The 102,513-nt window shown below is 75.2% G+C and carries 91 protein-coding genes; 43 read left to right on the top strand and 48 right to left on the bottom strand.

The genetic code is table 11. The annotated features are described in order from the left end of the window. Nucleotides 1-534: 534 nt before the first annotated feature. A complete protein-coding gene (locus ACIQBJ_RS34500; protein WP_400718664.1) occupies nt 535-984 on the top strand; it encodes a PTS glucose transporter subunit IIA in 450 nt (149 codons plus the stop codon). Between the two features lie 35 nt (nt 985-1,019). Beyond that, the gene (gene ptsP / locus ACIQBJ_RS34495; protein ID WP_400718668.1) at nt 1,020-2,690 is read left to right on the top strand and encodes a phosphoenolpyruvate--protein phosphotransferase; all 1,671 of its coding nucleotides are present in this window, start codon (nt 1,020-1,022) and stop codon (nt 2,688-2,690) included. Nucleotides 2,691-2,759: 69 nt separating this feature from the next. On the opposite strand, the gene ACIQBJ_RS34490 is transcribed toward ptsP, so the two are convergent. Continuing rightward, on the bottom strand, nt 2,760-4,808 hold the full coding sequence (locus ACIQBJ_RS34490; RefSeq protein WP_400718663.1) for an acetoacetate--CoA ligase: 2,049 nt from the start codon (nt 4,806-4,808) through the stop codon (nt 2,760-2,762). 156 nt (nt 4,809-4,964) lie between these two features. Between ACIQBJ_RS34490 and ACIQBJ_RS34485 the strand changes: the two genes are divergently transcribed. Continuing rightward, nucleotides 4,965-6,542, top strand: a complete 1,578-nt coding sequence (locus ACIQBJ_RS34485) for a phytoene desaturase family protein (protein ID WP_400718661.1) — start codon at nt 4,965-4,967, stop codon at nt 6,540-6,542. Nucleotides 6,543-6,610: 68 nt separating this feature from the next. Here the strand turns inward: ACIQBJ_RS34485 and ACIQBJ_RS34480 are convergent, their stop codons facing one another. Then, nucleotides 6,611-7,162 (bottom strand): NUDIX domain-containing protein, encoded by a 552-nt coding sequence (locus ACIQBJ_RS34480; RefSeq protein ID WP_400718660.1) that lies wholly within the window; start codon nt 7,160-7,162, stop codon nt 6,611-6,613. Nucleotides 7,163-7,283: 121 nt separating this feature from the next. Here ACIQBJ_RS34480 and mmuM point away from each other — a divergent pair, with 121 nt between their 5' ends. The 3 genes from mmuM to ACIQBJ_RS34465 all read left to right on the top strand — a co-directional run bounded on the left by mmuM (nt 7,284) and on the right by ACIQBJ_RS34465 (nt 11,748). Beyond that, complete coding sequence (gene mmuM, locus ACIQBJ_RS34475) at nt 7,284-8,219, top strand: homocysteine S-methyltransferase (RefSeq protein WP_400718658.1); 936 nt, start codon at nt 7,284-7,286, stop codon at nt 8,217-8,219. 335 nt (nt 8,220-8,554) lie between these two features. Further along, on the top strand, nt 8,555-10,084 hold the full coding sequence (gene glpK / locus ACIQBJ_RS34470) for a glycerol kinase GlpK (protein ID WP_400718657.1): 1,530 nt from the start codon (nt 8,555-8,557) through the stop codon (nt 10,082-10,084). 80 nt (nt 10,085-10,164) lie between these two features. Next, nucleotides 10,165-11,748 (top strand): glycerol-3-phosphate dehydrogenase/oxidase, encoded by a 1,584-nt coding sequence (locus ACIQBJ_RS34465; RefSeq protein ID WP_400718656.1) that lies wholly within the window; start codon nt 10,165-10,167, stop codon nt 11,746-11,748. A 113-nt stretch (nt 11,749-11,861) separates the two neighbouring features. Here the strand turns inward: ACIQBJ_RS34465 and ACIQBJ_RS34460 are convergent, their stop codons facing one another. Together ACIQBJ_RS34460 and ACIQBJ_RS34455 are read right to left on the bottom strand one after the other, a co-directional pair. Then, nucleotides 11,862-13,274, bottom strand: coding sequence for a GntP family permease (locus tag ACIQBJ_RS34460; RefSeq protein ID WP_400718655.1), 1,413 nt, complete (start codon nt 13,272-13,274; stop codon nt 11,862-11,864). 97 nt (nt 13,275-13,371) lie between these two features. Further along, the gene (locus tag ACIQBJ_RS34455) at nt 13,372-13,896 is read right to left on the bottom strand and encodes a gluconokinase (protein ID WP_400718654.1); all 525 of its coding nucleotides are present in this window, start codon (nt 13,894-13,896) and stop codon (nt 13,372-13,374) included. Between the two features lie 184 nt (nt 13,897-14,080). Here ACIQBJ_RS34455 and ACIQBJ_RS34450 point away from each other — a divergent pair, with 184 nt between their 5' ends. Together ACIQBJ_RS34450 and ACIQBJ_RS34445 are read left to right on the top strand one after the other, a co-directional pair. Beyond that, nucleotides 14,081-14,779 (top strand): FadR/GntR family transcriptional regulator, encoded by a 699-nt coding sequence (locus ACIQBJ_RS34450; RefSeq protein WP_400718653.1) that lies wholly within the window; start codon nt 14,081-14,083, stop codon nt 14,777-14,779. A 196-nt stretch (nt 14,780-14,975) separates the two neighbouring features. Continuing rightward, a complete protein-coding gene (locus ACIQBJ_RS34445; RefSeq protein WP_400718652.1) occupies nt 14,976-15,272 on the top strand; it encodes a hypothetical protein in 297 nt (98 codons plus the stop codon). A 16-nt stretch (nt 15,273-15,288) separates the two neighbouring features. Here the strand turns inward: ACIQBJ_RS34445 and ACIQBJ_RS34440 are convergent, their stop codons facing one another. Continuing rightward, nucleotides 15,289-16,137, bottom strand: coding sequence for an AraC family transcriptional regulator (locus tag ACIQBJ_RS34440; RefSeq protein WP_400718651.1), 849 nt, complete (start codon nt 16,135-16,137; stop codon nt 15,289-15,291). A gap of 54 nt (nt 16,138-16,191) precedes the next feature. On the opposite strand from ACIQBJ_RS34440, the gene ACIQBJ_RS34435 reads away from it, so the two are divergent. Then, a complete protein-coding gene (locus ACIQBJ_RS34435; RefSeq protein ID WP_400718650.1) occupies nt 16,192-17,400 on the top strand; it encodes an MFS transporter in 1,209 nt (402 codons plus the stop codon). 97 nt (nt 17,401-17,497) lie between these two features. Here the strand turns inward: ACIQBJ_RS34435 and ACIQBJ_RS34430 are convergent, their stop codons facing one another. Beyond that, complete coding sequence (locus ACIQBJ_RS34430; RefSeq protein WP_400718649.1) at nt 17,498-18,592, bottom strand: NADH:flavin oxidoreductase/NADH oxidase; 1,095 nt, start codon at nt 18,590-18,592, stop codon at nt 17,498-17,500. A gap of 107 nt (nt 18,593-18,699) precedes the next feature. On the opposite strand from ACIQBJ_RS34430, the gene ACIQBJ_RS34425 reads away from it, so the two are divergent. The 3 genes from ACIQBJ_RS34425 (at nt 18,700) to ACIQBJ_RS34415 (ending at nt 23,893) form a co-directional block, all read left to right on the top strand. Then, complete coding sequence (locus ACIQBJ_RS34425; RefSeq protein WP_400718648.1) at nt 18,700-19,044, top strand: ArsR/SmtB family transcription factor; 345 nt, start codon at nt 18,700-18,702, stop codon at nt 19,042-19,044. 314 nt (nt 19,045-19,358) lie between these two features. Then, on the top strand, nt 19,359-21,038 hold the full coding sequence (locus ACIQBJ_RS34420) for a glycosyltransferase family 2 protein (RefSeq protein WP_400718646.1): 1,680 nt from the start codon (nt 19,359-19,361) through the stop codon (nt 21,036-21,038). Nucleotides 21,039-21,052: 14 nt separating this feature from the next. Further along, entirely contained in the window at nt 21,053-23,893 is a 2,841-nt protein-coding gene (locus ACIQBJ_RS34415; RefSeq protein WP_400718644.1) for an acyltransferase family protein, read from the top strand. 64 nt (nt 23,894-23,957) lie between these two features. Here ACIQBJ_RS34415 and ACIQBJ_RS34410 read toward each other — a convergent pair whose 3' ends face one another. The 4 genes from ACIQBJ_RS34410 to ACIQBJ_RS34395 form a co-directional block, all read right to left on the bottom strand. Then, nucleotides 23,958-28,532: a hypothetical protein gene (locus tag ACIQBJ_RS34410; RefSeq protein WP_400718642.1), complete on the bottom strand. Its 4,575-nt coding sequence runs from the start codon at nt 28,530-28,532 to the stop codon at nt 23,958-23,960. A gap of 94 nt (nt 28,533-28,626) precedes the next feature. Further along, on the bottom strand, nt 28,627-29,505 hold the full coding sequence (locus ACIQBJ_RS34405; protein ID WP_400718641.1) for a hypothetical protein: 879 nt from the start codon (nt 29,503-29,505) through the stop codon (nt 28,627-28,629). Continuing rightward, nucleotides 29,502-29,684 (bottom strand): hypothetical protein, encoded by a 183-nt coding sequence (locus ACIQBJ_RS34400; RefSeq protein ID WP_400718639.1) that lies wholly within the window; start codon nt 29,682-29,684, stop codon nt 29,502-29,504. Before ACIQBJ_RS34400 ends, ACIQBJ_RS34405 begins: the two co-directional genes overlap by 4 nt. After that, nucleotides 29,681-31,210 (bottom strand): hypothetical protein, encoded by a 1,530-nt coding sequence (locus ACIQBJ_RS34395; protein ID WP_400718637.1) that lies wholly within the window; start codon nt 31,208-31,210, stop codon nt 29,681-29,683. The genes ACIQBJ_RS34400 and ACIQBJ_RS34395 overlap by 4 nt, the downstream gene beginning before the upstream one ends. Before the next feature lie 156 nt (nt 31,211-31,366). Here ACIQBJ_RS34395 and ACIQBJ_RS34390 point away from each other — a divergent pair, with 156 nt between their 5' ends. Next, nucleotides 31,367-31,966 (top strand): hypothetical protein, encoded by a 600-nt coding sequence (locus tag ACIQBJ_RS34390; RefSeq protein WP_400718636.1) that lies wholly within the window; start codon nt 31,367-31,369, stop codon nt 31,964-31,966. 141 nt (nt 31,967-32,107) lie between these two features. Here ACIQBJ_RS34390 and ACIQBJ_RS34385 read toward each other — a convergent pair whose 3' ends face one another. The 4 genes from ACIQBJ_RS34385 to ACIQBJ_RS34370 all read right to left on the bottom strand — a co-directional run bounded on the left by ACIQBJ_RS34385 (nt 32,108) and on the right by ACIQBJ_RS34370 (nt 35,938). Beyond that, on the bottom strand, nt 32,108-32,551 hold the full coding sequence (locus tag ACIQBJ_RS34385) for an SUKH-4 family immunity protein (protein WP_400718634.1): 444 nt from the start codon (nt 32,549-32,551) through the stop codon (nt 32,108-32,110). Nucleotides 32,552-32,647: 96 nt separating this feature from the next. Further along, on the bottom strand, nt 32,648-33,085 hold the full coding sequence (locus tag ACIQBJ_RS34380) for a hypothetical protein (RefSeq protein WP_400718633.1): 438 nt from the start codon (nt 33,083-33,085) through the stop codon (nt 32,648-32,650). A gap of 74 nt (nt 33,086-33,159) precedes the next feature. Next, complete coding sequence (locus ACIQBJ_RS34375) at nt 33,160-34,224, bottom strand: DUF2804 domain-containing protein (RefSeq protein WP_400718631.1); 1,065 nt, start codon at nt 34,222-34,224, stop codon at nt 33,160-33,162. A 205-nt stretch (nt 34,225-34,429) separates the two neighbouring features. Then, complete coding sequence (locus tag ACIQBJ_RS34370) at nt 34,430-35,938, bottom strand: MFS transporter (RefSeq protein ID WP_400718629.1); 1,509 nt, start codon at nt 35,936-35,938, stop codon at nt 34,430-34,432. 195 nt (nt 35,939-36,133) lie between these two features. Between ACIQBJ_RS34370 and ACIQBJ_RS34365 the strand changes: the two genes are divergently transcribed. The 4 genes from ACIQBJ_RS34365 to ACIQBJ_RS34350 all read left to right on the top strand — a co-directional run bounded on the left by ACIQBJ_RS34365 (nt 36,134) and on the right by ACIQBJ_RS34350 (nt 39,881). Beyond that, complete coding sequence (locus ACIQBJ_RS34365) at nt 36,134-36,595, top strand: MarR family winged helix-turn-helix transcriptional regulator (protein WP_400718628.1); 462 nt, start codon at nt 36,134-36,136, stop codon at nt 36,593-36,595. A 223-nt stretch (nt 36,596-36,818) separates the two neighbouring features. Further along, on the top strand, nt 36,819-37,583 hold the full coding sequence (locus ACIQBJ_RS34360; RefSeq protein WP_400718627.1) for a LamB/YcsF family protein: 765 nt from the start codon (nt 36,819-36,821) through the stop codon (nt 37,581-37,583). Nucleotides 37,584-37,860: 277 nt separating this feature from the next. Then, nucleotides 37,861-38,838, top strand: a complete 978-nt coding sequence (locus ACIQBJ_RS34355; protein WP_400718625.1) for a DNA gyrase subunit B — start codon at nt 37,861-37,863, stop codon at nt 38,836-38,838. After that, entirely contained in the window at nt 38,835-39,881 is a 1,047-nt protein-coding gene (locus ACIQBJ_RS34350) for a DNA gyrase subunit B (RefSeq protein ID WP_400718623.1), read from the top strand. Before ACIQBJ_RS34355 ends, ACIQBJ_RS34350 begins: the two co-directional genes overlap by 4 nt. Nucleotides 39,882-40,287: 406 nt before the next feature. Here ACIQBJ_RS34350 and ACIQBJ_RS34345 read toward each other — a convergent pair whose 3' ends face one another. Then, a complete protein-coding gene (locus ACIQBJ_RS34345; protein WP_400718622.1) occupies nt 40,288-40,989 on the bottom strand; it encodes a B3/4 domain-containing protein in 702 nt (233 codons plus the stop codon). A gap of 152 nt (nt 40,990-41,141) precedes the next feature. Next, nucleotides 41,142-41,978, bottom strand: a complete 837-nt coding sequence (locus ACIQBJ_RS34340; protein ID WP_400718620.1) for an EamA family transporter — start codon at nt 41,976-41,978, stop codon at nt 41,142-41,144. 143 nt (nt 41,979-42,121) lie between these two features. Here ACIQBJ_RS34340 and ACIQBJ_RS34335 point away from each other — a divergent pair, with 143 nt between their 5' ends. Continuing rightward, the gene (locus ACIQBJ_RS34335; protein ID WP_400718619.1) at nt 42,122-42,733 is read left to right on the top strand and encodes a GNAT family N-acetyltransferase; all 612 of its coding nucleotides are present in this window, start codon (nt 42,122-42,124) and stop codon (nt 42,731-42,733) included. Between the two features lie 38 nt (nt 42,734-42,771). Here the strand turns inward: ACIQBJ_RS34335 and ACIQBJ_RS34330 are convergent, their stop codons facing one another. Next, a complete protein-coding gene (locus tag ACIQBJ_RS34330; protein ID WP_400718617.1) occupies nt 42,772-44,169 on the bottom strand; it encodes an acyl-CoA thioesterase/BAAT N-terminal domain-containing protein in 1,398 nt (465 codons plus the stop codon). A 270-nt stretch (nt 44,170-44,439) separates the two neighbouring features. On the opposite strand from ACIQBJ_RS34330, the gene ACIQBJ_RS34325 reads away from it, so the two are divergent. After that, complete coding sequence (locus ACIQBJ_RS34325) at nt 44,440-45,282, top strand: undecaprenyl-diphosphate phosphatase (RefSeq protein WP_400718667.1); 843 nt, start codon at nt 44,440-44,442, stop codon at nt 45,280-45,282. A gap of 192 nt (nt 45,283-45,474) precedes the next feature. After that, nucleotides 45,475-45,924 carry a VOC family protein gene (locus tag ACIQBJ_RS34320; RefSeq protein ID WP_400718615.1) on the top strand — a complete coding sequence of 150 codons (450 nt, stop codon included), beginning with the start codon at nt 45,475-45,477 and terminating at the stop codon, nt 45,922-45,924. Nucleotides 45,925-45,951: 27 nt separating this feature from the next. Here ACIQBJ_RS34320 and ACIQBJ_RS34315 read toward each other — a convergent pair whose 3' ends face one another. The 4 genes from ACIQBJ_RS34315 to ACIQBJ_RS34300 form a co-directional block, all read right to left on the bottom strand. Beyond that, complete coding sequence (locus ACIQBJ_RS34315) at nt 45,952-46,449, bottom strand: YfbM family protein (RefSeq protein WP_400718614.1); 498 nt, start codon at nt 46,447-46,449, stop codon at nt 45,952-45,954. 30 nt (nt 46,450-46,479) lie between these two features. Further along, nucleotides 46,480-47,238, bottom strand: coding sequence for a DUF1775 domain-containing protein (locus ACIQBJ_RS34310; protein ID WP_400718613.1), 759 nt, complete (start codon nt 47,236-47,238; stop codon nt 46,480-46,482). Between the two features lie 10 nt (nt 47,239-47,248). Beyond that, the gene (locus ACIQBJ_RS34305) at nt 47,249-48,676 is read right to left on the bottom strand and encodes a HEAT repeat domain-containing protein (RefSeq protein ID WP_400718611.1); all 1,428 of its coding nucleotides are present in this window, start codon (nt 48,674-48,676) and stop codon (nt 47,249-47,251) included. Nucleotides 48,677-48,921: 245 nt separating this feature from the next. Beyond that, the gene (locus ACIQBJ_RS34300; RefSeq protein ID WP_400718610.1) at nt 48,922-50,406 is read right to left on the bottom strand and encodes a hypothetical protein; all 1,485 of its coding nucleotides are present in this window, start codon (nt 50,404-50,406) and stop codon (nt 48,922-48,924) included. Nucleotides 50,407-50,826: 420 nt separating this feature from the next. Here ACIQBJ_RS34300 and ACIQBJ_RS34295 point away from each other — a divergent pair, with 420 nt between their 5' ends. Further along, complete coding sequence (locus ACIQBJ_RS34295; RefSeq protein ID WP_400718609.1) at nt 50,827-51,984, top strand: aminoglycoside phosphotransferase family protein; 1,158 nt, start codon at nt 50,827-50,829, stop codon at nt 51,982-51,984. Between the two features lie 7 nt (nt 51,985-51,991). On the opposite strand, the gene ACIQBJ_RS34290 is transcribed toward ACIQBJ_RS34295, so the two are convergent. From ACIQBJ_RS34290 to ACIQBJ_RS34275, 4 genes are all read right to left on the bottom strand, one after another. Beyond that, entirely contained in the window at nt 51,992-53,242 is a 1,251-nt protein-coding gene (locus ACIQBJ_RS34290) for an acyl-CoA dehydrogenase family protein (RefSeq protein WP_400718608.1), read from the bottom strand. A 55-nt stretch (nt 53,243-53,297) separates the two neighbouring features. Continuing rightward, on the bottom strand, nt 53,298-53,384 hold the full coding sequence (locus ACIQBJ_RS34285) for a putative leader peptide (protein WP_400718665.1): 87 nt from the start codon (nt 53,382-53,384) through the stop codon (nt 53,298-53,300). A 7-nt stretch (nt 53,385-53,391) separates the two neighbouring features. Beyond that, nucleotides 53,392-53,889, bottom strand: coding sequence for a hypothetical protein (locus tag ACIQBJ_RS34280; protein WP_400718607.1), 498 nt, complete (start codon nt 53,887-53,889; stop codon nt 53,392-53,394). Between the two features lie 785 nt (nt 53,890-54,674). Beyond that, nucleotides 54,675-54,923: a DUF397 domain-containing protein gene (locus ACIQBJ_RS34275; protein WP_400718605.1), complete on the bottom strand. Its 249-nt coding sequence runs from the start codon at nt 54,921-54,923 to the stop codon at nt 54,675-54,677. Between the two features lie 246 nt (nt 54,924-55,169). Here ACIQBJ_RS34275 and ACIQBJ_RS34270 point away from each other — a divergent pair, with 246 nt between their 5' ends. Together ACIQBJ_RS34270 and ACIQBJ_RS34265 are read left to right on the top strand one after the other, a co-directional pair. Continuing rightward, nucleotides 55,170-55,712, top strand: a complete 543-nt coding sequence (locus tag ACIQBJ_RS34270) for a PTS fructose transporter subunit IIA (protein ID WP_400718603.1) — start codon at nt 55,170-55,172, stop codon at nt 55,710-55,712. 236 nt (nt 55,713-55,948) lie between these two features. After that, entirely contained in the window at nt 55,949-56,878 is a 930-nt protein-coding gene (locus ACIQBJ_RS34265; protein WP_400718601.1) for an NAD-dependent epimerase/dehydratase family protein, read from the top strand. A gap of 42 nt (nt 56,879-56,920) precedes the next feature. On the opposite strand, the gene ACIQBJ_RS34260 is transcribed toward ACIQBJ_RS34265, so the two are convergent. The 6 genes from ACIQBJ_RS34260 to ACIQBJ_RS34235 all read right to left on the bottom strand — a co-directional run bounded on the left by ACIQBJ_RS34260 (nt 56,921) and on the right by ACIQBJ_RS34235 (nt 61,424). Beyond that, nucleotides 56,921-57,403, bottom strand: a complete 483-nt coding sequence (locus tag ACIQBJ_RS34260; RefSeq protein WP_400718600.1) for an NUDIX hydrolase — start codon at nt 57,401-57,403, stop codon at nt 56,921-56,923. Nucleotides 57,404-57,420: 17 nt separating this feature from the next. Then, entirely contained in the window at nt 57,421-58,035 is a 615-nt protein-coding gene (locus ACIQBJ_RS34255) for a NeuD/PglB/VioB family sugar acetyltransferase (protein ID WP_400718598.1), read from the bottom strand. Between the two features lie 126 nt (nt 58,036-58,161). Beyond that, nucleotides 58,162-58,833: a sugar transferase gene (locus ACIQBJ_RS34250; protein ID WP_400718597.1), complete on the bottom strand. Its 672-nt coding sequence runs from the start codon at nt 58,831-58,833 to the stop codon at nt 58,162-58,164. Nucleotides 58,834-58,931: 98 nt separating this feature from the next. After that, on the bottom strand, nt 58,932-60,119 hold the full coding sequence (locus ACIQBJ_RS34245; protein ID WP_400718596.1) for a glycosyltransferase family 4 protein: 1,188 nt from the start codon (nt 60,117-60,119) through the stop codon (nt 58,932-58,934). Continuing rightward, nucleotides 60,112-60,939, bottom strand: a complete 828-nt coding sequence (locus ACIQBJ_RS34240) for a polysaccharide deacetylase family protein (RefSeq protein WP_400718595.1) — start codon at nt 60,937-60,939, stop codon at nt 60,112-60,114. Before ACIQBJ_RS34240 ends, ACIQBJ_RS34245 begins: the two co-directional genes overlap by 8 nt. A gap of 224 nt (nt 60,940-61,163) precedes the next feature. Further along, nucleotides 61,164-61,424: a hypothetical protein gene (locus ACIQBJ_RS34235; RefSeq protein ID WP_400718594.1), complete on the bottom strand. Its 261-nt coding sequence runs from the start codon at nt 61,422-61,424 to the stop codon at nt 61,164-61,166. Between the two features lie 400 nt (nt 61,425-61,824). Between ACIQBJ_RS34235 and ACIQBJ_RS34230 the strand changes: the two genes are divergently transcribed. Further along, entirely contained in the window at nt 61,825-62,823 is a 999-nt protein-coding gene (locus ACIQBJ_RS34230) for a polysaccharide deacetylase family protein (protein ID WP_400718593.1), read from the top strand. A 63-nt stretch (nt 62,824-62,886) separates the two neighbouring features. On the opposite strand, the gene ACIQBJ_RS34225 is transcribed toward ACIQBJ_RS34230, so the two are convergent. Then, on the bottom strand, nt 62,887-64,131 hold the full coding sequence (locus ACIQBJ_RS34225) for a nitrate/nitrite transporter (RefSeq protein ID WP_400718591.1): 1,245 nt from the start codon (nt 64,129-64,131) through the stop codon (nt 62,887-62,889). Between the two features lie 203 nt (nt 64,132-64,334). On the opposite strand from ACIQBJ_RS34225, the gene ACIQBJ_RS34220 reads away from it, so the two are divergent. The 4 genes from ACIQBJ_RS34220 (at nt 64,335) to ACIQBJ_RS34205 (ending at nt 67,773) form a co-directional block, all read left to right on the top strand. Beyond that, nucleotides 64,335-65,090, top strand: a complete 756-nt coding sequence (locus tag ACIQBJ_RS34220; protein WP_400718590.1) for a glutamate racemase — start codon at nt 64,335-64,337, stop codon at nt 65,088-65,090. Nucleotides 65,091-65,159: 69 nt separating this feature from the next. Continuing rightward, complete coding sequence (locus tag ACIQBJ_RS34215) at nt 65,160-66,320, top strand: glycosyltransferase (protein WP_400718589.1); 1,161 nt, start codon at nt 65,160-65,162, stop codon at nt 66,318-66,320. Between the two features lie 74 nt (nt 66,321-66,394). Next, nucleotides 66,395-67,135 (top strand): SAM-dependent methyltransferase, encoded by a 741-nt coding sequence (locus ACIQBJ_RS34210; RefSeq protein ID WP_400718588.1) that lies wholly within the window; start codon nt 66,395-66,397, stop codon nt 67,133-67,135. 38 nt (nt 67,136-67,173) lie between these two features. Then, nucleotides 67,174-67,773: a hypothetical protein gene (locus ACIQBJ_RS34205; protein WP_400718586.1), complete on the top strand. Its 600-nt coding sequence runs from the start codon at nt 67,174-67,176 to the stop codon at nt 67,771-67,773. Here the strand turns inward: ACIQBJ_RS34205 and ACIQBJ_RS34200 are convergent. The 6 genes from ACIQBJ_RS34200 to ACIQBJ_RS34175 form a co-directional block, all read right to left on the bottom strand. Continuing rightward, nucleotides 67,763-68,962 (bottom strand): glycosyltransferase family 4 protein, encoded by a 1,200-nt coding sequence (locus ACIQBJ_RS34200; RefSeq protein WP_400718585.1) that lies wholly within the window; start codon nt 68,960-68,962, stop codon nt 67,763-67,765. The genes ACIQBJ_RS34205 and ACIQBJ_RS34200 overlap by 11 nt on opposite strands. 2 nt (nt 68,963-68,964) lie before the next feature. Beyond that, complete coding sequence (locus ACIQBJ_RS34195; protein ID WP_400718584.1) at nt 68,965-70,164, bottom strand: ABC transporter ATP-binding protein; 1,200 nt, start codon at nt 70,162-70,164, stop codon at nt 68,965-68,967. After that, the gene (locus tag ACIQBJ_RS34190; protein ID WP_400718583.1) at nt 70,154-71,053 is read right to left on the bottom strand and encodes an ABC transporter permease; all 900 of its coding nucleotides are present in this window, start codon (nt 71,051-71,053) and stop codon (nt 70,154-70,156) included. Before ACIQBJ_RS34190 ends, ACIQBJ_RS34195 begins: the two co-directional genes overlap by 11 nt. A 287-nt stretch (nt 71,054-71,340) precedes the next feature. Continuing rightward, on the bottom strand, nt 71,341-72,150 hold the full coding sequence (locus tag ACIQBJ_RS34185; RefSeq protein WP_400718582.1) for a DsbA family protein: 810 nt from the start codon (nt 72,148-72,150) through the stop codon (nt 71,341-71,343). Between the two features lie 169 nt (nt 72,151-72,319). Beyond that, the gene (locus ACIQBJ_RS34180; RefSeq protein ID WP_400718580.1) at nt 72,320-72,850 is read right to left on the bottom strand and encodes an SPFH domain-containing protein; all 531 of its coding nucleotides are present in this window, start codon (nt 72,848-72,850) and stop codon (nt 72,320-72,322) included. A 73-nt stretch (nt 72,851-72,923) separates the two neighbouring features. After that, the gene (locus tag ACIQBJ_RS34175) at nt 72,924-73,994 is read right to left on the bottom strand and encodes a glycosyltransferase (protein ID WP_400718579.1); all 1,071 of its coding nucleotides are present in this window, start codon (nt 73,992-73,994) and stop codon (nt 72,924-72,926) included. A gap of 191 nt (nt 73,995-74,185) precedes the next feature. On the opposite strand from ACIQBJ_RS34175, the gene ACIQBJ_RS34170 reads away from it, so the two are divergent. The 5 genes from ACIQBJ_RS34170 to ACIQBJ_RS34150 all read left to right on the top strand — a co-directional run bounded on the left by ACIQBJ_RS34170 (nt 74,186) and on the right by ACIQBJ_RS34150 (nt 81,294). Then, on the top strand, nt 74,186-75,319 hold the full coding sequence (locus ACIQBJ_RS34170; protein ID WP_400718578.1) for a glycosyltransferase family 4 protein: 1,134 nt from the start codon (nt 74,186-74,188) through the stop codon (nt 75,317-75,319). Nucleotides 75,320-75,601: 282 nt separating this feature from the next. After that, nucleotides 75,602-77,587, top strand: a complete 1,986-nt coding sequence (locus tag ACIQBJ_RS34165) for an AAA family ATPase (protein ID WP_400718577.1) — start codon at nt 75,602-75,604, stop codon at nt 77,585-77,587. Continuing rightward, nucleotides 77,584-78,693, top strand: coding sequence for a glycosyltransferase (locus ACIQBJ_RS34160; RefSeq protein ID WP_400718576.1), 1,110 nt, complete (start codon nt 77,584-77,586; stop codon nt 78,691-78,693). Before ACIQBJ_RS34165 ends, ACIQBJ_RS34160 begins: the two co-directional genes overlap by 4 nt. A gap of 34 nt (nt 78,694-78,727) precedes the next feature. Further along, a complete protein-coding gene (locus tag ACIQBJ_RS34155; protein ID WP_400718575.1) occupies nt 78,728-79,762 on the top strand; it encodes a GNAT family N-acetyltransferase in 1,035 nt (344 codons plus the stop codon). Next, on the top strand, nt 79,762-81,294 hold the full coding sequence (locus tag ACIQBJ_RS34150; RefSeq protein ID WP_400718574.1) for a hypothetical protein: 1,533 nt from the start codon (nt 79,762-79,764) through the stop codon (nt 81,292-81,294). The genes ACIQBJ_RS34155 and ACIQBJ_RS34150 overlap by 1 nt, the downstream gene beginning before the upstream one ends. 37 nt (nt 81,295-81,331) lie before the next feature. Here ACIQBJ_RS34150 and ACIQBJ_RS34145 read toward each other — a convergent pair whose 3' ends face one another. Next, nucleotides 81,332-82,549 (bottom strand): RNA-guided endonuclease InsQ/TnpB family protein, encoded by a 1,218-nt coding sequence (locus ACIQBJ_RS34145; protein WP_400718572.1) that lies wholly within the window; start codon nt 82,547-82,549, stop codon nt 81,332-81,334. A 125-nt stretch (nt 82,550-82,674) separates the two neighbouring features. On the opposite strand from ACIQBJ_RS34145, the gene ACIQBJ_RS34140 reads away from it, so the two are divergent. From ACIQBJ_RS34140 to ACIQBJ_RS34120, 5 genes are all read left to right on the top strand, one after another. Next, the gene (locus tag ACIQBJ_RS34140; protein WP_400718570.1) at nt 82,675-83,877 is read left to right on the top strand and encodes a DegT/DnrJ/EryC1/StrS family aminotransferase; all 1,203 of its coding nucleotides are present in this window, start codon (nt 82,675-82,677) and stop codon (nt 83,875-83,877) included. 87 nt (nt 83,878-83,964) lie between these two features. Further along, nucleotides 83,965-84,423: a large conductance mechanosensitive channel protein MscL gene (gene mscL / locus ACIQBJ_RS34135; RefSeq protein ID WP_400718568.1), complete on the top strand. Its 459-nt coding sequence runs from the start codon at nt 83,965-83,967 to the stop codon at nt 84,421-84,423. Between the two features lie 345 nt (nt 84,424-84,768). Beyond that, nucleotides 84,769-85,428: a DUF6643 family protein gene (locus ACIQBJ_RS34130; RefSeq protein WP_400718567.1), complete on the top strand. Its 660-nt coding sequence runs from the start codon at nt 84,769-84,771 to the stop codon at nt 85,426-85,428. A gap of 269 nt (nt 85,429-85,697) precedes the next feature. After that, nucleotides 85,698-86,600: an MOSC domain-containing protein gene (locus ACIQBJ_RS34125; protein WP_400718566.1), complete on the top strand. Its 903-nt coding sequence runs from the start codon at nt 85,698-85,700 to the stop codon at nt 86,598-86,600. A 148-nt stretch (nt 86,601-86,748) separates the two neighbouring features. Beyond that, a complete protein-coding gene (locus ACIQBJ_RS34120) occupies nt 86,749-89,181 on the top strand; it encodes a right-handed parallel beta-helix repeat-containing protein (RefSeq protein ID WP_400718565.1) in 2,433 nt (810 codons plus the stop codon). 19 nt (nt 89,182-89,200) lie between these two features. Here the strand turns inward: ACIQBJ_RS34120 and ACIQBJ_RS34115 are convergent, their stop codons facing one another. Beyond that, entirely contained in the window at nt 89,201-89,923 is a 723-nt protein-coding gene (locus ACIQBJ_RS34115) for an SDR family oxidoreductase (protein WP_400718564.1), read from the bottom strand. Between the two features lie 133 nt (nt 89,924-90,056). Between ACIQBJ_RS34115 and ACIQBJ_RS34110 the strand changes: the two genes are divergently transcribed. Next, nucleotides 90,057-90,935 (top strand): LysR family transcriptional regulator, encoded by an 879-nt coding sequence (locus ACIQBJ_RS34110; RefSeq protein ID WP_400718562.1) that lies wholly within the window; start codon nt 90,057-90,059, stop codon nt 90,933-90,935. Between the two features lie 3 nt (nt 90,936-90,938). Here the strand turns inward: ACIQBJ_RS34110 and ACIQBJ_RS34105 are convergent, their stop codons facing one another. The 3 genes from ACIQBJ_RS34105 to ACIQBJ_RS34095 all read right to left on the bottom strand — a co-directional run bounded on the left by ACIQBJ_RS34105 (nt 90,939) and on the right by ACIQBJ_RS34095 (nt 93,039). Next, nucleotides 90,939-92,027, bottom strand: coding sequence for a hypothetical protein (locus ACIQBJ_RS34105; protein WP_400718561.1), 1,089 nt, complete (start codon nt 92,025-92,027; stop codon nt 90,939-90,941). An 18-nt stretch (nt 92,028-92,045) separates the two neighbouring features. Continuing rightward, nucleotides 92,046-92,390: a hypothetical protein gene (locus ACIQBJ_RS34100; RefSeq protein ID WP_400718559.1), complete on the bottom strand. Its 345-nt coding sequence runs from the start codon at nt 92,388-92,390 to the stop codon at nt 92,046-92,048. Nucleotides 92,391-92,466: 76 nt separating this feature from the next. Next, nucleotides 92,467-93,039, bottom strand: a complete 573-nt coding sequence (locus ACIQBJ_RS34095; RefSeq protein WP_400718558.1) for a TetR/AcrR family transcriptional regulator — start codon at nt 93,037-93,039, stop codon at nt 92,467-92,469. Between the two features lie 124 nt (nt 93,040-93,163). Here ACIQBJ_RS34095 and ACIQBJ_RS34090 point away from each other — a divergent pair, with 124 nt between their 5' ends. Further along, a complete protein-coding gene (locus ACIQBJ_RS34090) occupies nt 93,164-93,610 on the top strand; it encodes a DUF4267 domain-containing protein (RefSeq protein ID WP_400718557.1) in 447 nt (148 codons plus the stop codon). A gap of 7 nt (nt 93,611-93,617) precedes the next feature. Here the strand turns inward: ACIQBJ_RS34090 and ACIQBJ_RS34085 are convergent, their stop codons facing one another. After that, entirely contained in the window at nt 93,618-94,727 is a 1,110-nt protein-coding gene (locus ACIQBJ_RS34085) for a PLP-dependent cysteine synthase family protein (RefSeq protein ID WP_400718556.1), read from the bottom strand. Between the two features lie 261 nt (nt 94,728-94,988). After that, nucleotides 94,989-95,843: a PhzF family phenazine biosynthesis protein gene (locus tag ACIQBJ_RS34080; protein WP_400718554.1), complete on the bottom strand. Its 855-nt coding sequence runs from the start codon at nt 95,841-95,843 to the stop codon at nt 94,989-94,991. Between the two features lie 147 nt (nt 95,844-95,990). Here ACIQBJ_RS34080 and ACIQBJ_RS34075 point away from each other — a divergent pair, with 147 nt between their 5' ends. Then, entirely contained in the window at nt 95,991-96,725 is a 735-nt protein-coding gene (locus ACIQBJ_RS34075) for a polyprenol monophosphomannose synthase (RefSeq protein ID WP_400718553.1), read from the top strand. A gap of 94 nt (nt 96,726-96,819) precedes the next feature. Here the strand turns inward: ACIQBJ_RS34075 and ACIQBJ_RS34070 are convergent, their stop codons facing one another. Next, entirely contained in the window at nt 96,820-98,031 is a 1,212-nt protein-coding gene (locus ACIQBJ_RS34070) for an ROK family protein (RefSeq protein WP_400718552.1), read from the bottom strand. 41 nt (nt 98,032-98,072) lie between these two features. On the opposite strand from ACIQBJ_RS34070, the gene ACIQBJ_RS34065 reads away from it, so the two are divergent. Continuing rightward, complete coding sequence (locus ACIQBJ_RS34065; protein ID WP_400718550.1) at nt 98,073-99,293, top strand: MFS transporter; 1,221 nt, start codon at nt 98,073-98,075, stop codon at nt 99,291-99,293. Between the two features lie 39 nt (nt 99,294-99,332). On the opposite strand, the gene ACIQBJ_RS34060 is transcribed toward ACIQBJ_RS34065, so the two are convergent. Both ACIQBJ_RS34060 and ACIQBJ_RS34055 read right to left on the bottom strand, forming a co-directional pair. Then, a complete protein-coding gene (locus ACIQBJ_RS34060) occupies nt 99,333-100,097 on the bottom strand; it encodes an acyltransferase (protein WP_400718549.1) in 765 nt (254 codons plus the stop codon). Between the two features lie 130 nt (nt 100,098-100,227). Beyond that, nucleotides 100,228-100,992: an enoyl-CoA hydratase family protein gene (locus ACIQBJ_RS34055; RefSeq protein WP_400718548.1), complete on the bottom strand. Its 765-nt coding sequence runs from the start codon at nt 100,990-100,992 to the stop codon at nt 100,228-100,230. Nucleotides 100,993-101,214: 222 nt separating this feature from the next. On the opposite strand from ACIQBJ_RS34055, the gene ACIQBJ_RS34050 reads away from it, so the two are divergent. Beyond that, on the top strand, nt 101,215-102,387 hold the full coding sequence (locus ACIQBJ_RS34050; RefSeq protein WP_400718547.1) for a glycoside hydrolase family 19 protein: 1,173 nt from the start codon (nt 101,215-101,217) through the stop codon (nt 102,385-102,387). Nucleotides 102,388-102,513: the final 126 nt, after the last annotated feature.

Here is a 102,513-nt window from a genome sequence, read left to right as displayed (position 1 = left end):
GCGTTGACTTTTGGCACGCTGTTGAGTTCTCAAGGAACGGACGCTTCCTTCGGACCGCATTCCTGCGGACCCTCCGGGCGCTTCGTTCTTTCGTGATTCGAGCTTACCAGACTGTTTTCCCGGCGTTGACCGCCGCTTTACCTGTCTGACTTGCTCTGTTAACCGCCGTTGCGCGGCGACCCGAGCAACGATAGCGGCTTCGTGCCGCAGTGCCTAATCGAGTCGGGGTGGAGTCACCCGGACGGCCGCTCGGAGGGGTGTCGACGGGGCGGGTGCGGGCTCACTCGGATGCCGTAGAGTGCGGCGCGTCGGCCGAGAGGACTAGACCACTTGAGGGTGGCGGGCTCGGTCGGGAGGGTGCGGGAAGGTTGGTTCGCATGCGGTGGGGCTGGTGCGGGTGACGATCTTCGGTGGGGCGACTCGCGGTCGCTATGTCATGAGATGTCCGAAGTTGACGTAATTTGGTTCTCGCTGATCAATGAGCCGCTGCCCCGCGGCCACACGCGATGTACTCCGTACCTGGGAGGCTCCACCATGACCACTGTCACGTCGCCGCTCGCCGGTCGCGCCGTCGGGCTCGCCAATGTTCCGGACCCGGTGTTCGCGGGGGCCATGGTCGGGCCGGGGACGGCGATCGATCCGTTGCGGGAGCCGATCGAGGCGGTGGCTCCGGTGGACGGGCAGGTGGTGTCGATGCACCCGCACGCGTTCGTGGTGATGGACGAGAACGGGCACGGGGTGCTGACGCACCTGGGGATCGACACCGTGCAGCTCAATGGGGAGGGGTTCGAGCTGCTGGTGACCAAGGGGGACCGGGTGAAGCGGGGGCAGCCGGTGATCAAGTGGAATCCGGCGGCGGTGGAGGCCGCGGGGAAGTCGCCGATCTCGCCCATCGTGGCGCTGGAGGCGTCGGCGGAGCAGTTGAGCGGGATCGCGGAGTCCGGTGAGGTCACGGCCGGCGGCGAGCTGTTCATCTGGAACTGACGGCGGCGGACGGCGAGGGCGAAGGGGTTCGGATGATGGAGCGGACGCTGCGCGGCGTGGGGGTCAGCCACGGGGTCGCCATCGGGCAGGTGCGTCATATGGGGACGGCGGTGCTGGAACCGCCGGTGGCGCAGGTCTCGGCCGAGGAGGCTCCTCGGGAGCAGGCCCGGGCGCGGGCCGCGGTGGAGGCGGTGGCGGCGGACCTGGTGGCACGCGGGAACCTGGCCGGTGGTGAGGCGCAGGCGGTGCTGGAGGCCCAGGCGTTGATGGCGCAGGACCCGGAGCTGCTGGCGGACGTGAACCGGCGGATCGACGCGGGGTCCACGGCGGAGCGCGGGGTGTACGACGCGTTCGCGGCGTACCGGGAGTTGCTGGCCGCGGCGGGTGAGTACCTGGCGGGGCGGGTGGCGGACCTGGACGACGTGCGGAACCGGATCGTGGCGCGGCTGCTGGGTGTGCCGATGCCGGGGGTGCCGGACTCGGACGAGCCGTACGTGCTGGTGGCGCGGGACCTGGCGCCGGCGGACACGGCGTTGCTGGACCCGTCGCTGGTGCTGGGGTTCGTGACCGAGGAGGGCGGGCCGACCTCGCACAGCGCGATCCTGGCGCGGGCGATGGGGGTGCCGGCGGTGGTGGCGCTGGCGGGGGCGACGGAGTTGGCGGAGGGGGTGGTGGTCGCGGTCGACGGGTCTTCCGGCGAGGTGCTGGTGGAGCCGGCGGCGGAGCGGCAGGAGGAGTTGCGGCGGCAGGAGGCGCAGCGGAGGGCGGCGCTGGCGGCGTCGTCCGGGCCGGGGCGGACCTCGGACGGGTTCATGGTGCCGTTGCTGGCGAACGTGGGCGGTCCGGCGGACCTGCCGGCGGCGTTGGAGAACGGGGCGGAGGGCGTCGGGCTGTTCCGGACCGAGTTCCTGTTCCTGGACGACTCGGCGCAGGCGCCGAGCGAGGAGAAGCAGGTCGCGGCGTACCGGAAGGTGCTGGAGGCGTTCCCCGGCGCGCGGGTGGTGGTGCGGGTGCTGGACGCGGGGGCGGACAAGCCGTTGGACTTCCTGACGCCCGGGGACGAGCCGAATCCGGCGCTGGGGGTGCGCGGGCTGCGGACCCTGCTGGAGCACCCGGAGGTGCTGCGTTCGCAGTTGCGGGCGTTGGCGCGGGCGGCGGAGGGGCTGACGGTGCGCCTGGAGGTGATGGCGCCGATGGTCGCGGACGGGGTGGACGCGCGGGCGTTCGCGGAGGCCTGCCGGGAGGTGGGGCTGGACGCGAAGTACGGGGCGATGGTGGAGATCCCGTCGGCGGCGCTGCGGGCGGGGGCGATCCTGCGGGAGGTGGAGTTCCTGTCGCTGGGGACGAACGACCTGGCGCAGTACGCGTTCGCGGCGGACCGGCAGGTGGGGTCGTTGGCGCGGTTGCAGGACCCGTGGCAGCCGGCGCTGCTGGATCTGATCGCGGCGTCGGCGCAGGCGGCGAAGGCGGCCGGGAAGAGCTGCGGGGTGTGCGGCGAGGCCGCGTCGGACCCGTTGCTGGCGTGCGTGCTGACGGGGTTGGGCGTGACCAGCCTGTCGATGGGTGCGGCGTCGATCCCGTACGTGCGGGCGGCGTTGGCGCAGGCGTCGTTGGCGCAGTGCCAGCGGGCGGCGGAGGCGGCGCGGGGGGCGGACACCGCGGAGGGGGCGCGGGAGGCGGCGCGGGAGGCGCTGTCGGACGGGTAGGGGGCGTGGTCTCCCGAGGGGTCGCTGCCACCGTGGGGGTTGGCAGCGGCCCCTCGGGGCTTTCTCCGGCTAGGACTGCTTGCGGGTGGCGGCGAGCTGTTCGAAGAACCGCAGGTGGTCGAGGTTGTCGACGGAGCCGGGGTTGACGGCCTTGGTGAGGGGGGTGCCGGAGAGCAGGCGCTTGACGGGGACTTCGAGGCGCTTGCCGGTGAGGGTGTGCGGGAGGCCCTGGACGGTGATCACCTCGTCGGGGACGTGGCGCGGGGAGAGTTCGGTGCGCAGCGAGGTGCGGATGCGGGCGGTGAGGTCCGCGTCGAGGGCGGCGCCGGGGGCGAGGACGACGAACAGCGGCATCCAGTAGCCGCCGTCGGGTTCCTCGAGGCCGATGACCAGGGACTCGGCGATCTCGGGGAGGCGTTCGACGACCTCGTAGATGTCGGCGGAGCCCATCCGGACGCCCTGGCGGTTGAGGGTGGAGTCGGAGCGGCCGTGGATGACGACGGTGCCGCGGCCGGTGGCGGTGATCCAGTCGCCGTGGCGCCAGGTGCCGGGGTACGTATCGAAGTAGCTGTCGTGGTAGCGGTGGCCGTCCGGGTCGTTCCAGAAGCCGGTGGGCATGGACGGGAGCGGCTTGGTGACGACGAGTTCGCCGACGGTGTCGGTGTGCGGATGGCCGTCGGCGTCCCAGGACTCGACGGCGGCGCCGAGGCAGGGGGCCTGGATCTCGCCGAGGTGGACGGGGAGGGTGGGGACGCCGCCGACGAAGCAGGAGCAGACGTCGGTGCCGCCGCTGACGGAGGCGAGCCAGAGGTCGGCCTTGACTTCGTCGTAGATCCACTGGAAGCCGTCGGGCGGGAGCGGGGAGCCGGTGGTGCCGAGGCAGCGGACGGCGGAGAGGTCGAGGTCGCGGCCGGGGTGCAGGTCGGCCTTGCGGCTGGCGATGACGTAGGCGGCGGAGGTGCCGAGGACGGTGGCGCGGGTGCGGGCGGCGACGGACCACAGGGCGCCGGTGTCGGGGTGTCCGGGGCTGCCGTCGTAGGTGACGATCGTGGTGCCGGTGAGCAGGCCGGCGAGGAGGAAGTTCCACATCATCCAGCCGGTGGACGTGTACCAGAGGAACCGGTCGTCGGGGCCGAGGTCGAGGTGGAGGGCGGCCTGCTTGAGGTGTTCGACCAGGATGCCGCCCTGGCTCTGCACGATGGCCTTGGGGAGGCCGGTGGTGCCGGAGGAGTAGAGGACCCAGAGCGGGTGGTCGAAGGGGACCGGCTCGAAGACGGGGGCGGTGTCCGAGGAGACCAGGTCGTCGTAGGCGAGGGTGCCCTCGGGGGCGGGGGTGCCGAGCAGGGGGACGTGGACGACGGTGGTGAGGGTGGGGAGTTCGCGGCGGAGTTCGGCGACCACCTCGGTGCGGTCGTGGTCCTTGCCGCCGTAGTGGTAGCCGTCGACGGCGAACAGGACGGTGGGTTCGATCTGCTGGAGGCGGTCGAGGACGCTGCGGGCGCCGAAGTCGGGGGCGCAGCTGGTCCAGGTGGCGCCGACGGCGGCGGTGGCGAGGAGGGCGACGGCGGCCTGCGGGACGTTGGGCAGGTAAGCGCTTACCCGGTCGCCGGGGCGGACGCCGTTGGCGCGCAGGGCGGCGGCCAGCGAGCCGACCTGGCGGCGGAGTTCGGACCAGCTGGTGGCGACCGGCTCGGTGGTGCGCTCGTCCAGGTGGAGGATGGCGGGGCGGTCGGCGTTGGCCGGGTCCTCGGCGGCGCGGAGGGCGTGCTCGGCGTAGTTGAGGGTGGCGCCGGGGAACCACTTCGCGCCGGGCATGGTGGCGGGTTCGGCGAGGACCGCGGTGGGCGGGGTGTGGAAGCGGACGTCGAAGTACTCGGTGACGGCCGTCCAGAAGCGGCTGACGTCCTCGGTGGACCAGCGGTGGAGGTCCGCGTAGCGGGTGGCGGCCTCGGTGTCGGTGTCGACGGGGGCGAGCGGGGCGGCGGGGGCGCCGTGGTGGGTGGCGGCCCAGCGCTGGAAGGCGACCAGGCGGCTGGCGGCGGCGTGCTCGGGGTTCGGGCGCCAGAGCGGCTCGGCGTGCGGGTGCTGCTGGTCCTGGGGGGTCGGAGGGGTGCTCACGTGGTGTTCTCCAGGCCGGGGTGGGGACGGCTGGGCTTGTGGCGGGCCGTCCGTGGGGTGCTGACGCTGCTGACCATGCCACGTGATCTTCCGATGGTCCAGGGTCGGGCGGTCGGGGTGCTGGTGGGGGCGGGTGGGAGGTGGTAGACCGGCGGGATGACGGTGGCTTATGACGTGGTGATCGTGGGTGGCGGGCACAACGGGCTGGTGGCGGCCGGGTACCTGGGGCGGGCCGGGCTGCGGGTGCTGGTGCTGGAGCGGTTGGGGCACCTGGGCGGGGCGGCGGTGTCGGAGCGGGCGTTCGCCGGGGTGGACGCGCGGCTGTCGCGGTACTCGTACCTGGTGAGCCTGCTGCCGCGGCGCATCCTGGCGGAGCTGGGGGTGCGGGTGGAGCTGCGGCGCCGACGGATCTCCTCGTACACGCCGTGGGAGCGGGACGGGCGGGTCGGCGGGTTGCTGGTGGATGCCGGGGACGAGCGGCGGACGGCCGAGTCGTTCCGCGGACTGACGGGCGGGGAGCGGGAGTTCGCGGCCTGGCGGGAGTTCTACGGGATGACCGGGCGGGTGGCGGAGCGGGTGTTCCCGTCGCTGACGGAGCCGTTGCCCTCGCGGGCGGAGCTGCGGGCGCGGGTGGACGATCCGGTGGCGTGGGGCGAGTTGTTCGAGCGGCCGTTGGGCGAGGCGCTGGAGCGCAGGTTCGCGGACGACGTGGTGCGGGGCGTGGTGCTGACGGACGCGCTGATCGGGACGTTCACGCACGCGCACGATCCTTCGCTGCGGCAGAACCGGTGCTTCCTCTACCACGTGGTGGGCGGCGGGACGGGCGACTGGGACGTGCCGGTGGGCGGGATGGGCGCGGTGTCCGGGGCGTTGGCGGAGGCGGCCCGGGCGGGTGGGGCCGAGTTGCTGACGGGGTGCGAGGTGACGGCGGTGGACCCCGGCGGGGCGGGCGGCCCGGCCGAGGTGGGGTTCCGGGACGCGGACGGGGTGGAGCGGCGGGTCGGGGCGCGGTGGGTGCTGTGCAACGCGGCGCCGGTGGAGCTGGAGCGGCTGGTGGGCGGGGCGGCACCGGCGGGCGGGGCCGGGCCGGAGGGGGCGCAGTTGAAGGTGAACATGCTGCTGCGTCGGCTGCCGCGGTTGCGGGACGGGGCGGTGGACGGGCCGGACGCGTTCGGGGGGACGTTCCACGTCGCGGAGTCGTACACGGAGCTGGAAAGCGCTTACCGGTCGGCGGCGGCGGGGCGGTTGCCCTCCCCCGCGCCGTCGGAGATCTACTGCCACTCGCTGGCCGACCGGTCGATCCTGGGGCCCGGGGTGCCGGCGGGGGCGCAGACCTTGACGCTGTTCGGGCTGCAGGTGCCGGCCCGGCTGTTCGCCGCCGATCCGGAGGGGGTGCGGCAGGCCGCGCTGCAGGGGGTGCTGGCGGCCCTGGACGGGGTGTTGGCGGAGCCGCTCGCGGACTGCCTGGCCACGGACGCGGAGGGGCGGCCCTGTCTGGAGGTGCGCGGGCCGCTCGACCTGGAGGCGGACCTGCGGCTGCCGGGCGGCAACATCTTCCACCGGGACCTGGCGTTCCCGTTCCGGGACGGGGCGGACGCGGGTCCGCCGGTGGGGCGGTGGGGCGTGGGGACCGGGCATCCGCGGGTGCTGCTGTGCGGGGCGGGCGCGGTGCGGGGCGGCGGGGTGAGCGGGATTCCGGGGCACAACGCGGCGATGGCGGTGCTCGGGCGGTAGCGACGGGTGCCGGCGGGGCGGTGCCGGGGCCGGTCGGAAAGCGGTTTCCGACCGGCCGGGCGGGGGCCTCAGAGGTGGGCGTACTCGCCGTCGAACCAGGAGCGGGCGACCCGGGTGTGGAACGGGAAGACCAGTTGGGTGTCGACGGTGGCGAGCTGCCAGCCCTCGGTCTCCTCGGTGGCGACGGACGGCGGGAGGTCGGCGAGGTTGCGGGCCGGGAGCAGGCCGAACAGGCAGATGAAGCCGCCGCGGGCGTCGGATTCGGTGGAGACCAGGCGGACCTCGGACGAGTCGGCGAGGATGCCGGTCTCCTCGCGCAGTTCGCGGACCACCGCCTGCTGCCAGCTCTCGCCGTAGTCGACGTAGCCGCCGGGCAGGGCGAGTTGGCCGTAACCCGGTTCGATGGTGCGGCGGATGACGGTCAGTCGGGTGTCGCCGTCCGGGTGGTGCACGGGCAGCAGGGCGACGGTGACCGGGAGCGGGTTGCGGTAGCTGATCTCCTGGCAGCCGGTGCAGGTCCGCGGCCACGCCTCGGTGTCTGCCGGGTAGGGCGCGCCGCACCAGTGGCAGTGGCTGTGCGGGCCGAAGACGGTGGGGCGGGCGGACGGCTGGGTCGTCATGAGGGGATGGTAGTCCGGCCGGGTGGGGCGGCGGGGGCGAAGCCGGGGTCGGATCGGGGACGGGCCGGGGCCGGGGTGGGCCGGGGTCGCGGTGGGTGGGGCGCGGGTGCAGGCTGGAGGGATGGCTGTGCACTTGGACGGGGGTTTCGGGGCGGCGCTGGCGGCCGGGGCGGTGGTGCTGGACGGGGGGTTGTCGAACCGGCTGGCCGATCAGGGGTGCGACCTGGCGGACGGGTTGTGGTCGGCGCGGTTGCTGCTGGACGACCCGGGGCAGTTGGTGGCGGCACACCGGGCGTACTTCGAGGCGGGGGCGCGGGTGGCGACGGCGGCGAGCTACCAGGCGAGTCGGCAGGGGTTCGCGGCGCGCGGGGTGGGGGCGGCCAAGGCGGACCGGTTGCTGGTGTTGAGCGTGGAGTTGGCGCGGCAGGCGGCCGAGGAGGTGTCGGCGGCGTCCGGTGACGGGCTCGCGCGCTGGGTGGCGGCCTCGGTGGGGCCGTACGGGGCGGTGCTGGCGGACGGGTCGGAGTACCGGGGTCATTACGGCCTGTCCGCCGCGGAGTTGGCGGAGTTCCACCGTCCGCGTCTGGCGGCGTTGGCGGCGGCGGGGCCGGACGTGCTGGCGGTGGAGACGGTGCCGGATCTGCTGGAGGCGTCGGTACTGGCGGACTGCGTACGGGAGTTGGGGCTGCCGGCGTGGTTCTCGTTCGGGGCGGCGGGCGGGCGGACCCGGGGCGGTGAGCCGTTGGCGGAGGCGTTCGCCCTGGTGGCGGAGGTTCCGGAGGTGGTGGCGGTCGGGGTGAACTGCTGTGCGCCGGAGGAGGTGGCGGCGGCGGTCGGGTTGGCGGTGGAGGTGACGGGGCGGCCGGCGGTGGCGTACCCGAACAGCGGGGAGGGCTGGGACGCGGGGGCGCGGGACTGGGCGGGGGCGGGGAGCTTCGATCCGGGCGCGGTGGGCGGCTGGGTCGCGGCGGGGGCCCGGCTGGTGGGCGGCTGCTGCCGGGTGGGACCGGCGGAGGTGGCCGAACTCGCCCGGCTGGTGGAGGGGAAGGAGGAGTGAAGGGATGCGTGGGTTCCGGCCGGGAGCGGCGGTCCGGTGCTGTCGGCGGGGTGCGAAGGGATGCCGAGCGAAGGCGGTCGGCATGGTCGACCGATGGACAGGTGTGACCGGGCGCGCCGGGGCCGGGTGGTGGGGCGGCGCTCCTTGACTCGGGGGTCCGGCTGCGGTTGGCTTCCGGACATTGATCGACATTGTCAAACGGTGGCTGGAGGGTCGGCGTCCGCCGGACCGTCCGTGTGGTTTGCCGGACCCGCGCGTACGGGGACTGACGAAGGGTCAGCCCCTCCCCCTTCGACGTCCGTGTCCGCGCCCGAGTCCGTGAGCCGAGGAATCGCATGACTGCCAGCTACATCGCCGCGATCGACCAGGGCACCACCTCCAGCCGCTGCATCGTGTTCGGCGCGGACGGCCGGATCGTCTCCGTCGACCAGCAGGAGCACTCGCAGATCTTCCCGCAGCCCGGCTGGGTCGAGCACGACGCCGCCGAGATCTGGACCCGGGTCCGGTCCGTGGTCCGCGGGGCGTTGGAGAAGGCGGGCCTGTCCCGGGAGGACATCCGGGCGATCGGCATCACCAACCAGCGCGAGACCACGGTGTTGTGGGACAGGCACACGGGTGAGCCGGTGCACAACGCGCTGGTGTGGCAGGACACCCGGACCGAGGCGCTCTGCCGGGAGCTGGGCCGCAACGTGGGCCAGGACCGGTTCCGGCGGGAGACCGGCCTGCCGCTGGCCTCGTACTTCGCCGGGCCGAAGATCCGCTGGCTGCTGGACAACGTCGAGGGCCTGCGCGAGCGCGCCGAGGCCGGCGACATCCTGTTCGGCACCATGGACACCTGGGTGATCTGGAACCTGACGGGTGGCGTCGACGGCGGCAAGCACGTCACCGACGTCACCAACGCCTCCCGCACCATGCTGATGAACCTGCACACCCTCCAGTGGGACGAGAAGATCGCCGAGTCGATGGGCGTGCCGCTGAACGTGCTGCCGGAGATCCGGTCCTCGGCCGAGGTGTACGGGGAGGCGGTGGGCGAGCTGGCGGGGGTGCCGGTGGCGGCGGCGCTGGGCGACCAGCAGGCGGCGCTGTTCGGGCAGACCTGCTTCGACGAGGGCGAGGCCAAGTCGACGTACGGGACGGGAACGTTCCTGCTGCTGAACACCGGCGAGAAGATCGTCAACTCGTACCACGGGCTGCTGACCACCGTCGGCTACCGGATCGGCGAGCAGGCGCCGGTGTACGCGCTGGAGGGGTCGATCGCAGTCACCGGGTCCCTGGTGCAGTGGCTGCGCGACCAGTTGGGGATCATCTCGACGGCGGCGGAGATCGAGACGCTGGCGAGCACGGTGGAGGACAACGGCGGGGCGTACTTCGTGCCCGCGTTCTCCGGGTTGTTCGCGCCGTACTGGCGTTCCGACGCGCGCGGCGTCATCGCCGGCCTGACCCGGTACGTCACCAAGGGGCACCTGGCGCGGGCGGTGCTGGAGGCGACGGCCTGGCAGACCCGCGAGGTGGTCGACGCGATGCGCAAGGACTCCGGGGTCACGCTGACGGCGTTGAAGGTGGACGGCGGCATGACCAGCAACAACCTGCTGATGCAGAACATCGCGGACGTGCTGGACGCCCCCGTGGAGCGGCCGTTCGTGGCGGAGACCACGGCGCTCGGCGCGGCGTACGCGGCCGGGCTGGCCGTCGGGTTCTGGGACGACCTGGACACGCTGCGGGCGAACTGGCACCGGGCCGCCGAGTGGACGCCGCGGATGGACGCGGCGACGCGCGAGCGCGAGCACCGCAACTGGTTGAAGGCCGTGGAGCGCACCATGGGCTGGATCGAGCAGGACGAGCGGGACGCGCAGCAGCAGGACTGAGCGGCCGTCGGAACCACCACTTTCCCGACCGGAAGGAGACGCGGGCCGGCCTTCGCCGGCCGGTCCGCCCACCACACACCATGGCAACCATCCCGACCCTGGGCGCCGAGCGCGACGCCGGCCGCGTCGTCCCTCGTGCCGCCACCCGTGAGCTGCTCGGCCGGGCCCGCTACGACCTGCTGGTGATCGGCGGCGGCATCCTCGGCACCGCGACCGCCTGGACCGCCGCCCAGGCCGGCCTCAAGGTCGCCATGGTCGACGCCGGGGACTTCGCCGGCGCCACCTCCTCCGCCTCCTCCAAGCTGGTCCACGGCGGGCTGCGCTACCTGCAGACCGGCGCCGTCAAGCTGGTCGCCGAGAACCACAAGGAGCGCCGGGCGCTGGCCACCGACGTGGCCCCGCACCTGGTCAACCCGCTGACCTTCTTCGTGCCGGTGTACCGGGACGGGCCGCACTCGGCGTCGAAGCTCGGCGCGGGCGTCTTCCTGTACTCGGCGCTCTCGGCGTTCCGGGACGGCATGGGCCGGGTGGCCTCCCCGGCGGCGGCGGCGCGGGCGGTGCCGGGGCTGCGGACGGAGGGGCTGCGTTCGGTCGCCGTGTACGGCGACCACCAGATGAACGACGCCCGGATGGCCGTGATGACGGTGCGGGCGGCGGTGGACGCGGGCGCGGTGGTGCTCAACCACGCCGAGGTGACGGGGCTGCGCTTCACCCGGGGCCGGGTCAGCGGCGCCGAGCTCAAGGACCGCCTGGACGGCGCCGAGTTCGGCGTCGACGCCCGGCTGGTGCTGAACGCCACCGGCCCGTGGGTCGACCACCTGCGGCGGATGGAGTACCCGGGCGCGGAGCCGTCGATCCGGTTGTCGAAGGGCGCGCACGTGGTGCTGCGGCGGCAGGCGCCGTGGCGGGCCGCGCTGACCATCCCGATCGACCACTACCGGGTGTCCTTCGCCATCCCGTGGGAGGACCACGTCCTGCTCGGCACCACCGACGAGGAGTACACCGGCGACCCGCTGGACGTCCGCGCCACCGAGGCCGACGTCGACCAGATCCTCGACGAGGCCGGGCACGCGGTGCGGGCGGACCACCTGCGGCGGGAGGACATCACGTACGCCTTCGCGGGCCTGCGGGTGCTGCCGGGCGGGCCCGGGGCGACGGCGGCGGCCAAGCGGGAGACGGTGGTGACGGAGGGCCGCGGCGGCATGCTGTCGGTCGCGGGCGGCAAGTGGACCACCTACCGGCACATCGGCCGGGTCGTCCTGGAGAAGCTGAAGAACGCGTCCGGGGCGGGCCTGGCGGAGGACGTCTCGCCGATCCCGGCGACGGTGCCGCTGCCCGGCATCGGCGCGCCGGACGCCGTCGCGCACCGGCTGCTGATCGACCGCGACCCGGGCTCCCGGATGGACCCGCTGGTGGCCCGGCACCTGGCCACCCACTACGGGACGCTGTCCTTCGGGATCGCCCGGCTGGTCGCGGAGCGCCCCGAGCTGGGCGAGCGGGTGCACCCGGACGGGCCGGACGTCTGGGCGCAGGTGGTGTACGCGGCCGAGCAGGAGTGGGCGTACACGGTGGACGACGTGCTGCGGCGCCGGACCACGGTGACGGTGCGCGGGCTGGACACCGAGGAGGTCCGCAAGCGGACGGCGGAGCTGCTGGGGCGGTGAGCCGCCGGTGGCGGGGCGGGACGGGGCGACGCCCTCCGGGAGAGAAGCGGGAGTCCGGAGGGCGTCGCGGTCTTGCGGGCGCGCGGTCTTGAGGGGGTGGGGGTGGCGGTCGGTCAGATGATCAGGCTGAGCGGCATGATCAGGGCGATCGCCACCACCGAGATGATCGTCTCCATCACCGACCAGGACTTCAGGGTCTGGCCGACGCTCATCCCGAAGTACTCCTTGACCAGCCAGAACCCGGCGTCGTTGACGTGCGACAGGAACAGCGACCCGGCGCCGATGGCGAGCACCAGCAGGGCGGCGTGGGTGGTGGACATGTCGGCGGCCAGCGGGCCGACGATGCCGGCCGCGGTGATGGTGGCGACGGTGGCGGAGCCGGTGGCGAGGCGGATCAGCACGGCGATCAGCCAGCCGAGCAGCAGCACCGAGATGTGCCACTTGCCGGACCACTCGCTGACCGCGTTGCCGACGCCGACGTCGATCAGGGTCTGCTTGAAGCCGCCGCCCGCGCCGACGATGAACACGATGCCGGCGATCGGGCCGAGCGCGGAGCCGACCGTCGCGGAGATCTTCCCCTTGTCGAAGCCGGCCGCCCGGCCGAGGGTCAGCATGGCCAGCAGGGTGGCGGCGAGCAGGGCGATCAGCGGCGAGCCGATGAAGTCGAAGAACCGCTGGACGGTGGACTTCGGGTCGTCGACGACCACGTCGGTGAGGGCCTTGCCGAGCATCAGCACGACGGGCAGCAGGATGGTCGCCATGACGGCGCCGAACCGCGGGGTGCGGCCGGGCTCCCGCTTCGCGGTGTCGGCCGGGGTGTCCTCGGGGGCGGCGGGGATCGCCAGCGGGCCGACCCAGCGTTCGGCGAGGCGGGCGAAGAGCGGGCCGGCCACGATCAGGGTGGGGACGGCGATCAGCAGGCCGAGCGCGAGGGTGACGCCGAGGTCGGCGTGCAGGGCGTCGACGGCGACCAGCGGGCCCGGGTGCGGGGGCACCAGGCCGTGCAGGACGGAGAGGCCGGCCAGCGCGGGGATGCCGATCCGGATCAGCGGGACGTTGCCGCGCCGGGCCACCAGCAGCACGATCGGGATCAGCAGCACCACGCCGACCTCGAAGAACAGCGGCAGGCCGAGCACGGCGGCGATCAGCGCCATCGCCCAGGGCAGCGCCTTCGGGCCGGTCCGGGCCAGCACGGTGTCGGCGATGATGTTGGCGCCGCCGGAGTCGGCGAGCAGCTTGCCGAGCATCGCGCCGAGGCCGATCAGCAGGCCGACCGAGGCGACGGTGGAGCCGAAGCCGGTGGAGAAGCTGGCCAGCAGCTTGTCGAAGGGCGCGCCGGCGACGGCGGCGAGCAGCCCCGATCCGAGGGTGAGGGCCAGGAACGGGTGCATCTTGAGGCGGGTGATCAGCAGCACGATCGCGCCGATGCTGAGCAGCACCGCGAGCAGCAGTTGCCCGTTGCTGGACGTGTGCGGCAGCGCCGGGGCGCCGGCCGCGAGCAGGGTGGGGGTCACGGGGGTCTCCATCGACGGGCCGTCACCGCCCGGCTGTCGGGCGGTCGGTGACGGGGTGTGACGCGGGGGGTGTGGGGTTGCCGGTCGGGGCCGGTGGGGCCGGGGCCGGTCAGTGGGGCAGGGCGGCCGCGGCGCGTTCGACGAGGGTCTCCGGGGAGGCGTCGACGTCCAGCACGGTGCCGTTCTCGTCGGCCTGGAGCGGTTCGAGGGTGGCGTACTGGGAGTCCAGCAGGGACGGCGGCATGAAGTGGCCGGTGCGGTGCGCGAGGCGGTCGCCGACCAGGTCGTGGGTGCCGCTCAGGTGCAGGAACCAGGCGTCGGGGCAGTTCGCGCGCAGCACGTCGCGGTAGCGGCGCTTGAGCGCGGAGCAGGTGACCACTCCCCCGGTGCCGGCGGCGGACCGTTCGCCGAGCCAGCTGCCGAGGGCGTGCAGCCAGGGCTGCCGGTCCTCGTCGTCCAGCGGGACGCCGGAGCGCATCTTGGCGATGTTGGCGGCGGGGTGGAAGTCGTCGGCCTCGGCGTAGGGAAGGCCGAGGCGTTCGGCGAGCAGTCGGGCGACGGTGGTCTTCCCGACTCCGGAGACGCCCATCACCACGATGACGGGCGGCTGCTGGTTCTCGGCGCTGAGAGCCATGGGTGGTGCTCCTGTCCTTGCCCGCGTACGCGACGACGCCTGCTTGCGTCGCAACCTTGACTCAAAGGTATGACTTATTCAAGCGAGTGAAACCTAATCGTCATACTTTTTATGCCCGCAGACCCTGGGGGGCGACGGCGGGCAGGCGCCGTCTGCCCGCCGGGGACGCCGATAAGCTGTGCGAATGGAGATCCAGGGTCTGCCCGGCCGCCTGCTTGCCGCTCTCGGTCCGGCGATCGCCTCCGGGGAGCTTCCCGAGGGGACGGTGCTGCGCGCCGAGGAGCTGGAGGAGCAGCACGGGGTGTCGCGGACCGTGGTGCGGGAGGCGGTCCGCATCCTGGAGTCGATGCGCCTGGTCGAGCCGCGCCGCCGGGTCGGGATCACCGTGCGGCCGCAGCGCGACTGGGACGTCTTCGACCCGCTGGTGATCCGCTGGCGGCTGGCCGGGGCGGGCCGCTCCGCGCAGCTGCGTTCGCTCGGCTCGCTGCGGGTCGCGGTGGAGCCCGCCGCCGCGGCGCTCGCGGCCCGGCACGCCAGCGACGACGACCGGCGCGAACTCGCCGCCCTCGCCGTGGAGTTGACCGTCACCGCGCGGGCCGCGGACCTGGAGTCCTTCCTCGACCACGACATCGCCTTCCACGCCGCGGTGCTGCGCGCCTCCGGCAATGAGATGTTCGCCCACCTGAAGGACACCGTGGGCGCCGTCCTGACCGGCCGCACCGAGCACCGGCTGATGCCGCACCGGCCGCGCGAGTACGCGGTGCGGCTGCACCGCGAGGTGGCCGACGCGATCTGCGCGGGCGACCCGGAGGCCGCCGAGCGGGCGATGCGGACCATCGTGGTCGGCGCGCTGGAGGAGCTGGACGCCACCCTGCCGGACTGACCCGGCGTCACCGCGCCCGTCCTTCTGGCCGGGTGGGCCCTCTTGCGCGCCGGAATACGATCCTGGACGGGGCCGGGGCTCCGTCCGCCCGACACGCCCGCCGCGGGTGGATTGCCGGGGCCGGCCGCATGGCCCGGGCCGTTCGGGGGCAGGTCCGGGGAGGACGGGCGGGCGCGGGGCCGACAGGGGGTGCGCGGTGGGGTTTCGTCGACGCGGTCGACTGCCGGACGAGGTGCGGGGTGCCGCGGTCCGGGCCGGGCTGGCGTTCGCGTTCACGGTGGTGGCGTTCGTGGTCGCGCTGCTCGCCTCCTGGGCGCACACCGATCTGCTCACCCCGGCGCTGGCGCTGATGGCGCTCGGCGTCTTCCTGACCGCGTGGTGCCTGATCGACGTGGTGGTCTCCCGGCAGGTCGCCGCCTCCCGCCGCCGCTCCCCCAACTCGGCCGGGCCGCTGGACGGTTCGCGCGAGCAGCGGCAGCGGACGCACCGGTGATCCGGCCGACGGCCGGTCAGTCCTGCTGGTAGCGGCCCGGGGTGGTGCCGAAGGCGTGCCGGAACGCCTCGATGAAGGCGCTCGGCGAGCGGAAGCCGCAGGCGGCGCCAGTGGCGGTGACGGAGCGCCCCTCGGCGAGCAGCACCAGGGCGTGCTGGAGCCGGAGTTGGGTGCGCCACTGCGGAAAGCCGAGCCCGAGTTCGCGGTGGAAGAGCCGGCTCAGGGTCCGTTCGGCGGCGCCGACGGCGCGGCCGAGTTCGGCGAGCGGGCGGTCGTCGGCCGGGTCGGCGGTGAGCAGGGCCGCGAGGTCGCGCAGCCGGGGATCGGTGGGCTGCGGCAGGCCGAGCGGGAGTTCGGGGGCGTGCGCGAGCTGGTCCAGGGCGGCCTGTTCGAGGGTGTGGGCGGGCCGTCCGGTGGGGGCGTCGGGCCCGGTGAGGTGGGCGACGATCTCGCGCAGCAGCGGGGTGACGGCGAGCACGGCGGGTCCGTCCAGCCGCAGCGGGTTGGTCTCGGCCGGGAACACCAGGCAGCGCAACTCGCTGGGCCCGTGGGCCTGTTGGGCGTGCGGCAGGCCAGCGGGCAGCCAGACCGCGCGGTGCGGCGGGACGACCCACTGTCCGCGCGGGGTGCTGACCTTCAGGACGCCGCGGCCGGGGCTGATCAGCTGGTTGACCTCGTGCCAGTGCCACTCGATCCGCTCCCGGTGGGCGAGCGGGTGGCGGCTGGGGCCGGTCTGCTGGAGGTGCGCCGGGGGGTCGGCAGCGGGGGCAGGGGCGGGGGCAGGGGCAGGGGCGGGGGCAGGGGCGGGGGCAGGGGTGCCGAGGGCTTCGGCGGGGCGCTGGGCAGGTTGGCGGGTTCGCAGCATGGGTTGGCAGAGTATCGGAAGTCCGCACGGGGGTGCGGGGGCCAGGCTGGCGGTATGACGAGCGGAACGGCCGGCGTGTGGCGCCGGATGCGGATGTGGGGTGCGGCGCATGCCGTCGACGACCTGTACCAGGGGCTGGTGCCCGCGGTGGTGCCGTACTTCGTCCTCGAACGCGGCTACGGGTACGTGGCGGCGGGCGGGTTGACGCTGGCGGCGACGTTGGGCAGCGCGGTGCCGCAGCCGTTGGTCGGGGTGCTGGTGGACCGCCGTCCGCTGCCCTGGCTGGCGGCGGCCGGGCTGGCGCTGGCGGGTCTCGGGGCGGGGCTGAGCGGGCTGGCGGACGGGTACGCGGCGGTGTGGGTGCTGGTGCTGCTCTCCGGGCTCGGGGTGGCCGCGTTCCATCCGGCGGCGGGGCGGGCGGCCCGGGAGGCGGCCGGGGACTCGGCGGGCGCGATGAGCGTGTTCGCGGCGGGCGGCAGCGTCGGGTTCTTCCTGGCCCCGGTGCTGGCCACGCCGCTGCTGGCCGCCTGGGGCGTGCGGGCGACGGCGGTGTTCGTGCTGCCCGCGCTGGTGATGGCGGCGGTGCTGTTCCGGGCCCGGCACCGGACGTACGCGCACGCCGGGGGCGGGGCGCGGCGCGCCGGGCGGGACCGGTGGGGGCCGTTCGCGCTGCTGACGGGCGTCGAGGTCGTCCGCTCGGTGGTGTTCTTCGGGGTCAGCACCTTCGTCGAGCTGTACTGGCTCCGGGAGTTGCACGCCTCGCACCTGCTGGCGGGGGCGGCGCTGACCTGCTTCCTGTTCGGCGGGGTGGCGGGGACGCTGGGCGGGGGCCGGCTGGCGGACCGGATCGGGATGGTGCGCACCGCGCGGTGGGGCACCGCGCTGACCGTTCCGGCGCTGGTGCTGCTGCGGGTGACGCCGGGCCAGTGGGCGCCGCTGCTGTTCGCGGTGCTGGCGGGCGCGACGCTGAACCTGCCGTTCGCGGTGCTGGTGAAGCTGGGCCAGGACTACCTGCCGACCCGGCCCGGCACCGCGGCCGGGGTCACCCTGGGCCTGGCGGTGTCGGTGGGCGGGCTGCTGGCGCCGCTGTTCGGGCTGGTCGCCCAACAGCACGGCCCGCAGGGCGTGTTGACGATCCTGCCGGCGGTGCCGCTGCTGGGCGTGCTGCTGGGGGCGTTCATGGTCGAGCCGTCCCGGTGGGCGTCGGAGGAGGCGGAGCGACCGGATCGGCCGGAGCGGGCGGAGTCGGCGGGGGCGCGCTGACGCGGCGGCGCGGTGCACGACCGGGACACAGCGGGACACAGCCGGGGCCCGGCACGGGGTTTCCGTGCCGGGCCCCGGCCGTGCGGGCAGGGTGCGGTCAGCCGCGGGGGCCGACGGCGAAGCCGTACTGGGCGGGCCAGTTGCGGGGGACGCCGAGTTCGCGGGCGGCGTGCAGGGGCCAGTACGGGTCGCGGAGGAGTTCGCGGCCGAGCATGACGGCGTCGGCGCGGCCCTCGGCGACGATCGCCTCGGCCTGGTCGGCGTCGGTGATCGAGCCGACGGCGTTGACCGGGAGGCCGCTCTCGCGGCGGATCTGCTCGGCGAACGGCACCTGGTAGCCGGGGCCGCCGGTGATCTTGGCGTGCGGGACGTTGCCGCCGGTGGAGACGTCGATCAGGTCGACGCCGACGGCCTGGAGCTCCTTGGCGAGCAGGACGCTCTCCTCGACCGTCCAGCTGGGCTCGTCCGGGAGCCAGTCGGTGGCCGAGACCCGGAACAGGACCGGCAGGTCGGCGGGCCAGACGGCCCGGACGGCGGTGGCGATCTCGCGGGCGAGGCGGCTGCGGCCGGCGAAGTCGCCGCCGTAGCCGTCGGTGCGGTGATTGGAGACCGGGGAGAGGAACTCGTGGACGAGGTAGCCGTGGGCGCCGTGCACCTCGACCACCTGGAACCCGGCGGCCAGGGCGCGGCGGGCGGCGGCGGCGAAGTCCTCGACCACGGAGGCGATCTGATCCTCCGTCAGTTCGGCGGGGACCTGGTGGTCGGCGCTGAAGGCCAGCGGGGAGGGGCCGACGGGCTGCCAGGCCCCCTGGGCCGCGGTGAGCGGGGCGCCGCCGGCGCCGGGCTTGTCGGTGGCGGCCTTGCGGCCGGCGTGGGCGAGCTGGATCGCGGGGACGGCGCCGTGCTGGGAGATCAGCGCGGCGACCCGGGCCAGGCCCTCCTGCTGGCGGTCGTTCCAGAGGCCGAGGTCCCACGGGGAGATCCGACCCTCGGGGTTGACGCCGGTGGCCTCGACCATGACGAGACCGGCGCCGCCGGCGGCGCGGGAGCCGAGGTGGGCGAGGTGGAAGTCGGTGGCGACGCCCGTCTCGGGGCCCTCGGCGGCGGCCGAGTACATGCACATCGGGCTGAGCCAGATCCGGTTGGGGATGGTCAGCGAGCGGAGGGTGAGGGGCTCGAACAGGGCGCTCACGGCTTCCTGCCCTTCCTGTCTGAGGACGCTGGGGCTCTTTCGCTTCGTACGATATCCACCGTACTACGAGAACTGTCAAACTACGAGAGATCTCGTACCATGAGGGCATGGCCATCGACCAGGACTGCCCCGGGCTGCTGCCCGAGCCCGCCACCGCCGAGCTGGAGCTCGTCCGGGTGCTGCACGCGCTGGCCGATCCGATCCGGCTGCGGATCGTCGCCGACCTGGCGGCGGTGGGCGGCGTGGAGCTGAACTGCCTGTCCTTCGACCTGCCGATCACCAAGTCGACGATGACGCACCACTTCCGGGTCCTGCGCGAGGCCGGGCTGATCCGGCAGCACCGGCGCGGCACCTCGAAGATGAACACGCTGCGCGCGGCCGATCTGGCCGAGCGCTTCCCCGGGCTGCTGGAGTCCGTGCTGGCCGCCGTTCCGGCGGTCCCGGCCGACTGACCTCCCCCTCGCGGAAGGAGGTTCGGCGGCAGGCGCGGAGTCGGTCCGGACGGATCTGACGTGGCGTCAGGGCTCCGACGCTCCAGCGACCTTGATGGTGGCGACCGTTCGCCGCAGGGCGGGGCAACCGGTGCGCCACAGTGCGCGCCATCCGTCACGGCAGTCCCGCGGGCGATCTTGCCTGACACGGTCATGCCTGGTCACGCGCCCTTCACCGGAGTTGCCCCAGCGTTCATCCGGGGTGGTCATTTGGTCTATACCAATCGGGTAATCTACCGGCGACAGGTGTCAGTATCCGGCCGTGGGGGGCCCATATGACTGCCAATCACCTTCCGTCACCGCCATCCGATCAGGAGCTCTACTGGTACTTCGGACCTCAGCGCCGCTGGGTCCCGCTGCTCTCCGCGCTCGCCTTCGTGCTCAGCGCCGTCACGATGTTCAGCTTCTCGCTGCAGACCCCGGCCCTCTGGCCGTTCCTCGCCGTCCTCGGCGTCAACCTGGTCGCCCTCGCGCTGACCTGCCTGAACGGGCTGCGCCGCCGCCGTTTCACCCGGGCCGGGCACGAACTGCTCGCCGCCGCCTGGCAGCCCGCCGACCCGCCGTCCGTCGACCTCTACCTGCCGACCTGCGGCGAACCGCTCGACATCCTGGAGAACGCCTACCGCGCGGTCGCCCTGATGGAGCACCGCGGCAGCCTGGACGTCTGGATCCTCGACGACGCGGACCGTCCCGAAGTCGCCTCGCTCGCAGCCGAGTTCGGCTACCACTACGTGGTCCGCCCGAACCGCGGCGAGTTCAAGAAGGCCGGCAACCTCAACCACGCGCTCACCCTGAGCAGCGCCGAGTACATCGCCATCCTGGACGCCGACTTCGCGCCCCGCGCCGACCTGCTGCGCCACCTGCTGCCGTACTTCGGCGACCCGAAGGTCGGCATCGTGCAGAGCCCGCAGTGCTTCGACACGCACGCCGAGATGGGCTGGGTGCAGCGCGCCGCCGGCTCCGCCCAGGAGTGGTTCTTCCGCTGGGTCCAGCCCAGCCGGGACGCCTCCGACGCGGCGATCTGCTGCGGCTCCAACGCCGTCTACCGGCGCACCGCGATCGACGCCGCCGGCGGCTTCGCCCGGCTCGACCACAGCGAGGACATGTACACCGGACTGGCCCTGCACCAGCAGGGGTTCACCACCCGGTACGTGCCCGTGCTGGTCGCCAAGGGCACCTCGCCGGACTCCACCACCAGCTTCGTCAACCAGCAGTACCGCTGGACGATGGGCAACCTGCACCTGATCGGCGACCGGCCCACCCGCAAGGCGATGACCTGGCGGATGCGCCGCTGCTTCGACGAGGGCATCGTCGGCTACCTGGCCGCCGCCGTGAACGTGCTGACCGCGCCGCTGCCGCCGCTGGTCATGCTGTTCGCCTACCCCGGCGAGGTCCGCGCCTGGTACGTGCTGCCGATGCTGTCGCTGCTGTGGATCTGGCACGTCCTGCTGCCCCGGGTCAGCCGCACCCGCTGGCGCTCGGAAGTCCTGCGCGCCAACGTGCTGATGAGCTTCGCCGCCGCCACCGCCTACTGGCACACCCTGCGCGGCCGCAGCGCCGCCTGGGTGCCCACCGGCGTCGCCAAGCCCGGCCGCTCCGGCGGCATGGCCCGCAAGGTCCTGCTGGTCTCGATGGTCTGGACGGCCGGCACGCTCGCCGCCACCGCCCTCGGCATCGCCGTCGCCACCGCCCTGTACGGCTGGCACACCACCTGGGGCCTCGGCCTGTACCTGGCCGTGCAGCTGCACCTCGGCGTCCCGCTGGTCCGCGACCTGTACGCCGAACTGCGGCCGCGCGCCGCCGAATCCGTCACCGCGGCCGTCTCCGACTCCGGGGCCCGCCCCGCGATGCGTCCCCGGCGCTGGCCCGAGGCCCTCGCCGTCACGAGCACGCTCGCCCTGGTCGCCCTGCTCGCCTCCGGCTGGGCGGCCCCGATGCTGCCCTGGCTGGGCTGAAAGGTCCCGCTCCCGTGTCCACCAGTACCGCCCCGCTCACCGTCGTCCTGCAACGGACGCCCCAACAACCCGCCGAACGGCCGAGGTTCCGGCCCGACATCGAGGGCCTGCGGGCCGTCGCCGTGCTCGCCGTCCTCGCCTTCCACGCGGCCGTCCCCGGCTTCGCCGGCGGCTTCGTCGGCGTCGACGTCTTCTTCGTCATCTCCGGCTACCTGATCACCGGCCTGCTGCGCACCGAGACCGCGAACAACGGGCGCGTCCGGCTCGGCGAGTTCTACTCCCGCCGGGCCCGCCGACTGCTGCCCTCCGCCGCCGTCGTGCTCGCCGTCGTCGCCGTGCTCGGCGCGCTGCTCACCGCGCCGCTGCGCCGGGCCGACCTGGAGCGCGACGTGCTCGCCTCCGCGCTGTCCGTCGCCAACTGGCGCTTCATCGCCGAACAGACCGACTACCTGGCGGCCGGCCGCGACCCCAGCGCGCTGCTGCACTTCTGGTCGCTGGCCGTCGAGGAGCAGTTCTACCTGCTCTGGGCGCCGCTGCTGGCGCTCGCCGCCCGCTGGGCCTGGCGCCGCCGCACCCTGCTCGGCCTGACCCTGCTGCTCGGCGCCGGCTCCTTCTGGCTCTCCTTGCACTGGAGCGCCGGCGCCTACCTCTCCACCCCCACCCGGGCCTGGCAGTTCGCCGCCGGCGCGGTGATCGCCCTGCTGCCGGTCCACCGCATACCCAGGCTGGCGAGGGAGTTGCTGGGGATCGGCGGCATGGCGGCGGTGCTCGCCTGCGTGCTGCTGTACGACGGCCGCACCCCCTACCCCGGCACCGCCGCACTGGTCCCCACCCTGGGCACCGCCGCGATCGTGCTGGCCGGTGAACAGCACCTGGTGGGACGGGCGTTGTCGCTCCGCGCGCCGCGCGCGATCGGCCGGCTCTCCTACAACCTGTACCTCTGGCACTGGCCGGTGCTGGTCCTCGCCGAGGCCCACTGGGGCACCCTGCACTGGGGCGTCAAGGTCGCGCTGACCGCGGCCGCCGCGCTGCCCGCGCTGGCCGCTCTGCGCTGGCTGGAGCAGCCGCTGCGGCGCAGCGTGGTGCTCGGCGAGATCCCGCGCCGCGGCCTGTCGCTGGGCCTGACCGCCGTGGTGTTCCCGGTGCTGCTGGCGCTGGTCGTCGGCGCCGGGACCATCCGCAACCTCGGCCCGGCCACTCCCCCGGACCCGGCCGGCCTGCCGCCCGGCGCCCGGGACGGTCACAGCCTGCTGGCTGCCGCGCCCGCCGCGCACACCCCGACCGTGCCCAACCCCGTGCAGGCCCGGCAGGACTTCCCGCCGGACGGCGCGTGCGAGGTCGACCCCGCCGACACCGTCAGCCCGCCGTGCCGCTTCGGCTCCGGCGAGGACCGGATCGTGCTGCTCGGCGACTCGCACGCCGGACAGTGGTTCTCCGCCGTCCTCGGCATCGCCGCCCAGCACCGCCTGAGCGTCGAGGAACTCGTCAAGCAGGGCTGCCCGCTGCCCGAACTCCAGGTTGTGAACCCGCAGTTGGGCCGTACCTACCACGAGTGCGACACCTGGCGGGCGAACGCGCTGGCCCGGCTCACGGCCGGTCCGAAGCCGAAGCTGATCCTGGTCTCCACGCTCAACCGGTACACCGCCGACCGGGCGGCGCTGCTCCGCGGCTGGGAGCAGACCCTGGCCCCGCTGCGGGAGTTGGGCGTCCCGATCGTCTACCTGCAGGACACCCCGATCCCCGGCCGGGACGTCCCGGTCTGCGTCTCCGGGCACCCCGACTCCACCGCCGCCTGCGACTTCCCGCGCGGCGAGGGACTGTACGCCGACCCGCTGGCCGAGGAGATCGCCGCCGGGAAGTTCCCCGGCGTCCGCTCGATCGAGGTCAACTCGGTGCTCTGCCCCGGCGACGGGCGGACCTGCCCGGCCGTCCTGGAGCACGTCCTGCTGTACCGGGACGACTCGCACCTGACCAACGCCGCGGCCGTGGTGCTCACCGCCCGGCTGGACCAACTGCTCACCGACGCGGGCGTGTTCGGCACCGGCGGCTGGACCACGCTGCTGCACGACGAGTTCGACGGACCGGCCGGCTCCCGGCCCGACGCCGCCACCTGGCAGTACGACCTGGGTACCTGCTACCCCGGCTGCCCGGCCGCGCAGTGGGGCACCGGCGAGATCGAGACGATGACCGACTCGGCCGCCAACGTCCGCCTGGACGGGCGGGGTTCGCTGGAGATCGTGCCGACCCGGGACGCGGCGGGCCGCTGGTCCTCCGGCCGGATCGAGTCCCGGCGCGCCGACCTGGCCGCCCCCGCGGGCGGCGTCCTGCGGGTGGAGGCGAAGCTGGCGCTGCCCGACGTGCACGGGGCGGCGGCCGCCGGGTACTGGCCCGCGTTCTGGGCGCTCGGCGGGAAGCTCCGCGACGGGTACACCGGCTGGCCCGGCGTCGGCGAGCTCGACGTGCTCGAATCGGTCGGCGCCCGGGGCGTGTTCGGCACCATGCACTGCGGCACCACCCCCGGCGGCCCCTGCCAGGAGCCGAACGGGCTCGGCTCCGGCGAGCAGCCCTGCGCCGACTGCTGGGGCACCTCGCACACCTACACCGTGGAGATCGACCGCTCCAGCAGCCCCGAGCAGGTCCGCTGGCTGCGCGACGGCCGGGAGTACTTCAAGGTGACCGCCGACCGGGTCGACCCGGCGGCCTGGGACCAGGCCGTGCACCACGGGATCTTCCTGATCCTGAACGTCGCCGTCGGCGGCAACCTGCCCGCCGCGTACGGCAGTTCGCCGACCGCGGCGACGGAGCCCGGCCACCCGATGAAGGTCGAGTCGGTGACCGTGTCGACGAGGGGCTGACACACCGTCGGACGCCGACGGCCCCCGCCCGGGCGCACCGGGACGGGGGCCGTCGGCGTTCCGGCTACTCCTGCTCGGCCGCGGGCCCGGCGACGGCCTCCGGGCGGCGGAACATCCGGGTCGCGGTGATCTCGCCGTGGACGGTGGGGCCGTCCGGGTCCTGGGGGGACGGGAGGCCGGGGCGGAGGTGTTCCTCGACGGAGATGTACTTGAGGCCGGCCCGGAGGTCGGCGTCGTTGCGCAGGCGGATGACGAGCGGGAACTCGGCGAGTGCGGTGGTGTCGAACAGGCCGGTGGTGTAGATGAGTTGGACGCCGAGGGCGTCGGCGACGGCGCGCTGGAGCTCCAGCAGGTAGGTGGCGTTGGCGCGGCCGATCGGGTTGTCGAGGAAGAGCGTGCCGGCGTGCCGCAGCTGGGACTGGCCGCGGTCGTTGGCGCGCAGCGCGGCCATCGTGCAGTAGAGCGCGATGGCGGCGGTGAGCAGCTGGCCGCCGGAGAAGACGTCCGACATCTGGCCGACCGAGACGCGTTCGGCGCGCAGCACCGCGTCCGGCTTGAGGATCTCGACCGAGACGCCCTTGGGGCCGAGCGCGGCGGCGACGCCGCGCAGCAGCAGGGACATGCCGTCGCGGCGCAGGTCGGAGTTCTTCCTGACGGCGGAGCGGGTGGCCTCGTCGATGACCTCGCCGAGGCGTTCGACCAGGACGGCGTGGTCGGGGTCGTCGAAGCGGATGCGCAGGAACTCCTGGCCCGACCACTCGCCCAGGCCCTCGGGGAGCCGGGACAGCCGCTGGGCGGCGCGCAGCGTGGTGAGGGAGGTCTCGACCAGGCCGCGCAGCCGGTCGACGATGGAGGAGCGGTTGCGTTCCAGCTGGGCGAGTTCGTCGGTGAGGACGCGCAGCCGGGGGGCGAACGCGGCGGCCCAGGCGGCGGCGTGGTCGGGCAGCGCGGCGGCGGGCAGTTCGCGGATCTGCTGCCGGGCGGGGGTGCGGACGGCCTCGTAGCGGGCCGCGTTGGCGTGCCGGACGAGGGCGTCGGCGGTGTCCCGGACGGTGAGTTCGGCGCCGGTGAGTTCGGTGGCGGCGGTGCGCATGGCGCGGCGGGTGTCGGTGACGGCGGCGCGGGCGGCGGCGAGTCCGCCGAGGTAGGTGTCGGCGGCCTGGTCGCCCTCCTCGCCGGTGTCGCGGAGCGTCTCGCGGAGCTGGCCGGCGAGTTCCTCGAAGTCGGTGGCGGCGGCCTGGGCCTGGTCCAGGGTGCGCTGCAGGTCACCGTGCTCGGTGCGGGCGGTGTCGACGCGTTCGCGGCGTTCGGCGAGCAGGGCGGTGGCGGTGCGCAGCAGGGCCTGGGCGTGTCCGGGGTCGGCGGGGAGCAGGTCCTCGGGGAGTTCGGTGTGGGCCTCGCCGGCGGCGGGGGCGGAGCGTTCGGCGTCGCCGCGCAGGCGGCCGACCTCCTCGGAGGCGGCGTCGGAGCGGGCCTCGATGAGGGCGACGAGTTCCTCGGCGCGGGCGGCGGCGGCCTGCCGGGCGGGGCCGTCGGCGCCGTCGGGGCTGGTGAGCAGTTCCTCGGCGCGGGCCTTGACCTTGTTGCTGAGGCGCTGGAGTTCGGTGGCGGCGGCGGTCTCGTCGCTCTCGGCGCGGGCCTGTTCGGCGCGCAGGTCGGCACCGACGCCGACCTTCTCGTAGAGCTGGGCGGCGGCCCGGTACGCCTCGCGCAGGGCGGGCAGCGAGGCGGGGATCGGGCCGTCGGCGGCGGCGGTGTCGACGGCGGCGATCTCGGCGCGTTCGGCGCGCAGGGTGCGGGCGGTGCGGCGGGCGTCGTCGGCGGCGCGCTGGGCGGCGCGGCGGTCCTCGTCGCAGGTGCGGGCGCGTTCGGTGCAGACGGCCTGGCGGCGTTCGCACTCGGCGGCGTCGTCGGCGAGTTCGCGCTGCCGACGGGTCCAGTTGGCGCGTTCGCGGAGCCGGAAGGCGAGGCCGGCCAGGGCGTCGGCGCGGCGGCGGGCGCGCTGGGCGGTCTCCCGGCACTCCTCGTGGCGGGCGGCGGCGGCCTGGTGCTCGGTCTCGGCGTCGGCGTGTTCGGCGCGCAGGGTGGCGAGTTCGGCGGCGGTGGCCTCGGCGTGGTCGGCGGCCGCGGCGGCGGCCTCGGCGAGTTCGGCGAGGGTGCCGGGCGGGCAGCTGGCGTGCCAGGAGGCGAGCCGGGCGGCGAGGGCGCGGTCGCCGCCGAGCCGGGCGGCGAGTTCGCGGATGTGCTCCTCGCGGGCGGTGGCGCGGGTCCGCAGGGCGCGGCGTTCGTCGTCGGCGGCGGTCTCGTTGTGCATGGCCGGGTTCGGCGGCACCAGGAAGAAGGCCGGCGCGCCCTCGATCGGGGCGATCAGGGCGGCGGTGGTGCCGACGGCGACGGTGGAGCGCGGCAGCAGGGCGGCGGCGGCGAGCGCCTCCCGGGCCCGGTCGAGCGAGGCCGGGTCGGTGACGACGACGCCGTCGACGAGTTCGGGGCGGGCGGCGAGGATCGCGTCGTGGTCGGCGGGGTCGACGGACTGGGCGAGGTAGCGCCAGCCGGGGAGGGCGGGGATGCCCTGCTCGCCGAGGTACTCGACGGTGGCGAGGACGTCGGGGCCGGGCGGCAGCAGGCCGCCGTCGCCGAGTGCGGCGAGGATGCGGGAGTCGTCGGCGGCGGCGGTGCGCAGGTCGAACAGGGTGCGTTCGGCGGTGGCCACCGAGCGGTCCAGGAGTTCGCGCAGGTCCTCGGCGCTGGCGTCGAGTTGACGGGGCGTCAGGAATCCTTCGCTCTCCTCGGCGCCGTCCTGGTAGGGCGTCAGGGAGAGCAGTTCGGCGAGCCGGGGTTCGGTGGCGAGCCGGGTGGCGGTGCCCTGTTCGGCGGCCAAGGCACGGTCGGCGGCGGCCCGGGCGTCGGCGGCGCGGGCGGTGGCGAGTTCGGCGCGGGCCTCGGCGGCGGCGGCCTCGCGGACCCGGGCGGCGCTCTGCTCGGCGGCGGCGCGGGCCCGGTCGAGGTCCTCGGCGGCGGCGGTCTCGGCGTCGGCGGCGTGCAGGGCGGCCCGGGCCGGGTCGGGTTCGGCGCCGGAGTCGTCGATCCAGCCGGCCTCGACGGCGGCGGCGGTCTCCTGCTCGACCTCGGTGAGGCGCTGGCGGAGGTGTTCGGCCTCGGAGCGGGCCTTCTGCGCGGCGGTGGCGGCGGCGGTGGCCTCGGCGTGCGCGGTGGCGCCGTCCTCCTGGAGTTCGCCGGCCCGCAGTTCCTCCTGGTCGGCGCGGGTCTCGGCGCTCGCGGCGGCGGATTCGAGGGCGCGGGCGAGGGCGGCGGCGGCCCGGTCGCGGGCGGCGAGGGCCGGGGCGGCGTCGAGTTCGGCCTCCCGGATGGCGGCGGCGACCCGGCCCGCCCGGTCGGCGGCGGCCCGGTGCCGGAGCACCGCCTCGGCGGCCTGCCAGGCGGTGAACTGGGCGCGGGCGTCGGTGAGTTCGCGGCGCAGCCGGCCGGCCTCGGCGGTGGCGGCCTCCAGGCCGAGGGTGGCGTGCCGGTAGGTCAGTTCGGAGACGATCAGCGAGTGCCGGGTGCGGTCGGTCTCGGCGGCGGTGACGGCGCTCGCGGCGGCGGCGACCTCGACGGCCAGGTCGTGGGTGCGGTCGCGTTCGGCGGTGGAGCGGGCGGCGAGCGACAGCGCCAGCCTGCGGGTGCGGCGTTCGGCGGCGCGGTGGCCCTCGCGGACGGTCTCGCGGGCGGCGGTGGCGTCGACGATGCGCTGCAGCAGGTCGACCGAGCCGGCGGTGAAGTCGCGTTCGGCGGTGAGTTCGGCACGGCGGCCGAGCTTGGCGGCGAAGCCGTGCACCAGGTCGGCGAGGCCGTCGGTGTCGCGGGTGTCGGTGACGGCCCGCAGCAGCAGGTCGGTGAAGTCGGCGTCGTCGCGGACCGCGAACAGGCCGGCGGCCTCGCCCTCGTCGGCGTTCATCTCGCGCTGGTAGCGGAAGAGTTCGGGGTCGAGGCCGAGGGCGCCGAGGTGTTCGATCCAGCGGTCGTGGATCTCCTCGAAGGTGACGTCGAGGTGCGGCTGGGCCTTGGCGGCCTCGGTCAGCGCGTCGCGGAAGCCCTTCATGGTGCGGCGGCGGCCGCGGGCCTTGCCGTCGCCGGACAGGCTGGGCCGCTCAGCGACCGGGAGGGCGTCCAGGGTGAGGCCGGGGCCGGGCCGGAAGGAGTACCAGAGTTCGGCGAACTTCCGCGGGTCGGAGGAGACCTGGCGGCCGCGCCACTCGCTGACCTTGCCGACCACGACGAGTTCGCCGGTGACGGTGTGCTGCCACTCCAGGGCGACGTGGCCGCAGTCGTCGGCGAGCAGGAACTTGCGCAGCACGCCGGAGGAGGCGCCGCCGAGGGTGTTGCGGTGGCCGGGCAGCATCACCGAGAAGATCAGCTTGAGCAGGACGGACTTGCCGCCGCCGTTCTCCAGGAACAGCACGCCGGCGGGCGCGGGGCGGCGCTGCGGGCCCTCCGGCTCCTCGCCGAACAGGCCGATCTGCCGGGGCTGCGGCTCGGGCACCGGCTCGCCGACGCCGCGCAGGTCGAGCACCGTGTCGGCGTAGCGCGCGCCCGCCGGTCCGATCGAGTAGAGGCGGACCCGGTTCAGCTCGTACATGTGCGGTGGTTCTCCTGGAGCGGTCAGTGCAGAGGGAGTTGACGGGGCGTCGGGGAGCGGGGTGTCGGAGGGCGGGACGGCGGAGGACGGGGTGTCAGAGGGCGTGGAAGGGCAGGCCGGCGTCGGCGACCAGGTCGTCGGTCTCGTCGGGCGGCGCCAGGGTGGCGGTGCCGTCGCTGACCGGGACGACGCCGAGGTCGAGGAGTTCGGCCATCGCGGCGCCGCCGGCCAGGTCGCGGACCTGCAACTGGTAGCGGGCGGTGGTGCGGTAGGTGCCGCCGGCGTCGTCGGAGGTCTTCTGCAGGAAGCCGGAGTCGACCAGGAAGGACACCGCCTTGGAGACGATGCCGGTGGTGGAGCCGGCCAGCCGGCGGGCGTCCTTGGTGGCGCCGGTGGCGGAGCGGCGGGCCCAGACCCGCCAGGCGGCCTCCAGGCCCGGGGCGTCGCTGGCCGGGTCGGTGTTGGCGCCCTCGGCCTCGGCGCGCTCCTCCAGGCGGCGGCACGCCTGCCGGACGAAGGCGTCCACGCCGTTGACGGTGACCCGGCCGAGGTAGCCCTCGTCGGCGAGGTCCTCGGGGCGCGGGAAGGCGAGCGCGGCGACCGCGAGGTGGGCCAGGCCGTGCAGGAAGCGGTCGGTGGACTCGGAGGCGGCCCGGCGCGAGTAGTCGCCCATCCGGACCGCGAACACCGAGTCCTCGGCGGCGGCCACCGCCATGCCGGCCCGCGCCGAGACCTCCAGCACCACCAGGCCCATGCCGGTGGCGACGGCGTCGGCGAGCCGGCCGAACGGCGGGTCCTCCCGGTAGCGGCGCACCAGTTCGCCGTACTCGGCGTCCCGGGCGGGCAGCAGCTTGGCCTGCAGGCCGAAGGAGACCAGGCGGGCGGCCTCGGCGACGTCCGCCGGGCTGATCGGCACCGGGGCGGCGGCCGGTTCGCTCTCGGGCGGTGTCCACGCCTCGCTGGTGGTGGTCATCCGAGGGCTCCTTCGGTGCGGGTGCTGCGGGTTTCGCGGGTGCTGCGGGTTTCGCGGGTGGCGCGGGCCTCGCGGGTGCTGCGGGTCTCGCCGGCACTGCCGGTGGTGCGGGCGGGCCGGGTGTCGGCGTGGGCGCGGGTGTCGGCGTGGGCGCGGGTGGTGCGGGCGCGGCGGGTCACACGGTGTCCTTGCGGTCGGCGGCCATGCCGACGGCGTCCAGCAGGGCACTGCCGACGATCAGGTCGGCGCCGCCGAAGCCGGGGTCGTCCAGCCGGGTGCCGTCGTCGACGGCGAACAGCAGGCGCTCCTCGCCCTGCCGGTAGGCGGTGCCGACCGGGGGGCTGGCCGCGTGCACGGCCAGCAGGGCGACCAGGTAGGCGAGTTCCTCGCCGTCCCGGTCGTCCTCGCCGAGTTCGGCGCCGCGGGTGCGGGCGTCGGCGAGCAGGCCGGAGAGCCGGCGGGGGGCGTCGGCGGGCAGGTCGAGGAGTTCCAGCGCGGTCTCCAGCTGGGCCTCGGAGAAGCGGCTGTCGTCGGGGGTGGCGACCAGGTCGGGCTCGGGGAGTTCGGCGCCGAGGTGCTCGCGTTCGACGGGCGGGGTGAACAGCAGGTCGACCAGGTCGGCGAGGCGGACCGAGACCGGGGTGCGCAGCCCCGTGCCGCGGGCGAAGAACGCGTCGGTGGGGCGGACCGCGTCGGCCAGCGGGAGGGTGAGCACCGGGGCGAGCAGCTGGCCGTAGAGGTCGATGCCGATCCGCGCGGCGGGTGCGGAAAACGCTTGCCGGTCCTGTTCGGCGCGGAACAGCGGTCCCGCTTCGAGCAGCCGGGTCTGCAGCTGGGTGTGGCGGCGGATGCAGTCCTTGACGATGTCGACCAGCTCGGCGGCGCGGCGCTTGTGCTCGCCGTCCACGCTCTCGTCCCGGGCCTTGCGGATGTTGGTGAGGATCGCGTTCTCGTGCCGGTAGCGGTCGGCGATGTGGTCGAGCGCCTCGTCGATCAGGTCGGGGACGGTCTCCATCCAGTCGACCGCGCGGACGTTGCGCCGGGTCGCCTCCAGGGCACGGCGCAGCGTCTCGGCGTACTGGACGGTGCGGTACCGGGCCTGCTCGGCGGCGAGTTGGGCGTCGGCGAGGCGGCCGCGGCGGATCAGCACCTCCAGCTTGACCTCGGCGGCGATCTGGGCGCTCGTCACGTCGGTGTCGAGCGCGCCGACCAGCACGTTGACGGCCTCGTCGGTGGTGCGCAGGTACACCCCGCCGTCCTGGCCGGGGACTTCCTCGATCAGCTTGAAGTCGTAGTCGCGCCGGACGTACTCGCCGTCCGGGCCGAAGGTGCCGTAGACGGCGCGGAAGCCGCGGTCCACGCTGCCGACGTTGATCAGCGACTCCAGCACCCAGCGGGCCACCCGTTCGTGCTCGACGGTGGTGCGCCGCGGGTTCTGGGCGGCGATCCTGGGCAGCAGGCGGGCGAGCACTATGTCGCGGTCCGCGCCGGTGTCGAAGTCCATGTTGAGGGTGACCAGGTCGATCGCGGCGAGGCCGACCTCGGCCATGGTGTACGAGGTGTACTCGCCGGCCAGGTTGACCTTGCGGCTGTCCAGGTCGTGCAGCGGCGCGGTGCAGGCCAGCGCCTTGAGCCGGCGGGCGAGTCCCTCGTCCGCGGCCGGGCCGGGGGCGGGCCGGGTGGGCTGGTCTGCGATGGCGGTCACGGGGGACAAGATTAGGGCTTTCCGCGGACAGGTCCGAAAAACCCCCTTTGGGGCGAGCTGTCCAGACGTGTTGAACGCGTTCAAATTCAGGTCTAGAGTCCATTCCGCGACACCGTGTGCCGCCTCCGGCACCCGCGTCATGGAGGGGGACTCCCCATGTCCGACATCGCCACCGCCCCGGCCGGTTCCACCGTTTCCGATCCGGGTCCCGCACCGGCCGCCGGGCCGGCGCCCGTCCGGCGCAGCATCAGACGCTGGCTGTGGCTGTTCATCGTCTGCCTGGTGCTCAGCGGCGCGACCGCGTTCCCGCTGCAGACCGAGACCGCGCTGCTCGCCCGGCTCGTCGACGCGACCGGGCTGGACTCCGTCCTCCCCGCCGTCGACCGCTGGGTGCACCACGTCCGGACGGGCGTCGCCGACGGCTACGGCACCTACCCCTTCCTCGCCTACGGCACCGACTGGCTGGCCTTCGCCCACCTGGTGATCGCCGCCGCCTTCTGGGGCCCGCTGCGCGACCCGGTCCGCAACATCTGGGTGGTCCGCTGGGCGATGGTCGCCTGCGGCGGCGTCGTGCCGCTCGCCCTGATCTGCGGCCCGCTGCGCGGCATACCCCTCTTCTGGCAATTCATCGACATGTCGTTCGGCCTCGTCGGCGTCGTCCCGCTGCTGATCGTGCACCGGAAGATCCGCCGGCTGGAGTGGGAGCAGGCCCTCGCGGCGCACCACGACTTCGCCCGGGTGGTGCCCTGCCCCTGAGCGGCGTGCACGCCGGAAGGCCCGGATCGACTGCGGGGGCGCGGTCGATCCGGGCCTTCCGGCGTTCCGGGGCGCTCACGGGGGCCTGGGTGTTGGGGTGTTGGGGTGCCGCGGCTCCGGGGCTCTGGGGCTCCAGGGTGGTCAGGCGTCCATGGCGTAGCCGAGTTCCTCGGCCGCAATGTGCCAGTAGGCGTTCTCGTCGGCGACCGCGGCCGGGTCCACCGCCGCGAACCCGGCCAGCAGGGCGTCGGTGAGCGCGTCGGCGGCGTCGATGGAGTCCTCCACGTCCTCGCCCGCCTCGTACCGCTCGGCCTCGGCGGCGGCCTCCCGGTACAGCTCTACGAACGCGAGCAGCGTCCGCGTCCCGGAGTTCAGCAGCCCGGGCTCGCCCTCCTCCCGGAGCATCCACACCGAACCGTCGCCGTCCCGCAGCCCGATCGCGCCGATCCCCGGGTCGACGGCGAGCACCCGGTACCGCTGCCCGCCGACCGCGCGCTCGGCGTACGGAGGGCGCTGCCACTCCCCCGGGTACGGCAGGACGTCGGCACAGATTGCGGTCAACGCGGCGAGCTGGGTGTCATCCATGCGGGGACGCTAACGCGCGTCGCGGACAGCCTGAACGGGGGACTCCCGCTGACCGCCGCTGACCGCCGGGGCAGGTGGGGCAGGTGGGCGGCGTGCTCAGGCCGGGGGTCGGCGGGTGCTGAGGAGGAGGTCGCCCTGCCAGGACTCGCAGCGGACGGTGCCGGTGCGGAAGTCGAGTTCGAGGGCGGTGCGGCCGGTGCCCGGGGTGTGCTCCTGGCGGGCGGCGAGGACGGGTTGGCCGAGGTACGGGGTGAGCGGGGTTCCGGTCGGGGCGGGGCGGACGTCGAGGCGGCCCCACTCCCCCAGGTCCAGGTCGGCGTGCGGCTGTCCGTCCTCGACGATCAGGCACCAGTCGCCCCCGGTACCGACGAAGGTGCAGCCGCCCCGGTCGTCGCGCAGCCAGACCACCACGGGCTCCGGGGCCCGTTCCCCCTCGTACGCGTACCAGGACGCGACCAGGCCGGTGAGCCGCCGCCCCACCAGCGCGGCGGGGTCGAGCCCGGGGCCGTGGGCGGAGCAGGGGCGGTCGTTCACGGGACAGGAGACTAGCCGGGCCCGGCCTGCTGCGGCGGCGGCGGCAATGGTGACGGCGGCACGAGGCCGTCCGGTCACCAGCGCATCCTGACGTCCTCGGCCCAGCCGAGCAGGCGGTCGACGGCGATGCGTTCGCCCGCGTCGGTGCGGACGGTGCCCCGGTAGTAGCCGAAGCACTGGTCGGTGCGGTTGGCGACCAGGCCGGTCTCGGTGCGGGTGCGGCGGTCGTGGAAGGGGGTGAAGGTCAGGTCGACCTGGTCGCTGTCCCGGGTGGTGATCCGCCAGGGGTCGAGCGGGGCGGCGGGGTCGTACTGCCAGTCGAGTTCGGTGCCCAGCTTGGTGAGGCGGCCGTCCACGCAGAGGGCGTTCTCGGTGGCGCCGGTGCCGACCGTCCACTGTCCGCCGAACTGCAGCCCGACGGTGCGGCCGTCGGTACGGCCGGACGCGGCTCCCCAGTTCCAGCCGAGCGAGCGCGGCCAGCGGCCCCGGCCGTGGTCGAGGGTGCCCCAGGCGTCGTGGTCGAAGGCGTACGCGCGGTCGCCCAGCCGGACGGTGCCGGTGGCGGGGCGCGCGGTGTGCTTGGAGGTGTACTGAAAGCGCTTTCCGTCCCAGGGGACGACCACGCTCAGCGTCTCGTGCCCGGCGGGCAGTTCGACCAGCAGGTCGACCTCCAGGCGGCGCAGGTCCGCGGTGAGGGCGCGGGCCCGCAGCCGGGTGCCGCCCGGCTCCTGGGTGATCGCCACCCGGACGTCGCGGCGGCCGGGCCGTTCCGGGCCGACGGCGAGGTCCGTGCCGTGCGGGCCGCCGGAGCCGGCGATGCCCTCGGGGAGGACGGTGGGGCGGTTCGGGAAGCCGGGGGCGATCGCGGTGCGCTCGTGGTCCTCGAGCACGCTGTGCTCGTCCCAGGAGAGGAAGTACACCGCGTTCAGGGTGAGGTAGTCGAGGTCGGAGACGGTGAGCGCGACCAGGTGCGAGGGCGTGCTGACGCACCAGTACTCCCACCGCTTGGTGCGGCCCCAGCCCTGGAGGTTGCCGCGGTGCAGCGGGGTCCGCGACCAGCCGACCGCCTCGGGGGCGAGGGTGCCGTCCGGGCGGCACAGGTCGACGGGTTCGGTGATCTCACGCTCATGGGTCGCCATTCGCGCACCCTACTTCGGCGAACCGGGCGACGGCCCGGGGCGACGCGCCGTCGGACGGGTCACGGGACCGACGACTCCGGCCCGAAGAAATGATGGTGCGACAGGCGGGGTGGGGGTGGGGACGGCGGCGGGCCGTCCGCACCGGAGTGGTGGTGCGGACGGCCCGTCAGGATGTCTCCGGTGAAGGCCGGTTCGGGCCGGCGGGCTACTTCGCGGTCGTGCCCTCGGCGGCCCGAGGCGCCGCGTCCTGCACGCTGCGGAGGCCGACGACGTTCCCGGCACCGGCAGCGGCACCGGCAGCGGCACCGGCAGCGGCGGTGCCCCCGGCTCCCGCGGTCCGGCGGATGCCCGGGATGGCGAGGGTGATCAGGGCGGCGGCCACCGCCGCGCCCGCGCCGATCAGGAAGGCGGTGCGGAAACCGCTTTCCGACGGCAGCGCGTGACCGTGGAAGTCGGTGGTCATGTGGGCCAGCACCACGCCGATGACGGCGGAGGAGCTGGAGGTGCCGATGGAGCGCATCAGCGTGTTGAGGCCGTTGGCGGCGGCGGTCTCGGAGACCGGGACGGCGCCCATGATCAGTGCGGGCATGGCCGCGTAGGCGAACGCGATGCCGCCGCTGATCAGGCAGGAGAACACCAGGACGCCCCAGGCGTGTCCCATCAGGGCGAGGGCGGAGAGGTAACCGGCGGTGATGACCACGGCGCCGACCAGCAGCGAGACCTTAGGGCCCTTGGCCCGGGACAGCTTGGCGGAGACCGGGGAGAGCAGCATCATCACCAGGCCGGCGGGGGCCATCCACAGGCCGGCCTCGACCATCGACCGGCCGAGGCCGTAGCCGGTGGCGGTGGGCAGTTGGAGCAGTTGCGGCGAGACCAGGCTCATCGCGTACATCGCGAAGCCGATCACCACGGAGGCCAGGTTGGTCATCAGCACCTGGCGGCGGACGCTGGTGCGCAGGTCGACCAGCGGCTGTCCGGTGCGCAGTTCCCACCAGCCCCAGACCGGGAGCACCACGACGGCGGCGGCGAGCATGCCGAGGGTGCTGCCGGAGCCCCAACCCCAGTCGCTGCCCTTGGAGATGGCGAGCAGCAGGGAGACCAGGCCGATGGTGAGGCCGATCGCGCCGACCAGGTCGAAGCGGCCGCCGGAGCGCACCGGGGACTCCGGGACCAGGAACAGGACGGCGACGGCGACCAGGGCGCCGAGCACGGCGGAGATCCAGAACAGGGCGTGCCAGCTGGCGTGCTGGGCGATCACGGCGGACAGCGGGAGGCCGAACGCGCCGCCGATGCCGAGCGAGGAGCTCATCAGCGCCATCGAGGAGCCGAGCTTCTGCGGGGGCAGTTCGTCGCGCATGATGCTGATGCCGAGCGGGATGACGCCCGCGCCGACGCCCTGCAGGGCGCGGCCGACCACCATCGGGGCGAGCGAGTCGCTGAGGCCGCAGACCACCGAGCCGACGATCAGCAGGGCGAGGCTGGCCAGCAGGACGCGGCGCTTGCCGTACATGTCGCCGAGCCGGCCGAGCACGGGGGTGGCGACCGCGCCGGCCAGCAGGGTGGCGGTGATGGCCCAGGAGGCGTTGGCGGCGCCGGTGTGCAGCAGGTTCGGCAGGTCGGGGATCAGTGGGACGACCAGGGTCTGCATCAGCGAGACCACGATGCCCGCGCCGGCGAGCACTCCGACGACGGGGCCGGTACGTGCCTGACTCATGGGGTTGTTCTCATCTCTCTGGTCATCTCTCCGGCTTCCCCGGCTTCTCTTCGGCTTCTCGCCAGCTTCGCGTCGCGGAGCGGTGCGAAGCCGCCGGATTCATGTGCACGATGCACATAATATGTACCATACACATGACGCTCCGGCGGGATATGCTGCCGAAAAGTGACGTAGCGGACGGAGGAGGCGGAACGCATGCGGCGCGACGAGGAACTCGCCCTGATCGAGCGGGAGATCATGCTGCTCGGCCGCCACCAGGTGCTCGCCTCCGCCCGCACCTCCGGCGGCCCCGACAGCCTGGAGCGCAGCGCCTACACCCTGCTCAGCCGGATCGAGACCGAGGGCCCGCTGACCATCGGGCAGCTCGCCGAGGCGTTCGGGTTGGACACCTCCACCGTCAACCGGCAGACCGCGGCGATGCTGCGCGCCGGGCTGGTCGACCGCATCCCCGACCCGGACGGCGGCGTGGCCCGCAAGCTGCGGATCACCGAGGAGGGCCTGCGCCGCCTGCACGCCGACCGCGACTGGTCGATCGAGGGCCTGTCCCGGGTGGTCGGCGACTGGACGGCCACCGACCTGGCCGGGTTCGCCGCCGTGCTGGAGCGCTTCAACCGGGACATCGAGCGACTCCAGGGCCGCCCCTGGCCGCGCGCCTGACGACCGGTCACCCGGCAGCCCGGCCACGGCCCGACCACGGCCTGCCCGTCCCGTCCCGCGGCCCCGCTCCCCCGCCCGGGTAAAACCTGTCGCCCGGCCCCCGGGCACCGCCCATGGCGAAACGATCAGGCCCTACCATCAGCCCCAGGAGCGGCATCCGGGTGTCCGGGCGGCCGGGGCGCTCCGCGCGCGAAAGGGCGGACGAGCCACAGTGGCCGAAGCGGTGATCGATCTCAATGCGGACCTCGGCGAGGGCTTCGGACGCTGGAGCCTCACCGACGACGACGCCCTGCTGTCGGTGGTCACCAGCGCGAACGTCGCCTGCGGCTTCCACGCCGGCGACCCGTCCACGATGCGCCGGGTCTGCGCGCTGGCCGCCGAGCGCGGGGTGCGGATCGGCGCCCAGGTGTCCTACCGCGACCTGGCCGGCTTCGGCCGCCGCGCGATGGACGTCCCGCCCGAGGAGTTGGCCGACGAGGTCGCCTACCAGATCGGCGCGCTCCAGGTGTTCGCCCGCGCGGCCGGCTCCCGGGTCTCCTACGTGAAGCCGCACGGCGCCCTCTACAACCGGGTCGTGCACGACAACGAGCAGGCGGAGGCGGTGGTTTCGGGCGTGCTGCGGGCCGGAGCGGTCTGCGACGGCCCACTGCCGCTGCTCGGCCTGCCCGGATCCCGGCTGCTCACCGTCGCCGAGGGCGTCGGACTCCCCGTCGTCGCCGAGGCGTTCGCCGACCGCGCCTACACCTGGGCCGGAACCCTCGTCCCGCGCCGCGACCCCGGGGCGGTGCTGCACGACCCCGAGGCGGTGATCGCCCGGGCCGTCGGGATCGCCCGCGACGGCACCGTCACCGCGGTCGGCGGCGAGCCGGTCGCGGTCGCCGCCCGCTCGCTGTGTGTGCACGGCGACACCCCCGGGGCCGCCCAACTCGCCTGGCGGGTACGGGGCGCGCTGGCCACCGCGGGCGTCCGCGTCGAGGCGTTCAGCTGACGTTCCGGACGGCTGCGCCGCCGTTCCCGGCCCGGAGCCGCCGCCCCCGGAAATTCCTCGAATTCGTGCCGCCGCGCGCGCCCGGAAAGGCCCCGTGACGGCCCTGCGAGCGTGCCCGGCCCGCCCACCGGGGCGCCCCCGGAGCGTGGCGGCGGACCCCCTCCGCAACTCCCCGCGCCGGGCCGCACACGACCTCGGCGCATAGCCTCTGACCTGGTGTTTTCCTGGATTTCCCCTAGGGTGGCAGCACTGCCGGACTTCATCGGAGGGGACATCTGTGAGTCAGGAAAAGCACACGTACGACGCTGCCCGGATCGAGGTGCTGGAGGGGCTCGACGCGGTCCGCAAACGGCCCGGGATGTACGTCGGCAACACGGGGGAACGCGGTCTGCACGGCCTGGTGCTGACGGCGGTCGACCGGACCGTGAACGAGGTACTGGCCGGCCGGGCCCGGGCCGTGGAGGTGGCGCTGCTGGCCGACGGCGCCGTCCGGATCGCACACGACGGCGACAGCTGGACCGACCTCGAAGGCGCCGACCTGGCCGTCCAGTGGGAGCGGCTCCCCGGGCGTTGGTGGCCGTACGACCGCCGCTGCGTGGTCTCCTGGTCCGCCCTCGGACTGGCCGTCGTCAACGCGCTCTCCGACCGGCTGACCGCGCAGGACCGGAAGGGCGGCGAACTGCGCTCGCTGGCCTACGAGTTCGGCCGTGCCGTCGCCGCACCCCCAGCCGACCCGGCCACCGGGGCGGTGCTCACCTTCCGGCCGGACCCGGAGATCTTCCCGAACGTCTCGCTCTCCTTCGACACCCTGGCCGAACGCCTGCGCGAACTCGCCTTCCTCAACCGGGAGTTGGACCTCACCCTGACCGGTGGCGGGCGCTTCGCCCGGTTCCGCTCCCCCGGCGGGCTGCGCGACTGGCTGACCCACCTGTGCGGCGACAGGCAGGACATCCACGCCTTCGAACAGGACGTCCCCGCGATGGACGGCACCCTGGAGGTCGCGTTCGTCCGCACCGACGGGCCGGACCGCCGCATCCGCTCCTTCGTCAACTCCTTCCCCACCCATGACGGCACCCACGTCGAGGGCCTGCTCGACGGCACCTGCACCCCGTACGAGGGCCTGACCGCGATCGTCTCGGTCAAGCTCGACCGGGCCGAATTCGGCGGCGCCTGCCGGGACGTCCTGACCAGTGAATCCGTCCGGTCCGCTGTCGCCGAAGCCGTCCGGCGGTACCTGGAAGAATCCTGCCGATGAGCGCGGGCGACACCGCGCGGTACGACGCCTCGGCGATCGTCGTGCTGTCCGGCCTGGAGTCGGTCCGCCACCGCGCCGAGTGGTACGTCGGCCCGCTCGACGAGCGGGGCCGCGACCGGCTGGCGCTCAACGCCGTCGAAGAGGCCGCGAACGAGATCCTGCTCGGCCGGGGCAGCCGGACGGACGTCACACTGCTGACCGACGGCCGGGTGCGGGTCGAGCACGACGCCGTCCACGCGTCCCCGCTGGAGCAGGAGTTGACGTTACTGAGGGCCGGGTGCGGCCCCGGTGACCGGCGGCTGGTCGGCCGGGATTCGAGCGGACTGGCCGTGCTCAGCGCCCTCTCCGAGCGGCTGGTCGCGGTCGAGCGGCGGGACGGGGTGACGGTCCGCCACACGTACGCGCGCGGCGAGCAGACCCTCGCCCCGACGGTCACCGGACCCGCCGACCGCACCTCGACCACCCTCACCTTCCGACCCGACCCCGAGATCTTCGGCCCGACCGCCCCGACCTCCTTCGACACCCTGGCCGAGCGCCTGCGCGAACTCGCCTTCCTCAACCGGGAACTGGACTTCACCCTGACCGGGGACGGGCGCTCCGCACGCTTCCACTCCCCCGGCGGCCTGCGGGAGTTCGTCGCCCACCTCGGCGGCGACCCCGGCGACACCGTTCTGCTCACCGGCGTGGACGAACGGATCGGCGCCGACTGCGCGGTGGCCTTCAGCCGGTCCGGCGCGGGCGGCCTGCGCGGCTACGCCAACAGCGTCCGCACCCCGGCCGGCACCCACCTGGAGGGCTTCCGGGACGGCCTGCACGCCGCCCTCCTCCCGTACGCGGGCTGCCACGCGCTGCGCGGCGCCCTGGCCGCCCTGAGCGGCGTGGTCGCCGTCCGGCTCGACCTGCTGCGGCTGCGCGGCCCCGGCCGGGACCGCCTGGCGGAGGACCCCGTCCGCGACCTCGTCGCCACGGCGGTGCGCTCCGCGTTGGAACGCCGGTTCGCCGAACACCCGGAGCGCGCAACCGAGTTGCTGCGCCCCCGCTGAGCGGAAGGACGACACGATGCCCGAACCGCACGGCCCGCGGGACCTCCTGGGGGTCCGAGCGATCCGCGGACGGCCTGCCATGTACATCGGCACGACCGGCGAACGCGGCCTGCACCACCTGGTCCACGAGGCGGACCCGCACGCTACGAGGTGGCGGAGGGGCGGGCCCGGCCGCTGGTCGGCGGGACGCATCTGACCGGGCTCCGGGAGGGGTTGGAGACCGCTTTCCGGGGGCGGGTGCCCGTCGGGCTGACAGCGGTGGTCTCGTTGTGGCTCGACCGGATGGAACTGGAGGGTTCCCTGGCGGACCGCCTCGGCAACGCCCCGGTGCGGGTGGTCCTGGCCGAGGCGGTGCGGGAGGCGGTCGAGGCCCGGTGGGGCGGGGCGTCGGTGGACTGACGGTGGGTCAGAGGTCCGCCCGGGGATGCCGCGGGTTCAGGTGGTGGAGGGTCACGGTGGCGCAGTGGGGGGCGAGCAGTGCCGCCAATTCCGCTGCTGCGGTGGCGGGTTGGTCCGGGTCGGGGTACAGGGTCTCCAGGACCAGGACGAGGTCGGTGGTGTGTTCGGTGACCCGGGTGCGGTGGGTGTCGCGGTGGTTCCAGTGGCGGGTGAGGACGCCGGAGCCGTCGGTGTAGACGACCTCGCCGGGCTTGGGGTGCTCGACGGTGTCCGGCTCGCCGAGCGGGGTGAACTCCTCGGTCCCGTCGGCGAATCGGATCACCAGGTCGCCGTCCACCGCCGCCAGGTCGAACGCCCCGGCGGGCAGGGCGTGCCGGACGGACACCGCGTTGTAGCAGTCGACGGCCGGGGTGATCCGGGGCAGCGCCCCCTGCTTGGCCAGCCGCCGACCGAGCGCGTCGACCGAGGGCCGCACCCGGCGCGGGTTGCTGCCGAAGGCCCGGTAGGCGGCGTGCCAGGCCGCGATCCGGGGATCGTGCTCGTCGGCGGGCTGCCAACCACCGCCCGCGGCAAGGGACTCCAGTGCGGCAAGGGCATCGGCCGCGGCGGGCCAGGGTTCGGTGCCGCGCACGTCGCGGGCGGTGACGACGGCGATCCGGACCGCGGGGAAGGCCGCGGCGACGGCGGGGTGCAGGTGGAGAGCGGTCATCGGGCGGCTCCGGCGACAGGGAGGGGTGAACGGGTGGACGGGCGACAGAGGGCGACCGACTGGAGGAACAGGCAGCTGTCGGGCGGTGCCGGGCTCAAGCCGGGGCAAGCGGCGACAGCGGAAGAGCGGACAGGCGCCCGGCGGTGGTGGGTTCAGGTGAGGGCGAGCAGGCTCACGGCGATGGCGGCCGTGCCGAGGCCCGCGAGTTGGCCTCGGTGGATGCGTTCGGCGAGGACGGCGCGGGCCAGCAGGACAGTGCCCGCCGGATAGAGGGCGGTGATCACGGCGACCACGGCGAGGTCGCCGCTGCGGGCGGCCAGCAGGAACAGGACGCTGGCGGCGGAGTCCAGCACGCCGGCGGCCAACGCCAGCGCGTAGGCGGGGCGTTCCGGGCCGAGGTGGCGGCGGCGGAGCGCGGCGGCGGCCAGGGTGAGGACGGAGGTGACGGCGCGGCCGACGATCAGCGGGGCGATGCCGCTGCCGGCCGGGGCCTGGTGCAGGCAGACCAGTTGGACGGCGATCGCGGTGCCCGCGCCGAAGGCGAGCAGCAGCGCGGGGCGGGTCACCCGGGCCCCGTCCCCGGCCGGGCCCGCGCTGACCAGGACCACGGCGATCAGCGCCAGCGGGAGGCCCAGCAGGGCGGCGGCGCCCAGGTGTTCGCCCTGGAGCAGGCCGACGGCGACCGGCAGCACCGCGGAGACCAGCGCCGTCACGGGCGACAGCACGTTCATCGGGCCGATCGCCAGCGTCCGGTACAGCAGCGCGAACGCCCCGGCGGAGGCGACGCCCGAGGCCGCGCCCCAGCCGATCGCGCCCGGCTCGAAGCGCGCGCCGAGCAGCGGCCACATCAGCAGTTCGACGGCCAGGCTGGCGGGCGCGGCGATCAGGACGGTGCGCAGCACGTGCGCGCGGCGGGAGCCCAGGCCGCCGAGGAAGTCGGCGCAGCCGTAGGCCAGTGAACTGCCGAGGGCCAGCAGCAGAGCGATCATGACGCTTCTCCCGAGGTGGGCCGGAACGATCCGAACGGTACATCAGAGTGAACGGAACAGACCAACACACTGTTCGACCCGCCTGTTCCCCACCCCACGGGAAAGCGCTTGCCGCGCCCCGGACACCGTGCTCTGCTCACCTCATGCCCACCCCGAACCCCGGCCCCGCCCCCGGACCCGACCCCGCCGAGCGCCTGCGCACCGCCCGCCTGCTCCTGCGCCGCCTCACCCCGGCCGACCTCCCCGCCGTCACCGCGCTCTGCGGCGACCCGGAGGTCATGCGGTACCTGGACGACGGCCGCCCGGTCCCCGCCGAACGGGTCGCGGCCGAGGTACTGCCGGCCGTGCTGCGCGAGTACGCGGAACTGCCGGACGGCCTCGGCCACTGGGCGGTGGAGACGGACGGGCGCTTCCTGGGCTGGGCCGCCCTGCTGCCGGCGCACTCGGTCGGACTGGAGCACGGCCCGGACGCCGGGCTCGAACTCGGCTACCGGCTGCTGCCCGCCGCCCGGGGCCGGGGCTACGCCACCGAGGCGGCCGCCGCGCTGCTGGCCGCCGCGTTCACCGAGCGGTACGCCGGGCGGCGCACCGAGCGGGTGGTGGCCACCACGATGGCGGTCAACACGGCCTCCCGCCGGGTGCTGGAGCGGATCGGCCTGCGCCACGTCCGGACCTTCTTCGCGGACTGGCCGGACCCGATCCCGGGCAGCGAGCACGGCGACGTGGTGTACGAGCGGACCCGCGCCGACGGGTGATCCGACGGGCGGGTCCGACGGGCGGGTCCGACGGCTGCTCAGGCGTCCAGGAAGGCCAGCACCTTCGGCCAGCCGTCCAGGCGCGCCGCCTCGTTCCCCGCGGGCATGCCGCCCAGGTGCAGCACCTCGCCGCCGGGGCGCGGATCGGCGGCGCCGGCCGGCAGGTAGGGGAGGATGCCCACCCCGTGGCCCGCGCCGGGGTAGAGCAGCGCCTGCCGCTGCGCCCCGCTCGCCGCCGGTTCGCCGATCCGCCGGGCCCAGGCCGGGGACGGCCAGAGGGCGTCGGCCTCGCCTGCGACGGCCAGGACGGCGGCCGGTATCCGGTCCAGTGCGATCGGCCCGGCCGGGACGGGCGTGCCGTGCTCGGTCCAGGCGACCCCGTCCGGCAGCCCCCCGTTGACCTGGTCGGACGGGGAGTACACCACCACCCGGCGGACCAGGTCGGGCTGCTGTTCGGCGAGCAGCAGGGCGAGTTCGCTGCCGCGCGAGTAGCCGATCACGTCGATGCCGCCAGCACCCGGGCCGCCCGAGCCCGTGCCACCCGAGCCCGTGCGGGCGGCGAGCAGGCGGGCGGCGTCGGCGGCGTACTCGACGGGAATGTCGCGCAGGGTGGCGGGCAGTCCGGGCAGGCCGAAGTAGGCGAGGCAGAGCGCGGGGTGGCCGTGCGAGGCGAGCACGGCGGCCGTGGCCGGATCGTCGCCGCCCTCGGAGCCGCCGAACAGCAGGACGGGCCGTCGGGCGGGCGTCCCGGCGGGCGGCAGGTAGAGGGTGCCGACGAGGCGGTCGGTGGCGGGGGTGAGCCGGGTGGCGGTGACGCCGTCGACGGTCCACCGGCGGGTGACGGTGCGTTCGCCGACGATCCGCCCGTCCACGGTGGCGGTGATCCGCACCGGGAAGCCGTCCGGGCCCACCGATCCGGCAGGACCGGCGGAACCCCCCGGAGCGCCCGGACCCGCCGAACCGACGGACCCGGCCCTGCCCCCGGCCCCTGGTCCGGACCCGGACCCGCCGTTCCAGCCCGTCGCGCTGACCGGGCGGGGCGGGGAGTAGAAGGTGGCGCCGCTGCTGTTGGTGGGCAGCATCGACCAGAACAGGCCCATGCCGTCGGCCTGGGGGTACGAGCCGCCGCTCTCCGGCGCCGCCCGGTCGACGTCCACCGTGCCGCGGCCGTCGGCCCGGAAGGTCGCGGCGGACTGCCAGCCGAGCCCGCGGTAGTCCGCGGCGTCCGCGGTGAGGGTGACCCGGCCGCCGGGCGGCAGGCCGGTGACCCGGAGGTGGACCGGCAGGTCGGCGAGTTCGTCCGCGCCGTCGACGGCGAGCGCCGGGTGCGGGCCGCCGCCCGAGGCGCAGCCGGCCAGGAGGAGGAGCGCGGCCAGCCCCAGCACGGCCGCCCGATGAGTTGTCCAGACCATTTCCGCCCCCGTTCCGGTGGGCATTCTGCTCCGGCCCACCCTCCGGATCAAGACGGTACGGCGGCGAACGGCACAGCCCCGCAAGGGGGTTGGCACTCTCCGCCGGAACGGGCGGGCGCTATGGGGCGATCTGCCCGATTGATCCGTGCTGACCGTTTGTAGGATCAGCGACATCTGGAGCCTCTATCATCTGGCACACGCCGGACAGCCTCCCCGCCTCACCGGGTCATCCCACGAACGAACAGGACTCCCCATGCCCATCGATCGAGCGACCACCGCGGCGGGTGTCCGGTGATCAACTGGTTCAGCGGGGCCGTGCTCGGCCTGGTACAGGGGCTGACCGAGTTCCTGCCGGTCTCCTCCAGCGCCCACCTGCGGGTCTTCTCCGCCCTGGTCGGCTGGGACGACCCCGGCGCGGCCTTCACCGCCGTCACCCAACTGGGCACCGAGTCCGCCGTGCTGATCTACTTCCGGCGCGACATCGGCGCGATCATCAAGGCCTGGACGCTCGCGCTGTTCCGCAAGGAGTGGCGCCGCGACCCCAACGCCCGGCTCGGCTGGTACGTGATCGTCGGCACCCTGCCGATCGGCATCCTCGGCAAGCTGTTCCAGGACACCATCGAGACCGACCTGCGCGACCTGCGGCTGATCGGCACCACGCTGATCCTCTTCGGCCTGGTCCTCGCCGTCGCCGACCGCTCGCGGGCCGTCCGCAACGCCCGCCAGGTCGACTCGCTGACCTTCCCGCACGCCCTGATCTACGGTGCGGCCCAGTCGCTCGCGCTCATCCCGGGCGTCTCCCGCTCCGGCGGCACCATCAGCGCGGGCCTGTTCCTGGGCTACAGCCGGGAGGCCGCCGCCCGGTACTCCTTCCTGCTGGCCATTCCGGCGGTGCTGGCTTCCGGCGGCCTCGAACTGCTGAAGATCGGCGAGGGCCCGGCCCCGGCCTGGGGGCCGACCGTCCTGGCCACCGTGATCGCCTTCGTGGTCGGCTACGCGGCGATCGCCTGGTTCCTGAAGTACATCTCGCACAACAGCTTCATGCCGTTCGTGATCTATCGCGTACTGCTCGGCATCACCATCATCGCCCTGGTCACCGCCGGCGTCCTCGCGCCGGACGCGGGCGCCGCGCACTGACCCGCACCGGTCCCCGGAGGGGGCGGGCGCCCCGGACGATCCCGGGCCGCCCGCCCCCTCCGCCGTTCCCTCCGCCGCCCCCTCCCCTGTTCCCGACCAGCCCCCGAGCAGGCCGGGGGCAGGCCGGGGGCAGGCCGGGAGGCCGCCGGAATCCGCCTGACGGCGGATCGGATCTTTGCTTGGATCGGCGGCATGACTCTCACCTGGAAACTGGTCGTGGACAGCGCCGACGCCCCCACCCTCGCCGACTTCTGGGCCGCGGCCCTCGAGTACGAGGTCGAGGACCCGACCCCGCTGATCGACACGCTGCTCGCCGCCGGCCGGCTGCCCGGGGCCGCCGTGGTCGAGCGCGGCGGCCGCAAGCTGTTCCGCGGCTACGCGGCCGTCCGCCACCCCGAGGACCCGTACGACGGGCAGAGCGGTGTCGGCCGGGGCCGCCGCATCCTGTTCCAGGACGTCACCGAGCCGAAGGGCGGCAAGAACCGGCTGCACATCGACGTCCACTCCGACGGGCGGCTCGACGAGACCGTCGACCGGCTGGAGGCCCTCGGCGCCACCCGGGTCGAGGAGCACGACCAGGGCCCGGCCGGCCACTGGTGGGTGCTGCGCGACCCGGAGGGCAACGAGTTCTGCGTGGCCTGATCAGCCGTCAGCAGCCGTCAGCGGGCGTCAGGAGTACCAGATCAGCAGGCCGTGCCGGTAGCGGGCGGTCCGGTCCAGGTAGCGCCGCAGGTCCGTCCAGTGCGCGGACAGCTGCTCCAGGGCGAACGGGTCGTCCCACATCCGCACGGGGTAGACCTCGGCGGCCGCCAGTTCGGCGGCCGTGACGCCGTCCGCCAGCGCGTCGAACGGCAGCTCGCCCCACTCGTCCAGGGCGGCGGCCAGGCGGTCGGGGGCCAGCAGGCGCGGCGGACCGTAGCCCCAGTCCTCGTCGCCGGGCAGTTCGTCCTCGCCGTCGAGGAGGCAGCCGGACAGCCCGCGCCGAGCGAGCAGGTGGGCCAGCCCGGCCCAGCTCTTCCCGGTGTCGTGGAACCGCAGTTCGGAGGGGCCGCGCCGGTGTTCCAGCGCGGCCTGCTCCTGTTTGAACTCCCTTGCCCAGCCGGGGCTTTCGAGGGCCCGGGCGAACTCCGCCGGGGAGAGCCGGAGGTAACTGCCGACGATGCTCATGCCCGGCATCCTGGCAGTCGCCCGTGACAGCTACTGCGCGCCGCCAGCGGACCTGCGGCGCAGCACCAGCACGACCAGGGCGGCCAGCACCGCGACGCCGGCCAGGCTGCCGAGCACGATCGCGGTGGTGTTCCCGCTGTCGTCCTTCTTCTCCCCCGCACCGGCGGCGGCGGACGGGCCCGCCGACACCTGGGCGGTGAGCGTGGCGCCCGCCGTCGGCTGCCCGGAGGCTGCGGCGGAGGCTCCGGCGGACGCGGACGCGGACCCGGACGGCGCGGCGGCGGGCAGCGGGGTGGCGCCGGCCGCGGCGGGGCGGAGGGCGAGGACCGGGGCCGGGTGCTCGGGCTTGCTGTCGCCCTGCGGGAGCTCGATCCAGCGGTCGGTGTGGCCGTCGGAGTAGTCGACCAGCGTCTTGAACACCACCGTGGTGGCGTCCGGGAGTTGACGGACCTTCACGGTGTACTCGGCGGCGGTGCCGGGTACCAGCGCGGGCCCGGCGACGGTGTAGCCGTCCGCGGTGGCGGTGAGCTTCCAGCCGTCGGGGGCCTTGACCAGCGTGATGTCGCCGGGGGCGAGGCCGGCGGGCAGGGCGACCTTGACGTCGGTGATCCCGGCGGTGGAGGACTCGCCTTCGGCGGAGAAGCCGATCTCGGCGTCGACCGAGAGGGCCTGCGCGCGGGAGGAGTTCACCTCGACGTGGGCGGCGGCGGTGCCGGCCGCGCCCAGGGCCAGGGCCAGCGCGGCTACGGGGACCAGGAGTTGACGGAGGACACGCGATCGCTGCGACATGCGGGGAACACTACCGGTCCCGGGCGGTCAGGCGGCCCCGAACGGCGGCGTGCACCTCGGCCTCCTCGGCCGGATCGGCGGCCAGGCGGCGGAGCCGGTCCAGTACGCGGGCGTCGCCGGTGGTGGTGACGTGCGTGGCGGCGAGCTCGCGGGTGGACTCCTCGCAGTCCCACAGGCACTCGACCGCGGGGCCCTCGCCGAAGTACGGGTCGGTGACGGCGAGCGCCTGGGCGGCGCGGCCGCGGAGTTCGGAGGAGGCGGCCTCGCCGTAGACGTGCCGCAGGGCGGGTACGCCGCTGTGCGCGCGGAGCCGGCCGACGCCGTCGACCAGGCTGCCGAGGGCGGTGCCCGTCACGCCGTTGAGCGAGATCCACTGGTGCAGGGCGGCGACCACGAGCGGGGCGTCGCACGGTTCGCCGGCGTCCGCGAGGAGGCGGACGGCGGCCTGGGCGAGGGCGCTGTCCGCGCCGCCGGTCGCCGGGTCGGCCCAGCGGCGGGCGTGCGCGAGCGCCTCGGGACCTCGCATCCGGCCGAGCAGTTCCAGGGCGGTGTCGACCACGCGGCGGTCGACGTCGCCCGCGGCGGCCTCGATGTGTCCGGCGGCGGCGGCGTCGCGCTGCTCGACCAGGTGGCGGAGCGCGGCGCAGCGGGCGCCGGCCGGGCCGTGCGCGGCGGCCTCGTGCAGCAGCGGCGCGTCCTCCGGGCGGACCACGGCGGTGAGGCAGCGGGCCGCGGCGGCGGCCCGGCGGGCCAGCGACTGCGGGTCGGTGCCCTCGCCCTGGTCGGCCCAGGCGAGGACGTCGGCGGTGGACCAGCCGGGCGTGACGCCGGGGCGGTTGAGTTGGCGCTGCCACAGGTCGAACGGGGACTGCTCGCTCGCGGTGGCGATCCGCGGGTGGTGAGCGGCCCACAGCCGCCAGACCCGGGGTTCGTAGGCGGCGCGGACGGCGGCGCGCAGTTCGGCGTCGCCCTCCGGGCCCTCGGGGAAGTGGCGCAGCACGTCCGGCGCGAGGGCGAGCAGGGCCTCGTCGGTGTCGCGCAGGGCGAGTTCGTCGAGGGCCCAGGCCCAGTTCGTCCCGGCCGCGGCGTAGGCGCGCAGCAGGTCGAGGGCGTCGCGGCGGCCGTAGCCGGCGAGGTGCCCGAGGACGGCGAGGGCGAGGCCGGTGCGGGCCTCGTCGGTGTCGGTGAGGTCCTCGGCCGAGTGGAGGTGGAGTTCGAGGCCGGTGAGGGGGGCCTCCAGCTCCATGTAGAGCCGCGCGTAGTACAGGGAGCGGTTCTCGACCTGCCAGTCGGCGCGGGGGTCGTTGGTCACGCAGCTCTCGACGGCGGCGATCGCCTCGTCACGGTCTGCGGCCAACGCATGCAGCTGCCCGTCCCCGCGGCCTCGCTGCAGGAGGCCGAGGAGGCTGGCGCTGGGCGCTATCACTGGCTCGAACATGAGGTCAGCATCCGTTGCGGCGGTCGTCGTGGCAACGGGATTTCCGTCGCCGGGGTCGGTTGGCACAGCTCAGGCGCCCGGGCGCCGGAATCACCGAAGGTTACCGCCTGGGGGGACGATCTGCACACAGGGCAACGGATTTAGGGTCGTGACCACGTCGAACACCGGTCCGTACGTACCGGATCGACCGATTCCGACCCCTGCGCGGGCCCCCTTCCGGAATGTGACGAGTGTCCTGTTCGAGGTCAGGCGGACCGGGGGGCGGGGAGGACGGCGTGCACCTGCTCGCGGAGTTCGGCGACGGCGGGCAGGGCGCGGTAGCGGGCGGAGAGGCGGTGCATCTCGCGCAGCCGGTCCCAGGTGCGCTTGGAGGAGGTGTCGTTGATCGAGCGGAGCGCGAGTTCGGCCTGGGCCCGGGCGGCCTCGGGTTCGCCGGACAGCCAGTGGATCGAGGCGAGGGTGATCCGGTCGAGCAGCGCGGAGCGCTCCCGGCCGGTGCGCTGGCGCAGCAGGACGGCGCGCTCGGCGTGCCGGAGGGCGAGCGGGACGGCGCCGGGGTCGTGCTCGGCGAGGGTGCGGTAGGCGAGCGCCTGCATGCCGTGCAGTTCGGCCTCGTTGAACAGCTGCATCCAGCTGGGGGCGGGCCCGGTGGTGTCCTGGACGAAGAGCTCCTCGGCCTCGCCGAGGGCCCGGCGGGTGGCCTCGGAGCGGCCGAGCGAGGCGAGCGCCCAGGCTTCGACGGTGCGCAGCATGGCGCGGGTGCGGGGCTGGGCGCCGTCGTCCGGCCGGGCGCCGGCGTTGGCGAGCTGCATGAGTTCGAGGGCGTCGTCGGCGCGGCCGAGGTGGAGCATCTGCCGGGCGGCGCGGGAGACCGCCTCGGCGGCCCGGGGGCGGTCGCCGGCCTCCCGGGCGGCCTGCGCGGCGATGGTGAAGTAGCGCTGGGCGGTGGATTCGAGGCCGACGTCGTGGGACATCCAGCCGACCAGTACGGCGAGGTTGGCGGCGACCGTCCAGAGCCGGCGCTCCAGCAGCGGCGGGTGGCCGTGGGTGAGCAGGCCGCCGACCTCGTTGAGCTGGCCGACCACGGCCTTCCGCTGCAGGCCGCCGCCGCGGGAGGCGTCCCAGGCGCGGAACACGTCGACGGCGTGCTCCAGGGCGGTCACCTCGTCGTTGCCGACCGGGCCGGGTTCGTGGACGTCGAGGACGGGGCGGGGGCCGCCGCCGCGGGGGGCCGGGGGGAGGGGTCGGGGTCCGGGTCGGGCGGCCGCGGCGGCGACCGCGCCGCCGGTGAGCCAGTCGTGCAGGTTGTCGGCGATGACCGCGCCGGCCGCGAGGGCGGCGGAGGCGCCGACCAGTCCGCGTCTGTTCAGCATGAGGTCCATTCCCGTGAACTCGGTCAGGACCGCGGCCGTCCGATCCGGTACCCAGGAATCCTTCGGCGGTGCCGCCGTACTGCCGGACCTGGTGGGCCGGTGTCGTTCGAGACCGAGGTCCTCGGTGGTGACGACACGGCCGAGCCGCTCCGTGAACACGGCGGCCAGCACCCTCGGCACCGGGTCGCGCGGGATCTCGCCGTGCTCGATCCAGCGCCGCACCCGGGAGGTGTCGGTGGACAGCTGCTGCTCGCCCAGTGCCGCACCCCGCCGGTTGACCAGCCGGGCCAGTTCGCCCTTGGACCATCCGGTCAGGGCGAAGTGGTCGGCCAGCCTGGTGTTCGGCCCCTTGCTCACCTGAAGCCCCCAGGTTCCTCGGCTGCGACCGACCCTAGTCGTTCTGTCACATGCCAAGCGACCATTCGCCAGGGTTCGCCAGGGTGCGCTATGTGGTGTGCCAGTGCCGATCGGGTGTCAGGTAGGTATGCGCCACCCCGACCTCGGTCCGGAACGGCCTCCGACCGGCCCCGACCTCGATCGACGGCCCGTCAGGAGCCCCTCCGGGCCCCTCGGTCCGGGGGGTGGCGCGGACGGGTGGCGCGGGGGCGCCGGGCAGGGCGCGGCAGCGGAGCGGACGCACTTCCCCAGGGTGCGGACGCCTCCGGCGGGCCGCTTCCCTACCCGGCGCCCGCACTCCACCCGGCGGCCCGAAACCCTCGTCAACTCCCGGGCCCCGCAGATGCTTTGCCGCCGGCCAGGAAGGACCCTCACCCACTCATGTACTCCACAGCCAGCTCCGGTACCCGCCCGTCGGCCCCGATCGGAGTGGACGGCGCGCCCGCGCGCCAGTCGCGCCCCGGTATGCGCCCGCCGACCGCCGGCGCGGGCCGCCCCGCGCCGCGCGCCGCGGAACTGCGCGACCCGCGCGGACGCACCACCCTGGTGACCCGCCCGATGCCGGAGCAGGGCGGCCGACTGCGGCCCGGCACCGTCCGCGCCCCGGAGGCGTTCGTGGACCGGGTGGACCCGGCGGCCCTGCAGACCCCGGCGGTCCGGGCGGTGCTCGCCAACGTGGCGCGGATATGTCCCGCCTTCCTCCCCCGCCAGGTGCTGCGGGAGGGCAGCCGGCACATCCTGATCGCCGGCACCATCGGCCGGGCGCCGGTGGTGGCGAAGTGCCTGGCCCCGGCGGCGCTGCGGAGCGAGCGCGCGGAGCAGTTGGTGGAGCGCTTCCACCACGAGGTGGCGGTGTACCGGGCGTTCGTGCGGCACCGTCCGCCGGTGCGGCTGCCCCGGCTGGTGGCGGCCGACCACGACCGCTGCGTGCTGGTGCTGGAGCGGGTGCCGGGCCGGCCCGCGGCCCGCGAGCGGCACCCGGTGAACGCGCCGACGCCGGGCGAGGTGCGCGCGCTGCTGGGCGCGGTGCGGACGCTGAACCTGTGGCGGCCGCCGACGGACGTGTTCGGCAAGCCGATGGACTACCAGACCGAGATCGCCCGGTTCCACTCGCTGGGCCTGCTGACCGACCGGGACGCGGGCGACCTGCGCGGCCTGCTGCACGGCCTGGCCTCGACGCCCTGGCAGCTGAACCACGGCGACGCGCTGCTCGGCAACATCCTGCTGGCCCCGTCCGGCCCGGTCCTGCTGGACTGGGAGCAGGCCGGCTGGTACCTGCCGGGCTACGACCTGGCGGTGCTCTGGAGCGTGCTGTCGGGCGACACCGCGGCCCGCCGCCAGATCAGCCAACTCGCCCAGTCCGGCGGCACGCTGGCCCGGGACGCGTTCCTGGTGAACCTGGTGCTGGTGCTGATGCGGGAGCTGCGGCTGCACGACGTGCCGGGCGCCGGCGAGGAGCAGCGGATCATGATCCGCCGGCTGTACGACGACGCGGCGCTGGCCCGCCGCGCGGTCCGCGCGGCGGTCGGGACGCGCTGACCCCCCGTCAGCCGCCCAGCAGGGCCTCGCCGAGGGCGTCCAGCACGACGTCCTCGGCGGGGAGCAGGGCGCGCAGGGCCAGGGTGTCGCGCAGGTGGCGTTCCAGCGGGTGGCGGCGGTCCAGGCCGGCGCCGCCGGTGAGGGTGAGGGCCCGCTGCACGGTGTCGCCCGCGGTGCGGGCGGCCAGCAGTTGGACGGCGGGCGCGCGGTCGGCGGCGGCCGGGTCGGTGTCGGTGCGGACGGCGAGGCCGTGGACGAGTTCCTCGGCGCCGGTGAGCGCGGCGTCCAGCTCGCCGAGCGGGCGGCGGTGCGCGGTGCTGCCGCGGAGCTGTCCGGCGGACCAGTCGAGGGCGGCCCGGGCGGTGCCCAGCAGCACGGCGGCGAGGGCGAGTTGACGCCAGGCCTCGGCGGTGCGGCCGTCCTGTTCGGCCCGTTCCCGGCTGCCGGGGACGCGGGGCAGGACGGCGGCGTCGGCGGCGACCCGGGTGTCGGTGAGCAGCACGTCGTGGCCGGCGGCGGCGCGCAGGCCGAGTTGGTCGGCAGCCGGGTCGATCTCCAGTCCGGCGCTGTCGGCGCGGACCAGGAACAGGCCGGTGCGGGGTCGGGCCTCGGTGGTGCGGGCCTCGACGGCGAGCCAGGCGAGAGCCTCGGCGCCGGGACAGTGCGCGGCGCGGCCGTCGAGCAGCCAGGCGCCTTCGTGCCAGCGGGCGGTGACGGCGGGCCCGCGGTCGGCAGGCCCGCGGTCGGCGGAGGCTCGGGCGGCGGGGGCGGGCAGGGTGCCGACCAGGGCGGGGCCGCGGCGGGACTCGGTGAGCAGCCGCCGGTAGAGCGCGGCGGGCCAGCGCGCGGCGCGGGCCTGTTCGGCGTGGTGCAGCAGGGTGTGCGCGGTGAGCAGCGCGACCGAGGCGTCGCCGCGGCCGAGGCGGGCCAGCACCCGGACGGTGTCGGCGAGTCCGGCGCCGGGGCCGCCGTAGCGGCGGCCGACGGTCAGGGTGAGCAGTCCGGCCTCGTGGACGGTCTCGACGCCCTGGTAGGGGAAGGTGCCGTCGCGGTCGTGCTCGGCGGCGCGGGCGGCGAGCAGGTCGACCACCCGGGGCAGCCGGGCCAGCGCCCGGTCGAGGGCGGCGCGTTCGGTGGCCGCGGGTCCGCTGCCGCCGGGGTCGTCGGCGGGGGCGGCGGTTCCGGGAACGGTTCCGGGAACGGTTCCGGCGGCGGTTCCGGCGACGGGGAGGTTCGGCTGCGCGGCGGTGCGGGGCATGACGGTGGCCTCCGGGCGGGCGGCGTGGGCGGTCGGGCGTCCTGGCTTCGGGTGCTCAGGAGGCCGGACACGCCGCGCCGGCGGTGCGCCGGAGGTCGACGTGCAGACGGCGGGTCAGCAGGGTCAGCGGCGGCCGGGTCATCGCGCGCCTACTGGTCCTGCTGGAACATCTCCGCGGGGAGCGGCTTGAGGAGCTGGTAGAGATCGTCCGAAATCGGTCGGTCCCAGGAGGCGATGGTGACCTGGACGTCGTCGCTGCGGCCGAACTGGGAGCAGTACAGCCGCTCCTCGCTGACCTTGACCTTGCGGACGATCAGCAGGTCGTCGCCGAGCATGACCGGGAAGTCCTCGGCGGAGACGAACTCGACGGGCTCGTCGTTCTCCAGCGCCACCAGCAGTTGGCGGACCTCGAAGGGGACGCCGTCCTCGCTCTCGCGGGCGGGCGATCCCTGCGGGAGGTTGCCGATCAGCATGGCCGGGCCGCGGCCGCCGAGCAGGTCGTAGCGCAGGAAAATGCCTTGGCAGGAACCGTCGGAACCGGTCATGATCATGGCCCCGAACAGGCCGGGCCAGTCGCCCGGGTCCATCGCCAGTACGTCGAAGTCCGGGCCGGCGGGCTGGCCGGAGCGTCGGCGGAGAAATGACATGGGCCCATCGTACGTGGCCGGTGGACCGCGCCGGGCGACCGGGTCCGCGATCAGGCCCGGATCTACGCTCAGGGACCAATGTTGACTCTGAGCAACCGTCCGGGCTACGTTCGGTTCAGCACGACGGCCGCTCCGGGGCGAGATCCACAGGGAGCGGCTTGTCGCAGCGTGCCTTGCGCGCATTCCCTCACTGCGCACGCGGTCGTGTGAACTCAGAGCACCATTTGCTGATTCAATGGTTCTTCCAGACGGTTCCGAGAGCCTGCGGACGACAGTGTCCCCGGTCCTCGCTGCGGTCGACGCACCATCAGGACCAGCACCACGAAAGCCACATAACACAGAAGCCAGGTTCGCGGGGCCCTTGCCGTCGCGCTCGCGGACCTTGCCCGGATCACCGCCGCGTGGGGGCGTGCGGAATCCGGGTTCGGCCCAGCCGGGGAGTAGCTCTTCCCGTACGGGCCACTCCCGTTGCGACGGCTGCCGCACCCCTGTGCGGCACGGGGTGGGAGGGCCCGTCATCGGCGCCGGTGACGGGCAGCACAGCGGGCGCCGTGCCAATACCGCGTGGGGGCGGTTGGCACGGCGTCTGCCTGCTCATACTCTCGGCGACCCTTGTCGGCCAGTCAACAAGTTTCGGCCCATCAGAACTCTTTCGTAACCTGGGTGCATCCCCGCCCGTCACCTGCGCGGGCGCTGTCCGGCGGGGTGTCCGCCAGGTGAACAGCTCGCGACCGGGCGGGTTCCGGACCGGCCGGCGGCGGGGGCCCGGTCGGCGCCCGGGGGCCTCAGGGGCGGAGTTCGCCGTCGCGGGCGCCCAGGACGAACGCCCGCCACTCGGCCGGGGTGAAGATCAGTGCCGGGCCGTCCGGTTCCGAGCCGTTGCGCATCGCGATGTACCCGTCGACGAAGGCGATCTGGACGCCGGTGCCGTCGCCGCCCGCGGACTGCCACTCGGCGCCGCTCACGTCCAGCTCGATCTTGCGCCGGTCGTCCGCGGCCTGTCCCTGCGCCTGCGCCTGCCCCTGTGCGGTCATGCCCGGTGCCCTCCCACGTGCTGCGGTGTGCCGAGTACTGCGGCGTTCGAGCGGCCAGCCTAGCCAGCGCGGGCCGCCCGGCCGGCGGATCGGCCGCGGCGCGCCCCGCCGACGGTGGAGATGGGCCGTTCCGGCCGTGCCGCGCCGACACCTGTGCTATTGGCCCGCTCCGGGCCCCGGCCGGGGTGAGGATGGGTGGTGCGCGGTCAGCCGACGCGCGGTCAGCCACCGACCGGGGAGCAGCCGATGGACCAGCGGGACGGCAGCCGGGCCGACGTCATCCCGATCACCACCGCGCCGTCGGCACCGCCGGTGGGCGCGGCGACGGGCACGGTGCCGGTGCCCGGGCCGGCCGTGCCGCGGCCCTCCCGGCCGGTCGGGCACGGCCGGGTCGGGGTGGTGCTGGTCTCGCACAGCCTGGAACTGGCGGACGCGGCCCGGGCGCTGGCCCTGGCGGAGGCCGATACGGCGGACGCGGCGCCGGTGGCGGCGACCGGCGGCTCGCCGGCCGACGGGCCGGGCGCCAGCGCGCTGCTGGTGGCCTCGGCGGCCCGCCGAGTCGACCAGGGGCACGGGGTGGCGGTGCTGTGCGACCTGGAGGGCGCGGTGCGGACGGTGCTGGCGCTGCTGGCCCGGGCGGACGAGCACGGGCTGCCGTTCCCGGTCCGGTTCGCGGACGCGCCGTTCGTGGAAGGCGCGGTGGCGGCGGTGGCGACCGCGACGGCGGGCGGCGACCTGGCGGCGGTGCTGGACGCGGCGGAGGAGACCGGGCGGCGGCCGAAGCACTGAGCCGCCCCCTCCCCCACGATCCGCCGGGTCCGCCGGGTCCGCCGGGTCCGCCGATCGGTGGACGCGCGGGTCCGCCGCGGGGGTCGGCCGGGGGTGGAGCGGGGCGGGTCCAATAGGTCGGTTCGGCCCCGATTGAGCGGGTTTTCCGCACGCCGGGCGGGTGGCCGCCGCTAGAGTCGGGCGCATCGGCCCGGTGGGGGGATTCCCCGGGCCCGGCGGAGGGGTGGTGCGTACGGATGCGTGTGGTGATCACCGGTGGTGCCGGTTTCATCGGGGCCAATCTGGCAAGGGAGTTGACGTCCCGTCCGGAGGTCGACGAAGTCCGGGTGGTGGACGACCTGTCGACGGGCAGCAAGGCCAACCTGGCGGGCGTCGACGTGACGCTGTTCGAGGGCACGATCCTGGACGCGGCGCTGCTGGACGCGGCCTTCACCGGCGCGGACGCGGTGGTGCACCTGGCGGCGCTGCCATCGGTGCCGCGTTCGGTGGCGGCCCCGCTGGCCAGCCACCACGCCAACGCGACCGGCACCCTGGAGGTGCTGGAGGCGGCCCGCCGCGCGGGCGGCCTGTACGTGGCGGCGGCGTCCTCCTCCTCGGTGTACGGCGCCAACCGGGAGCTGCCCAAGCGGGAGTCGATGCGGGCGGTGCCGATGAGCCCGTACGCGGTGTCCAAGCTCGCCGCCGAGTCCTATCTCGGCGCGTACCACCACTGCTACGGCCTGGGCGTGCTGCCGCTGCGCTTCTTCAACGTGTTCGGCCCGCTGCAGCCCGCCGGGCACGCGTACGCGGCCGTCGTCCCGGCGTTCCTGGACGCGGCGCTGCACGACCGGCCGGTGACGGTGCACGGGGACGGGCTGCAGAGCCGCGACTTCACCTACGTGGGGACGGTCACCCAGGTGCTCGCCGAGGCGGTGCTGCGCCGGGTGGTCTCCGCGGACCCGGTGAACCTGGCGTTCGGGACGCGGACGTCGCTGCTGGAGCTGATCGGTCTGATGGGCGAGGTGCTGGGCGCGCCGGTGGCCGCCGAGCACGTGGGCCCGCGGCCGGGCGACGTCCGGGATTCGCAGGCCGACAACGCGCGGCTGCGCGAGCTGTTCCCCGAGGTGCGGCCGGTGCCGCTGGCGGAGGGGCTGCGGCGCACCACGGAGTGGTTCCGGACGCTCTGAGGCGCGGGCCGCGCGCCGGGGCGCCCCGGCGCGCGGGCGCCGTTACCGGTGCTCCGTCAGTTCGAAGTGCGCCGTGTCGGTTCCGGCCAGCGCGTGCTTGATCCGTTCGTGGGCGCGCTCGTCGAGTTCGGGGAGCGCGTCCGGGGCGAACCAGCCGACCTCGAGCGACTCGTCGTCGTTGACCCGGGCCTCGCCGGAGACCAGGCGGCAGCGGAAGACCAGGTCGAGGTACTGCGAGCGGTCGCCGTTCGGGTACTCGATCATCGGGGTGACGCCGACCTGGACGAGTGCCTCGGGGCGGACGGTCACCCCGGTCTCCTCCCGGCACTCGCGGACCACGGCGTCGGCGGGCTGCTCGCCCGGGTCGAGGATGCCGCCGATCACCGCCCAGCGCCCGTTGTCGGCCCGCCGCCCGAGCAGCACCCGCCCGTCGTCGTCGAGGACCACCGCCGACACCCCGGACAGCCACAGCGGCATGGTGCCGACCACGGAGCGGAGTTCGGCCAGAAACGCAGGAATTCCCATGCGGGGAGCCTAGGCGTTCACGGGGTCGGCGGGGTGGGCGGCAGGGGGCGGGCCGGGGCGCCGACGACGGTGGTGGCCGGGGGGACGTCGCGGGTGACGACGGCGCCGGCGCCGACGAAGGCGGCGCGGCCGACGGTGCGGCCCTGGAGGACGACGGCGCCGGAGCCGACGGTGGCGTCCTCGGCGAGGTGGACGGAGCCGGAGACGTTGGCGCCGGGGTAGACCGAGACCCGGGCGTCGAGGCGGCTGTCGTGGCCGACGGTGGCGTTGTAGTGGACCTGGCCGTGCGGGCCGATCCGGACGCTGCTGGAGAGGTGGGCGCCGCCCATCACCAGGCAGCCGGGGGCGAGTTCGGTCTCCGGGGCGACGATCGCGCGCGGGTGGACCAGGGTGGTGGCGACGCCCCCGGCGGCGTCCAGCAGGGCGGCGAGCCGGGCCCGGACGGCCGGGTCGGCGATGCCGATCAGGTAGGGCGTCCCGGGGGCCAGGGCGGCGGGCCGGGCGACGGGCAGTCCGCGCACCTCTCCCCCGGCGAGCCGGTCGTCGAGGAACCCGGCGACCCCGACGCCCGCGGCGAGCGCCACGTCCAGGGCTTCCCGGCCGACGCCGCCCGCTCCCGCGATCCACAGCATTGCGTGTTCTCCGTGTTCTCCGTGTTGTCCGTGGTGTCGGACGGTCCGTCAGGTCGGACGGTAGCGGGCACGATCGCGGGGCGGGGCACGGTCCGTCCGTGTCCCGCCCCGGTGGATCGTTTCGGCTCAGCCGTGCCGCAGTTCCTCCTGGATCAGGCGGGGTGCGGTGGCGGTGGCCTGCCGGGGCAGCACGATGCGCTGCTGGCCGGCCGCGCCCGCCTCGGCGGGCACCGGGAAGCCGGGGTTGACGCCGCCGGCGGCGGTGATGCCGGTGGGGCGCAGCAGCATCTTCGCGGTGAGGGCGAGGATGCGCAGGTCGAGCAGCAGGCCGCGGTGCTCGATGTACCAGAGGTCGAGTTCGATCCGTTCCGGCCAGGTGATGGAGTTGCGGCCGCGGACCTGGGCCCAGCCGGTGAGGCCGGGGCGCAGGGCGAGGCGGCCGCGCTGGCGGTCGGTGTAGTGGACGACCTGTTCGGGCAGGGTGGGGCGGGGGCCGATGACCCCCATGTCGCCGCGGGCGACGTTCCACAGCTGCGGGAGTTCGTCCAGGCTGGTCTTGCGGAGCAGGGCGCCGAGGCGGGTGATGCGCGGGGCATCGGGTTCGTCCTCGAAGCGTTTGTCGCGCATGGTGCGGAACTTGAGGATGCGGAACTCCTGGCCGTGGCGGCCGGAGCGGGTCTGGCGGAAGATCACCGGTCCGCCCATGGTGGCGCGGATCAGGAGGGCGATCACCAGGCCGAGCGGGACGGCGATGATCCCGGCCAGTGCGGCGACCGCGAGGTCCCCCCCTCGCTTCATTTCTCCCCCAACTGGGTTGGTGCGTTGTGGTGTTGTGGGCGCGCTTCGGGCTGCTCGGCGCGCGGGGCGGTACCGCGTGGAGGCGGTGTCAGTCGATGTCAGTCGGTGCTCCAGCGCAGTCCGCGGCGGCGGGCGACGGCGGCGTAGGTCTCCAGCGAGACCCGGGCGACCGCGCGCTGATCGAACTGGTCGAGGGCGCGGCGGCGGGCCGCCGCGCCCAGGCGTATCCGGAGTTCCGGCTCGGTGAGGAGCCGGTCGAGGGCGCGGGTCAGGGCGGTGGCGTCGGCCGCCGGGGCGAGCAGCAGGTGTTCGTCGTGGGTGCCGATCTCGCGGCAGCCGCGGATGTCGCTGAGCACCATGGGGAGGCCGCTGGCGGCGGCCTCCATGCCGGAGCGGGAGAAGCCCTCCCGGTAGGAGGGGAGGACGAAAACGTCGAGGGCGGCGTAGACGGCGGGCATGTCGTCGCGGGCGCCGAGGAATTCGAGTCCGGCCTCGGCGGCGCGCAGGGCGTCGGGCTTGTCGGGGTCGTCGGGGCCGATCCAGACGAAGCGGGCCTTGCCGGCCAGGGCGCGGGCGGCCTCGGCGTACTCGCGGATGCCCTTCTCGGCGACCCGCCGGCCGACCCCGCCGACCAGCAACTCGTCGTCGGCGACGCCGAGTCGGGCGCGGAGTTCGGCGCGCAGGGCGTCCCGTCGCGGGCCGGGGGCGGGGAACCGGTCGAGGTCGACGCCGTTGCCGACCACCCGGGAGCGCCGCGCGGGGACGCCCCAGCGGGCGAGCGTGGCGTGGTCCTCGGCGTTCTGGTAGAGCTCGGCGTGCGAGAAGCGGGCGGCGAGGGCCTCGGCGCCGAGCACGGCGAGCCGCTTGGCGAGCGGGTCGTGGGCCTGCGCCCAGAGGCCGTGGCAGGTGTTGACGACGACGGGGACGCGGGCGAGCCGGCCCAGGACGCGGCCGAGGACGCCGGTCTTGGGGTTGTGGGTGTGCAGCACGTCGGGCCGGATCTCGCGCAGCGCGGTGAGGAGTTCGCGGGCGGCGGCGAGGTCGGCGCGGGGCTGCCAGGCCCGGGTGAGCGAGGGCAGCGGGCGGTGCCGGACGCCGATCCGCTCGATCCGGTCGAGGTAGGGGCCGGGGGCGCTGATGCCGTGGGTCTCCAGGCCGTGCTCGACGTCGACGGTGAGTTCGGTGGCGAGCAGCAGGTGCAGCGACATGTCGACGGTGGTGAGGTGGGCGACCCGCAGCGGTCGGCCGTCCTCGCCGCGCAGGCGCAGGGGGAGCCGGTCAGGCACTGGCGCCCACCGCCTTCGCGGTGGCGACGATCCGGGCGTAGGCGCGTTCCGGGATCAGTCGGCCGTACAGCTTGGCGCGGAAGAAGTCGATCGGGTCGGTGCGGCGGACCGGGACGCGGTGGAAGCGGACCGGGTCGTGGCCGGGCAGGTTGCGGCCGACCTCGCCGGTGGCGGAGGTGCGGAACCGGGCGCGCAGCGCGGCGTCCATGTGCGGAACGGGTCGGCCCCAGGTGTAGGCGAAGTGCCGGGGGCGGGTGCCGAGGTGTTCCTCGATGTCGTCGCCGCAGGCGTCGAGTTCGGCGGTGGTGAGCAGTTCGGGCCGGGCGTGGGTGCGGGTGTGGTTGGCGACGGTGCACAGCCCGGAGTCGGTCATCTCGCGCAGCTGCTCCCAGTGCAGTCCCTGGGCGGGGGCGCCCTTCGCGGTGGAGCCCTCCCACTGCATGGGGCCGCCGACCAGGCCGCTGGCCAGGTAGATCGTGAACGGCAGGCCGCGCTCCCTGAGCAGCGGCCAGGCGGTGTCGTAGGTGTCGGCGAAGCCGTCGTCGAAGGTGAGGACGGTGCTGGGGGTGCGCAGGCCGGCGTCGAGGCGGTCGGCGGCGGTGTCGAGGGAGACCACCCGGCCGGGCGGCAGCTCGGCGAGCAGGTCGGCCTGGGCGGTGAAGTCGGCGGTGGCGAGGTCGAGTTCGTCGGTGGTACCGCCGCCGACCCGGTGGTAGATCAGCACGGTGGCCCCCTCCCCGGGCACCCGGCCGGCCGCGCGGGCCAACTGCTGTTTGACCTTGGTCCGAAGGCCGCCGACCGCAACGGCGGTGCTCGCCATGAATCCCCCTCGCGGTGCCCCCGCACCGGAACCTGTGAAACCCCCGGTCCGCGGCTGCCGCGGACGATGCGCATCACAGTAGGGGGAAGTGTGGTGCTGCGGCCCGGGAAACGTGAAAGAAGTGCGCAGGTAGGCCGAAAATCAGCCGGTCCGACCGGTCCTGTCCGTTTGGTGGCCGTTCTCGGGTCACCGGACGGCCGGGGCCCAGGGGGTACGGCCGGGGCTCAGGAGGTGGCGCCGCCGTTCGGACGGAGCAGGGCGAGGGCGATCCGGACCAGCAGGAGCACGCCCGCGGCCAGGCAGCCGGCCACCGCCATCACCCAGGCCGGGCCGTCGCTCTCCGGGACCAGGACGGCGACCGCGATGCCCGTCGCCACGCAGACCGTGCCGAGCAGGGCCAGCAGCGACCGGTGGCGGTGCAGGGCGCAGCCGCCGAGGAGTTCGGCGCGGCGGGTGGCGGTGCGGTGGCTCCGGGTGTCTGCCATGCCCCCACGGTAACGCGCCGCACGGTGCCGGGCCACGGCCCTCCGACCCTGTTCGGCCCGCCCGGGGAGGATCGTCCGTGTCCGACCTCAGTCGTTCCGGCCCGGGTCGGGGGGGCGATTCGGGGGTGCGGCGGCAGGCCCGCCGGGGGTGCTGCGGCGGGCCCGTCCGGGGCGGTCCGGAACCGCCCGCGAAAACTCGCCGTCCGGCGTACAACCATCCCGGGGCGTCGGTGGTCTCCACTACATTGAGCGATCCAGGAGCCGTCCGCCGAGCGGGATTGGGAGTGCCCGCCGCGGGCTAGATCACTCGGGAGCGGAGCCGCCGCGCCCGGGGTCGGAGGCCGGGCTCCGCCTGCCGACGGTACCGCCACGCCGCTTGCCGGCGACCGAGGGGGGAACCGTGTCGTACGCCACCACTGCCGCTGCCGTCTGCGCCCCGCCCCATCCCGTCGTCCCGATCGCCGTCGCGCCCGCCGCCCGCCGTCCCCGGGAGGACCGGGGCAGCTGGCTGCGGTTCAGCCCGGCCCAGCCGCTGTTCCGGGCCCGGGCCGCCCAGCGGCTGGCCGTGCTGGCCTACCACGGCGTCACCGATCCGCGGTCGTTCGGCGCCCAGCTGGACCGGCTGCGGCGGCTCGCCACCCCCGTCTCGGTGCAGGACGTGGAGCGGGCCGTCACCGAGGGCCGGCCGCTGCCGCCGCGCTCGGTGCTGGTGACCTTCGACGACCCGGACCGCACCGTGCTGCGGCACGCCCTGCCGGAGCTGGTGGCCCGCCGCATCCCGGCGGCCGCGTTCGTGATCGCCGAGCTGGTCGGCACCGAGCGGCCGTTCTGGTGGCACGAGGCCGCGTTCCTGGCCCGGAACGGCGGCCGGGCCCGGCTGCTGCCGAGCGGCGGCGACCCGGACCGGGTGCTGGCGCTGCTGAAGGCGCTGCCCGACCCGGACCGCCGGCGCAGCCTGGCCGAGCTGCGGGTCTCGGCGCTCCGCCGCCCCCCGGCGCAGGAGCAGCTGCGCCCGGAGGACCTGCGGGCCCTGCTGGAGGCGGACGTCGCGGTGGGCAACCACACGCTGGGGCACCCGTCGCTGCGGCGCTGCGACGAGGCGACGGTGCACGCGGAGATCGCGGGCGCGCACCGGGTGCTGACCCGCTGGCTGGGCGAGGCGCCGACGGCGTTCGCGTACCCCGACGGCGGGTTCGACGAGCGGGCGGACTCGGTGCTGCGCCAGCTCGGCTACCGGCTGGGCTTCCTCTCCGACCACCGGCTCGGCCCCCGGCTGCCGGCCCACCCGCTGCGGATCAGCCGGCTGCAGGTGGACTCCACGACCTCGACCCGCCGTTTCGACACCATCCTGTCCGGCCTGGAGCCAGCGGTGCAGCGCCTGCTGGGGGCGCAGGCCTGAGCCGACCGGCCGGGGGCGGCAGGCCCCCGGCCGGTGGGGTCGGGCAGGGATCGGGCCGGGGGGTCAGGCCGGTTCGGCGGGCGTGGCGGGCGCGGTGGGGCGGATGCCGCGCATCCGGCCGAAGGCGTAGACGCAGCCGGCCAGGGCCAGGTCGGACAGCAGCATGAAGCCGATCGAGTAGCTGCCCTTGGCGCTGTAGATCGCGCCCATCACCAGGGGCGGGACGAAGCCGCCGAGGCCGCCGATCGCGCCGACGATGCCCGTCACCGAGCCGACCTGGGCGATCGGGGTGACCTGCGCGACCAGGGCGAACACCGAGCCGCTGGTGGTGCCGAGCCCGGCGGCCATCACCAGGAAGGCGATGGTGCCGACCGGGCTGAGCGCCGGGTCGAAGGCCTGGACGACGGCGAACAGGGCGGTGACCGCCAGCGCCCAGGCGGTGACCACGGCCGGGTGGACCCGGTCCGAGATCCAGCCGCCGAACGGCCGGAAGACCACGGTGACCAGGGCGAACCCGGCGGCCCTGGTCCCGGCGTCGGTGGCGGACAGCTCGTACCAGGTCTTCAGGTAGGTCGGCAGGTAGACGCCGAACGCGACGATGCCGCCGAAGCCGATCGCGTACAGCGCGGAGAGCTCCCAGGTGACGCGGAGCTTCCCGGCCCGGCCGAGCCGGGTGGCCAGCGAGGCGGTGGGGACCACCCGGTCGGGGCGGTCGCGCAGCAGCAGGAAGGAGAGCACGGTGTAGCCGGCCAGGGCGATCGCCAGCACCCAGAACGGCAGGTTGTGCCCGTGCTTCCAGAGCCGGGGCGTGAAGTAGCCGGACAGCGCGACGCCGCCCATGCCCATGCCGAACACGCCGACGCCCAGGCCGCGCTTGTGCGGCGGGAACCAGGAGTTCACCAGCGGCACGCCGATCGCGAAGGTGGTGCCGCCGAGGCCGAGGAAGAACCCGACGGCGAGCAGCGCCCCGTACGAGGACTTGGCCGGGATCAGCAGCAGCACCGGCACGATGGTGAGCGCCGACATCAGCGGGAACATCAGCCGCGCCCCGTACCGGTCGGTCAGCGCGCCGACCGGGACGCGGCCGAGCGAGCCGACGATCACCGGGACGGCGACCAGGAACGACTGCCCGAACGAGGACATGTGCAGTGTCTTGTCGAACTCGCCGGCCAGTGGCGCGATCAGGTTCCAGGCCCAGAAGGTCAGCGTGAAGCCGACCGTGGCCACCACCAGGTTGGTCCAGGCCGTCCCCGACACCCTGTCCCCGTCGGCCGTCCTCCGTGTCCCCGAAGCTGTCAGCTGTCCCATGGGCCCAGCCTGCGCAGACCCCCGGGCTTCCCGCCCGGAACGCGCCGGGCGCGGCCGCTCCGTCACGCGAACGGAGCAGGTGGCGGCTCCGGGGCGGGACCGGGACCGGGCCGGGACCGGGCCGGACGTCCACGGAGCGGGCCGTCGGCGCCGCGTGTCCGGCCCGCCGGGGGGCGGGGGCCGGAGGAGTAGAGTCGTCGCTCGTGAAGATCGCTCTCGTGGACTCCGGACTCGGACTGCTCGCCGCCGCCGCCGCGATCCGCCGGCTGCGGCCGGACGCGGACCTGATCGTCTCCTGCGACCCCGACGGGATGCCGTGGGGCCCCCGGACACCCGAGGACGTGACGGCGCACGCCCGGGCGTGCGCGCAGGCGGCGCTGGCGCACGGGCCGGACGTGCTGGTGCTGGCGTGCAACACGGCGTCGGTGCACGCGCTGGCGCACCTGCGGGCGGAGTTCGAGCCGGAGCTGCCGGTGATCGGGACGGTGCCCGCGATCAAGCCCGCGGCGGCGGCCGGCGGGGTGGTGGCGATCTGGGCCACCCCCGGCACCACCGGCAGCGCCTACCAGCGGGGCCTGATCGCCGAGTTCGGCGGCGGCGCCGAGGTGCACGAGGTGGCCTGCCCCGGGCTGGCGGAGGCGGTGGAGTACGCGGACGAGGCGGCGATCGCCGACGCGGTCGCCTCGGCGGCCGCCCGGACGCCCACGCACACCACCGACGTGGTGCTCGGCTGCACCCACTACGAACTGGTCGACGGGCAGATCGCCTCGGCGCTCGCCGCCCCCGCCCGGCTGCACGGCTCGGCGGACGCGGTCGCCGCGCAGGCGCTGCGCCGCCTGGGCCCCGCCCCGGCGGGCGACGGGACGCTGACCGTCCTGCACTCCGGCCGTCCGGCGTCGCTGCAGGTCGCGGCGCTGCGCTACCCGCAGGGCGAGGTGCTGGCGGGCATCCGGGTCTGAGGCGTCCGGGTCCGATCCGCGCGGTCGCGCCTCTCGGGCGGCGGCCGCCCGCTGGGGCACACTGCCCGGGTGACGGTGCTCTGGTGGGTGTCGGTGGTGTCGCTGCTGGTGTGGGTCTGGCTGGCGGCGTGCCACGGCGGGTTCTGGCGGACCGACCAGCGGCTGCCGGCCGCGCCCGGGCCCGCGCGCTGGCCCGCGGTGGTGGTGCTGGTCCCGGCCCGGGACGAGGCGGACGTGCTGCCGGTGTCGCTGCCGAGCGTGCTGGCCCAGGAGTACCCCGGCCCGGCCCGGGTGGTGCTGGTCGACGACCACAGCACCGACGGCACCGGCGCGCTGGCCCGCGGGCTGGCCGACCGCGTCGGCGGCCTGCCGCTGACCGTCAGCACTCCCCCGCCGCTGCCCGCGGGCTGGACGGGCAAGCTCTGGGCGCTGCGCCACGGCGTCGAGCAGGCCGGGGACGCCGAGTGGCTGCTGCTGACGGACGCCGACATCGCGCACCGTCCCGGTTCGCTGCGGGCGCTGGTCGCGGCCGGGGAGGCGAACGGCCTGGACCTGGTCTCGCAGATGGCCCGGCTGCGGGTGGCGAGCCGCTGGGAGCGGCTGATCGTCCCCGCGTTCGTGTACTTCTTCGCCCAGCTGTACCCCTTCCGCCGGTCGAACCGGCCCGGTGCGCGGACGGCCGCCGCGGCGGGCGGCTGCTCGCTGGTGCGGCGGGAGGCGCTGGAGCGGGCGGGCGGGATCGCGGCGATCCGCGGCGCGGTGATCGACGACGTCTCGCTGGCCCGGGCCGTCAAGCGCACCGGCGGCCGGACCTGGCTCGGCCTCGCCGACCGGGTCGACTCGGTCCGCCCCTCCCCCGGCCTGGGCCCGCTGTGGCGAATGGTCTCGCGCAGCGCGTACGCCCAACTCCGTTACTCCCCGCTGCTGTTGACCGGCACGGTGGCCGGTCTGGGGCTGGTCTACCTGGCCCCGCCGGTGACGGCCCTGGCCGGGCTGGCGACCGGCGCGTGGGGGACGGCCGCGACCGGCCTGGCGGCCTGGGCCGTGATGGCGGGCACCTACGTCCCGATGCTCCGCTACTACGGGGTGCGGGCCGCCGCCGCCCCGCTGCTGCCGTTCACCGCGCTGCTGTACCTGCTGATGACGGTCGACTCCGCCCTCCAGCACTGGCGCGGCCGGGGCGCGGCCTGGAAGGGGCGGACGTACCCGCGGCCGCAGCGCGCCGAATAGCCGCCCGCGCGGGCGGAACCGGGGGCGGCGGGGCCCGTGGCACGGCGGCCCGGCCGGTGGGGCACGATCGGACGATGGAACGACACGAGATCTCCCGGATCGCGCACCGCGACCATCCGATCGCCGCCCCGCTGTCCGACGAGTCGGTGAAGTGGCTGCTGGCGCGGCTGCTGCGCGGGCGGGCCGACGGGCGGCTGCTGGACCTCGGGTGCGGCGAAGCGGCCTGGCCGGTAAGGGCGTTGGCCGCGCACCCGGGGCTGCGGGCGGTGGGGGTGGACACCGGTGCCGCCGGGCTGGAGGCCGGGCGGCGCAGCGCCGAGCGGGCCGGGGTGGCCGACCGGCTGGGCCTGCGGCACGCCGATGTACGGGAGTTCACCGCGGCCGAGCCCTTCGACGCGGTGCTGAGCGTCGGCGCGGCGTACGCGTTCGGCGGTCTCGGGCCGACGCTGGCCGCCGTCCGGCCGCTGCTCGCGCCCGGCGGGGCGGTGCTGCTCGGCGAGTCCTACTGGGAGGGCGAACCCTCGCCGCTCGCACGGGAGTTGTTCGGCGACGAGCTGTTCGACCTGTCCGGCACGGTCGACGCCGTCCGGGCCGCGGGCTGGGAGCCCGTCGCGGGCCACACCTCCACCCGGGCGGAACTCGACGCCTACGAGTGGGCCTGGACGGGGTCGCTCACCGACTGGGCGCTCGACCGGCCGGCCGGGCCCGACCGGGAGCAGGCCCTGCGGACCGCCGACGCGCACCGGCGGGAGTGGCTGACCGGGTACCGGTCCGCCTTCGGCTTCGTCACACTCGTGCTGCGCCCGGGCGCCTGACCGACCCGGCATGCCTTCCGCTCCGAGGAGAACCGCCCATGGGCTTCCACGGCCACCTGCTCGCCTTCCGCACCGACGACCCCGACGACACCGGCAGCCCCGGCACTCCCGTGCTGCCCGAACTCCCGTACCCCGACGAGACGGTGGCCTGCCCCGACGGCTGGTGGCTGCTGACCACCCGGATCGCCGCCCTCCCCGAGGACCTGGCGGTCCGGCTCGCGGAGCGGACCGGCGCGCCCGCCCTGGTGGTGCGGGTCCTCCACGGCGACTGGTCGGAGGTCCGGGGCTGCGTGCCCGGCGGTGCGGGCTGGTCGTTCGCGCACAACGTCCGCCTGGTGGTGGAGCACGAGGTGCGCGAACGGTTCGGCTGCGAGCGCGAGGACGAGGGCCTGAGCGCCGCCGAGTGGCAGGAGTGCGTCGACGAGGTCACCGCCGCCTGGACGGCCGACCGCGCCGAGGCCCGCCGCCACGCCCTCGCCTGGTCCGCCGCCACCGGCCGCCCCGCCGACCCCGCCGTCCTCGAACTCGCCCTCGAATCCGACGAGTTGTCCGCCGAGGAGGCCGCCCGCACCCTCCTGCGCGCCCTCGGCGTGCCCGTCCCGGGGCACGGCCGGGACGGACGGGGCGTCAGCGGTTGAGGAGGCGGCGGGCGGTGGGCTTGACGAACTCGTAGCGGGACATCTGTTCGAGGTCGCGGAGCCAGGCGGTGCGGCCCGGGGGGCGGTGGAGGAGTTCGCGGTAGATCTCCTCGAAGGCGGTGGAGACGTGGTCGAGGGAGAACCGGCCGACCACCCAGTCGCGGCCCCAGCGGCCGAGTTCGGCGCGGCGGGCGGGGTCGTCGGCGAGGGCGCGGATCTGGGCGGCCAGGGCCTTGGCGTCGGCGGGGTCGTCGCCGTGGCCGTACATGCAGCGGGAGGCGTGCGGTTCGACCAGCGGGCCGGGTTCGTGGATCGCGGTGTAGCCGCTCGCACCGTGGACGATCACGGGTTTGCCGAAGGCGAGGCCGCGCAGGGCGGAGCCGCCCATGCCGAGGACGAGGTCGGCGGCCTGGTAGGCGGGGCGGGGGTCGGGGCGCTGGCCGGTCAGGACGACGGCCGTGCGGCCGAGCTGCTCGTTGGCGGCGGCGGCCTCGGCGCGCAGCCGCTCCTCGCTGGGGCCGCCGCCGACCACGGCGAGGACCAGGTTCGGGTCGTCGAGGAGGCGGACGGCGTTGATGGTGCGGGAGACGCCGGCGTCCTTCTCCAGGCCGGAGACCAGGCGGGTGACGATGCAGAGCAGCAACTGGTCCGGGGCGGCGCCGACTTCGGCGCGGAAGGCGGCGCCGGAGACCGCGCCCGGCGCGTCGGAATCGGTGTCGACGGGGGGTTCGATCAGCCGCAGGTCGCGGTGGCCGAAGGCCCGGCCGTCCGGCATCAGGGCGCCGAGGCCGAGGACCAGGGGCTGGTGCCGGGGCATGCCGCGGAGCATCCGGATGCCGTAGAAGGTGGTGACGATCGGGAGGCGGCCCTGTCGGCCGGGGCCGAAGTAGGCGTTCCGGGCGGCCCGGACCTCCCAGGCGTGGATCAGCTGGGAGCCGTGCTCGGCGACCAGCCGGTCGAGCCGGGCCCGGACCACGGCGTGCGGGGTGCCGGGGTCGCCGGCCACCACCAGGTCGAGGTCGTGCTCGGCGGCGAGTTCGACCAGCGGGGCGGGGCCGTCGACGCCCTGGGCGAAGAGCACCGGCCGGTGGCCGCGGTCGCGCAGGGTGCGGGCGATGTCGACGGCGTTGAGCTGGGCGCCGCCGAGGGCCAGGTTGTTGAGGTGGACCAGGACCCGGACGGAACGCATGCTCAGTCCTCCCACTGGTGCGGCACGAAGACGGGGGCGGCCATCACGACGGCGCGCGGCGGGGTGTCGAGCATCGGGCCGAACACGTCGAACTGCCCGGCGGAGTGCCAGCTCATCAGGGTGCCGCCGTCGGTCTTGCCGATCGAGTAGACGCCCGTCCACAGGGTGTAGCGGCCGCGCGGCAGCGGGAGCCGGGGGATGACGCAGGCGACCTTGTGGTCGCCGCCGGTCATCCGGATCTCGTGGCTGATCTGGAAGATCGGGCTGGAGGTGCCCTCGCTGACGCCCAGGTGCAGGGTGGCGTCGCCGCGGTAGTCGCCGGCGATGGTCAGTTCGACGGTGACCGGCTCGTCGGTGTGCAGGGTGGCGGCGTCCTCGTCCTCGCCGCGCACCTCGTACTTGAGGAGCTGGAGCGGCTCGCCGGTGCGGGCGGACGCCTCGGACTGGGCCTCGATGGAGTCCCGGTAGCCGGCCAGCGCGTCCTTGATCCCGGCGTCGACCCGGACGGTGCCCTGCTCCAGCCAGACGCCGCGGCGGCAGATCGACTGCACGGCGGGCAGGTCGTGCGAGACGAAGACGATGGTGGTGCCCTGCTCGGCGACCTCGCGCATCCGGTCCAGGCAGCGCTGCTGGAAGACGGCGTCGCCGACCGCGAGCACCTCGTCGACCAGCAGGACGTGCGGCTCCAGGTAGGCGGCGACGGCGAAGCCGAGGCGCATCTGCATGCCGGAGGAGTAGAACTTGACCTGCCGGTCGATCGCGCCGCCGAGCCGGGCGAACTCGACGATGTCGTCGAAGCGCCCGGCGACCTCGCGGCGCTTGAGGCCGAGCAGCGCGCCGAACAGGTAGATGTTCTCCCGGCCGGTCAGGTCGGGGTGGATGCCGGCCCGGATCTCGATCAGCGCGCCGATCCGGCCGCGCACGTCGATGACGCCCGCGTACGGGTACATCACCCGGGTGAGCATCTTCAGCAGCGTCGACTTGCCGGAGCCGTTGGAGCCGATCAGGCCGACCGACTCGCCGGGCTCGATGTGCAGGTTGATGTCGCGCAGCGCCCAGCGCCAGTCCTCGCCGCGGTCGCCGCGCAGGCGGCGGGCCATCTGGTCGACCCGGTCGCGCAGCAGCATCCGCTGCTGGTCGGCGCGGAACCGCTTCCAGACCAGCTCGGTGCGGATGGTGCCCAGAGGGTAGTCACGCGACATCGGCGATCCCCGTTTCCAGCTTCTTGAAGACCAGGTACCCGCCGACCAGGAAGACCACCGAACTCGCCGCGGCGATCAGCGTCATCCGGGCGTCCGGCGCCTCGCCGTACAGCAGGGCCTTGCGGTAGCCCTCGATGACGGCGCCGAGCGGGTTGACGCCGACGTAGATCTCCTGGAGCCGCTGCGGGATCTTCGCCAGCGGGTAGGCGACCGGGGTGGCGAAGACGCCCATCTGCGTGATGATCGGCAGCAGGTGGCGGACGTCGCGCAGGTAGACCACGGCGACCGAGAGGATCAGCGCGATGCCGTAGGTGAAGGCGAACTGGATCGCCAGCAGCGGCACCACCCAGAGGAAGGTGGCGGCGGGGGCGGTCCAGAACACCAGGAACATCAGCCCGAGCACGCCGACGCCGATCACCATGTCGACGGTGGCGACCAGCATGGTGGCGAGCGGGAACACCTCGCGCGGGCAGTACACCTTGTTCAGCAGGCTCAGGTTGTTGGCCAGGCTGAGCGCGCCCTGGTTCATCGTGTTGGAGAAGAACTGCCAGACGATCAGGCCGAGGTACGCGAACAGCGTGTACGGGACGGCGCCGGTCTCGATCTTGACGGCCCGGTGGAAGACCAGGGTGAAGATGGCGCACAGCGCGAGCGGGGTGAGCACCGCCCAGGCGAAGCCGAGCACCGCCTGCTTGTACCGGGCGCGCAGGTCGCGCTCGGCCAGCGCCCGGACCAACTCCCGTGCGGCCCACAGCTCGCGGGCCACCTGGAGCGGGCGCAGCCGCCGTTTGAAGACGAGTTCGGGCGGTGGCCCGGCCGGGACCGGGGCGCCCGGCGGGGCGGTCGTGCTCCCGCGCTCGTCGATGACCTGTGCGCGCTGTCCCCCCACGGACTCCTGCCCTCTCCGGGGGCTGTGGTCTCCCCCGGTGCCTGTGCCGTCTGGCTGTGCCGTCTGCCGGCCGGACCGGACAGGTCACGGCCGGGGCCGGCCGATCCCCCCGGCCGGTCGCCGCCGCTGCCCGGGCGGCCCGGCGACCACAATGACACAGAGTGTGCGGGGCGCGGGCGGGTTCGGTGAAGATTGCGCCAGCTCAGCCAGGGAGAAGGGGAGTTGGAGACAGTTACCGGCCGAACGGCACCGGCGAGGCGGGGGTACAGGGGCGCGGGGGGAGCCGCTCAGCCGGCCGGCTGCTCGGCCACCAGCCGGTCGAGCGCGGCGGGCATGCCGTCGACGCCGCCGGACTGGGTGGGCGAGGTGCGGCCCGCGCCGTCCACGATCACCGTGGGCAGCTCGGTGACCTTGTCGGCGACGAACACCCGGGGCGCGTCCTCGACCAGCCGGTCGACCTCGGCGGAGCGGTAGGCGGCCCGGAACCGGGTGGCGTCGATGCCGTGCGCGGCGGCCCAGTCGGTGGCGGCGTTCTCGTTGGTGAGGTCGGCGTGCTGCTCGCGGATCGAGCGGAACACGGTGGCCTGCAGCCGGTCGACCTCGCCGAGCCGCTCCAGGGTGTAGTAGAGCCGGGCGTGCGCGCGCTGGACGGCCTCGTCCGGGCTGCCGGTCCAGATCGCGGGCACCCGGCGCAGCGTGACGTCCGCCCGGTGCCGGTCGGCCCAGTTCTCCAGCGGCTGCTCCAGCTGCGCCGAGTGGTAGCAGTCGTACCAGAAGAACTCGACGGCCTCGTGGGCGCGTTCGGCCTTGTGGCCGGCGGCGGGGGGCGCGCCGAGCGGGGCGGCGGGGGCGACCGTGGCGCCCGGGGCGGGCGCGGCCTGGCCGACGGGCCGCAGCGGGCGCAGCGCGGCCACCGGCGGGTGCTGCTGGGTGGGCGCGGCCGGGCGGAGCAGGGACGGCTGCTGACCGGACGTCAGGAGCTGCGGGCCGGCGGACCCGGCCGGGAGGGCGGTCGCGGCCTGCGCGGCGACCGCGGGGGCGGCGAGCAGGCCGCCGGCGACGGCGAACAGGACAGTGGTGCGGAGCAGCGGATTCACCAGGGCAGCGTGGCAGGCGGCCCCGCGACGTTCCACGCGACCGGGCCACGGGCGGTGGAATTCGCCGGAACGGAGCAGCGGCGGGCCGGACCGGCTCGGACGGGCGTTCGACGGCTCGCTCCCCGTTGCGGTCCGGTCGGCGGACGGTCCGGCGGAGAGGGAACTCCGGTCAGCCGGCGGTCGGTTCGGGCGCCGAGGGCTCCGAGGGCACGGCCGGGCCGACGCCGCGGACCTCGACGTGGGCGAGCTCGACGCCCCAGTCGGCCGCGGCGGGCCGGACCTCGTGCAGCAGGCTGTGCCGCAACTCCCCGCGCGAGGTGGTGAGTTCGTCGTAGTCGTGGCGCTCGGCCGCGGTCCGCAGCACCACCAGGCCGAGCTGGGCGATCGCCATGCCGTGGTTGCGGACGTTGAGGGTGGCGGCCAGCGGGTCGGTGACCCGGTAGGTCAGCGCGGCCTCGATCCGGACCTTCCGGCCGTCCCGGGTCGGGCCCTGGTAGGGCAGCACGACGGTCCTGTCGGAGAGGTCGACCCGGACGAGCCGGTCGACGAACGGGATCACCGGCGTCCAGCCGGGGCGCCTGGTCCGGTCGAGCGCCTTGCCGAGCCGGAACACCACCCCGCGTTCCTGCCGCCCGACCTTCCGCACCGCGCTCTGCGCGATCAGCAGCACCACCAGGACCGCCACGATCCATCCGGCCATCGGACCCTCCCCCGTTCCCCGCCCACCGTCAGGTGCCAAGTATCGCCGGGCGCCGCCGTCCCGCCAGAGGGCCTCAGCGGGCGGCGACCTCGCGCAGCAGGTCCTGCCAGCCGGTGGCGACCACGTCGAGGTCGAAGCGGGCCCGGGCGTGGGCCCGGGCGGCGGCGCCGTGCGCGGCGCGGGCGGCGGGGTCGTCGAGCAGGGCGCGCAGCGCGGCGGTGAGCGCGGCGGGGTCGCCGGGCGGGACGAGCAGGCCGGTCTCGCCGGGGCGGACCACGTCGGAGACCCAGCCGACGTCGGTGGCGACGGCGGGCAGTGCGGCCAGCGCGGCCTCGATCAGCACGCCGGGGACGCCCTCGGAGTCGGAGGTGAGCAGCAGCAGGTCGGCGGCCCGGTAGAGCGGGGCGGGGTCGGCGAGCGGGCCGAGCAGGTGCACCGCCGGGCCGGGGTCGAGGCCCGCGCGCAGCGGGCCCTCGCCGGCCAGCGCGAGGTGCGTCCCGGTGGGGAGGCCGGCGTGCGCGGCGAGCGCCAGGTCGGGGCGCTTCTCGGGGCTGAGGGCGCCGACCCAGGCGATCAGCGGGCCGTCGGCGGGCAGGCCGAGGGCGGCCCGTTCGGCGGCCCGCTCGGCGGGGTCGGCGGCGGGCCGGAAGCGGTCGGCGGGGCGGGCGTTGGGGAGGGTGCGCAGGCGGCGGGCGGGGAGCCGGAAGCGCTCGCGCAGCACCTCGGCGGCGTGCGGGGAGATCGCGGCGACGGCGGCGGCGCGGTGCAGCAGGGCGCCGACCCGCAGGCGGCGGGCGGGGCTCGCGGTCCAGTGCCGGGGGTCGCCGATGTTGACGTAGACGAAGGGGGTGCGGGCGGCGAACAGCGCGAGGGCGCAGGCCTGCAGGGTGGAGGAGCCGTGCGCGACCACCACGTCGGCGCGGGCGGCGGCCCGGCGCAGCGCGCGCAGGGTGGCGGGGTGGTGCCGGGACGGGCCGAGGACGGGGGTCGGGTCGGCGGGGTCGGCGTCGCGGTGCGGGTGCAGCGCGGTGAGCTCGGAGGGCCGTCCGCGGCGCAGGAGTTCGGCGTGCAGGTCGCGGGCGAGGCGTTGGGCGCCGCGCGCCCGGGGGTCGGTGATCACGTGCAGTACGCGCGGCTCGGCCATGGGCCCGACCCTACCGAGCGGGGTGCGGCGCGGGCGGCGGTTCGGGGAAGCCCGCGGCGGCGGCGGTCCGGGGCCGGTCCGGCCGGAGCGGCGGGCGGCCGGGTTTCCTCCGGTTTCGCGGACGCGGGGGCGTCCGTGCTGGGATGCTGAGCGGCGGCCGGGGGGTGGCCCGGGCGAGGGGGTGTGGCGCGGTGCGCGTGGTGTACGTGATCGACAGTGTGAGCCGGGTGGGCGGCGCGGAGCAGGGCCTGGTGGCGATGGCTCCGCTGCTGGTGCGCTCGGGCGTGGAGCTGCACGTGGCGTTCCTGAAGGAGTCGCCGGGCGGGTTCCAGGAGGAGTTGCGGGCGGCGGGCGCGGGCGTGCTGCCGGTGCTGCGGGGTTCGCGGTCGGCCCGGGTGGCCGGGCTGCGGTCCGAGTTCCGGCGGCTGCGGCCGGAGTTGGTGCACACCACGCTGTACGAGTCGGACGTGCTGGGGCGGGCGGCGGCGCTGTCCGCCCGGGTGCCGGTGGTGTCGAGCCTGGTGAACGCGGCGTACGGGCCGGAGCACCTGCACGCGCGCGGGCTGCGCCCGTGGAAGGTGCGGGCGGCGCAGGGCGCGGACGCGCTGACGGCGCAGGGGGTGCGGCGCTTCCACGCGCTGACCGAGCACGTGGCGGACGTGATGGCGGCCCGGCTGCGGGTGGCGCGGCGGCGGATCGACGTGGTGCCGCGCGGCCGGGACGTGGAGCTGCTGGGGTCGGTGACGCCGGCCCGGCGGGCGGCCGTGCGGGCGGGGCTGGGGCTGGCGGAGGACGTGCCGGTGGTGCTGGCGGCGGCCCGGCAGCAGTACCAGAAGGGCCTGGACGTGCTGGTGTCGGCGTGGCCGCGGGTGCGGGCGGCCCGGCCGGACGCGGTGCTGCTGCTGGCGGGCAGCCGGGGCGCGGAGACGGCCCGGCTGGAGGAGTTGGCGGCCCGGACCTCGGGGGTGCGCTTCCTGGGGCCGCGCGACGACGTGTTCGACCTGATGGCGGCGGCGGAGGTGTTCGCGGTGCCCTCGCGCTGGGAGGGGTTGGGGAGCGCGGCGATGGAGGCGATGGGCGTGGGGGTGCCGCTGGTGTGCGCGGACGTGCCCGCGCTGCGCGAGACGGCCGGGTCGGAGGAGTGCGCGCTGCTGGTGCCGCCGGAGCGGCCGGAGGAGCTGGCGGCGGCGCTGCTGCGGGCGCTGGACGGGCCCGGGGAGGCGCTGGTGCGGGCGAAGGCGGCGCGGGCCCGGTTCCTGGCCCGGTTCACGCTGCCGCAGGTGTCGGCGCGGATGGTGGAGTTCTACGGGCGCGCACTGGCCTGATCCGGGAAGGGCGCTTCGGATACGCACGCTTCCCGACCTTTTGATGACGATTCGTCAGATTGTGTACGCGCGTCCGGAATCCGCCCACGGCTTGGTCCCAGAATGGCCAAAGTGCTTGCGCCGCAGGTCCGGGGCCGGAAGCATCGACGGCGGGGAAGGTCCGAGGGACCTGATTGACGGTGACGCCGGGCCGGGTCGTACCGGTGCGCGCCGCTCGGGGGGCGGGGGCGGCCGAGGGGGCGGGTGGCGGGCGCACCGAGACGAGGCGAGGGGAACCAACCGGTGGAACCGGCAAATCTGTTCACCGTTCTGCGGCGGTACTGGCGGCTCCTGGCGGGCTGCACGGCCGCGGCCCTGATCGTGGGGTTCCTGCTGACTCCGGCCGGTGACGCGGTCGACAACGGCAAGTGGCAGTGCAAGGTGGCGATAACGCCGGTCGCGGGCGCGGCCGACACCGTCCGGGCCGACCAGGTGCTGTCGTACGCGCAGGGCTCCGCGGTGACCACCGCGGCCGCGCAGAAGCTGCACATCACGGACGTGGCGGGCCTGTCGGCGCGCCGGACGGTGACCGCGGCCTCCACCCAGATGCTGCTGTTCACCACCACCGGCCCCACCCAGCAGGGCTGCGCGGACCTGGCGGCGGCGCTCTCCGAGGCCACCATCACCGGCTACAGCCAGGAGTCCCGGAAGAGCGCCGACGAGTCGATCAAGCGGCTGCGCTCGCAGGCCGACCAGCAGCAGGCCCAGCTGGACGACCTGCAGAAGTCCTTCAACAAGGGCAACGCGGGCGAGCAGGCCCGGCTGCAGCCGCAGCTGTCCACCGCCACCGCGGCGCTCACCAAGACCCTCGGCCTGATCGCCGACCTGCAGAACTACAGCCAGACCGACGCCATCCAGCAGTGGGGCTCGATCGACACCAAGGAGCTCGGCGGCAACCTGCTGACCTCCCCGACCCGCAGCGTCCGGCTCACCCTCGCGGTGGTGCTGGGCCTGGCGCTGGGCGTGGTCGCGGCGCTGATGCTGTCCCGGATGGACACCCGGCTGCGCACCCGGGACGGCGCCGAGGAGGCGTTCAACCTGCCGGTGATCGGCGAGATCCCCCGGCTGTCGCGCCGACTGCGCCGGCTGCGCGAGCCGCTGGTGGCCTCCCGCCCGGAGGACCCGGTGACCGAGGCGTACCGCTCGCTGCGCTCCACCCTGCTGCTGACCGGCCCGGAGGCGCTGTCGGCGCAGCTCGGCACGGGCGGGGCGGGCCAGGAGGAGCGCCGGGTGCGGCGCGGCACCGGCCCGGCGCCGGTGGTGCTGGTGATGTCGGGGCGCTCCGGCGACGGCCGGACCACCACGGTGGCGAACCTCGCGGCGACGCTCGCCGAGACGGGCCGTCAGGTGCTGGTGCTGGACTGCGACTTCCGCCAGCCGGAGCTGCACGAGCAGTTCGCGGTGAGCGAGGGCCCGGGCATGGCCGAACTGCTGTCCGCGGAGCACCTGACCGACCTGGTGGACCTGATCCGGCGCACCAACGTCCCCGGCGTGGCGATGATCACCGGCGGCAGCGCCACCGCCTACCCGGCGGCGCTGGTGCTGCGGGCCGGCGAGGTGCTGCGGCTGGCCCGGCGGCACGCGGACGTGGTGCTGATCGACTCCTCGCCGCTGCTGAACGCCAACGACGCCTACGACCTGGTGCAGCACGCGGACGCGGTGCTGGTGACGGTGATGGCGGGCAACCTGCGCCCGGAGGAGGCCGACCGGGTCTCCGAGCTGCTGTCGCGCACCGGCGTGCCGGTGGCGGGCGTGGCGCTGCTGGGCGCCGAGGTCGCCACCGGGCGGCGCAAGCGCAACCTGGAGCTGGGCCGGCTGGCCGGGAAGGTCCCGCTGGTGCCGACGGCGCCGCGCGCCACCGAGAGCGTGCCGCGGCCCGAGCAGCGGCGGCCGTCCGAGCCGCAGCGCTCCGAGCCGCACCGCGCCGAGTCCTCGCGCGAGCCGCAGGCCGCCGAGACGGCGCGCGAGCCGCAGCACGGCGGCTCCCAGCACGGCGGTTCGCCGCACTCCGGCCCGCAGCACGGCGGCCGGGCCGAGCAGCGCCGCTCCGGCGGCGGCGAGCACCAGCGCCCGGCGGCGGGCCCGCGCCGCGGCGAGCCGGTGTACGGCGAGAGCGAGGGCGGCGACCGCCGGTCGACCCCGAGCTGGGGCCGCCGGCCGGCCGAACTGCCCCCGGAGGAGCCGCAGGTGGAGACCACCCTGCAGCTGCGCCTGGGTGAGGAGCGGTGACCGGCCGGGCCAAGGTGCTCTGGCTGGCGAAGGGCCTGGGCCGCGGCGGCGCGGAGCAGCTGCTGGTCAACTGCGTGCGCCACGCGGACCGTTCGCGCTACGCCATCGAGGTGGCGTACGTGCTGCCGCACAAGGACGCGCTGGTCCCGGCCCTGGAGTCGGCGGGCGTGCCGGTGCACTGCCTGGGCGGCCCGCCGGGGCGGCGCTGGCCGCTGCGGCTGCGGGCGCTGCTGGCGGAGCGCCGCTACGACCTGGTGCACACCCACATGCCGGTGCCCGCGGTCGCGGCCCGGCTGCTGTCCGGCGGCGCGGGCGCGCCCCGGCTGGTGCACACCGAGCACAACCTGTGGGAGCGCTACCGGCGGCCCACCCGGTGGGCGAACGCGCTGACGTACGGGCGCAATTCGGCCGTCATCGCGGTGTCCCGGGCGGTCGCGGACGGCATCGGGCGGCGCCGCCCCGACCCCGACTGGCTGACGGTGGTGCACCACGGGCCGGACCTCGGCGGCGCCCCGTCCGGCCCGGCGGCCCGGCGGGCGGCCCGGGAGGAGCTGGGCCTGCCGGAGGGCGCGCTGGTGGTCGGCACGGTCGGCAACCTGACGCCGAAGAAGGACCAGGCCGGGCTGCTGGCCGCGTTCGAACTGCTGCGGGCGGAGCATCCGACGGCCCGGCTGGTGGTGGTCGGCACCGGCCCGCTGGAGGCCGAGCTGAAGGCCCGGGCCGGGCAGGGCGTGCTGTTCACCGGCTCCCGGGGCGACGTGCCGGCGCTGCTGCCGGGCTGGGACGTGTTCTGCCTGAGTTCCCGTCAGGAGGGTCTGCCGGTGGCGCTGATGGAGGCGATGACCACCGGCCTGCCCTCGGTGGTGACCCGGGTCGGCGGCATGCCGGAGGTGCTGGACGACGGCGTCGAGGGCCGGCTGGTGCCGCCCGGCGACCCGGCGGCGCTGGCCGCCGCGCTGGGCGAATTGGCCGCCGACCCGGGGCTGCGCGAGCGGATGGGCGCGGCCGCCCGGGAGCGGTCGGGGTCCTTCGACGTGGCGGGGGCGCAGCGGGCGATCGAGCGGGTGTACGCGCGGGTGCTGGCGACGCGGACGCCGGCGAACTGAGTGCGGGGCGGAGTCCGGAGGGGACGAGCACGACGTGGGTGGTGAACTGACGTACCGCCGGCCGGAGCCGGCGGACGTGCCGGCGGTGCTGGAGCTGTTGACGGCCTCGCTGGCGGGCGGCCCGACCGGGCGGCGCAGCGCGGAGTTCTTCGACTGGAAGCACCGGGCGAACCCGTTCGGGGCGAGCCCGGGCCTGCTCGCGGTGGACGCGGACGGGCGGATCGTGGGGGTGCGGCTGTTCCTGCGCTGGTCCTGGCGCGGCCGGGACGGGCGCGAGGTGCGGGCGGTGCGGCCGGTGGACACCGCGACGCACCCCGACTTCCAGGGGCGCGGGATCTTCCGCCGCCTCACCACGGACCTGCTCGAACAGGTCGCCGACGACACCGAGCTGGTCTTCAACACGCCGAACGGCAACAGCCTGCCGGGCTACCTGCGGATGGGCTGGCGGGAGCTGGGCCGGGTGCCGGTGGCGCTGCGGGTGGCCCGGCCGCTGTCCTTCGCCCGGGGCGCCCGGTCGGCGCTGGCCCGGCGGCCCGGCCCGGCGGGGCCGCCGCGCTGCGACCTGCCGCCGGCCGCCGACTGGTTCGCCGCGCCGGACCCGCGGCTCGCCGAGCTGCTGGCCGAACGGGAGCGCGCGGACGCCGCCGACCCGCGGCTGCGGACCGTCCGCACCGCCGACTACCTGGCCTGGCGGTACGGGGCGGCGCCGGGCCTGGACTACCGGGTGGCGACCGTCGAACGCGGCGGCGAGCTGGTCGGGGTGGCGTTCGGCCGGCCCCGCAGGCGCGGCCCGCTGGCCGAGTTCACGCTGTCCGAGCTGATCGTCCGGCCGGGCGACCGGGCCGCCGCCGCGCACCTGCTGCGCGCGGCGGCCGGCTCGGGCTGCGACCACGCCGCGACCCACCTGGCGCCGGGCACCGAGGCCGCCGCGGCGGGCCTGCGGGCGGGCTGCGTGACGGCGCCGCGCACCGGCATGGTGCTGGCCGCCCGCACCCCGACCGGGCCGCTGCCGGCCGGGCGGACGCTCGGCGACTGGCGGTTCAGCCTCGGCGACCTGGAGGTCTTCTGATGGCGGCCGTGCTCGCCGCCCGCTCCCCCGCCCGCGGCTCCCGCACCCTGGCGGCGCGGGCCCGCGCGGCGGCCCGGCGCGCGCGGCCGACCTGGGTGGCCGGGGCGGTGGTGGTCGGCTACGTGACGGTGTTCGTGCTGGCGATGGTGCACAGCAGCTACGACACCTGGGGGGCGCTGCTGGTGGCGCCCGCGCTGATGGCGATCGGCACCCCGATCCTGGCCCGGGTCGCCGCGAACAACCCGGAGCCGGCGGTGTTCCGGCTGCTGCTGGTGGCGATGGCGGCGAAGCTGGCCTGCGCCTTCCCGCGCTACCTGATGGCCTTCGTGCTGTACGGCGGCGCGGCGGACGCGAAGATGTACCACACCAAGGGCGCGGACCTGGCCCGCTACCTGCACACCGCGGACCTCTCCACCGGGCTGCACTACGACCTGGGCATGAAGGTCGCCGGGACCGGCTTCGTCATCATCGTCACCGGCGTGGTCTACGCGATCACCGGCCCGACCCTGGTCGGCGGCTTCCTGGTGTTCTCCTGGATGGGCTTCTGGGGGTTGCTGCTGTTCTGGCGGGCCCTGCAGATCGCCTACCCGGAGGCGGACTCGCGGCGGTACGCGAAGCTGGTCTTCTTCCTGCCCTCGCTGCTGTTCTGGCCGTCCAGCATCGGCAAGGACGCCTGGATGATGTTCTGCCTGGGCCTGACCACGTACGGGGTGGCCCGGCTGCTGGACCGCCGGTTCGGCGCGTTCGTCTGCATCGCGCTGGGGTCGCTGGGCACCGCGATGGTCCGCCCGCACGTCACGGTGCTGGCGGGCGCCGGCCTGAGCGTCGCGTACCTGCTGCGCAAGCGCCCCGAGCAGGTGTCGGCGCTGGGGCCGCTGCGCACCGTGGTGTCGGTGGTGGTGCTGGGCGCGGGCGTGATGCTGATGCTCCAGCAGGTGTCGACCTTCTTCGGCACCAACGGCACCGGCGGCGACGCCGTCAACCAGGTGCTGTCGGAGACCTCGCGGCGGACCTCGCAGGGCGACTCGGTGATCAACGCGGCCACCGCGGAGGACCCGGCCCCGGCGTTCAGCCTGAACCCGGCGCGGCTGCCGGTCTCGGTGATCAGCGTGCTGTTCCGGCCGTTCCCGTTCGAGGCGTCGAACGTGCAGAACCTGATCCAGTCGGTGGAGTGCTTCGCGCTGCTGATCATGTTCATCCGGGCCTGGCCGCAGCTCGCCCGCATCCCCAAGCTGTTCGTGCAGCGCTCCTACGTGGCCTTCACCGTGGTCTACACGCTGCTGTTCTGCTGGGCCTTCTCCACCATCAACAACATGGGCATCCTGTCGCGCGAACGCGTCCAGGTGCTGCCCCTGGTCCTGGTCCTGCTCGCCATCCCCAGGCCCACCCCCGCCGGCCCCGTCACCCGCCGCCGACGACCACCCCTGTGGCGCGTCCAGCCCGGCCAGTGGCGCACCCGCCCGGCCCCCGAACCTCCGGCCGCCACCGGCGCCCCGGACCCGAATCGAACCCAGGGGGGATCGACTCCTTGACCTCTCCCCTCCCAGCGGAGCGGATTCCCCCTCGGCCTCACGGCCGGGCCGCCGCGCCCGTGCGCGGCGGTGGGACGACTTCCTGCTTCACCGACGACTGCCCGCCCGGAGTGCTCCGTTGAGGTCCTACACCGTCTCCACAGGCGGCGACCGCCGGTCCGGCGGCCAGGATGTTGCGCGCCGCGTTGACGTCCCGGTCGTGGACGGCGCCGCAGGCGCACTCCCACGTCCGGACGTGCAACGGCAGCCGGTCGCGGAGGGCCCCGCACGCCGAGCAGAGCTTCGAGCTGGGGAACCACCGGTCCACGACCACCAGTTCACGCCCGTACCAGGCGCACTTGTAGGCGAGCATCTCCCGCAGCTCGCCCCACCCGGCGTCGGCGATCGATCGGGACAGCCTCCGATTGCCGAGCAGGTTGCGGACCGACAGGTCCTCGACCACGACCGTTTGGTTCTCACGGACGAGCCGGGTGCTCAGCTTGTGCAGGAAGTCCCGCCGCCGGTCGGCCGTCCGGGCCTGGATCCGCGCCACTCTCCGCCGGACCTTCTCCCGGTTCGCCGACCCCTTCGCCTTCCGGGCCAGCGCGCGCTGCGCCTTGGCAAGGCGTGCCCGGTCGCGGAGTTCGTGCCGCGGGTTGGGGACCTTCTCGCCGGTGGAGAGCACCGCCAGATCGGTGATGCCGAGGTCGACGCCGACCGCACCGCACGTCGGGGGCAGCGGCCGGACCGAGGGGTCCTCGCACCGCAGGGAGACGAACCACCGTCCCGCCGCGTCCCGCGAGACCGTCACCGTGGACGGGACCACGCCCTCGGGCAGCGGCCGCGACCACACCACGTCCAGCGGCTCGGCCATCTTCGCCAGTGTCAACCGCCCGTCCCGGTACCGGAACGCCGACCGCGTGTACTCGGCGGCGTCCCGCGCCCTCTTCCTCGCCTTGAACCTCGGACGCCCCGCTCGCCGCGCGAAGAAATTGCCGAACGCGGCCTGCAGATGACGCAGTGCCTGCTGCAACGGCACGCACGACACCTCGTTGAGGAACGCCAGCTCCTCCGTGCGCTTCCAGGCCGTCAGCATCGCCGAGGTCGCCCCGTACCCCACCCGCTCCCGCCGCTGCTCCCACGCCTCCGCGCGAACGGCCAGCGCCCGGTTCCACACCAGTCGCACGCACCCGAACGTCCGCGACAGCTCCACCGCCTGCGCCTCGCTGGGGCGGAAGCGGAAGCGGAACGCCCGCACCACATGCGTGACCGACACGCGACACACCGTAACACCCGCAAGTGACCGCTTCCCCGGTCGTCGGCCCGCATCCGCGGCCGAACGGCAAGACCTGCCTCGCTCGAATCCCCGGCTGGAGCCGGGGTCTCCACGAAGGAGTTCCGATGACGACCGATCAGACGCGGCCCGCTGTCCTCGGCGGTACGCCCGCCTTTCCCGACGGACTGCCGCTGACCCGGGTGCGGGTGCCGGACCGGGAGGGGCTGCTGGGGCGGCTCGGGGCGGTGCTGGACTCCGGGATGCTGACCAACGGGCCGACGGTGCGCGAGTTGGAGGAGCGGGCGGCCGAGCTGCTGGAGGTGCCGCACGTGGTGGCGGTGTCGAACTGCACGGCGGGCCTGATGCTGGTGCTGCAGGCGGCGGGGGTGGGCGGCGGGCGGCCGGTGCTGATGCCCGGGTTCACCTTCTCGGCGACCGCGCACGCCGCGCACTGGGCGGGCGGCGTCCCGCTGTTCGCGGAGGCCCGGGAGCAGGACATCACGCTGGACCCGGCGGACGCCGAGGCCCGGTTGAAGGCGGCCGACGCGCCGGCCGCGGTGATGGCCACCCACGTGTACGGGACGCCGTGCCAGGTCGAGGAGTTGCAGCGGGTCGCGGACGCGGCGGGCCTGCCGCTGGTGTACGACGCCGCGCACGGGTTCGGGTCGAAGCGGCGCGGCGTCCCGGTCGGCAACTTCGGCCTGGCCGAGGTGTTCTCGATGAGCCCGACGAAGGTCGCGGTGGCGGGCGAGGGCGGCCTGGTGGCGACCCGGGACGCGGCGCTGGCGCAGACCCTGCGCACCGCCCGGGACTACGGCAACCCGGGCGACTACGACACCCTGTTCCCCGGCCTGAACGCCCGGATGAGCGAGCTGCACGCGGCCGTCGGCCTGACCTGGCTGGCCGGCCTGCCGGAGCGGGTGGCCCACCGGGGCGCGCTGGTGGCCGGGTTCGCCCGCGCGGTGGCGGGGGTGCCGGGTCTGCGGCTGGCGCTGCCGGAGGAGGGCGACACGTCCACCTTCAAGGACCTGACGATGATCCTGGACGCGGAGGCGTTCGGCCTGGACAACCGGGAGTTGGCGGACGCGCTGAAGGCGGAGGGCATCGACACCCGCCGCTACTTCTTCCCGCCCGTCAACCGGCAGAAGGCGTACGCCCATCTCGGTCAGGCGGACGCGCTGCCGTTGACGGACCGGCTCGCGGACTCGGTGCTGACCGTCCCGCTGTGGTCGCACATGGACGCGGCGACGGTCCGCCGGGTCGCCGACGCGGTGGTGCGTGTCCAGCCGTTCGCGGCGGAGGTCCGGGCCGCCGCGAAGCGTGCCTGACCGAACCTCGCACGACGGTTCGGCCGTTAGCCGGATCAGGTGAACTCGGTTGGACCGCAGGGAGGTTGGCGCGCCACGATGTCGGTCATGTTCAAGGGATTCCGCAGTTTCCTGCTGCGCGGCAACGTGGTCGACCTCGCGGTCGGCATCGTCATCGGCGCCGCCTTCACCGCCGTCGTCACCGGCTTCGTGGCCGCCTTCCTGACCCCGCTGATCGGCGTCGCCTCCGGCGCGGTCGGCGACTTCAGCAAGGAGGCGTTCACCGCCGCCGGGGTGACCTTCCCGTACGGCGCGTTCCTGCAGGCGCTGATCAGCTTCGTGCTGGTCGCCGCGGTGATCTACTTCGCGGTGGTGATGCCGGTCGGCAAGCTGCAGAACCGCTTCAACCCGGTCAAGGACGCCCCGGTGGCCAAGGCCGACTGCCCGGAGTGCCTCAGCACCGTCCCGGCCGCCGCGACCCGCTGCGCGCACTGCACCAGCGAGCTGACCGGCCGCCCCGGCTTCCCGGCCCAGGCCGTCCACAAGACGGCCGCGACCGCGCACTGAGCCGCCGGAGCGCACCCCCGTGCCCCGCCGAGACCCCTCGGCGGGGCACGGCCCGTTCCCGACCCGCCGCCGGTCCGTTTCGCCCGGCGTACGGCGGTCTGGACCACTTCCGGCTTAACGGGACCTTGGCACGGCCTTTCCCGGACCCCAGCGGAACCTTTCGTACCGCGCGCGGCGACCCGACCACGCCCGGACGAAAGACCCGCGATGGCCGAAACGTCCCACCCGTTCGCCCAACTCTGCGGCCAATTGTCCGATTTGAGCGAGCGAAGAGTCTGTAAACAGTTGAACTCCAGGCCGTTCCGCTCTCCTCAGCAGGCGCGTTGTGGGCTTACGGTATGCCCCATGACCTCGCCCCGCTCCTACGACGGAGTCGGCTACCCCTCTCCGTCCCCCTCCTCCGGCACGCCCATCTACGACAGCCTGGTCGCAGAGCGCGGGATCCCCCAGATCGCGCCGATCAACGTGCCCCCGGCCCTCCCGGCCACCTCCTGGTCCTCCTCCTACGGCAGCGGCTTCGGCGGCCACTCCGGCGGTTTCGGCACCGGCTTCGACTCCCCCGCGTCGAACCTGCCCGCGCTGCCCCCGGCCCGCCTCGCCCTGGGCCCCGGCCCGAGCAGCGCCCCGGCGCAGACCCAGCACATCCCGGTCCAGCCCGGGTACGCGCAGGCCCCGATGGCGCAGCCGACCGGCTACGCCCAGGCCCCGCAGAGCTACGTTCCCGGCCAGCGCCCGACCGCGCCCGGCGGCTACCCGCAGCCCGGTCAGCAGTACCAGGCGCAGGCCCCCGCGAACGGCTTCGCGACGGCCCCGCAGAGCTTCACGCCGACCTTCAACTCCCAGCAGTTCGGCGCCCAGCCGGCCGCCCCGCAGCAGCAGACCTTCGGCGACCAGTCCTTCGGCGGCAACGGCCTCCGTCCGACCGCCCCGCAGGTCCGCCAGCCCGGTGTCGGCATCCCCCAGCAGTACCCCCAGTACCGGCAGCAGTACCCGCAGGCCGGCTGAGCCCACTCCCACGGGGCCGAGGTCACTCCGGACGCACCGACGCGTCCCTCCCCACCCACCACCCGATCACCGGCCACTCGCACCCCGGTCGAGGATCCCCAGCGAAGCCCCCGCGCTCCCGGAGCCCGGGGGCTTCGCCGTTCCCGGCCGACGACGGCGGAGCCCGAACACCCCGCCGGGGGAACGGGAAGCCCCACGGCGCAGAGCCCGAGCGCCCGCCGAAGCGCCCCCGCCGAGGCGTCGCGCTCCCGCCTGGCAGGATTGCCCCCATGCCGCATCTCGCCTCCCTGCACCTGTACCCCGTCAAGTCGATGTACCGGCTGTCCCCCTCCTCGGCCCGGGTGCAGCCCTGGGGCCTGGCCGGGGACCGGCGGTGGATGCTGGTGGACGCGGGGGGCACCGCGCTGACCCAGCGGGACGAGCCGTCGATCGGGCAGTTCCGGCCGGTGCCGTCCGCGGACGGCTCGGTGCTGACGCTGACCGCCCCGGACGGCAGCACGCACACGGTGGAGGCCCCGGCCGTCGCCGCGGGCGCCCCGGCCGCCGAGGTCGCCGTCTTCGGGACGCGCTTCGGGGCGGCCGAGGCCGGCAAGGAGACCTCCGCCTGGCTGGCCGAGCGCCTTCCGGCGAAGTTCGGCGAGGTCCGGCTGGTGCACCTGGACCGCCCGGCGGAGAGCCGTCCGATCGACCCGAGGTACGCGGGTCCGGCGGAGACCGTCTCGATGGCGGACGGCTATCCGCTGCTGCTGACGACGACGGCGTCGCTGGCGGAGTTGAACGCCCGGATCGCCGAGGACCACCCGGACGACCCGCGGAAGGCGGCGGCGCTGCCGATGGAGCGGTTCCGCCCGAACCTGGTGGTCGCGGGGACGGAGCCGTGGGCGGAGGACGGCTGGCGGCGGGTCCGGGTCGGCGGCCTGGAGTTCCGGGTGGTGAAGCCGTGCGGGCGCTGCGTGGTGACCACCACCGACCAGGAGACCGGCGAGCGGCGCGGCCCGGAGCCGTTGCGGGCGCTGGGCCGGCACCACCGGTTCGGCCAGAAGCTGGTGTTCGGGCAGAACCTGGTCCCGGTCCGGCCGGCGCGGGCGCCGGAGGTGCTGGGCACGCTCACCGTCGGCGACGGGGTCGAGGTGCTGGAGCACGGGCCCGCGCCGGAGCGGAACCGCCCCTGACCTGCCCGCCGGAACCACCCCCGGCCTCGTTCGTTGAACCGGGCGACGGGCCCGGGCGACGGTCCGCCGGGTCCGTCCCGCACGCTACGGTGGGGGCGGTCGCGCAGCGTCTCGATGCACTCGACGAAGGCGGGGATGACAGATCGTCATGACTGAGCTCAGGGTCCGGGTCACCCAGGACAGCGCCTCCCGCTGGCGGCGGCGCGGCGGCGAGTACGCGACGCTCCGCGAGGCCCTGGAGGTCGCCGAGCCGGGCGACACCCTGACGGTGCGGGCGGGCACGTTCCGCGAGGCGGTGCTGGTCGACAAGGCGGTGACGCTGGTCGCCGAGCAGGGCCCGGGCAGTGTGCGGATCTCGGCGCCGGAGAGCGCGGTGCGCGGCGGCACGGCGTTGACGCTGACGGCGGCGGCGACGGTCCGGGGGCTGACGGTCGAGGGTTCGGACCGTTCGGCGCCGGCGGTGCTGCTGGCGGGCGCGGACGGCGCGGTGCTGGCGGACTGCCGGGTGGAGACCTCGTCCGCGGTGGGCGTGGAGCTGGCCGACGGGGCGCGGGCGCGGTTGTCGAACTGCACGGTGGAGAACCCGGCGGGTCTGGGGGTGCGGCTGCGCGGGCGGTCCCGGGCCGAGCTGCTGGACTGCGAGGTCGCGGCGGCGGGGCAGAGCGGCGTGGCGGTGCTGGGCGGTTCGGAGCTGCGCGCGGAGCGGCTGCGGGTGCACGGGGCGGGCGGCGCGGGCGTGCTGCTGGCGGAGCCGGGGACGGTCGCGGAGCTGGTCGGCTGCGAGGTGTACGAGGTGCGCGGCTCGGGCGTGCAGGCCGAGGCGCAGGCGGTGGGCCGGCTGTCGGACTGCACGGTGCACCGGGTGACGGGCAACGGTCTGAGCCTGGACGGCGGGGCCGAGTTGGAGCTGGTGTCCTGCCGGGTGCACGAGGTGCCGGAGAACGCGGCTGACCTGCGCGGGGGCGCGAAGCTGACGCTGCGCCAGGTGACGGTGCAGGGCTTCGGCCGGGGCGCGCTGTCGGTGTGGGACGGCGGGACGCGGGTGCTGGCGGAGGGCTGCCGGTTCCATTCGGCGCAGGGCGACTACCCGGCGCTGTGGGTGAGCGACGGCGCGGCGCTGGAGCTGGCGGACTGCGCGCTGGACGACCTGCCGGACGCGCTGTTCGTGCTGGACCAGGGGTCGTCGGCGACCGCCCGGGACTGCTCGTTCACGGGGATCCGCTCCTCCGCGGTGTCGGTGAGCGGCGGCGCGTCGGCGACCCTGTCGGGGTGCCGGGTCCAGGGCGCGGGCACCGGCCTGTGGTTCCGCGACCACGGTTCGGGCGGCCTGCTGACGGACTGCGAGATCGCCGAGGTCGCCACCGGTGTGATCGTCACCAAGGGCGCGGACCCGGTGCTGCGCGGGTGCACGGTGCGGGGCGCGAGCGAGGCGGGCGTGTACGTGTCGGCGCAGGGGCGCGGCGAGTTCGAGGACGTCCGGGTGTCGCAGGGCGGCGGGTTCGGCTTCCACGTGATCGACGGCTGCCGGACGCGGCTGATCCGGTGCCGGGCGGAGCGCAACGCCCGGGCGGGGTTCGAGTTCTCCGAGCCGGGTCCGGTCGCGGAGGGCTGCACCTCGGACGACGCGGCGCCGCTGCCCCCGGCCGCCCCGGCGATCCCGGCGGCGGTCCCGGCCCCGGCGGCGCCCGCCGCTCCGCCGCTGGCGGGCCTGGTGGCGGCCGTCCAGACGTCCTCGTCCGGCCCGGCGGCGGCGGTGATCGGGCCGATCCCGGACTGCCGTCCGGCGGAGGTGGCGCTGGCCGAACTGGACGCGCTGGTCGGGCTGGCGACGGTGAAGCAGGAGGTGCGGACGCTGATCGACCTGATCTCGGTGGGCCGGGCCCGGCAGCGGGCGGGGCTGAAGGCGCCGTCGCCGCGCCGCCACCTGGTCTTCACGGGGTCCCCGGGCACCGGCAAGACGACGGTGGCCCGGCTGTACGGGGAGATCCTGGCCTCGCTGGGGGTGCTGCAGCGCGGGCACCTGGTGGAGGTGGCCCGGCTGGACCTGGTGGGCGAGCACATCGGTTCGACGGCGATCCGGACGGCGGCGGCCTTCGACCGGTCCCGCGGCGGGGTGCTGTTCATCGACGAGGCGTACGCGCTCGCCCCGGAGGACGGCGGCCGGGACTTCGGCCGGGAGGCGATCGACACCCTGGTGAAGCTGATGGAGGACCACCGGGACGAGGTGGTGGTGATCGTGGCGGGCTACACCGCGGAGATGGAGCGGTTCCTGGCCGCCAACCCGGGCCTGTCGTCCCGGTTCTCCCGGACGGTCTCGTTCCCCGACTACAGCGCCGAGGAGCTGCTGGAGATCGCCCGGGCGCAGGCCGCCGAGCACGAGTACCGGCTCGACGGCGCGACCGAGGAGGCGCTGCGGGTGCACTTCACGGGGATCGACCGGTCCGCGGGCTTCGGCAACGGGCGCACCGCCCGGCAGGTCTTCGAGACCATGATCGAGCGGCACGCCTCCCGGGTCGCCCACCTGCCCTCGCCGACCACCGAGGACCTGCAGCTGCTGGTGCCCGCCGACCTGCCGTCCTGAGCGCCCTCCCGACGGGGCGTCAGGCGGCGAGTCGGCCGCCGCCGTCCACGTGCAGGACGGTGCCGGTGACGTACGGGTTGTCGACGGCGTAGAGGACGGCCTTGACCAGGTCCTCGGGGGTGCCGACGCGGCGGGCGGGGTTGCGGGCGGCGACGGAGCGCAGGAACGCCTCCTTCTCGGCGCCGAGGCCGTCCCAGGAGCCGGTGTCGACGATGCCCGGGGAGACGGCGTTGACCCGGACGGGGGCGAGTTCCACGGCGAGGGCCCGCACGAGGAAGGCGAGCGCGCCGTTGGTGGTGGCCATCACGGTGCGGGCGGGGGCGGGGCGCCAGGCGGCGACGCCGGAGAAGAAGGTGAGCGAGCCGTCCTCGGCGATCCGTCCGGCGAGGTGCTTGGCGAGCAGCAGCGGGCCGATCACCTTGGCGTCGAAGGCCCGCCGGATGTCGGCGGTGCGCAGGTCGGCGAGCGGCCCGTTGGCGGGCAGCGCGGCGGTGGACACCAGGTGGTCGATCCGGCCGACCCGGGCGGCGAACGCCTCGATCGAGGGCTCGTCGGTGAGGTCGAGGGGCAGCACGGCGGACGGGCCGGGCAGTTCGCCGGCGGTCCACTCCAGCTTGCGCGGGTCGGGTCCGGCCAGGACGAGTTCGGCGCCGGCCGCGGCGGCGGTGTGCGCGAGCAGGCGGCCGGTGCGGGAGCCGGCGCCGACGACGACCAGGCGGCGGCCTTCCAGGGAGGCGGACACGGGTGCTCCTTGCGGGTGGCGGGGACAGGGGTTCTCGGGGTGCGGCCGGAGGTTCCAGCCGCACCCCCACCCTGCTCCCACCTGCGTGGATGCGTCCAAGGCTTGTTGTCTCCGGCACCGATAAACTCCGTGCATGGCAACGCTCCGTCAGCTGGAATACCTGGTCGCCGTGGTCGACACCGGTTCGTTCACCCGGGCCGCCGAGCTGCTGCACGTCACGCAGCCCGCGCTCTCGCACCAGGTCCGGGCGCTGGAGTCGGGGCTCGGCGGGGCGCTGCTGGAGCGCCTGCCGCGCACCGTCCGGCCCACCCCGCTGGGGCGGGCGGTGCTGCCGCACGCCCGGGCGGCGCTCGCCGACGCGGAGCGGCTGCGGGCCGCCGCCCGGCGCACCGTCGGCCTGGAGGAGGGCGAGCTGGAGGTCGGCACCGTCCACTCGATCGCGCTGGGCCTGCTGCCGCCGGTGCTGCGGGCCTGGCGGAAGCTGCACCCGGGGGTGCGGGTCCGGCTGCGCGAGTACCCGCACGCGGACGAGCTGCGGGCGGCGACCGCGGCCGGGCAGGGCGACCTCGCGGTGGGGCCGGTGCCCGCCGCATGGGACGGCCCGGTGCGGGAGTTGGGCGTCGAGGAGTTCGCGCTGGTGCTGCCGCCGGACGATCCGCTGGCGGACCCGCCCGGCGGGGTGCTGCCGCTGGCGGCGCTGGCCGACCGGGACTGGGTGCACTACGCGCCCGGGCACGGCCTGGCCGAGGTGCTGGACGGGGCCTGTGCCCGGGCCGGGTTCCGCCCGCGCCCGGCCGTCCGCACCGAGCAGACCGCCGCCGCCCCGGTGCTGGCCGCGGCCGGCCTCGGCCCCGCGCTGGTCCCCGCGACCGTCCTGCCGCCGGGGCTGGACGCGGCGGTGCTGCGCCCCGACCCGCCGATCCACCGCCCGCTGGCGGCCTACACCCGGACCAGGCCGGACCGGCTCACCACGGCCTTCGCGGAACTGCTCGCCGCCCGGGCCCGGCCGTAGGAGTCACGCGGCGGCCAGCCGCAGGGCGACCGGCGGCGGGAGGGCCGGGTTGCGGGCGGCGTCCTCGGCGGTGCCGGGGTCGCGGAGCAGCGCGGCCAGCGTCGCGGCGGGCAGCGCGGGGTGGCGGGCGGCGACCCGGCGGACGGCCGGGTCCGGGTCGGCGAGCAGGGCGAGGGCGGTGGCCGGGGGCAGGCGCGGGTCCTCGGCGGCGCGGGCCCGGACTTCGGGGTCGGGGTCGGCGGCGAGCCGGACGGCCAGTTCGGCGGGTGCGTCGGGGTCGTCCAGGGCGAGCAGCCGGACCCGGGGGCGGGGGTCGTCGGCGAGGCGGCGCAGGCCGTCGCGGGGGAAGCGGGGGTGGTTGCGGGGCCGGTCGGGGAAGGTGAAGCTGCCCGACCACCAGCTCCACACGTCGAGCAGGGTCTCGGCGGGGGCGTCCGCGCAGGACTCGGTGAGGAACAGCCGCACCACCCGGTCCTCGTCCCGGCCGAGCCGGGCGGCGACGTCGGCGGGCAGCCGGGGCGCGCGGGCCACGCTGCGGCGCACCCACCGGTTCGGGTGGGCGGCCAACTGCCGCATCGCGTCCGGGTCGTGGAACAGCGCGCCGACCCACCACAGCGCGTAGGTGCGGTCCTCGGCGGGGATGTCGGGGACGGTGTCGGCGAGCGCGGCGATCTCCGCGGGCGTCCGGGGCGGCGCCGCGTCCGGGCTCGGCGGGCGGGCCACTCCGACCGAGACGCGCGGCCTGCGGGCGGCGAACTCGTCGCGCAGTTCGCGGAGTCCGTCGAGCAGGGCCGGGTCCGTGCCGCGTCCGGCGAGCGCGGCCAGCAGCCGGTCCCACTGCCCGGGCGACAGCGCCCCGGATTCGGCGGCCCGCCCCCACACGCCCTTGGACGGGTGCGCGACGGCGGCGTCCAGCACCCGCGCGGGCAGGCCGCGCCGGTACAGGAAGTCCGGCCGGTCGCCGTCCAGCAGCGCGAGCAGCACCTCGACCGGCGCGTCCGCCCGGGCCCCGAGCCCGGCCCGCCAGCGCCCGCGCAGCTCCGCCGTCGCACCGTCGTCCCCCGGGAACGCGTCCCACACCCCGTCGTCCACCGGGGCAGCCTAACGGGGTCAGACCAGCGGGCAGGGCTCGACGTCGACCCGGAGCAGGGTGACGACGGTGATCGCGGTGAGCACGATGCCGCCGACCACCGCGACCAGGCGCAGCAGTTCGGGGTCCTCGAAGCGCTGCCGGAGGCCGCCGAGCCTGGTGGCCCGACCGGCCAGGGCACCGGCGGCGAGCAGCAGGAGCAGGAAGGGCAGCATCAGGAACAACAGCGCGCCCCGCCCGCCCGGCTCCAGGTGGGTGTCGCAGCCCTGCCAGTTCCGGGCCAGGGTGTGCACCACGGCGAGCGTGGCCAGCCCTGCCAGTATCACGCCCAGCACTGTCGTACTGGCCCGTCCCGTGGGGTTCATCCCGTTCCTTCCGTCGTCCTCGCCCCCTCGGACGCGTCCGGCCCCGCCGCCGGTTGCGGGCGGGGCCGACGGGGTGTCAGAAGACGGCGGTGAAGGCGTCGAGGCGGCTGCTGTCGAGGTCGGGGCGGAGGCGGCCGGTGCGGGAGAGGGTGACCATGCCGTGCAGGGCGGACCAGGCGAGTTCGGTGTAGCCGCCGGGGTCGTGGCCCTCGGCGCGGGCGCTGGCGGTGGCGGGTTCGGCGATCGCGGCGAACGCCTCGTGCAGCGGCGCGGGGGCGTCGGGGGTGCCGAACGGGAGGGTGCTGGGGAGGGTGAAGATCGCGTCGTAGAGCGCGGGGTTGGCCTCGGCGAAGGCCAGGTAGGCGCGGGCGACGGCGGCGAACGCGGCGCGCGGGTCGGCGACGCCCGCGGCCGCGGCCCGCAGCAGGACGGCGAGTTCGGCGCAGCCCTCGACGGCCACGGCGGCGACGATGGCGTCCTTGCCCGCGAAGTGGCTGTACAGGACGGGCTGGCTGTACTCGATGCGTTCAGCGAGGCGGCGGGTGGTGACGGCCTCCCATCCCTCGGCCTCGGCGAGTGCGCGGGCGGCGCGGACGATCAGCTGTTCCCGTTCGGCGCGTTCGCGCGCCCGGCGTTCCTTGATAGCCATGACCGGAACCCTAGCATCGCTAGACAACGGACGGACGGGGGTCTAGCGTCATTCCTGTCGCTAGCGCCGCTAACAACCGGGCGGAGCGGCCCACTCCGCGATCCGTCCAGCAGGGGGAACCACCATGTCCGTCACCGCCGCCACCACCGCCGACACCGCCCGGCCCGCCGACAGCCGCCTCCGGGTCCACCTCGCCACCGCCGGCACGGTGCTGGTCTCGCTGTTCATCATCTACGTCGGCGTCAGCTACATGGCGGCCCCGGGGAGCACCGCCCCCGGCTTCGGCTTCCCGGAGTGGCCGCACGGCGCGGCCTCCGCCTTCCTCCGGATCAAGGGGAACCGGGACGTGGTCACCGGCCTCGCCCCGCTGCTCCTGCTGCTGACCGGGCACCGCCGGGCCCTGGGCTGGGTCCTGCTCGCCGAGTCCTTCGCGCCGTTCGGCGACTGCTTCACCGTGCTGGCGCAGCACGGCAGCACGGCGACGGCGCTCGGCGTCCACCTGACCGCCGCCCTGTTCGTGGTGGGCACCGCCGCCCTGCTGCTCACCGAGCGCGGGACGCGCCGGGACTGACGGCCCCTCAGCCCCCGTCCGTCCACGCGCCGCCCCGGAGGAACGCCTCCAGGGCGGCGCGGTGCGGCGCGGGGTCGATCCGCTCGGCGGCCAGCCAGTCCTCGGAGTAGTACTTGTCGAGGTAGCGGTCGCCGGGGTCGCAGATCAGCGTGACGACGCTGCCGGTGCGGCCCTCGCGGCGCATCTCGGCGACGATCCGCAGCGCGCTCCACAGGCCGGTGCCGGTGGAGGCGCCCGCCTTCTTGCCGAGCACGGTCTCCAGCAGGTGGACGGCGGCGACCGAGGCCGCGTCCGGGACCTTCATCATCCGGTCGACCGCGCCGGGCACGAAGGACGGCTCCATCCGGGGCCGGCCGATGCCCTCGATCCGGGAGCCGGTGGCGCAGGTCGCGTCGTCGTCGTGGTGCACCCAGCCGTCGAAGAAGCAGGAGTTCTCCGGGTCGGCGACGCAGATCCGGGTGTCGAACTGCATGTAGTGCACGTACCGGGCGATGGTCGCGGAGGTGCCGCCGGTGCCGGCCGTGGCGACGATCCAGGCCGGCTCGGGGTGCGGCTCCAGCCGGAGCTGGGCGAACACCGACTCGGCGATGTTGTTGTTGCCGCGCCAGTCGGTGGCCCGCTCCGCGTACGTGAACTGGTCCATGTAGTGGCCGCCGGTCTCGAATGCGAGCTTGGCGGCGGCCTCGTACACCTCGCAGGCGCTGTCCACCAGGTGACATCGGCCGCCGTGGAACTCGATCAGCTCGATCTTGGCGCGGCTGGTGCTGCGGGCCATCACCGCGACGAACGGCACCCCGATCAGCTGCGCGAAGTACGCCTCCGAGACGGCCGTCGACCCGCTGGACGCCTCGATCACCGGCGCCCCGGGCCTGATCCAGCCGTTGCACAGCCCGTACAGGAACAGCGACCGGGCCAGCCGGTGCTTCAGGCTCCCCGTCGGGTGCGTCGACTCGTCCTTCAGGTACAGGTCGATGCCCCACTCCGCCGGGAGCGGAAAGCGCAGCAGGTGCGTGTCCGCCGACCGGTTGGCGTCCGCCTGCACCCGCCGCACCGCCTCCTTCAACCAGGCCCGGTACTCGGGGTCGCTCCGGTCCACGTCCTGGAACCGCTCGGTCATCGCGCACTCTCCTCGCCGCCACCTGGTACCCACCCAGTGTAACAGTCGACTACGATAAGTGACGATTACGGAGCCCCCAGCTTCCCCTTATGGGGCGGGGTGGAGCGCAGCTCCAGGGGCCCGGGGAACGGCGGAGCCGAGGGGCGGGCGTCCGACGGGTTGCGATGCGCCACCCCGTTTCGGGCCGAAGGTCCTCGGCGACAACCCCGCTGTACCCCGGCCCCGCCGTTCCCCGGGCCCCTGATGCTCCCGACCGCGTGCCTAGATGCGCACCGCCCGCCCCGTGACCTCCACCCCCGCCCGGCCCGGGACCAGGTCGACGGTGAGGAGGCCGGGGCGGCCGAGGTCCTCGCCCTGGTGGAGGGTCAGCCGGGTGCCGTCGAGGCCGTGGACCTGCCGGAGGTAGGCGCCGAGGGCGGCGGCCGCCGCTCCGGTGGCGGGGTCCTCGACGATCCCGCCGACCGGGAAGGGGTTGCGGACGTGGTAGGTGGTGGCGTCCTGCTCCCAGACCAGCTGGAGGGTGGTCAGGTCGAGGCGCCGCATCAGCGCGGCCAGCCCGTCGAAGTCGTAGGCGAGGCGGGCCAGCCGGTCCCGGGTCGCGGCGGCCAGCACCAGGTGCCGGGCCCCGGCGTACGCGATCCGCGGCGGGTGGCGCGGGTCGAGCTCCTCGGGGCTCCAGTCCAGCAGGGCCAGCGCCTCGGCGACGTCCTCGGCCGCGATCTCCTCGACCGCGGTCGGCACGCTGGTCAGCGTGGCCGCGTACCCGCCGCCCTCGGCCGCGGTGACCTCGACCGGGACCTCGCCCGCCTTGGTGCCGAAGCGCAGCCCGCCGGGCCCGTGGAGCTCGCCGAGCGCGACGGCCGCGGCGATCGTCGCGTGGCCGCAGAACGGGACCTCGGCCAGCGGGCTGAAGTAGCGGACGTTCCAGGCCCGGTCGGCGCCGGGGACGGCGGTGAGGAAGGCGGTCTCGGAGTAGCCGAGGCGGGCCGCGACGGCGAGCTGCCGGTCGTCGGTCAGGCCGGTGGCGTCGAGGACCACGCCGGCGGGGTTGCCGCCCGCGGGGTCGGCGGTGAAGGCGGCGTAGCGCAGCGGTTCGGCGGTGTCGGTGTGGGTCATGCCCGGTGAACGAGGAGGCCGCGGCCCGGATTCCCGCCACCGGCCCGCGCCCGCGCGGCGGCCCCGGGGCGGGCCCCGGGGAAGGGCCCCGAACGATCGACGCTAGACTGCCGCCTTCGGCTGGCATCACATCGAGGAAAGAAAAACATGGCTGAGGCCCACCCCAAGGTTGTTGTGGTTGTCCCGACCTACAACGAGCGGGAGAACCTTCCCACCCTGGTAGGTCGGCTGGCCGACCTCGGCATGGCGAACCTCCACGTGCTGGTCGTCGACGACAACTCGCCGGACGGCACCGGAGACGTGGCGGACAAGCTGGCGGCCGACTCCGGCGGCACCGTCTCGGTGCTGCACCGGACCGAGAAGGACGGCCTGGGCCGGGCGTACGTCGCGGGCATGAGCCGGGCCCTGGAGGACGGCGCGGACATCGTGCTGCAGATGGACGCCGACCTGTCGCACCCGCACACCGCCGTCCCGCAGATGGTGGAGCTGCTGCAGAACTCGGACGCCTCCGTGGTGCTGGGTTCGCGGTACGTGCCGGGCGGTTCGACGGCGTCGGAGTGGCCGTGGCACCGCAAGGCGCTGTCGGCGTGGGCGAACTTCTACGTCAACGCGATCCTGAGCCTGAAGGTCAAGGACGCGACGGCGGGCTTCAAGGCGTGGGAGGCGCAGGCGCTGCGCCGGGTGGACCTGCCCTCGGTGCAGTCCAACGGCTACTCGTTCCAGGTCGAGATGAACTACCGCGTGGTGCGGCAGGGCATGCGCATCGCCGAGGTGCCGATCCGCTTCGAGGAGCGGATCGAGGGCATGTCGAAGATGAGCCTGGGCGTGCAGCTGGAGTCCGCGGTGGCTCCGTGGAAGCTCCGCTTCGGCAAGAAGAAGTAACGGCCCCGGTAGGGCGCCGGACGGCGCGGGTCGACGGTCTCCGTCGGCCCGCGCCGTCCGCTTTTCCCTGCGGGGCGGCGCTCCTGACGGCCCGTCAGGTCGCGGCGGCGGCCTGCGGGTCGTCCAGGTAGGGCTCCCAGGCGAGTTCGGCGGCGCCGACCAGCCCGGCGTGGACGACCTGCGCGGGGACGATCGGGACGCGGCCGCTGCGGCCCCACAGGCAGCGCTCGGCGACGACGGCGGCGAGCCGGTCGGGGGCTGCGGCGAGCAGGTCGAGGTGCAGGCCGCTGAGCACGATGCGGTCGGGGTTGAGGATGTTGACGAGCCCGGCGAGGCCGAGGCCGAGCCGGTCGACGACGTGGGCGACGGCGTCGGCGGCGGCCGGGTCGCGGGCCAGCGCGCGGGCCTGCGGGAGCAGCGGCCGGTCGGGGTCGGGGCGGCGTCCGGCGGCGGCGAACAGCGCGTCGGTGTCGGTCTCGGCGTTGAGGCAGCCGCGGTTGCCGCAGGGGCAGCGGCGGCCGAGCGGGTCGACGGTGAGGTGGCCGACCTCCAGGGCGAGGCCGGAGCTGCCGGTGTGCAGGCGGCCGTCGACGACCAGGGCGCCGCCGACGCCGCGGTGGCCGGAGGTGACCAGCAACAGGTGGCGGGCGTCGCGGCCGGCGCCGTGCCGGTGTTCGGCGAGGGCGGCCAGGTTGGCGTCGTTGGCGACGGCGGTGGGCAGGCCGGGGCGGGCCCGCGGGCCGAGGTCGGCGCGGGCGACGGCCTCGGCGAACAGGTCGGCGGCGGGGGTGCCGGACGGCCAGCCGAAGTGCAGGGCGGCGAGCGCGGTGCCGTCGGGTTCGGTGACGGGGTTGGGCAGGGCGAGGGCGCAGCCGAGCACCCGGCGGCGGCCTTCCCGGGCGAGCCGGGCCCCGGCGTCGGCGACGGCGCCGAGCAGCGCGGCGGGCGAGGTGTCGGCGGGCAGCGGCAGGTGGACGGGGGCGAGGAGGCGGCCGCCGAGTCCGGCGAGGGTGGCGGAGACGCCGTCGGCGTGCAGTTGGGCGGCGACCACCACGGGTCCGCGGTCGGCGAGGGCGAGGCGGTGCGAGGGGCGGCCGCGGCCGCCGCCGGCGGGGCTGGAGTCGACGCTGATCAGGCCGAGCGCCTCCAGTTCGGCGGTGACGGCCCCGGCGGTGGCGCGGGTGACGTCGAGGGCGCCGGTGAGCGCGGAGCGGGTGGGGGCCCGGCCGGTGTGGACCAGGCGCAGCGCGGGGCCGAGCAGGGTGCGGCCGCGGTCGGGCGCGGTCCGCCGCTGCGGGCTCGTCAAAGGGGTTGAAGGTGTGTGCGGCACTCCCCTATTCTGACTTTGTGCCGCTACTGAACAAAACAGAAGCCCGCCCCGCCGACCTCGACCCCGCGCCGCCCGCCCCCTCCTGGTCGGCGGCCCGCCTCGCCCTCACCGCCTTCTTCGCCGCCGACGGCTTCCTGTTCGCCTCCTGGGTGGTCCGCATCCCGGACGTCCGCGCCCAGGTCGCGGCCTCGCACAGCGCGCTCGGCCTGGCCCTGCTGTGCATCTCGGCCGGCGCGGTCGCCACGATGTCCGTGGTCGGCCGGCTCTGCCTGCGGTACGGCTCGCGCCGGGTCGCGGTGGTCTCGGTCGGCGCGTTCTCGCCGGTCGTGGCGCTGCCCGCGCACACCCACTCGGTGCTCGGCCTCGGCGCGGTGCTGCTGCTGTTCGGCGCCGGCTACGGCGCGGCGAACGTGGCGATGAACAGTGCCGCCGTCGACCTGGTCGCGCGGCTCCGACGGCCCGTCATGCCGAGCTTCCACGCGGGCTACAGCCTCGGCGGCCTGCTCGGCGCGGCGGTCGGCGGCCTGCTGGCGGGCCGGATCGGCGCGGCCTGGGCGCTGGCCGGCGCGGCCGTACTCGGCCTGGCCGTGACCGCCGTCGCGGGGACCGCCCTGCTGCGCGCCCCGGCCGCCGACCGGCCGCGGCCCGCCCCTGCCGACGCCCCTGCCGCCACCGCGGGGCGCCCGTCCCCGTCCGCCCGCCTGCTCGTGGTGCTGCTCGGCCTGACCGCGCTCTGCACCGCGTACGGCGAGGGCGCGCTCGCGGACTGGGCGACCCTGCACCTGACCGACGACGTGCACGCGAGCGCCGCGCTGGCGGCCTCGGGGTACGCGGCCTTCGCCTTCGCGATGACGGCGGGCCGGCTGTCCGGCACCTGGCTGTCGGAGCGCCTCGGCGGCACCCGGGTGATGCTGTACGGCGGCCTGACGGCCTGCGCGGGCATGGTGGCGGCGGCGCTGGCCCCGTCGGTGCCGGTGGTGCTGGCCGGGTTCGTGCTGGTCGGCCTGGGCCTGGCGAACGTCTTCCCGCTGGCCGTCGCGCAGGCGGGGGCGGCGGCCGGGCCGCAGGGCGTGGCGACGGCCTCCGTGCTGGGCTACGCGGGCATGCTGGTCGGCCCGCCGGTGATCGGCTTCCTGGCGGACGCGTTCTCGCTGCCCGCGGCGCTGCTCACGGTCGCGGCCGGCGCCGCCCTGGCGGGCCTGCTGGCCGTCACCGTCCGCCGCCACCGGGCCGCCTGACGGACCGCCACCCGCGCCGGGGAGCCGGCCGCCGCACCGCTACTCGGCGGCCGGCTTCTCGCCCGGCAGCCGCAGGTCCCAGCCGACCAGGGCGCGGAGCTGTTCGGCGCTGACGCCGTCGGGGACGGGGCGCGGGGCCTCGTGCCGGATGGGGGGCTGCCAGCCGTCCTCGGGGTGCCAGGTGCGGACGGGGCGGGCGGGGGCGCCGGCCACCACGGCGAAGTCGGGGACCTCGCCGGAGACCACCGAGTTGGCGGCGACCACCACGTTGCGGCCGATCCGGGCGCCGGGCAGGATCACCGCGCCGGTGCCGATCCAGGAGCCCGCGCCGATCGAGACCGGCTCGTTGCGCGGCCACTGCTTGCCGATCGGCAGTTCGGTGTCCCGGTACTCGTGGGCCTGGTCGGTGATGTACACGCCGGGGCCGGTCCACACGTCGTCGCCGAGCACGATCTCCTGGTGGCCGACGATGTGGCTGCCGCGCCCGATCACGCAGCCGCCGCCGATCCGGACGATCGGCTCGGGCCCGAGGTCGAGCCCGGGCAGGAACCCGGCCGAGAGGGTGACCCGCTCGCCGATGATGGAGAACGGGCCGATGGTGATCCAGCGCTCGTTGAAGACGGTGCCGAGCGGGAAGGCGAGCTTGGTGCCGTCGCCGAGTTCGCCGAACCGGTAGGGGCCGGGGCTGCGGTTGCTGACGGCGCCCGCGTCCTGCACCCAGCGCCAGCCGCGGTGGACCGCGCGCCCGGCCGTCCGGCGCGACCTCTCGCGGACGGACCCCAGCAGCGCGCGGACGATCGACATGCGCTCACCGTAGCGGCCGGCGGGAGCCCGCGGCGGCCCGCGCGGGGCAACGGGACCAAACTCACACCGGCCGGTAACTTGACCCTGCGTCCGAGGTCAACGCGCCTGCGGGCTCAACGCGCCTGCGGGCTCAGCGCACCCAGCGGGCGGGCCGCTTGGCGAGGAAGGCGCGCATGCCCTCCTGGGCCTCCTCGGAGCCGAACAGCCGGGCGGACAGCGCGACCAGCTCCTCGGTGTGCCGGTCGAAGGACTCCCGCACGGCGGCGTTGGCGAGCAGCTTGGACTCGGCCAGGCCCTGCGGCGAGCAGAGCCGCAGCGCGTCCAGGACCGTCTTCAGCGCGGCCCCGGCGTCGTCGGCGGCCTCGGTGACCAGGCCGATCCGGGCGGCCTCGGCGGAGTCGAAGGTCTCGCCGGTGAGGTAGTAGCGGGCGGCGGCGCGCGGGTCGAGCTTGGGGCGCAGCGGCAGCGAGATGACGGCGGGGGCGAGGCCGAGCCGGGCCTCGGTGAAGGCGAAGGTGCAGTCCGGTCCGGCGACGGCGAGGTCGCAGGCGCCGACCAGGCCGAGGCCGCCGGCCCGGACGTGGCCGTCGATCAGGGCGATGACCGGCTTGGGGCAGTCGACGATCGCGCGCTGCAGGGCGACCAGGCCGCGCGGGCCGACGGTGGGGTCGTCGCCGGTGGCCTCGGAGAGGTCGGCGCCGGCGCAGAACACCCGGCCGGTGTGGCCGAGGACGACGGCCCGGACCTCGGGGTCGGCCGCGGCGTCGGCGAGGTGACCGGTGAGTTCGGCCATCAGCCGGGTGGAGAGGGCGTTGCGGTTGTGCGGGGAGTCGAGCTCCAGGGTGGCGACGGCGTCGGCGGTGGTGCGGCGGACGAGCGGCGCTTGGGCGGTCATCTGGTGTGGCCTGCCTTCCGGCTGAGGGTGGGTCGGACGGGGCGTCGTCTGCACCCTGGCACACCGGGGTCCTACTGGCCAGTACCGGACCGTCGGGGCGCAGCGCGGTCCGACGGTCCGTACACGGCCTCAACTCCCTTAAGGTCTAGACCTATTGACAGTTGCGGGACAAGCTCGCTTGAGTACTGGGCACACCGCTCGTTCCCCCACAAGGAGTGGCTGATGCCCTACACCCGTACCTCCTCCACCCACCGGGCTCCCCGCGCCCACCGGGCCGCGTCCGGTCGCGGCCGGGTCGCCGCGCTGCTGACCGGCGTGCTCGCCGCGGCCGGCCTGGCCGTCGTGGTGCCCACCACCTCGACCGCGGCGGCGGCCTGCGCGGCCCCGTACGCGGCCTCGCAGGTGTACACCGGAGGCATGTCCGCCTCCTACAACGGCCACAACTGGAACGCCAAGTGGTGGACCCAGGGCGAGACCCCGAGCACCGGGGGCTCCGGCGTCTGGGCCGACCAGGGCGCCTGCGGCGGCGGTGGCGGCAGCACCACCAGCCCCACCCCGACCCAGGGCACCTGCAACCACCCGACCTGGGTGGCCGGCACCCAGTACGCCACCGGCACGGTGGTGAAGTACGCGCCCAACGGCCAGTACTACATCGCCACGCACGACAACCCGGGCTACGACCCGACGATCTCCACCTGGTACTGGAGCCCGTACACCTGCACCGGCGGGGGCGGCACCACCAGCCCGAGCCCGACCAGCACCACCCCCAACCCGGGCGGCTTCGTGGTCTCCGAGGCCCAGTTCAACCAGATGTTCCCGAACCGGAACTCCTTCTACACCTACTCCGGCCTGGTCAACGCGCTCAGCGCCTACCCGGCGTTCGCCAACACCGGCTCGGACACGGTGAAGAAGCAGGAGGCGGCGGCGTTCCTCGCCAACGTCAACCACGAGACCGGCGGCCTGGTCTACATCGTCGAGCAGAACACCGCCAACTACCCGCACTACTGCGACACCACCCAGCCCTACGGCTGCCCGGCCGGCCAGGCCGCGTACTACGGCCGCGGGCCGATCCAGCTCAGCTGGAACTTCAACTACAAGGCGGCCGGCGACGCCCTGGGCATCAACCTGCTGAACAACCCCAACCTGGTGCAGACCGACGCGGCCGTCGCCTGGAAGACCGGCATCTGGTACTGGATGACCCAGAACGGGCCGGGCACCATGACCCCGCACAACGCGATGGTCAACGGCAACGGCTTCGGCGAGACCATCCGCTCCATCAACGGCTCGCTCGAGTGCAACGGCGGCAACCCCGCCCAGGTGCAGAGCCGGGTCAACGCGTACACCAGCTTCACCTCGATCCTCGGGGTGCCGACCGGTAGCAACCTGAGCTGCTGACCGGCCGAACCCCCGACCGGGGCGGGGGGGGGGGGGGGGGGGGGGGGGGCCCCCCCCCCCCCCCCCCCCCCCCGGACCCCGCCGCCGGAAAGGCCTCACCCCCATGACCCCCGTACCCCCTGTGGC

It is taken from the genome of Kitasatospora sp. NPDC088391, assembly GCF_044753345.1.
GTDB lineage: Bacteria > Actinomycetota > Actinomycetes > Streptomycetales > Streptomycetaceae > Kitasatospora.
This window is presented reverse-complemented; position numbering and strand designations above follow the sequence as displayed.

Coding starts and splice junctions, on each gene's coding strand:
- ACIQBJ_RS34500 (WP_400718664.1), top strand. CDS start 535: ATGACCACTGTCACGTCGCCGCTCGCCGGTCGCGCCGTCGGGCTCGCC.
- ptsP (WP_400718668.1), top strand. CDS start 1,020: ATGGAGCGGACGCTGCGCGGCGTGGGGGTCAGCCACGGGGTCGCCATC.
- ACIQBJ_RS34485 (WP_400718661.1), top strand. CDS start 4,965: ATGACGGTGGCTTATGACGTGGTGATCGTGGGTGGCGGGCACAACGGG.
- ACIQBJ_RS34480 (WP_400718660.1), bottom strand. CDS start 7,162: ATGACGACCCAGCCGTCCGCCCGCCCCACCGTCTTCGGCCCGCACAGC.
- mmuM (WP_400718658.1), top strand. CDS start 7,284: ATGGCTGTGCACTTGGACGGGGGTTTCGGGGCGGCGCTGGCGGCCGGG.
- glpK (WP_400718657.1), top strand. CDS start 8,555: ATGACTGCCAGCTACATCGCCGCGATCGACCAGGGCACCACCTCCAGC.
- ACIQBJ_RS34465 (WP_400718656.1), top strand. CDS start 10,165: ATGGCAACCATCCCGACCCTGGGCGCCGAGCGCGACGCCGGCCGCGTC.
- ACIQBJ_RS34460 (WP_400718655.1), bottom strand. CDS start 13,274: ATGGAGACCCCCGTGACCCCCACCCTGCTCGCGGCCGGCGCCCCGGCG.
- ACIQBJ_RS34455 (WP_400718654.1), bottom strand. CDS start 13,896: ATGGCTCTCAGCGCCGAGAACCAGCAGCCGCCCGTCATCGTGGTGATG.
- ACIQBJ_RS34450 (WP_400718653.1), top strand. CDS start 14,081: ATGGAGATCCAGGGTCTGCCCGGCCGCCTGCTTGCCGCTCTCGGTCCG.
- ACIQBJ_RS34440 (WP_400718651.1), bottom strand. CDS start 16,137: ATGCTGCGAACCCGCCAACCTGCCCAGCGCCCCGCCGAAGCCCTCGGC.
- ACIQBJ_RS34435 (WP_400718650.1), top strand. CDS start 16,192: ATGACGAGCGGAACGGCCGGCGTGTGGCGCCGGATGCGGATGTGGGGT.
- ACIQBJ_RS34425 (WP_400718648.1), top strand. CDS start 18,700: ATGGCCATCGACCAGGACTGCCCCGGGCTGCTGCCCGAGCCCGCCACC.
- ACIQBJ_RS34420 (WP_400718646.1), top strand. CDS start 19,359: ATGACTGCCAATCACCTTCCGTCACCGCCATCCGATCAGGAGCTCTAC.
- ACIQBJ_RS34410 (WP_400718642.1), bottom strand. CDS start 28,532: ATGTACGAGCTGAACCGGGTCCGCCTCTACTCGATCGGACCGGCGGGC.
- ACIQBJ_RS34405 (WP_400718641.1), bottom strand. CDS start 29,505: ATGACCACCACCAGCGAGGCGTGGACACCGCCCGAGAGCGAACCGGCC.
- ACIQBJ_RS34390 (WP_400718636.1), top strand. CDS start 31,367: ATGTCCGACATCGCCACCGCCCCGGCCGGTTCCACCGTTTCCGATCCG.
- ACIQBJ_RS34385 (WP_400718634.1), bottom strand. CDS start 32,551: ATGGATGACACCCAGCTCGCCGCGTTGACCGCAATCTGTGCCGACGTC.
- ACIQBJ_RS34375 (WP_400718631.1), bottom strand. CDS start 34,224: ATGGCGACCCATGAGCGTGAGATCACCGAACCCGTCGACCTGTGCCGC.
- ACIQBJ_RS34370 (WP_400718629.1), bottom strand. CDS start 35,938: ATGAGTCAGGCACGTACCGGCCCCGTCGTCGGAGTGCTCGCCGGCGCG.
- ACIQBJ_RS34365 (WP_400718628.1), top strand. CDS start 36,134: ATGCGGCGCGACGAGGAACTCGCCCTGATCGAGCGGGAGATCATGCTG.
- ACIQBJ_RS34350 (WP_400718623.1), top strand. CDS start 38,835: ATGAGCGCGGGCGACACCGCGCGGTACGACGCCTCGGCGATCGTCGTG.
- ACIQBJ_RS34345 (WP_400718622.1), bottom strand. CDS start 40,989: ATGACCGCTCTCCACCTGCACCCCGCCGTCGCCGCGGCCTTCCCCGCG.
- ACIQBJ_RS34340 (WP_400718620.1), bottom strand. CDS start 41,978: ATGATCGCTCTGCTGCTGGCCCTCGGCAGTTCACTGGCCTACGGCTGC.
- ACIQBJ_RS34335 (WP_400718619.1), top strand. CDS start 42,122: ATGCCCACCCCGAACCCCGGCCCCGCCCCCGGACCCGACCCCGCCGAG.
- ACIQBJ_RS34330 (WP_400718617.1), bottom strand. CDS start 44,169: ATGCCCACCGGAACGGGGGCGGAAATGGTCTGGACAACTCATCGGGCG.
- ACIQBJ_RS34320 (WP_400718615.1), top strand. CDS start 45,475: ATGACTCTCACCTGGAAACTGGTCGTGGACAGCGCCGACGCCCCCACC.
- ACIQBJ_RS34315 (WP_400718614.1), bottom strand. CDS start 46,449: ATGAGCATCGTCGGCAGTTACCTCCGGCTCTCCCCGGCGGAGTTCGCC.
- ACIQBJ_RS34310 (WP_400718613.1), bottom strand. CDS start 47,238: ATGTCGCAGCGATCGCGTGTCCTCCGTCAACTCCTGGTCCCCGTAGCC.
- ACIQBJ_RS34305 (WP_400718611.1), bottom strand. CDS start 48,676: ATGTTCGAGCCAGTGATAGCGCCCAGCGCCAGCCTCCTCGGCCTCCTG.
- ACIQBJ_RS34295 (WP_400718609.1), top strand. CDS start 50,827: ATGTACTCCACAGCCAGCTCCGGTACCCGCCCGTCGGCCCCGATCGGA.
- ACIQBJ_RS34290 (WP_400718608.1), bottom strand. CDS start 53,242: ATGCCCCGCACCGCCGCGCAGCCGAACCTCCCCGTCGCCGGAACCGCC.
- ACIQBJ_RS34285 (WP_400718665.1), bottom strand. CDS start 53,384: ATGACCCGGCCGCCGCTGACCCTGCTGACCCGCCGTCTGCACGTCGAC.
- ACIQBJ_RS34280 (WP_400718607.1), bottom strand. CDS start 53,889: ATGTCATTTCTCCGCCGACGCTCCGGCCAGCCCGCCGGCCCGGACTTC.
- ACIQBJ_RS34275 (WP_400718605.1), bottom strand. CDS start 54,923: ATGACCGCACAGGGGCAGGCGCAGGCGCAGGGACAGGCCGCGGACGAC.
- ACIQBJ_RS34270 (WP_400718603.1), top strand. CDS start 55,170: ATGGACCAGCGGGACGGCAGCCGGGCCGACGTCATCCCGATCACCACC.
- ACIQBJ_RS34265 (WP_400718601.1), top strand. CDS start 55,949: ATGCGTGTGGTGATCACCGGTGGTGCCGGTTTCATCGGGGCCAATCTG.
- ACIQBJ_RS34260 (WP_400718600.1), bottom strand. CDS start 57,403: ATGGGAATTCCTGCGTTTCTGGCCGAACTCCGCTCCGTGGTCGGCACC.
- ACIQBJ_RS34255 (WP_400718598.1), bottom strand. CDS start 58,035: ATGCTGTGGATCGCGGGAGCGGGCGGCGTCGGCCGGGAAGCCCTGGAC.
- ACIQBJ_RS34250 (WP_400718597.1), bottom strand. CDS start 58,833: ATGAAGCGAGGGGGGGACCTCGCGGTCGCCGCACTGGCCGGGATCATC.
- ACIQBJ_RS34240 (WP_400718595.1), bottom strand. CDS start 60,939: ATGGCGAGCACCGCCGTTGCGGTCGGCGGCCTTCGGACCAAGGTCAAA.
- ACIQBJ_RS34235 (WP_400718594.1), bottom strand. CDS start 61,424: ATGGCAGACACCCGGAGCCACCGCACCGCCACCCGCCGCGCCGAACTC.
- ACIQBJ_RS34225 (WP_400718591.1), bottom strand. CDS start 64,131: ATGGGACAGCTGACAGCTTCGGGGACACGGAGGACGGCCGACGGGGAC.
- ACIQBJ_RS34210 (WP_400718588.1), top strand. CDS start 66,395: ATGGAACGACACGAGATCTCCCGGATCGCGCACCGCGACCATCCGATC.
- ACIQBJ_RS34205 (WP_400718586.1), top strand. CDS start 67,174: ATGGGCTTCCACGGCCACCTGCTCGCCTTCCGCACCGACGACCCCGAC.
- ACIQBJ_RS34200 (WP_400718585.1), bottom strand. CDS start 68,962: ATGCGTTCCGTCCGGGTCCTGGTCCACCTCAACAACCTGGCCCTCGGC.
- ACIQBJ_RS34195 (WP_400718584.1), bottom strand. CDS start 70,164: ATGTCGCGTGACTACCCTCTGGGCACCATCCGCACCGAGCTGGTCTGG.
- ACIQBJ_RS34180 (WP_400718580.1), bottom strand. CDS start 72,850: ATGGCCGGATGGATCGTGGCGGTCCTGGTGGTGCTGCTGATCGCGCAG.
- ACIQBJ_RS34175 (WP_400718579.1), bottom strand. CDS start 73,994: ATGGCCGAGCCGCGCGTACTGCACGTGATCACCGACCCCCGGGCGCGC.
- ACIQBJ_RS34150 (WP_400718574.1), top strand. CDS start 79,762: ATGGCGGCCGTGCTCGCCGCCCGCTCCCCCGCCCGCGGCTCCCGCACC.
- ACIQBJ_RS34140 (WP_400718570.1), top strand. CDS start 82,675: ATGACGACCGATCAGACGCGGCCCGCTGTCCTCGGCGGTACGCCCGCC.
- mscL (WP_400718568.1), top strand. CDS start 83,965: ATGTTCAAGGGATTCCGCAGTTTCCTGCTGCGCGGCAACGTGGTCGAC.
- ACIQBJ_RS34130 (WP_400718567.1), top strand. CDS start 84,769: ATGACCTCGCCCCGCTCCTACGACGGAGTCGGCTACCCCTCTCCGTCC.
- ACIQBJ_RS34125 (WP_400718566.1), top strand. CDS start 85,698: ATGCCGCATCTCGCCTCCCTGCACCTGTACCCCGTCAAGTCGATGTAC.
- ACIQBJ_RS34120 (WP_400718565.1), top strand. CDS start 86,749: ATGACTGAGCTCAGGGTCCGGGTCACCCAGGACAGCGCCTCCCGCTGG.
- ACIQBJ_RS34110 (WP_400718562.1), top strand. CDS start 90,057: ATGGCAACGCTCCGTCAGCTGGAATACCTGGTCGCCGTGGTCGACACC.
- ACIQBJ_RS34100 (WP_400718559.1), bottom strand. CDS start 92,390: ATGAACCCCACGGGACGGGCCAGTACGACAGTGCTGGGCGTGATACTG.
- ACIQBJ_RS34095 (WP_400718558.1), bottom strand. CDS start 93,039: ATGGCTATCAAGGAACGCCGGGCGCGCGAACGCGCCGAACGGGAACAG.
- ACIQBJ_RS34090 (WP_400718557.1), top strand. CDS start 93,164: ATGTCCGTCACCGCCGCCACCACCGCCGACACCGCCCGGCCCGCCGAC.
- ACIQBJ_RS34085 (WP_400718556.1), bottom strand. CDS start 94,727: ATGACCGAGCGGTTCCAGGACGTGGACCGGAGCGACCCCGAGTACCGG.
- ACIQBJ_RS34080 (WP_400718554.1), bottom strand. CDS start 95,843: ATGACCCACACCGACACCGCCGAACCGCTGCGCTACGCCGCCTTCACC.
- ACIQBJ_RS34075 (WP_400718553.1), top strand. CDS start 95,991: ATGGCTGAGGCCCACCCCAAGGTTGTTGTGGTTGTCCCGACCTACAAC.
- ACIQBJ_RS34060 (WP_400718549.1), bottom strand. CDS start 100,097: ATGTCGATCGTCCGCGCGCTGCTGGGGTCCGTCCGCGAGAGGTCGCGC.
- ACIQBJ_RS34055 (WP_400718548.1), bottom strand. CDS start 100,992: ATGACCGCCCAAGCGCCGCTCGTCCGCCGCACCACCGCCGACGCCGTC.
- ACIQBJ_RS34050 (WP_400718547.1), top strand. CDS start 101,215: ATGCCCTACACCCGTACCTCCTCCACCCACCGGGCTCCCCGCGCCCAC.